Below are 114,624 nucleotides of genomic sequence, written 5' to 3'. Positions count from 1 at the left end.
GGGTGACGAGAATCGAACTCGCGCTCTCAGCTTGGGAAGCTCGAGTTCTACGGGGTCGATGGGCTTGCTGATCTGCAGCGGAACGGCGTCATGGACTGAGGGCACTTCTGGGTGGGTGACCGCTGTTCCCCGTGGTTCTCCGCAGTATCTGGAACGGGTCTGGCACGGGAGCGCGTTCGGGCGGGTTAGTCAGCCTCGCCGCGAACCCGGCACGCCAATGCAGGACCCCAGGTCGGTGGAGGCTGTCAACGAGTGGGCTGCGGCTCTCAGATCGTTCTCCCATCCCGGGAGCTCGTCGAGGCTGATCCATTCGCTGTAGTCCGCTGCCACGGAGAGGAACCGTGTCTCCTCCCGGGTGCGGGCTGCGACCGTCATCGACAGCCGGTCGGCCACGTCTTTGGGGCTCAACTCGCCTTTCGCGAGACCGAAGGCGAGGCTCACGAGGCCCTCGGTGGTCGTTGTTGGTCGCCCTCGGCCACTGTCGAGCGGCCTCGGACGGCCCAGAGACGGCCCAGCATCTCTGTCTCCGAGAGGGGCAGACCAGGCTCAGCGCGTAGGGCGCTTCTTCGGAGGAACCGGGCCGGGGATCACATCCTTGCCGAGATGTTCCTTGATCAAATACTTGAGCTCCGGTCCTTCGATGAGCTGGAGCCGGCCATGCTGACGGGCAAAGTCGTGGCTGGCCCTGCCGAACCACGACGTGGTGATCAGGATGCCTTTGGCAGCGCGCTTGTGCTCAACCACTCCGGCGAGTGCCTGGACGGATTCAACGCCGACGAGCTTGCTGTAGCGCTTGGCCTGGATGATGCACGCACCGTTGATACCAATGCCGTGGACAAGCGGTCCTTGCTGAACCCCGAGCAAGCGGCGGCGATGCTCGACTGGATACGGCGCCGGCCGCGCGGCGGCAAGCGGCTCCACGCCTTCTTCGCCACGCTGTACTGCTGCGGCCCCCGGCCCGAGGAAGCCGTAGCCATGCGCGTGGAGGACGTGACCCTGCCCGAGCCCGATGCCGACGACCAGTGGTGCGAGTTGCTGATCCACACGGCGACCCCGGAGGTCGGCAAGCAGTGGACCGACACGGGGGAGATCCACGAGCAACGCGACCCGAAAGGCCGTGCTGAGGGCGAGACACGCACCGTGCCGGGGCATCCGGCCCTGACGCGCATCCTGCGGCAGCACATCGAGCACGAACAGCTCCAGCCGGGTGATCTGCTCTTCCAGGGGGAGACCGGCGGCATCCTCGCCGGCTCCGTCATCCGTCGGGCGTGGCGCAGCGCGCGTAAGGCCGTACTGCCCCCGCACGTCTTCGACTCGCCCACTGGGCGGCGCGTGTACGACAACCGCAACACGCGCCTGACGAAGTGGCTCAACGACGGCATCCCACCCGCCCAGGTGGCCGAGTGGGCCGGGAACAGCGTCGCCGTGCTCCTGTCGACCTACGCCCGGTGCGTCGACGGGCAGCTGCCGGATCTCAAACGGCGGCTGGAAGCCGCGGGCGACCTCCCGGAGACGGAGGAGCCGGGCGTTGGCTGATCTTCCTCGGGTCGAGAACTTCGACACGTATTCGACACGGCCACCCGCGAAAACCCGGTGACAGCCGGACAGCCCCGGACCACGCCCATGATCACCGAGGGGATGGCCGGGGCTGACCTGTGTCCAGTGAAACCGTGTCTGACCAGCAAAAAGCCCTCCCGAGTGGGAGGGCTGTCAGTGGCGCCCCCGGCAGGACTCGAACCTGCGGCCAAGCGCTTAGAAGGCGCCTGCTCTATCCACTGAGCTACGGGGGCCTGGTGGCGGGACCAAGGATAAAGCTCCCTGTTCCTCGACCCTGTCGCTTCGCCTCCGTGGCTCGATGTGGAGGTTTGGTGAAGCGATCCCGATAATCGCAGGCAGGTACGAATCGTGCACCGCTTTTGGCCTCCGGCGCACCGGGTGTTGTGCACTCGTTATGCCTGGGCTGTGCCCGTGTCCCAGTCATCCCTTGCGTCCTTTCTGTCCCGTCGGCGCGCAGACATGTCTATATGCTTCAGAATCACCCTAAAATTGGGCATTCTTCGCATGTGGTGACCTTGGACGTTCGGCCTCAGCTGCTCGACACACTCTCTGCATTGCGCGACCGTGTCGCCGCCGCACGCTTTCCGCTGCCCCTGCCCGGGGCGCCACGCGCGCGTGCAAACCGCGACGAACTCCTCGCGCAACTCGACGACTACCTGGTACCCCGCCTACGAGAGCCCGAGGCGCCGCTGCTGGCCGTCGTCGGCGGGTCCACCGGCGCCGGCAAGTCGACGCTCGTCAACTCGCTCGTCGGCCGCCGGGTGAGCGAGGCGGGGGTACTGCGGCCGACCACGCGGACGCCGGTGCTTGTCTGCCATCCGGAGGACCATCACTGGTTCGGCGACACGCGCGTGCTGCCCGATCTCGCGCGTGTGTGGGCGACCCAGGAGGACTCCGACGAGCTCCTCCTGACCGGCGAGTCCCCCGCGCGCGTGCTGCGCGTCGAAACCGCCGACACCGTCCCGCGCGGGCTCGCCCTCCTCGACGCCCCCGACATCGACTCCCTGATCGCCGACAACCGCGTCCTCGCCGCCGAGCTGATCTGTGCCGCCGACATCTGGATCATGGTCACCACGGCCGCCCGGTACGCCGACGCCGTCCCCTGGCAGCTGCTGCGCACCGCCAAGGAGTACGACGCCACCCTCGTGACCGTCCTGGACCGGGTGCCCCACCAGGTCGTCTCCGAGGTCTCCCGGCAGTACGGCGCCCTGCTCACCAAGGCCGGTCTCGGCTATGTACCGCGCTTCACCGTGCCCGAGCTGCCCGAGTCCGCCTGGGGCGCCGGTCTGCTGCCCGCCACCGCCGTGGCGCCGCTGAAGAACTGGCTCGCGCAGCACGCCCAGGACCCCGCCGCCCGGGAGCAGGTCATGGCCCGTACGGTCCATGGCCTCCTGGACTCGCTCAAGTCCCGCATGCCCGAGCTGGCCGGCGCCGCCGCCGCCCAGTACGCCGCCGCACTCCGGCTCACCTCCGCCGTGGACACCGCCTACGACGGCGAGCACGCGCGCGTACGCGGCCGGCTCCAGTCCGGCGCCGTACTCGCCGGAGACGCCCTCAAACGCTGGCGGTCCTTCCCCCTGGACTGCACCCCCGGCGAACTCCTCGACGCGCTCGTGGAGAGTCTGGCTGCCCTGCTGCTGTGCTCGGTCACCGCCGCGGACGAGCGCGTCGACGAGGCCTGGCGGAACGAGCCGGCCGGAGCCGACCCGGCCCTCGCCGCCGGCGAGTCCCCCGCGGAGAGCACGGAACACCGCATCGGTCTCGCCGTACGGCGCTGGCGGCGCGAGCTGGAGGAGTACGCCGAGGACGAGGTGCGCGAGCTGGAACGCACCACCGCGCCCGACCCGGAGGCCATCGCCGCCCTGGTCGCCACCGCGCTGCTCGGCGGGCGCCGGGCGCGCAGCGCGGGCGAGGGGCTTGCGCAGCGGATCGGGGCGCACGGCGCGCTGCGGCTGCGCGACCGGGCCGGGCGGCTGCTCAACGAGCACGTGGACCGCGTCCTGCACACCGAACGCGAGCGGCGCCTGGCCCCGCTCGACGCCCTGGACGTCAATCCCGAGCCCCAGGCCGCACTCATCGCCGCGCTGTCCGTACTGCAGAAGGAGAGGTGACCGGTGACCGCCGTCACTGACCAGGAACACACGGATCACACCGACCACATGAGGCACCTGGGACGCATGAGGGACATGGAGCACGGCAGCCACGACAGCGACACCGTCACCGGGCACGGGGAACACGCCGGTCACTTGGAGCCCGGGCGCCTGGAGCGCATGGATCGGGTCGCGTACGGCGCAGGCGTGGCCGAGCGTGCAGAGCGTCCTGGTGACGGCCGGAACGGGGTGGACGAGGTCGGCTGGGCGGGTGAATCCGGCCCCGGGAACGCGGACGCCTTCGGCCCCTCCGGCGCCACGGGCAACAAGGGAATCGTGCGCACCACGAGCACCTCCAGCCTCTCGGAGGTCTATGACACCTCCCCGTTCATCGACATCGCCGACGTCTCGGAGGTCTCGGCGGCCCCCTCCGACGATCCCGGCAGCGCCTTCGTCGCCGGCCTCGCTGCCCTCTCCGACGAAGCAGAAGCCCACGGTGACCGGGCGGAGGACAAGGGCGGCGGCGAGGAGCAGGACAACCCGCGGGGGACGTACGCCGACACCGCAGGCGGCACGCAGCTCTGCCTGCCGCACCCGCTCCCGGAGCCCACAGCAGGCCTCCTGGAGCCCACAGCAGACCGCCCGGAGCCCACAGCAGACCGCCCGGAGCCCACACCAGACCTCCCAGCAGGGGCGGAAACCCCCGCAGGCAAATACACCCCCTCACCCGCAGAGACCCCAACTGTCACAGCACCCCCCATTGCCAGGCCGGCCCCGGCGGCCAAACCGACCCGCAACGCCAACCCGGCCCCAATCACGAAACCAGCGCCTCTGCCCCCTCTCCCACCCATCCCGCCCCTCCCGCCCATGCCCACGTTCGCGCCGACCCCCGTGTCCCGCGCAACGGTGGACGCGGACGCCGCCGCCCTCCTGGCCCCCAAGCCGGTGGAGCCTCCGGCGTCGTCGGGGCCCTCGCAGCCGCCGCCCCCCGGGTCCCCCGACTCCTCCAACTCCTCAGAGTCCTCAGAGTCCTCCGAGCCCTGGGACGACGGCCTCATCGCCCGGCGCGTCACGGAGGCGACGGCCGCCGCCCTCGCCGCCGAACGCGCCTCCGCCCTGGACAGCGGCAGCCGCGGCCCCGGCAGCCAGACCCCGCCGCCGCTGGCGTACGACGGCCAGCTGCGCTCCCGGCTCGACGCCCTGCGCGAGCTGGTCGGGCTCTCCCGGACCCGCGTGGAGAGCCAGACCCTCGCCGAGGCGGGCCGGGTGCTGGACGAGGCGGCGGCCCGCCGGAAGCTCTCCGGTCGGCACACGGTCGTGGCCATCGCGGGCGCCACCGGCAGCGGCAAGTCGCAGCTGTTCAACGCCCTCGCCGGAGTGGCCATTTCGGAGACCGGCGTACGACGTCCGACCACGGCCGCGCCCATCGCGTGCAGCTGGAGCGACGGCGCGGCGAGCCTCATCGACCGGCTCGGCATCCCCGGCCGGCTGCGCCGCCGTCCGCTGCAGAGTCCGGAGGCCGAGGCGCAGTTGCGCGGGCTGGTCCTGGTCGACCTGCCCGATCACGACTCCGCCGCCGTGGAGCACCGTAAGCAGGTCGACCGGATCCTGAAGCTGGTCGACGCGGTGATCTGGGTCGTCGACCCCGAGAAGTACGCCGACGCCGTGCTGCACGAGCGCTATCTGCGGCCCATGGCCGGCCATGCGGAGGTCATGTTCGTCGTCCTCAACCAGGTGGACCGGCTGCCCGAGGACGCCGCCGACCAGGTCCTGGACGATCTGCGCCGGCTGCTGGACGAGGACGGGATCGCGCTCGGCGAGTACGGCGAACCCGGCGCCACCGTGCTCGCCCTGTCCGCGCTCACCGGCGACGGCGTCGGGGAACTGCGCGAGGTGCTCGGCCAGTTCGTGGTCGAGCGCGGCGCGGCGGCCCGCCGGGTGTCGGCCGACGTGGACGCCACGGCGGTGGACCTGCGGCCCGTGTACGCCACGGGCCGGCGCGTCGGACTCAGCGAGGAGGCGCGCGAGGAGTTCGCCGCGCGGCTCGCGGACGCGGTGGGCGCCACCGCGTCGGGCGAGGCCGCCGAACGCGCCTGGCTGCGCAACGCCAACCGGGCGTGCGGCACGCCCTGGCTGCGGCTGTGGCGCTGGTACCAGTGCCGCGGCGAGTCCACCACGGGCCGCATCCCGGTGCGCACGGCTCAGCCCGACGAGGAGGCCACGGCCCGCCAGCGCGTGGAACAGGCGGTCCGTACAGTGGCCGACCGGGCCTCGGCCGGGCTGCCGGCGCCGTGGGCGCTGGCGGTGCGCGAGGCGGCCGTACGCGGGTCGCAGGGGCTGTCCGAGGCGCTGGACGAACTGGCGGCGCGGGCCGGACTGCCGCCGGGCCGGCCGCCGCGGCCCGGGTGGTGGCCGGCCGCGGTGCTGGTGCAGGCGGCGATGACCCTGCTGCAGGTCGTGGGCGGCCTGTGGCTGTTCGGCCAGATCGTCGGGGTCATGGCGCCCAACCTCTGGGTTCCGGTGCTGCTGATGGTGTGCGGGATCGTCGGCGGGCCGCTGGTGGAGTGGGGGTGCCGGATGGCGGCGAGAGGCCCGGCCCGGCGCTACGGCCAGGAGGCGGAACGCCGGCTCCGTGAGGCGGCCGCCGGCTGCGGCCGGGCCCGGGTGCTCGATCCGGTGGCGGCGGAGCTCTTGCGGTACCGGGAGGTACGGGAGCAGTACGGGCGTGTCGCGCGGCGCGGGGCCGGAGTGGGGTGAGAGCCGCAGCGGGCGGGACGTGAGCGCGAGGGGCCCCGGTGTTTCCGGGGCTCCTCGGCTGCTTTTCGGGGATGAAGAGGGCCGCCGGCGGCGGGGGGTCACTCATGTGGGTGGCGGGGTTTTCCACAGGTGGGGTGGTCGTCCACAGCTCTCAGCGGGTCCGGCCGGGCGGAGGCAGTCTGGGTTCGCGGCGATCGCACGGCGGTTCCGGCCGGAGGGACGGCGGACGGTGCGCGCGGTCGGCGCGAGGTGCGGCGCGTACGGCGGTCGTACGCGCCGCACGACATGGACGACAGACACGGCCGTACGGGACGGGCCCGTGCGCGTGTCCGCCCGGCCGGAAGGGGCCGGGCGGGGGAGGGGAGCGAGAACATGAACGAGACCATCGTGTGCGTGGTGGGCAACGTGGCGACCCAGCCGGTGTACCGGGAGTCGGCGGCGGGTCCGTCGGCCCGGTTCCGGCTGGCGGTGACCGCGCGCTACTGGGACCGGGAGAAGAGCAGCTGGACCGACGGGCACACCAACTTCTTCACGGTGTGGGCCAACCGTCAGCTCGCGGTGAACGTGGCCGCGTGCGTGGAGGTGGGCCAGCCGGTCGTCGTACAGGGCCGGCTGAAGGTGCGCACGGAGGTGCGCGACGGGCAGCAGCAGTGGGCCACCGCCGACATCGACGCCGTGGCGATCGGCCACGACCTCTCACGGGGTACGGCCGCCTTCCAGCGCTCGGTCAAACCGGAGGCACCGCCGACGGCGACCCGGCCGGAACCGAACTGGGAGACACCGCGTCCCACTGACACCCCGGACGAGGGCAGCGGCACGCCTCAACAGGCGGCGGAGCCAGTAGCGGTGACATGACATCAGCACGCGCTTCCGAAGCGGCGCGGCGGAGTCGGCCGGCGTGCGTCCGCCTGCCCAACACCCCGTACGAACCGGTTGATTTGTCGATATGCCCAGCTCATGGACGGTCCCGGCGATAACGATTACGGATCGGATCGCCCATCGGATCATCCGACCGGCAGGAGAGGCTCCGGCTGATCCATAGGATGCCGGGCATGCCCCCAGGGGCTGCCGATTCTGCTGGTGGGACCGTCCCCCACGTCCAACGGGTCCTGCTCGAAGGGGAATTCTGTGCTTGCTGCGTTCTGCGGGTTCCACCGTTCCACCGGAGCGGGCCGCCTGGCCGCCGCCACGACGGTGACCGGCCTCGTGGCGGCCGGTGTGCTGTCCGGCGCCGGTACGGCCGCGGCCGACGGAACCGACGGGACACCGCAGACCCAGGGCGGGGCGACGGCCGCGATCAACGGCCTGAAGACCTACGGCGAGGCAGTGATCCACGAGGACGGCGGCGACCAGCGCGTGGAGGCGGGCCTGTTCGAGATGTCCGTCGACGGCGGGGGCACCCTCCAGACGTACTGCGTCGACCTCCACAACCCCACCCAGCGCGACGCCCTCTACCAGGAGACGCCCTGGAGCGGCACCTCGCTGGGCGGCAACAAGGACGCCGGCCGGATCCGCTGGATCCTGCAGAACTCCTATCCCCAGGTCAACGACCTCGCCGCGCTCGCCCGCCAGGCCGGCGCCGGCACCCTGACCGAGCAGGACGCGGCGGCCGGCACCCAGGTGGCCATCTGGCGCTACTCCGACCACGCGAAGGTGGACGCCGTCGACCCGCAGGCCGAGAAGCTAGCCGACTACCTGCAGAAGAGCGCCCGCGACCTGGGTGAACCGCAGGCCTCGCTGACCCTCGACCCGCCGGCGGTCTCCGGCCGGCCGGGGGACGTGCTCGGCCCGGTGACCGTGCACACCAACGCAGGCACCGTCACGGTGAGTCCGCCGCCGGACGCGGCCATGAGCGGGGTACGGATCACCGACAAGACCGGCAAGGTGATCACGTCCGCGCAGGACGGCACCAAGCTGTACTTCGACATTCCAGAGGACGCCTCCGGGGGTCCCTCCCACGCTATGGACGGTGGGGGAGGTACGGCGCAGCTGACCGTGCAGGCGTCGACCACGGTGCCGGTGGGCCGTGCCTTCGCCTCCGACAGCCGCAGCCAGACCCAGATCCTGGCCGGCTCCAGCGAGTCCACGGTCTCCGCGACCGCGACCGCCGCCTGGGCGGGCGAGGGCGCCATACCGGCGGTTTCGGCCCGTAGGGACTGCGCCAGGGGCGCCCTGGACATCTTCGTGGCCAACAAGGGCGACAAGCCCTTCACCTTCGAGCTGATGGGCGCCGAGCACACCATCCCCGCGGGCACGTCCCGCACGGTGACCGTCCCGCTCCAGGAGGACCAGGCCTACGACTTCACGATCACCGGACCCCACGGCTTCAGCCACCGCTTCACCGGCGTCCTCGACTGCAGGACGCAGGGCGCGATCACCACGGAGTCGGCCCGGATCCACAACGCCCCCAGCCCCGCCTCGGTCGGCGGCACCACGGCCCCCGACACCAACCTGGCCGAAACCGGCGGCTCCGAGATCACCCCGCTGATCGCCGGCGTGGCCATCGGCTTCGTGGTGATCGGCGGGGCGGTACTGGTGGCGCTGCGCAAGCGGGAAGAGCGGAACACCTGATCAGGCAGCCGCCCGCGGTGACACACGGTCCGCCGGTAGACGTCGGACAGTGCGGTCGTCATGCCGTCCAGCTCGACCGAAACCGCTGCGGACGACAGCGACCAGGGGCGGGCCTGTGGAGACGGCGGACATCGTCGTGCCCGCCGCGCACTGCGAGATCGTGTACGAGATCGCGATCAACCGCCAGAAGCGCGGGGGAGGGCTGACCGGACAGCACGTGCGTCGAGTTCCGGAGCATGAGCGGCAGGGATAGCGTTGACGTCATGGCTGTCGACGTTCTCACCGAGACCGTGATCGCCCGCCCCTGTGCGGAGGTCGCCGCCTACGCCGGGGATCCGACCAACGCGCCGCACTGGTACGCCAACATCGTCTCGGTTCGTTGGCGGACCTCGCCGCCGCTCGCCGCGGGCTCGAAGCTCGACTTCGTCGCCCGGTTCCTGGGACGCACCCTGACCTACACGTACGAAATCGTCGAGTGCTCCCCCGAACGACTCGTGATGCGCACCGCGCAGGGGCCGTTTCCCATGGAGACGACCTACACCTGGCAGCCGGTGGACGCCGACCATACCCGGATGACGCTGCGCAACCGCGGCGAGCCATCCGGCTTTGCCAAAGTGAGCGCTCCGATGATGGCCGCGGCTGTGCGGCGGGCGAACGTCAAGGACCTGGCCGCATTGAAAGCGCTGCTGGAAGGCGCCGACGCCACCGACTCCGGCTGACGCTCACCGGGCGAGATCACGGCCATGCCGCATGGGATGGAGTGCCTGTCTTCCGGGTCTCCGCCGAGGGGGGCTACCGGCACCCCACAACCACCAGGTGAGCGTCCGGCTCGATGAGTGGCCGGCAGCTGACGCGTGCTCCCGGGCCGTCCCTGGGCCGTGCGAGGGTGCCCGAGGCCGCTCGGCAGCGACTGACAGTGACAGGCGAGCTACCGTCCCCAGCGGAGAAACTCCAGGTCAGAGGCCCCGGACCAAACGGGTTAACACCCAGGGCTGGCAGTCAGGCAAGATGGGGTGTATCTGCCCACTGCCAGATTTCAAGCTGCCGGACGGTTTCTCTTGGCTGAGTTCATTTACACCATGCGCAAGACGCGCAAGGCGCACGGCGACAAGGTGATCCTCGATGATGTCACCCTGAACTTCCTGCCGGGGGCGAAGATCGGCGTCGTCGGTCCGAACGGTGCCGGTAAGTCGACCGTGTTGAAGATCATGGCGGGGCTCGAGCAGCCGTCGAACGGTGACGCGTTCCTGTCCCCGGGCTACAGCGTCGGCATCCTGCTGCAGGAGCCGCCGCTGAACGAGGAGAAGACCGTCCTGGAGAACGTCCAGGAGGGTGTCGCCGAGATCAAGGGCAAGCTCGACCGGTTCAACGAGATCGCCGAGCTGATGGCGACCGACTACTCGGACGCCCTGCTCGACGAGATGGGCAAGCTGCAGGAGGAGCTGGACCACGCCAACGCGTGGGACCTCGACGCGCAGCTCGAGCAGGCCATGGACGCCCTCGGGTGCCCTCCGGGCGACTGGCCCGTCACCAACCTCTCCGGTGGTGAGAAGCGCCGCGTCGCGCTCTGCAAGCTGCTGCTGGAAGCCCCCGACCTGCTGCTGCTCGACGAGCCCACCAACCACCTCGACGCCGAGTCCGTGAACTGGCTGGAGCAGCACCTGGCCAAGTACGCGGGCACCGTCGTCGCCATCACCCACGACCGGTACTTCCTGGACAACGTGGCCGAGTGGATCCTCGAGCTCGACCGCGGCCGCGCCTACCCGTACCAGGGCAACTACTCCACCTACCTGGAGACCAAGGCCGCCCGTCTGAAGGTCGAGGGCCAGAAGGACGCCAAGCGGCAGAAGCGGCTCAAGGAAGAGCTGGAGTGGGTGCGGTCGAACGCCAAGGGGCGGCAGGCCAAGTCCAAGGCGCGTCTCGCCCGGTACGAGGAGATGGCCGCCGAGGCCGAGAAGATGCGGAAGCTGGACTTCGAGGAGATCCAGATCCCGCCGGGCCCGCGCCTGGGCAACGTCGTCGTCGAGGTCGACAAGCTCAACAAGGCCTTCGGCGAGAAGGTCCTCGTCGACGGCCTCAGCTTCACGCTGCCGCGCAACGGCATCGTCGGCGTCATCGGCCCGAACGGCGCGGGCAAGACCACGCTGTTCAAGATGATCCAGGGCCTGGAGACGCCGGACTCCGGCGACATCAAGGTCGGCGAGACCGTCAAGATCTCCTACGTCGACCAGGGCCGTTCCAACCTCGACCCGAAGAAGACGCTGTGGGAGGTCGTGTCCGACGGGCTCGACTACATCAACGTCGGTCAGGTCGAGATGCCGAGCCGGGCGTACGTGTCCGCGTTCGGGTTCAAGGGCCCGGACCAGCAGAAGCCGACCGGTGTCCTCTCCGGTGGTGAGCGCAACCGCCTCAACCTGGCGCTCACCCTCAAGCAGGGCGGCAACCTGCTGCTCCTCGACGAGCCCACCAACGACCTCGACGTCGAGACCCTCTCCAGCCTGGAGAACGCGCTGCTGGACTTCCCCGGCTGCGCCGTGGTCGTCTCCCACGACCGGTGGTTCCTCGACCGCGTCGCCACGCACATCCTCGCCTACGAGGGTGAGTCGAAGTGGTTCTGGTTCGAGGGCAACTTCGAGTCGTACGAGAAGAACAAGATCGAGCGGCTGGGGCCGGACGCCGCGCGTCCGCACCGCGCCACCTACAAGAAGCTGACCCGGGGCTGATCGGTCTTGCGCCACATCTATCGCTGCCCGCTGCGCTGGTCGGACATGGACGCGTACGGACATGTCAACAACGCGATCTTCCTCCGCTATCTGGAGGAGGCTCGCATCGACTTCCTGTCCCTGCGCGGCGAGGAGTCGGAGCAGGGCTCCGTGGTGGCGCGCCATGAGATCGACTACAAGCGCCAGCTCGTCCACCGGCCCACGCCCGTGGACATCGAGCTCTGGGTCACCCAGGTCAGGGCCGCGTCCTTCACCGTCACCTACGAGGTGAAGGACGCGGACGTGATCTACGTCCGGGCCTCCACCGTGGTCGTGCCGTTCGACTTCGAGACGCAGCGGCCACGCCGGCTCACCCCCGAGGAGCGGGAGTTCCTCCAGCGGTACACCGACGACGCGGACGACGCCGACGAGGAGGCCGTCGCCGCATGACCGTGCTGCACCTGGCCGACGAGACGGAGGCGGCCGATCTCGCCGCCTTCCTCTCCCGGCTGCTCCACTACGACCGTGGAGCCGCGGTGCGTGTGCAGGCGGCCGGCACGGCGCTCGCCGTCTTCGGCCGGCCGCCGTCCTTCGAGGTGCTGGCCGTCCGCGCGGTACGACTGGCGAAGCCCTACGAGAAGGGCCTCGAGGCCACCCTCGACGTGACCGTCTCCGCCGGTGAGTTCCTGGAGTCCGTGGACGAGCGGGCGGCCACCGCCGGCGTGCCGGCCGCGGTCACCGGGCCGCCGTGGGCCGGTGTGCTGCCGCCGCGCGGCGGCTGGCAGCCCGAGCCTGGGCTGCCCGCGCCGGACGCGCTGCGGGCGACCGTCGCCGCGGCGGTCACCGAGTTCCGGTCCCGTACGGAGGAGCTGGCGCCGGACGGTCGTACCCGCGCGGAGCTGGACCGGATCGGGCGGGACATCTGGTCCCGGGAGATCGGGCGGACCGGGCTTCCGGTGCGGGCCGTGCACGCCGCCCAGTCCCTGGGCTTCCTGCGGCCGGGCACCGATCCGGCCGACATCGCGCTGTTCTCCTCGGGGGCGTGGCTCAGGCTGCGCACCCCGTACGGGTCCGTCGCCGTACGGCGGACGGGCCTCGGCACGCTGGGTGTCAGCGTGCGCTGAGCCGATCCGGCTCCTTCCGGCTCCTTCCGGCTCACTGCGTTCCCCCGTTCCGCTCGTCCGGCCACACTCCGATGTGGTCGGACTCCAGTTCCAGGGCCACGCGGTCGCGCATGTCCAGGGCGCGGAGGTAGTCGGCGGGGAGCTGGAGGCGGCCGGCGCGGTCGAGCATCGCGTACTCGCGGGCGACGACCGTCTCGTGGCCGGTCGTGGCGTCGATCTCGCTGCGCCGCAGCACCTCGGTGGAGGTACGGCCGTCGCGGATGGCGACCGTGCGGCGGACCTCGCCCGCCACGGCCTGGTCGTGGGTGACGATGACGATCGTGGTGCCGAGGCTTTCGTTGGCCGTGCGGAACGCGTCGAAGATTTGCGCGGCGGTCCGGGAGTCGAGTTCGCCGGTGGGTTCGTCGGCGAGCAGCACCGCCGGGTCGTTCGCGAGGGCCACGGCGATCGCGACGCGCTGCTGCTGGCCGCCGGACAGCTCGTGCGGGTGGCGGTCGCGGCAGTCGGCCATCTGCAGCAACTCCAGGAGCTCCACGGCGCGTTCGGCGCGGGCGCGGCGGCGGACGCGGGAGCGGGCGCGGGTGCCGGAGAGCTGGAGGGGGAGGGCGACGTTCTGGGCGGCGGTCAGGTACGGCAGGAGGTTGCGGGAGGTCTGCTGCCAGACGAAGCCGACGGTTTCGCGGCGGTAGGTCAGGCGGTCCCGGGCGGTCATGGTGAGCAGGTCGTGGCCGGCGACCCGGGCGGCGCCGGCGGTGGGGGTGTCCAGGCCGGCGAGGATGTTCATCAGGGTGGACTTGCCGCTGCCCGAGGCGCCGACGAGGGCCATCAGTTCGCCCTCGCGCACGAGGAGGTCCAGGCCCTGGAGGGCCTGGACCTCGATGCCGGCCGTGGAGAAGATGCGGACGAGGCGGTCGCAGGTGATCAGGGCGTCGTGGCCGTAGGCGGGTTGGTCGCGGGATTCGGCGACGCGGTTCGCCAGGTCGGCGAGGGTGGGGTGGTCGGTGGTCATCGGGTCTCCTGCGGGACGGTGCCCTGTGCTGCGAAGGCGCTGTGCGGGAGGTAGGGCGGTGTGAGGTGCCTTTGCTGCGTTTGTGCGCTGCACTGGTGCGGGGCGGGGGTGGGATTCGCTTGCCCGCGCCGGCGGGGGGCCGCCTGCCCGCGGGCGAGCACGCTCATCCGGCGTCCCCTGCTCTGAGCTCGGTGACGGATCCCCGGCGTCCCGTCCACCACGCCTGCACCGCCGCAACCCCCACCGTCACCAGCACGACCGCCGTCGCCGGGATCGTCAGCGACCAGGTGTCCGGTCTCAACTCTGCTTCGTCGAGCGGGGATTGGGCCGACGAGAGGGCGATGGCCGTCAGGTCGATGCCGGGGGAGAGGAGGCGGATGGTGGACCAGCCGGTCAGGGTGGAGCCGAGGGCGGCGAGAAGGGCCTGCGGGAGGGACTCCAGGATCAGCAGGCGGCGGCCCTCCGCGCGGCTGAGGCCCATCGTGCGCAGGCGGGCCAGCAGGGCGGCGCGTTCGGGAGCCGCGCGGACGAGGGCCAGGAGCAGGGCCAGTACGGCGAAGCCGGCGCCCGCGGCCACCGCCGCCGTGTAGACGCGCTCGGCCCCGGACTGCAGGGGCGAGTCGGCGTACCGGGCGCGCTCCGCGGCCAGGAGACGGACGTCGGCGGAGCCGCCGGCCGCGTGCCGCAGCGCGGCGGCGTCCAGGCGGTCGCCGGTCAGCAGCAGGGCCGTCGGGCGGTCGGCGGGGGAGGACAGGCCGGACCGGTTCACGATCAGGAAGTTGCCGCCGGACACCGCCGGAGTGGTGCCGCGGACCAGCGCGATGCGCACGGTGACCGTGCTGCCGTCCGACAGCCGGACCGGGAAGGGGCGCCGGGTGCCGTACTCGGCGGCGACGGACGGCGAGGCCACGGCCGGCAGTGGTCGGCCGGAGCGCGACGTCAACTCACCGGGGCGGAAGGCGCCCAGGCCGGTACGGGCCACCAGCGCGCCGTAGGACGACGGGTCCGCGCCCACCAGCGGTACCGAATCCTGACCGTCCACCGGCTTGGCCTGGTAGTCGATGCTCACGGCCGCCACGTCCCGCACTCCGTCCACGGCGCGCACCCGGGCCGGCACCGCCGCCGGGAGCGGGGCGTCGGAGTCCACGCGGGCGTCGGCGCCGACGGTCAGCAGCGCCGCCCGTTCCCGGGCGTCGGCCACGCCCGCCAGCACCGAGCCCCCGAACGCCGCCGTGGTCAGCGCCGACAGCAGCGCCACGAGCGGCAGCACCGCGGAGGTCTGGGCGCGGCCCGCGCGGGCCAGCGAGAGATGGCCGGTCGCCCCGCGCAGACGGGCCGCCGGGCCGGTGAGGCGGCGCAGCAGCAGCGGGTAGAGGCGGAGCAGCAGCAGCGCGGCGATGACGCCGACCAGGACCGGGGCCAGGGCGACCAGTTGGTCGCCGGTCGCGCCGCGCCGCCGCAGCGCCGCGACGGCCGCGGCCGCCGTCACCAGGAGGGTCAGCTCGGCGACCGTACGGCGCCGGGAGGGCCGTACGGTCGCCAGGTCCGCGCGGTCGGCCGTCGCGCGCACCGCGCGGTGCGCCAGGGCGGCGCGCAGCGGAAGCGCGGCACAGGCGGTGACGGTCACGGCGGCCGCGGCGGCCAGGGCGTAGGCGGCGCGGCCGGCCGGGACCGTGCGCAGGGCCACGGCAAGGCCGAGCGCACCGGCCGGTACGGCGACCACGGCGGTCTCGGCCAGCAGCAGGCCGGCGAGCGCGGGCAGGGAGGCGCCGCGGGCGCGCAGCAGGGCGAGTTCGGCGCGGCGCCGGTCTGCGGCCAGGCCGCCCGTCATGAGCAGGACGACCCCGACGACCGTGCCGGTGCCGGCGGCGGCCACGGACACCAGCGGGGAGATGCCGGAGCGCAGCTTGTCGAAGGAGGTGAGGGTGTCGTCCAGGGCCGTGCCGATGTCGGTGTTGTCGTCGGTGACGGCGCGGACGCGCTGCAGCCCGGGACCGGACTCCAGGGCGGCCACGGCCGACTTCAGCCGGCCCAGGTCGTGGGCGTGCAGGGCGCGCAGGTCGGGGGCGAGGAACCAGTAGCGGAACGGGATCGTGGTCGTGCCCAGCAGCGCGGGCGCAGCCTGCTGGGGGAGCAGCAGCGTGCCGAGCCAGTACTTCGGCGGGTCGCCGCCGGGGCTGGGCAGCGTCACCAGGACCGGGGTGCGCAGGCGGGGCACGGTCGACCAGTAGGCGCCGGCGGGGTCGCGCGGGTCGAGGATGCCGGTGACCCGGACCGCGAGCGGGGGACGGCCGGCCCCGGGCACATGGATGACCGAACCGACCTTGATGTGCAGGGACTTGGCGGTGGCGGCGGTCACGGCGGCCTCCACCTCCAGGGTGCTCGCGTCCACCGGGCGGTCGGCGCGCGGCATGCGTCCGGTGCGCAGGCGCGCGTGGTCGGCCAGGCCGCTCGGCGCGAACAGCGAGACACGGGCGGGCAACCCGGTGGGGCGGGGCAGGAACGCGTCCGGCACCTCCGGGTTCACGCCGCCGGCGACGCCGTAGACCGACTGGGCGCGGTCGACGGTGAGCGGGCCGGGGACCGTGGGGAGGATCTGCCGGTACTGCCGTTGCAGCGCGGCCGGGCGTACGGCGGTGGCCCGCTGTCCGGCCGACAGGCCGAGGTCGGGCGCGGGCGCCTGCACGAGCACGGTGGTGCGGTCGGGGTGCGCCTGCGCGGCGGCCCGCCGAAGGCCGGCGTCCTCGTACCGGTCGACCGCGCGGGGGAAGGCGCCCGCCAGGCACGCGGCCAGCGCGACCAGCAGCGCGAGCGCGGCCGCGGTACCGGGCGCGGCCCGCAACCGGGTCCGCACCCAGGGCGCGAGGACCCGCGACACCGGACGCCTCATCTCACCCACCTCCCTCGGGCCACCGCGACCGGGCGAGACGCCGCGGTGCGCATGCACTGCATCGGACGGCCCCCGTGGCTCGCCTCGCGCACCGGTTCGGCACCCGGCGCGGCGGCACACGCCTCGGCGCGGTTCATCTCACTCACCCCCCTGCTCGCGCAGGGCCCGGGCCGGGTTCGTGCGGCGCAGGGTCGGCAGCGCGGTGACCGTGAGGGGGACCGCCGCGACCGCGCAGAGCAGCAACGCCACGCGGGCGGTCGGGAGTTGGACCAGGAGGTCCGGTACCGGGCGGCCGGCCTCGCCGGTCAGGACGATCAACGGCAGCACGGCGCGGGCCAGGACGGTGCCGAGGCCCAGGCCCACCGCGAGCGCCAGACCCACCAGGACGGCCTGCTCGGCGGCGACCGCGCGGGCCAGTCGGCGGCGCGGCACACCGAGCGCGCGCAGCACGGCGAACTCGGCGCCGCGGGCGCGCCGCGCGGCCGCCGCGCCGACCGCGAACCCGACCGCGGCGAGCGCCGCCGCCACCACGGCCGCCGCCGTGAACGCGGCCTCGGGGCCCGCCCCGAACGGGTCGTCGCGCAGTTCGGCGGCGATCTCGTCGCGCACCACCACCTGCCCCGGATCCACGTCCGGCAGGGCCCGTACGGCGACGGCCACCCCCGCCGCGGCGCCCGGCCCGGTGTTCAGCCACCACTCGTTCGGCGTCGCGCTGTCGCCGTACCGCGCCTGCAGCAGCTGGTTCACGGCGCGCAGGTCGAGCAGCACGGCGCCGCCGTCGCGGGCGCCGGTGGCCGTCGGGTCGGCGGTGGCGGGCAGGGCGCGCACCGCACGGACGATCCGCACCGGCAGGGTGTGGTCGCCGATCGTCAGGCCGACGCGCTGCCCGACCCGGGCGCCGGCCGACGCCAGATAGCGCTCGGTGGCCAGGCCCGGTACCGCGGCCGGCGCGCGCTGCGGCACCTCGAGCCGGATCGTGACGGAGGCGACCCGCCATGCGTCGGCATCCGGGAGGTAGCCGGTGCCGTAGACGAAGGTGCGGGGGCCGGTGACCCGGGGGCGGGTGGGGCTGGTGGCCGGGCTCGCCACGGCGTCGCCCGCGGCCTCCGCGGTGCTCTTCCAGCGGGCGGGCACCGCGAGCGGGTGCGCCCGGCCGTCGGCGCCGGTTGCCGTCAACTCGCCCAGAGTGAGCCGGTGTTCGGCCCTCTTGCCGGGCTGGTTCATGTCCAGGCGGAGCCCGGTGAGGGTCAGCGGTCCGGGCGCGGCGCTCACGTCCAGGCTCAGCGGGTGCGGGTGTCCGTCGGCGGGGAGCTGTCCGAACGGCAGCTGGTACGGCACCCCGTACCGGTCCGCCAGCGTCACCGTCACGTCGGTGACCACCCCCGGCCCCGCCGAGCTGAGAGGGTCGCGGTCAGCCCGAGCCGCGCGGTGCCCGCCGGCACCCGGGCCCCGGCCAGGGAGCCGTGCGGCGCCAGCCCCGCGAGCAACGGCCGTACCGGTGCGTCGGCCAGGTCCGGGCGCATCAGCACCGCGTCCGCCGCGTGCCCGGTCTCCAGCGCCAGCACGGTCGCCGTACGGTCGCCGGACAGCGGCTGGGAGACGCGGACGGCCGGCGCCGCCTCGCGCACGTGCGGCAGCCGCGCGTACAGGTCGGTACGGCCGAGCCCGCCCTCCCCGGCGGACAGCACCCGTACCGGCACCCCGGCCCGGAAGTCGGCCTGGTCGTCCTGTGAGCGGCCCCAGGACGCGGCCTGCCCGATCGCGAGCATGCCGAGCGCGACGGCGAGGACCAGCAGCAGCACCGGGCCCGCGGAGCGTGCGGTGCGGCGGCTGAACTGCCAGCCGGCCAGCGCCACCGGCAGCCCGCGTCCGCCCGCCGCCCACCGCTCGGCGAACCGCGCCACGGGCGGCAGCAGCCGCAGCGTCAGCACGGTCCCGGCGAGCAGCGCCAGCGCGGGCGCGGCCACCAGCAGCGGATCGACCCCGAGCGCCCCGGACCGGTCGGCGGCCACGCCTCCCGAGCCCTGCCGCCCCAACTGCCAGTAGGCCACTGCGGCGACCGCGAGCAGCCCGAGATCGGCCCCGGCACGCAGGGGAGCGGGGAGCATTCCGGCGGAGGCGGGACGGGAGAGACGCACGGGACGCGGAACACCGACGCGGCGCCACCACGACGCAAGCCTCCCGCCCGGGCGCCGCGCACCCGAGCCGCCCGGCATCGAGTACCGGGTGCGCCGGCCGGAGGGCGTCGAGTGCCGTGTTGCCGAGCCGGACGGCGTGGAGTGCCCAGTCAGTGCCCGGTCGGGTCCGCCGTCACCGCGGACGGCGGCCCCGGTCCCTGCCGCCGCGGCGTCCGGGCCGCCCGGCGTCGAGTGCCGGGCGCCGGAGCCGTACGGCGTCGAGCGCCGGGCGCCCCAGCCGGACGGCGTCGAGCGCCCCCCGTCCCGGCCGGACGGCGTCGAGCCGGACCCTGCCCCCGGCCGCCCACCCCGTCGGCCCGGCACCGACCGGGACCGACCCCCTCGGCCCCACATCCCCGTACCCGCCCCTCGACCCCACGCCCCCGTACCCGCCCCCTGGTCCCACGCCCCCGCACTCCCCACCGCCGGTACCGTCACCGCCAGGGCGCAGCCCAGTGCCGCCGTGGTCGCGACCAGCCAGACGAGTGGGCGGCCGGCCGGGGGCAGGTCGAGGTGGAGGCCGAGACGGGCCAGTGGGCCGTGGCCGGCGAGCAGGGCGGTGAGCGGACCGGCGAGCAGTGGCGCGCACACCGCGGCGGGCAGCGCGAGCAGCAGCGCCTCCGCGGCGGCGAGGGCGGCGAGCCGGGCCCGGGAGGCGCCGCGCGCCCGCAACAGCCGGGTCTCGTCGGCCCGTTCGGTGCTGAGCAGCCGGGCCACCAGCAGCAGCGCGTAGCCGGCGAGCAGGACCAGCTGCAGCGTGACGATCAGCAGCGTGGAGCGGGCGACGAGCAGCGACCGGTCCACCCGGTCCAGGACGTCCGGCAGCGAGGTCTGCGCCATCGTCGTACCGTGCAGCGCCGCGCGGTCGCGCAGGCCCGCGCTGCCCGCCCGGGCCGCCGTACGCAGCCGGCCGATCCGCGCGGTCGTCATCCGCGCGAAGTCCGCCGACGCGAGCCACGCCGTGGGCCCGGCGCTGACCCGGCCGCCGGTGAGGACGGAGGAGTCGGCGAGCAGCGGGCCGTACGCCATGAAGCCGGCCTTCTTCGCGCCGCGGCCCGCGAGGTCGTCCAGCTGCCAGTACGCCGCCGTGACCGAGACGGGGCGGTACAGCCCGGTGATCCGCACCCGTACCGCCGGGCCGTCCAGCCGGTCGGTCAGGGTGAGCCGGTCGCCGGGCTTCAGCCGCAGCGCCCGGGCGGCGGTCTGCGGGACGGCGGTCTCGACGGTGCCCTCGGCGGGGCGTGGGAGGCGGCCGGCGGTCAGCCGCAGCTGGGTGCGGTCCAGTGCCGCGAGGTGGGTCAGGTCCGGGTCGCCGGACCGGGCCGCGGGCGGCTGCAGTGAGCGGGGCAGGGCGTACGGGCCCGAGCGGCGCAGGGTCCGCACCGTCACCGGCAGGCCGTCGAAGGTCTTGCGGGCGCCCTCCCGTACGGTCGCGTCGGCGGCGGCCCGCCCGTCCGGCGGGACGTCCGCCTTGACGATCAGCGCGGTGTCGGGCGCGGTCCGCGGATCGGCCAGCACATGGCGCAGCGCGGCATCGCCGATCGCCGTCGAGTACGCGGTGAGAGTCGCCAGCACCGCGGTGGTGAGCACCACGGTGAGCAACGCGGCGCCCAGCAGCAGTCGGTGCGCACGTGCGCGTGAGAAGACGAGCCCCGTCACCCGGCCCCCGTGTGTCCGTCAGCTCCAAGACCTTCGGGCGATGCTGACAGAGCGGACCTGCCGCGGGTAAGCGGTTGTCGACCGGTCTATACCGGATCGTGACCGGAATACGGCCGCGCACGACCGGAATCCGGCGTTCAGCGACGGCTGTTCGTCACTCCGGGGTGTTGTTCGTCACTCCGGGGTGTTGATCATCGATGCGGCGGCGTACGTCAGGTAGTTCCACAGCGTCGTCTCGTGCTCCTCGGACAGCCCGAGTTCCTCGACGCCGACCCGCATGTGCCGCAGCCAGGCGTCGTGCGCCGCCCGGTCCACCGTGAACGGGGCGTGCCGCATGCGCAGCCGGGGGTGGCCGCGGTTCTCGCCGTAGGTGGTGGGGCCGCCCCAGTACTGCATCAGGAACAGGGTCAGCCGCTCCTCGGCCGGGCCCAGGTCCTCCTCCGGGTACATCGCCCGCAGCTCCGGGTCCTCCGCCACTCCCTCGTAGAAACGGTGGACCAGCCGGCGGAAGGTGTCCTCCCCGCCGACCTGCTCGTAGAAGGTCTGCTCCTGTAGCGTGCCGCGCCGAATCTCATTCACCCGTCCATGGTCTCAGACCGGGTGACCCAGGACTCGAGGCCTAGGACCCCCGCGGCCCGGCCCTGCCGAGGGCCCGCTCGCCCCTACTGTGGACCCATGGGTGCGTACGACGCCGAGACCGACCGCCTGGCCGCCGCCGCGCGGGACGCGCTGGTGCGGGAGATCGACGCCGAGGGGGCCTGGGCCGGGGACCCGGTGTGGCGGGAGGCGTTCACGGCGGTGCCCCGGCACCTGTTCGTGCCGTACTACTACGTCGCCGGACCGCGCGGCTACGAGCGCCGCTGGGGCGAGAGCCCCGACCCTCGGGCCCGCGAGCGGTGGGTGCGCGGCGTCTACGAGGACGTTCCGCTGGCCACCCGGCTGCGCGACGGCGAGCTGGTCTCCTCCAGCAGCCGGCCCTCCCTGATGGCACGGATGCTGGCCGCGCTGGAGGCCGAGGACGGAGACCGGGTCCTGGAGGTGGGCGCCGGCACCGGCTACAACGCGGCCCTGCTCGCCCACCGGCTCGGCGACGACGACCTCGTCACCACCGTCGATCTGGAACCGGAGATCACCGAGTCGGCCCGCCGGCACCTGGAAGCGGCCGGATTCCGTCCGGCCGTCGTCACCGGCGACGGCGCGCGCGGGGTGCCCGAACGCGCCCCGTTCGACCGGATCATCGCCACGTGCGAGCTGTCCACGGTCCCGCGCGCCTGGCTCGCCCAGTGCCGCGCCGACGCCCGCATCCTCACCCCGCTGGCCACCGGCCTGCTCGCGCTGACGGTGCGGGACGCGACCCACGGCGAGGGCCGTTTCCTGTCCACGCCCGCCCACTTCGTGCCGCTGCGCGGCGAGGCCAGGCCGGAGCCGGAGGGCGTGCCGCTCGCCGGGCTGCCGGGCCGGGCCCGCGAGCAGGAGACGTTCCGCTTCCTGCTCGCGCTGACCCGGGGCACCCTCGACCCGCAGGAGGCCTGCTCGCTGTGGGAGCGCGAGGGCATGCCGGAGCGTGAGCGGTACGGCGTCACGGTCGACGGCGAGCAGGCCTGGGCGTGGCTGGACGAGCCGGAGGGGCCGTACACCTGGCCCCTCCCGTGACCGTCCCGGTGTCGCTCAGGCCCGGCGGATGGTGATCGTCGTCCAGGCGCCCACGTGCACCCGGTCGCCGTCCTGCAGCGGAACCGGCACGAACGGCTGGATCGGTTCCTCGGACATGTTGACCGTGGTGCCGTTGGTCGAGTTCTGGTCGACGACCGCCCAGTTGCCGTCCGGCTGCTGCACCAGCACCGCGTGCTGGTGCGAGACGCCCGGGTCCTCCGGCGGCACCGACAGGTCGATGTCGGGGGTGTCGCCGGTGGAGTGCCGGCGGCGGCCGATGGTGACCTGGTTGCCGCTGAGCGTGCGCTGCTGCTCGGGCGAGTACGCGGGCAGGTTCAGGCCCGCGGCCTCGGGACCCGAGCGCTGCATCATCGCCATGAAGTAGTCACGGTCCGGGCCGACGGTCGCCGTCCAGGTGGCCCGCTGCGGCGGCACCGGCGGGTAGCCGTAACCGCCGCCGGCCTGTCCGCTCTGCGGGCCGGCGGCCGACGGCGGGGAGATCACCCAGTCGTCGTCACCGCCGAAGGAGGGGCCGGGAGGCGGGGGACCGGCCGGCTGCCCACCGCCGCTCCCGGGCGGACCGCCGACCGGGGGCCGGCCGGACTCCCGCGGGAACGCGGGCGGCGCGGGCGGGCCGGACTGCTGGTACGCCTGCGGGGCACCGCCGGTACCGGCACCGGGGGGCGGCGGCGGTACCGGACGCGAGGGGTCGCCGCCGAAGCCGGAGGGGCCGCCCTGGGGCGGGCCGGGGGGAGTGGGGCCACCGGGACCCGAGGGCTCACGGCCGAAGGGGCCGCCGGGGCCGGAGGGCTCACGGCCGAAGGGATCGCCGGGACCCGAGGGCTCACGGCCGAAAGGACCGCCGGCACCCGGGCCCTGAGGCTGACCGGGGCCGCCGCCGAAGCCGGAGGGGCCGCCGGGGCCGCCGGGACCCTGGCCCTGACCGCCGCCGAAGCCGGACGGAGCACCCGAACCCGGGCCGCCCTGGCCGGGGCCGGCACCGAAGGCACCCGGACCGCCCGGACCGGGCGAGGTCGGCGGCCCCGACGGGCCCCGCTCGCCGGCGAACGGCGTCGGGCCCGACGGCTCGCTGCCGAAGGACGGGATCGGCTCGGCGGGCCGGTTCATCTGTGAGGGCCGCGAGCCCTGGTACTCGTACCCGTCATTGCCGCCGTACGTCGCGCTCGGCGGCTGGAACCGCGGCTGCGGCGCGCGCGCCGCGGCCGGGGTGTACGAGGTGGCCGTGTTGGTCAGGAAGTTCCACCGGCACTCCTCGCAGAAGGGCGCGCCGCCCTCGCGGGGCGTACGGCACTGCGGGCACATCTCCGGCTCCGGGGCCGACGCGGCCGGCGGGCGTGCGCCGGCCTGGTTGCCCTGCGGGGGCGGGAAGCCGTAACCGCCTGCGGGCGGGGGCGGCGGCGGGGGCGGCGGTACGGCACCGGCCATGCGGTGACCGCACACCTCGCACCAGTCGTCGGAACCCGACTGGTGTCCGTTCGGGCAGGTCGCCATGTCGGTGCTTCCCCTTCTCCGGATGTCCTACTGGGTCACTTCTTTACACGAACAGTCTTTGTGGACCTGGTCTCCAGAGTCATCTCATCCGCCTCTGCGACCTTCGTCTTCAACCGCACAGTACCTGTCGCGGCATCGACCACGTCCACCACCTTCGCAAGCAGTTTCGCAGTATCGGCGTTCCCGGAGGCGTTCGCGAGCTGAACGGCACGCCCCAGTTTGGCCGTTGCGCCATCGAAATCGCCCGCTTTGCGAAGATCGAGGCCTTGCTTGATGGCTTGTGCCAGTTCGGCCTGCCCGGTGTAGTGGGCGACTTGGGGGTTGATCGAGGTGGAGGCCACCATGTCGTCGGTCCACACCGCCCGTACGAGGCCCTGTGCGCCGAGGTTCTGTACCGACCCGTCCGGTTGCGGCACGACCAGCGAGACCCGGGCGGCCAGCATCTCCTGGCCGAGACCGGCCGCCGGGACCTGGACGCACAGGTGGTAGTCGCGGGACTCGTCGCCCCAGGACCCGGTCGGGTAGTCCCCGGCGCGCGGCCCGGCCTCGGTGCGGCGGGCGGTCAGGTCCTCGACGGTGGGCGCGACTTGCTTGACGAACCGGATGGTGGTGCCGACCGGCGTCCACGCCCTGAGGGAGACGTCGGCGACCTCCTTGCCCATCGCCGTCTCCATCATCTGTGTGAAGTCGGCGGCGAGCCCGGCCGGGTCGGCGACGATGTCGGCGGTGCCGAGCAGCGCCGAGGCGATCCCTGTGACTTCTTTCACTTCCCAGTCGGTGCCCACGCCCCGCGCGTCACAGGTGAACCGTCCGGCGCACGCGTCCAGCGCCGCCCTCAGATCCTCCGGCGACTCGTGCTCGTTGCGGCCGTCGGTGAGCAGGATGCCGTGCCGGATGGTGACGTCCGCCGAGTTCAGCAGCCGGTCGGCGAGCCGCAGCCAGGTGCCGATGGCCGTGCCGCCGCCCGCGCTGAGCCGTCGCAGCGCCTGCTTGGCCTGTTGGCGGGTGGCGGCGTCGGCGACCGCGAGCCGTCCGCCGCCCGGATAGACCTCCTTGGCCACGTGCGTGCCGCCGATCACCGCGAAGTGCGTGCCGTCGCGCAGGGTGTCGATCGCGGCGGCCGTGGCGTCCCGGGCGTTGCGCATCTTGGTCGGCGGGTAGTCCATCGAACCGGAGCAGTCGACCATGAGCGCCACGGCGGCCGACGGGCCCCGGCCGCGTGGGTACAGCGGTGCCGCGGCGCTGCCGACCGTGCCGCCGCCGGTCGAGGTCACCGTGACGATCGCGTTGACCTCGCGCCCGCCCTCCGGCAGGTACTCGTTCTGATAGACGTCCATCGAGAACTGCGGCACATGCGACTTCGCGAAATTGGCCATGCGTACTCAAATCCCCCTTGACCGCCCTGCCGAAGCAGGACGATGGCTGTGAACGGGCCGGTCCCCTCCGGCCCGCGGCCCCAGACCTCGGGCCCTCAGGCCGATCCTGCCCCCTGCGGCGACGCCGGGAACGGCACGACGGCCACTGTTACGTTGTCGTGGCCCCCGCCGTCCAGGGCGTGGCCGACCAGCACCCGGGCGCTGTGCAGCGGGCGCTCGGCCGCGTCCGCCGGCACCACCTCGGACATCTCCTCGGCCGTCTCGGCGTAGTTCCACAGGCCGTCGGTGCACACCACCACGACTCCGGACCGGTCCGGCTTGAACGACGCGGTGTGCGGCTCCAGTTCGTAGGCGTCCGCGCCGAGCCAGCCGGTGATCGCGTGGGCGCGCTCGTCGGCGTACGCCTCGGCCTCGCTCATCAGTCCGGCGGCGACCATCTGCGCGGCCCAGGAGTCGTCCTCGGTCAGCCGGGCCGCCGGTGCGCTGCGGTCGTCCGGCACCCAGTACACGCGGCTGTCGCCGACCCAGCCGACGACCAGCAGCCCGGAGGTGACCACCGTGCCGACGATCGTGCACGCCGGGGCGTTCTGGTGCGGGGCGTGCTCGCGGGCCGTGGCGGGCTCCTCGGCGAGCGCGTTGACGGCCTGCGCGGCAACGACGATCGCCTCGTGCAGGGCCGTCTGCGGATGCGTGCCGCGCGGCAGGGCGGCCAGCAGCGCGTCACCGGCCGCCTGGGAGGCGGCGGTCGACGCGTCGTCGGGGCGGGTCGCGGAGGACACGCCGTCGCAGACGATCGCGAGGGCGGCCGGGGTGCCGTCGGGCAGTGCGGTGTGGCCGACGGCGAAGGCGTCCTCGTTGCGGTGGTGGCGCAGACCCCGGTCGCTGACGGCGGCCACCGGGCCCGACTCCCGCTCCACGTGGTCGCGTTCGCGGGGCTGGGCGTGCCCGCAGTTCTCGCAGTAGCCGTCGCTGTCCACCCGGCCGGCCCGGCAGGCCACGCACACCTGCGCGGGCTCCTCCGGCGCGGCTGTCTTCCCGGGGTTGTCGGCCACGCGCGGGTCCGGCGCCTGCAACGGGTACTCCTCGGGCTCCGCGGGCCGGTCGAAGCGCACCCCGGAACCGGCCGGCTGCGGTGCGGACCCGTGGCCGTGCGGGTCCGTGCCGGGCCCGTGTCCGGGCAGGGGGGCGCCGCCGGAGTCGGTGCCGGGCAGGTCGGCCGGCAGATGCGGCGCCCGCGGGGCGCCGGAGCCGTCCGGCTCGGGGGCGGGCCAGTCCACGCCGTCCTCCAAGGCGCCGTTCATGGTGAGCGTCGGATGGTCCTGCGGCGGCTCGGGTACGACGGAGAGGTCGTACCCGCACGCTCCGCAGAACAGGTCACCCGGCTCGACGGGCTCCGCGCAGCTCGGGCACTTCGGCAGTGCGGCCTGCTGAGGCATCTGCGACATCAACTACACCCACGTCCGGGGGCGGTAACGGTTGGCCCGTTCCACCAGTTCGATCCTCTCCTCGCCGCCGGGCGCCAGCCGGGCCAGCGTGCGGTAGGCGCGCTCCAGGCCGAAGCGGAGGCCCCGCTCGTCCAGACCGCTGCCCAGCAGCACCCGTCCGCCGGCGGCGGGCGGGATGCCCTGGCCACCGGAGAGTATCCAGTCCAGCGCCGAGCCGAGGACTTCCACCGACAACTGCTCGCGCCGCGCCGGGTCCAGACCGTACGCATCCAGCGCCTCGACCTGCCCGGCGGCGGCCGTCAGGTCGTCCAGGAACGGTACGTCACCGGCGGTGGCGGTGCGCTGTCTGAGTCGCGCCCGGACGGCGGCGACCCGGGCGGCCGTGTAGTGGATGGAGGACTCCGGCACCGACTCCAGGGTCCGCACGGCACCGTGCCGGTCGCCGGCCGCGAGCTGCACCCGGGCGAGCCCGAAGGCGGCGCTCACATAACTCGGGTCGGTCGCCCACACCAGGTGGTAGTACTCGGACGCGTTGTCCAACTGGCCGAGCACCTCCGCGCACAGGCCGAGCGCCAGCTTGGGCGGGGCCTCGCCGGGGAAGGCGTCGTAGACCGCGTCGAAGGAGAGCGCGGCGCCCTCGAAGTCGCCGGTGACCAGGGCGGCCACGCCCCGGTACCACACCACCCGCCAGTCGTCGGGCCGTTCCTCCTCCAGCTTGGCCAGGCTCATCAGCGCGGCCTGGTGGTCACCGCTCTCCAGCCGGGCGCGGACCTGCCTGAGCCGCGTTTCCACGGTCTGCACCGGCGCTGCGTCCAGGGCCGCGATCAGCTCGGCCGGCGCGGAGGTCATCAGACCGGCCAGGAAACCCGCGTTGGGGTCACCCGGGTCGACCAGCGGGACCGGCAGGGCGAGCGCACCGGCGGGGGCGTCGACGGGCTTGACGAGCGCGGGCGGGAGCGGGGCAGGGGCACCGGCGGGACCGGGACCGGCGGCCGTACCCAGGGCTCCGGCGGCACCGGTCGCCGTCCCCGGCGCACCAGCGGCCGTCCGCTTCCCGCTCCGGGCCTCCCGCGCCCCAAGCAGCGAGACATCACCGTCCAGCCGGGGGAACAACTCGCGGTCGATGACCCGCACTTCGGGGCCGAACAGCGTCGACAGCGCGGGCCGTGCCTGGCCGGTCTGCAGGGAGACGACCTCGCGCAGCACGCCGGTCAGCTGCTCGGCCATCTCCTGCGCGGAGGCGAACCGGCGCGCCGGGTCGGGCTCGGTGGCACGGACCAGGAGCCGGTAGAAGGACTCGTAGCGGCGGAAGACGTCGATGGTGTCGGGATCGGGCAGGGAGTCCACGTAGACGTTCGTGTAGCCCTGGAAGTCGAACGTCAGCACCGCGAGCGTACGGCCCACCGTGTACAGGTCGCTCGCCACCGAAGGGCCGGCCTCGGCGACCTCGGGCGCCTGGTAGCCGACCGTGCCGTAGATCGCCGACTCGTCGTCGTCCATGCGGCGCACGGCGCCCATGTCGATCAGCTTGAGCTGGTCCTCGGTCTGGATGGCGTTGTCGACCTTGAAGTCGCAGTAGAGGAGGTTACGGCTGTGCAGGTGGCCGAGGGCCTCCAGCGCCTCGATGCCGTACGCGCACGACTGCTCCACCGGCAGCGGGTCCCGGCGGCCCTGCGGCGTACGGCGGGCGTTGGCGATCTCCTTCAGGGACTTGCCGCCGACGTACTCCATGACGATGTAGCCGTCGAGGGAGCCGGTGCGCTGGTCCAGGTGCTCCACGAAGTTGTAGATCCGCACGATGTTGGCGTGCTCGATCTCCGCGAGGAACCGCCGCTCGGAGATCGCGGCGGCCATCGCGTCCTGGTCGCCGGTGTCCAGCAGGCCCTTGAGCACCACCCACCGGTCGGAGACGGCCCGGTCCACGGCCAGGTAGATCCAGCCGAGCCCGCCGTGCGCGAGGCAGCCCACGACCTCGTACTGGCCGTGGACGATGTCCCCGGCCTTCAGTTTGGGCACGAAGGAGTACGGGTGCCCGCACTTGGTGCAGAAACCTTCCGTGCGGCCGGGACGGTCACCCCGCGCACGCCCCACCGGCGCCCCGCAGTCCGAGCGCGAGCAGAACCGCTTCCGCTCCGGTACCTCCGGGTTGTCCAGCACCATCGCGCGCGGGTCGGGCCGCGGTACCTGCGGCACGTGCACCAGACCGGCGCCGAGCCGCCCCCGGGTGGAGGTGCCGGAGGAGGAGCCGGAGCTGCGCACCGACACCGAACGCCCGCTGGAGCGGCCCGACAGGGAGCGCGAGAGGCGCCCGGACACCGAGCGGCGCGACTTCGACGACTGCGAGGACGTGCGCGCGCTGCTGCGTGAACTGCCGCTGTCCGCCGCGCCCCTGGTCACCCCGGTCGCCGGCGAACCGACCAGCCCGCTCGCCGAGACGACCGGTGCCAGGCCGCAGGTGTCGCAGTACAGCTCGCCGCCGCCGACGTCCTCGTACGAGCCCTCGCAGCCCGGCCGCTGACAGGTCTGCCCCGGCTGACTCATGACTGGTCCCCCTTACGGTCCTCGGGCGCGCCCTCGCCGCCGAGCAGCTCGGCCGCGAGCTGCTGGTAGCGCAGCACGGCCTGTTCGGCCACCCGCAGGTCGCAGGGCGCGCTCCACAGCATCCGGCGGGCCGCGTCGTACCGCTCGACCAGGAACGGGTCCTCCGCGAGCCCGTGCCGGGCCACCTTCGCCCTGTACGCGTCGAGCCGGCCGCGCAGCTCGGCGCGGACCGCGAGCGGTGCGGTGACCGCGGTCAACGACTCGCGGGCACGCAGCAGTTCGTCCTCCGCCTTCTGCTCCAGGGACTCCAGGAGCGGGGAGAGCCGGTGCCACTGCGCCTGCCTGCGGTACTCGGCCGCCGTCGCCAACTGCTCCTGGAGCACGGTCGGCGGGCCGCTGACCACCGGCACCTCGGTCGCCGCGATCTTCGCCAGCACCTCGCCGCGCGCGGTGCGGGCCTCGGCGAGCGTGCGGTCGGCGCGCGAGAGCACGTCCCGCAGCCGGATCAGCCGCGCTTCCGCGTCCTGCCGGACCGTCAGCACGGCGTCGATCTCCCGGCGCACGTCCTCCAGGGCGCGCGCCTCACGGTCGTACACCGTGGTGTCCGGACGGCCGCCGCCCGGCGCCGAACTGCCCTCGGCCGGCACCCAGAACGCCAGCGGGTCGGAGACGACGTCCTCGCGCAGCTTGGTCAGCGTGCGCGTGATCCGCTCCAGGTCGTCACCGGAGGGGTGCTCGCCGGGGCGTACGCCGACGGAGTGCGCGAGCTTGCGGGTGCGCTGGAGTTCCGCGGCGAGTAAATCGATCCGCGCGGGCAGCGCCGACCACACCGCGTCGGCGGTGACGACGAGGTCCAGGCTCGTCGCGTACAGCTCGTTCATCCGGTCCACCAGGCCGGACAGCGAGAAGGACTCGCTGAGCGTGCCGTTCCCGGCCACGGTGACGGCCTCGCCGCGCAGCAGCTCGGTCAGCTCCAGCAGGTCCTCACGGCTGGACCAGCGGCGCCGGGCGCGGATCTCCCGGGCGGAGCGCAGCGCGGCGGCGTAGGCGTCGAAGTACCCCCACAGCAGGGTGATCCGCGCCTCCGTGGCCTGCCAGCGTTCCCTGGTGACGCCGGTCAGTTCGGCGCCTTCGAGGAGTCTGCGGCCCGCGTGGTCCTGCAGTGCCAGCAGCGAGGTCTCGATCGCCTCGTGCTCCTGGCCGAGCCGCGCCAGCGCACGGTCCACCTCGTCCCGGTCCATCACCGGCCCGGCGGGGTCCGTGACGCCCATCGATCACCTCTCGCTGCTTCGGGTTTCCGGTCGGACATGGCTCAACTCGTGCGCAGATACTGCGGCGCGGGCGGCTTGGACGCGCTCGAGTCCTTCCCCAGTGTCGCCGACAGCCAGTTGTCGTACGACGCCTGCCAGCCGCCGGTGCGGTAGCCCACCAGAATGCGATTGACCCGGCGTACCAGATCGGAGGCGTCCTTCTTCATCGCCACGCCGTAGTACTCGGTGGTGAACGCCGCGCCCTTCAGCTCGACGGTCGGGTCCTGCGCGGCCTGGCTGGCGGCGAGTGCGCCGTCGGTCACCACCGCGTCCGCCTCGCCGAGTTGCAGCCTGACCAGACAGTCGAGCTGGTTCGGGACGGTGGCGGAGATGTCCGCGGAGGCGGGCAGGGCGCCGTCCTTCCGGTCGGCGTCCAGCTTGGTGTAGGCCGTCGAACCGGCCGCCGTGCAGATCCGCTTGTGCGCCAGGGTGCTGTTGTAGCCCGTGACGGACGACGACTTGGGCGCGAGGACCTGCTGCCCGGTCTTGAAGTAGGGGGCGGAGAACGCCACCTGGGACAGCCGGTCGCAGGTGATGGTCATGGTCCGCACGACCATGTCCACCCGCCCGTCCTGTATCGCGGAGATCCGCTGGCTGGTCGGGATCGCCTTGAACTGCACCGCGTCCGGGTCGCCGAGGATGTCCTGCGCGATCCGGTGCACCAGGTCGATGTCGAAGCCCTCCAGCTCCGCGCCCTGGGTGTTGGGATTGCGGTAGCCCCAGTGGTAGCTGTTCTGGTCCACGCCGACGATCAGCTTGCGCTTGGCGCCCGTACGGGCCTTGATCGCGTCGATGGTCGGGCCGTCCGCGTCGGACGGCGACAGGGTCTGGTCCTGCGCCCCGGAGGGCGTGCAGTCCGTGGCGCGGGCCTGCACACCGCTGGCGACGGCCTGAGCGGCTCGCTCCGGACGGTGCTGCGGGGCCTGCTGGGTGCAGGGCAGCAGCAGGACGAACGCCAGCGCCAGCGCGCACAGCACCGCCATCGCGCCGACCCCGCCCCAGCCCCGCAGGGAGGCCCGTACACGCGCCGCGTACATCGTCATGCCCCCTGTCACCGGTACTCCGAAAGCCTGCGGCCGATGCCGAACAGCGCGCCGGCCGCGCCGAGCACCGCGAGCACGGCCGCGCCCACCGGCAGCCCGGCCATGGCGTCCCGGCCGTCGCCGGCGGCCCGCTGGAACTCGGCCTGTTCGTGGTCGATGGCCCGGGCGAGGTTGGCGTCGACGCTGTCGAAGCACTCGCCGGTGGCGCCCTTGGCACCGATCACCTTGTCCAGCGCCTGCTGGTAGTTGCCGTCCTCGTCCTCGGTGCGGGCGGCGGTGTGACGCTGCTTCCACACCGCCATGTTGCCCTCGGCCGCCTTCACCGGTGTGCTGCCGCCCTGGTCGTCGGCGAGTTTCGCCGCCCGGGCCAGGCCCGTGCCGAGGGTGGTCATGTCCTTGTCGAAGTCGTAGTAGTACGCGTCGTACGTCCGCCCGTCGACCGTGACGGTCTCGGCGCCGCGCGCCACCAGGCTCAGGTTCTCGTTGCCGCGTGCCTTCAGGGACGCGATCCGGGCGTCGTGCAGGACGGTGAGCGAGCGGATGCCGTGGTCGTAGGAGCCGTTCAGCTCCGAGCGGGCCACCGCGTGCCCGACGACCAGCCACAGCAGGGCGACGGTCGTGGCGGCGGAGGCGGCGACCAGGCCGCGGTTGAGGACGCGGTTGGTGCGCCGGTAGGTGCGGTTCTGGGCCCAGCCGAGCGCGGCGAGGGAGAGCACGCCGAGCGCGATGGCGACCCACGGATACGGTGTGGCGTCGCCGTAGTCGGCGGCCAGCCGCTGGTTCTCCTTGGTGTAGAGATCCTCCGCCGCCGGGAGCATCTCCTTCTGCATCTTCTCGTTGGCGTAGCGCAGATACGCGCCGCCGACCGGGTAGCCCTGCCGGTTGTAGGTCCGCGCCCGCTCGATGAGCCCCTTGTACTCGGGCAGCAGCGTGTTCAGCCTGGCGATGGTCGTCTCGGAGGCGGAGCCCGGCTCGGCGTTCGCGGCGGCCGTCACCAGGCCCGCGGCGGCCGTACGGATGTCCTTCTCGTACCGGTCCCCGGAGGCGGCCGTCTCCTGACCGCCGGCCAGGAACCCACTGGAGGCGGCCGTGTTGGCGTCGGCCAGCGACCGGTAGATGTCCGCCGCGCCGGAACTGAGCGGCTGGCTGCGGTGCAGCACGTCGTCGGCGGCGGCCGCCCGCTCACTGGCCTGCCAGGCGGTGGCCGCGCCGAACGCCACGACCAGCAGCGCCAGTACGGCCCCGATGATCCGCAGCCGCCCCGGCTCGGTGGTCGCCGCGTCCCGCAGCCGGTCGACTCCCTCGGCGAACGCGGTCCGCCGGGCCGACGGCGCGGGGGAGCCGGTGCGGGCCGGGCGGGCGGGCTGTGCGGGGATGCCGGGTGCGGCGGGCAGGCCGGGGCCCGCCACCGGTGGCGCTGCTGTGCTCTTCGGCGGGTGTGTCACTCGACCTCCCCCATGGTCATCCGTTCGCCGCCCAGTATCGCCGCCCGGACCGACATCCGCACCGGCCTTCACTGGATCTTGATCGGATCGCAGCGTGCGCTGCTCATGTATACGCCGGGAGCATCTGTTCGGTTCCCCCCGGGGGAGGGCGCCGCGGTGGTGGGGCAGCGGCTACCTCTCCCAGTGCCCCCGCGCCCGCTCCCGCGCCTCCGGGGCCGCCCCCAGTCGGTCCAGGCCCAGCAGGGACGCGCCCAGGACCGGGCTCGCCGTGACCACGCGGACGTCGGCCTTGGGGGCGCGGACGGTCAGCAGGTCGCGGATGCAGTCGTCGAGCAGGGCGTGGCCGGCGGTCAGGACGCTGCCGCCCAGCAGGACCGGCGTCTCCTCGTCGAGCAGGTCCAGGCGCGTCAGTGCCACCGTGGCCATCACCGCGACCTCCTCCGCGAGCCGGGCGACGACCGAGCGGGCCACCGCATCGCCCTCGGCGGCCGTCGCGAAGAGCACCGGGGTCAGCTCGTGCCGGCGGTCGTGGCCGACGTGCTCCAGGTGCAGCGCCTCGATCAGCGCGTACATCGTCGGAAGGCCGAAGTGGCCGGGCAGGGTGCGGGCGAGGGCCGTCGGCTCGCCCCGGCCGTCCTCCGCGCGGGCGGCGAACCACAGCGCCTCCTCCGCCAGGCCCCAGCCCCCGCCCCAGTCACCGGAGATCCGGCCGATGGCCGGGAAGCGCGCGGTACGGCCGTCGGGGCGCATGCCGACGCAGTTGATCCCCGCTCCGCACACCACGGCCACCCCGCGCGGCTCGGCGACTCCCGCACGCAGGATCGCGAAGGTGTCGTTGCGCACCTCCACCGACGCGCTCCAGCCGCGCGCCTGGAGCGCCGTCCCCAACTGCTCCTCCTCGACGGGGAGATCGGCGTTGGCGAGGCACGCCGAGACATGCGAGACGGACGTGACGCCGGCGTCCGCGAAGGCGCGCCCCACCGGTTCGGCCAGCGCGGCCACCGCCGCCCTCACCCCCACCGCGGGCGGGCGGAAACCGCCGCCGCGGGCGGTGGCCAGCACCTCCCCGGCGGCGGAGACCACGGCCACGTCGGTCTTGCTGTTTCCGGCGTCGATGGCGAGGACGGTCTGGGTCAGGCCCACGCGAGGTGCTCCCGGTTGTGTGCGATCAGCTGGTCGGTGAGGGCGTCGGCGTGCGCGTGCTGCCCGATCAGCGGGTGGGCGAGCAGGGCGCGGAAGACGCGGTCGCGGCCGCCGCGCAGCGCCGCCTCCAGGGCCAGGTCCTCGTACGCCGTCACGTTCGCGATCAGACCGGCGAACAGGGGGTCCGGCTCCGGCACCGGCAGCGGGGACGGACCGGCCGGGCCGACCGCGGCCTGGACCTCGATCACCGCGTCGTCGGGGAGGAAGGGCAGCGTGCCCTTGTTGAACGCGTTCACCACCTGGTAGGGGCTGCCTCCCCCGCCCAGCAGGGCCGCCGCCAGGTCCACGGCGGCCTCCGAGTAGTAGGCGCCGCCGCGCTTGGCGAGCAGCGCCGGCTTCTCGTCCAGGGCGGGGTCGCCGTACATCGCCAGCAACTCACGCTCCATGGCGGCGACTTCGGCGGCCCGGGAGGGCTTGGTGCGCAGTTCGCGTACGACCTCGTCGTGGGCGTAGTAGTAGCGCAGGTAGTAGGAGGGGACCACGCCCAGGCGGTCCAGGAGGGGGCGCGGGAGATGCAGGTCGTCGGCGATCGCCTCGCCGTGCTCGGCCAGCAGCTTCGGCAGGACGTTCGCGCCCTCCGGGCCGCCCAGGCGTACGCCGGTCTCCCAAGTGAGGTGGTTGAGTCCCACGTGCGCGAGATGGACCTCGGCCGGGGCCACGCCCAGCAGCCCGGCGAACTTCCGCTGGAAGCCGATCGCCACGTTGCACAGTCCGACCGCCCGGTGTCCTGCCTGGAGCAGGGCGCGGGTGACGATGCCGACCGGGTTGGTGAAGTCGATGATCCACGCGCGCGGGTTGGCACGGCGGACCCGTTCGGCGATGTCCAGGACGACCGGGACCGTGCGCAGCGCCTTGGCCAGGCCGCCCGCGCCGGTGGTCTCCTGGCCGACGCAGCCGCACTCCAGCGGCCAGGTCTCGTCCTGCTCGCGGGCCGCCTGGCCGCCGACGCGCAGCTGGAGCAGCACGGCGTCGGCGCCGTCCACGCCCGCGTCCAGGTCGGCGGTGGTGACGATCCGGCCGGGGTGACCCTGCCGGGTGAAGATCCGCCGGGCCAGCCCGCCCACCAGCTCCAGGCGATCCGCGGCCGGGTCCACGAGGACGAGTTCCTCGATGGGCAGGGTGTCCCTGAGGCGTGCGAAGCCGTCGATGAGTTCGGGGGTGTAGGTCGAGCCTCCGCCGACCACGGTGAGTTTCATGTCGTGGTTAACCCTTCACTCCGGTGAGCGTGACGCCCTCGACGAACGCCTTCTGGGCGAAGAAGAACACGAGGATCACAGGGGCCATGACCAGCACGGTCGCGGCCATCGTGAGGTTCCAGTCGGTGTGGTGGGCGCCCTTGAAGGACTCCAGGCCGTAACTCAGGGTCCAGGCGCCGGGGTTCTCGGACGCGTAGATCTGCGGGCCGAAGTAGTCGTTCCAGGCGTAGAAGAACTGGAAGAGGGCGACGGCCGCGATGCCCGGCCTGGCCATGGGCAGGACGACCTTCAGCAGGGTCCCGAGGTCGCCGCAGCCGTCCACCCTCGCGGCGTCCAGGTACTCGTTCGGGATCGTCATCAGGAACTGGCGCAGCAGGAAGATGGAGAACGCGTCGCCGAACGCCATCGGGATGATCAGCGGCCACAGGGTGCCGGACAGGTCCAGCTGCTTCGCCCAGAACAGGTACATCGGGATGATGACCACCTGTGGGGGCAGCATCATCATCGAGATGACCAGCATCAGGGACAGGTTCCGGCCCCGGAAGCGGAACTTGGCGAGCGCGTACGCCACCGGGATGGACGACACGACGGTCAGGACGGTGCCGAGGCCGGCGTAGATCAGGGTGTTCTTCCACCAGGTGAGGAAGCCGGGTGTGTCGAAGACCTTCCGGTAGTTGCCCCACTCCCAGGTGTGCGGGATCAGATCGCGGCTGAGTGCCTGGGTGTCGCTCATCAGCGAGGTCAGGAAGACGAACACGAACGGCAGGGTGAAGAACAGCGCGGCGGCGACGCCGAGGGAGTGGATCGCGATCCATTCGAACAGCGTCCTGCGCCGGGCGGTGCGCTCGGCGGCCGAGGACGGTGTCCCCAACTCCACCGGTTTGTCCATTACTTGGGTCATGGTCAGTCACCTGCCTGGATGAGACCGCCCCGGCGCCGCATCAGGAACCCGGTGAACACCATCGACAGGGCGAACAGCACCAGGGCCACCACACAGGCCGAGCCGTAGTCGAAGCGCTGGAAGCCGAGGTTGTAGACGAGCTGGGGGAGGGTGAGCGTGGACTTGTCCGGGTAGCCGGGCTCGAACTGGGTGCCCGCGCCCTGGATCACCCCGGAGGCGACCTTCCCGGCGATCAGCGGCTGGGTGTAGTACTGCATGGTCTGGATCACGCCGGTGACGACCGCGAACATCACGATCGGGGAGATGTTCGGCAGGGTGACGTACCTGAACCGCTGCCAGGCCGAGGCCCCGTCCAGTTCGGCCGCCTCGTACTGCTCGGTCGGCACGTCCAGCAGGGCCGCCATGAAGATGACCATGAGGTCGCCGATGCCCCACAGCGCCAGCAGGGTCAGGGCAGGCTTGGACCAGGTGGGGTCGTTGAACCAGCCGGGCGCCGGGACGCCCACCTTCTCCAGGATCGAGTTGACCGGGCCCGTACCGGGGTTGAGCAGGAAGGCGAAGGCCATGGTCGCGGCGACCGGCGGGGCCAGGTACGGCAGGTAGAAGAGGGTGCGGAAGACCCCCGTGCCCGTCTTTATCTTGGTGATGAGCAGGCCGATGCCGAGCCCGAAGACGACCCGCAACGACACCATCACCAGTACCAGCCACAGCGTGTTGCGCAGGGCCGGCCAGAAGAGCGGGTAGTGCTCGAAGACGTAACGCCAGTTCTTCCCGCCGCTCCACGTCGGCGGCCGGAAGCCGTCGTAGTGCATGAAGGAGAAATAGACCGTCGAGATCAGCGGATACGCGAAGAAGACCGCGAAGCCGATCAGCCAGGGCGACATGAAGGCGAGGGTCCTGAGCGCCGACCGGCGGCGCTTCGACGCCAGAGTGACCGTACCCATCGGCTACTTCGCCTGCGCGATGTCCGTGTCGATCTGCGCGGCCGTCTTCTTCAGACCGGCCTTCAGATCGGTGGCCTTGCCGCTTTCGTAGTCATAACCGAACTGCTGGATCGTCACCAGGTACACGCCGCCGTTGATCGAGGCGGGACTGGTGGTGGAGTCCGGATTCGCGGCGATGTCGAGGAACGTCTTGAAGCGCGGGTCGTACTTCAGCTTCGGGGACTTCAGCGCGGCCAGCGTGGAGGGGACGTTGTGGATGTCGTTGGCGAAGCCGACCACCGCGTCCGTGTTCGTGGTGATGTACTTGACGAATTCCCAGGCCGCGTTCTGCTTGTGGCTGGTGGCGGCGATGCCCGCGATGGTGCCGGTGATGTAGCCCTTGCCGTACTGTGCCGCCTGGTCGTCGGGCACGGGCAGCGGGGCGACCCCGATCTCGAACTTCGGTTTGGCCTGCTCGGCCATCCCGAGCCGCCATTCGCCGTCGAGCTGCATGGCGACCTGACCGGTGTGGAAGGGGTGCTTGGGGCCCCATTCGTCACCGAGGGTCGATCGGAACCTCTCCAGTTTCTGGAATCCGCCGAGTTCGTCCACGAGTCGCTTCTGGAGTGCGAAGCCCTTCTCGAACGCCGGGTCCGTGGCGACGTCCGACTTCCCGTCCTTGCCGAAGTACGTCGGCGAGAACTGCGCGAAGTAGTGCTCGGTGGTGGTCTCCCAGCCATGGTAGTCCGGCATGAATCCGAGCTGCTTGTAGCCGTCGCCCTGGGCGATGGTCAGCTTCTTGGCGTCCGCCTCGAACTCGGACCAGGTCTTCGGCGGATTCGCGATACCGGCCTTCTGGAACGCCGTCTTGTTGTAGTAGAGCCCGTACGCGTCACCGAGCAGCGGCACGGTGCAGCGGTTGCCGTCGAACTGGGTGTATTCGTTCATCGGCTTCGGGAACGTCTTCCCGGGGTCGATGCCGGACTTCCTGAAGAAGGGGTTGAGGTCGACCAGCGCACCCGAGGAACAGAACTTGCCCACATTGTTGGTGGTGAACGAGGAGATCACGTCCGGTGCCCTGTCACCGCCCGACCGCAGCGCCTGGTTGATCTTGTCGTCGGTCATGTTGCCGACGATGTTCACGTGGATGTTGGGGTGCGCCTTCTCGAAGCCGGCGACCAGGGACTTGACGGCCTGTACCTCGTTCGGCGCGCTCCACGCGTGCCAGAAGTTGATCGTCGTGTCCTTCGAGGCGTCGTCCGTGGCGCCGGAGCTCGACTGCCCGGTACAGCCGGTCGCGGTGAGCAGCAGGGCGGAGGCGGTCAGGGCGAAAGCCGCTTTTCGGGCGACTTCGGGTATGGCTGTGGGCATGGCGAGGTCTCCCAGGGACGGGTGAACGGGAAGAGGAGGTGCTGCCGGGGTCAGCGCGAGGTGTCGAAGACCTCGTCGCGGGTGGTCACGAGCGCGGACTCCAACGCGCCGCGCAGGACGGGGTGTTCGTGGACGTCGCCGACGATCAGCCGGGGGCGGGCCGCGGCCAGCTCCTCCAGCTCGGCCTGGACGAGGGCGCGCAAGCCCTCGCCGCCGGCCGTCAGCGCGGAACCGCTGAGGACGACGAGTTCGGGGTCGAGGACGGAGACGAGCGAGGCGAGACCGGTGGCGAGCCGGGTCGCGTAGGTCCGGAGCAGTTCCCGGTAGGGGCCGGAGGCGTGGTCGGCGCCCCGGGCCACGAGCTCGGCGGCGACCTCGGTGTACGACCCCGACGGCACGTCTTCGATGCCGAGTTCCCGGGCCAGCTTCGGTACGGCCTGGGAGCCGGCCAGCTCCTGGTAGCCGCCGCTGTTGGCCTTGGTCACCTGTCGGACCAGGGGTGTGCCCGGCACGGGCAGGAAGCCGACCTCGCCTGCGCCGCCGGTCCAGCCGCGGTGCAGCCGGCCGCCGAGGACCAGGGCGGCGCCGAGCCCCTCCTGGTTCCACAGCAGGACGAAGTCGCCGTGGCCCCGGGCGGCTCCGAGCCGCTGTTCGGCGAGGGCGACGAGGTTGACGTCGTTCTCGTACTCCACCGGCATCGGCAGGGCGGCGGCGAGTTCGTCGAGCAGCGAGGGGGAGTGCCAGCCGGGCAGGTGGGAGGCGTAGCGCAGCCGCCCGGTGTTGGGGTCGAAGGCGCCCGGGGTGCCGATGACCAGCCGGTGCACGTCGGACCGGGCGAGCCCGGCGGCCTTGACGGCGCCGTCGAGCGCGTCGGTGACCTGCTGGACCACGGGCTGGGCGGGCCGTCGCCCCGGGGTGGGTAGCTCGTACTCACCCACCGTCCGGCCGGTGATGTCGGCGACGGCGGCGCGGATCCGCTCCGGGGTCACATCGAGCCCGGCGGCGTGCGCGGCCGCGGGGTTGACGGCGTACAGCTGGGCGTTGGGGCCCGGCCGGCCCTCGCTGGTGCCGGTGACCCGGACCAGTCCGGCCGCCTCCAGGCGGGCCAGCAGCTGGGAGGCGGTGGGCTTGGACAGGCCGGTGAGCTTGCCGATCCGGGTGCGCGACAGCGGCCCGTGCTCCAGCAGGAGGTCCAGGGCGGCGCGGTCGTTCATGGCGCGCAGCACGCGTGGGGTGCCCGGCGTACCGGCGGTTCCTGCCATGGGGTCGACACCTGCCTTTCCAGCCGCCCAGCTTTTCAGTGACCCGGGCGTGGCGTCCAGCCTTGATCAACGGCCGCCGGAAGATCACTGTTAGGAAAGTTTCCTATCGCGGTGCGAGGAACGTAAGCCCAGGACGAAGGGGGCGTCAATAGACAACGGTCCCGAGGAAACGGAGTCGTTACCTCGGGGCCGGACGGCTCGGGGCTCAGTTGTCGAGGAAGGGGGTGGTGTCGAGGGTGGGGTACGGCGCCGGCAGGGGGAGGGGTTCGCCGAGGTCGACCTTGGCGTCGGTGTCGTAGTACGCCTCGGTGGGGTCGTCGCCGGGGAGGACGGGGTCCGTGTAGCAGTGGGCCGTCTTGGAGTGGCGGTCGATGAGGACGTAGACCGGAATGCCGGCGGCGGCGTAGGTGCGGAACTTGGCTCCGGTGTCGGTCTCGTGGTCGGTGGAGGTGACCTCGCCAACGAGGGCGAGCATGTCAGCGGGGTACCAGCCCTTGTGGGCCTTCAGGTACGACTCGTCGAGTTCGGTCGGCTCACGGCGCAGGACATGGAAGTCTGGGACAACCAGAGCCGTAGTGCTGCCGTCCCTGTTCGCGGCCCGGTAATCGCGATCAGCAGATCGACGGGGTCCTGTGTCATCACCGGCTCCATGAGAGGTTCGGCGCTCATCGCTCGTTCTCCTGGTCGCGCTGATGTCAGGCCAAGTCCACGCCGGGCGCCCCGGCAGAACGATGGGGCACCCCGTGCGCACCGCGCGCCGGGATGCCCCGTCCGTTCACTCGAACGAGCGTGCTGAACCGTTCCGCTCGCTACTGGTCCGGAGCCGCAGAGGACTGCGGAGCGATCGGGGCCGTCGCCTTCGCCTGGGCGGAGTCCGCGTTGGAGAACACCGACGGGGCCGCCACCGAGGCCGCGGTATCGGCGGCGTCCTCCGTGTCCTCGACCGATGTCGCGCCGCCCACGATGCGGATGTGCGCCGCGTCGAAGGCGCGCTTGACGCGCCAGCGGAGTTCGCGTTCGACCGTCAGGGCCTTGCCCGGCATGGTCTTCGCGGAGACGCGGATCACCATGGAGTTGATCAGCACCGAGTCCAGGCCGAGGACCTCGATCGGGCCCCACAGCAGCTCGTTCCAGGGCTCTTCCTTGCTCATGTGCTCGGCGACGTCGTCCAGGGTCGCCTTGACCCTGTCCAGGTCCTCGCTCGACCGCACCGTCACGTCGACCCCGGCCGTCGCCCAGCCCTGCGAGAGGTTGCCGATCCGCTTGACCTCGCCGTTGCGGACGTACCAGATCTCGCCGTCGGCACCGCGCAGCTTGGTCACCCGCAGCCCGACCTCGATCACCTCACCGGTGGCCACGCCCGCGTCGACCACGTCACCGACGCCGTACTGGTCCTCCAGGATCATGAACACGCCGGAGAGGAAGTCGGTGACCAGGTTCCGGGCGCCGAAGCCGATCGCCACGCCGGCCACACCGGCCGACGCCAGCAACGGCGCCAGGTTGATCTTGAAGGTGGACAGCACCATCAGCGCGGCCGTACCGAGGATCAGGAAGCTCGCCACCGACCGCAGCACCGAGCCGATCGCCGCCGATCGCTGGCGGCGCCGCTCGGCGTTGACCAGCAGCCCGCCCAGCGCGGTGCCGTCCACGGCCTGCGCGGTGCGGCCCATCCGGTCTATCAGCTTGGTGATCGCCCGCCGCACCATCGCGCGCAGCGCCACGGCTATCACCACGATCAGCAGGATCTGCAGTCCCATCGCGAGCCAGGTCGACCAGTTCTGCTCGACCCAGCTCGCCGCGTTCGTCGCGCTCTGCTGGGCGTCCTGCAGCGACGGCACCGCCGGTGCCGTCCCGGACGAAGAGGGGGACGGGGTCGGCGACGCACCGGCGGCCAAGAGGACGGCGGGCAAGGACGACACGGCAGATACCTCCAGGTGCTGCGCGGTCCGTGCCGGTGGGCGGTCAAGGTCTTCAAGGTCACGAAAAGGTCACCGGACGGACAGGGCCACCACACTAACGGGGCATTGTGTGGGCATCGCGCGGATCCGCCAAGGAGGGGCGCAGGAGAGACGGGACTCACGCCGGCTTGAACAGGCCATGATCCGGGGGAAGTATCCGGTGTGGTCGAAAACACTCCCAGCCCGTTACCGGGACATGGTGGCGCTTCCACCAGGCATGAGGGGAGACTGACTGCAGATCGTCCCGGCGCGAGCCACGCGCCGCCGACGCCCAAGGAGGCACCCGTGCCGCACGTCCTGGTCCTCAACGCGTCGTACGAGCCGCTCGGCGTCGTACCGCTCCGCCGCGCGCTCGTCCTCGTCCTGGAGAACAAGGCCGTCTCCCTCGAGGAATCCGGCGCCTATATGCACAGCGCAACCGTCACAGTCCCCGCACCCAGCGTGGTCCGGCTCAAGCGATTCGTCCGGGTTCCCTATAGGGGGCCCGTTCCACTCACCCGACGTGCGCTCTTCGCGCGCGACGGGGGCCGGTGCATGTACTGCGGTGGCGTCGCAACCAGCGTCGACCACGTCATCCCGCGCAGTCGCGGGGGCAAGCACGTCTGGGACAACGTGGTGGCCTCCTGCCGCCGCTGCAACCACGTGAAGGCCGACCGTCACCTCGTCGAGCTGGGGTGGCGACTGCGGCACAAACCCGCGCCGCCGAGCGGGCTGGCCTGGCGCATCATCGGTACCGGGCACAGGGACCCGCGCTGGCTGCCCTATTTGCAGCCGTACGGCGCGGACGACGCCATGGCCCGGATCGACGGCATCTCTGCCTGACGGCGATCCGGGCCTTCGCGTACCTGCCCGTGCGGAGGACGCGAACCGGCTCCGGGAGACCCCTGTGCCCCCGGAGCCGTCCGTCTCACGCGTACTTCGCGCTCACGCGTACCGCAGCTCCGCCGGGTTCGCCGAGCGGCGCAGCAGGGGCAGCGAGGCGGCCGCCGCCGGCAGGCAGCAGGCGTACACGCCCACCGGTACCAGCTGCGCGGCGTACGGCACGGTCTGGGCGAGCCGGCCCTGGGCCAGCGAGGCGTACCAGACGCCGATCGCCGTGCCGCCCGCCCCCGCCGTCATGACCGCGGGGGCCGGCGGCAGCGCCGTCTCCGGCAGCAGCGCCCGGCCGAGCACCGCCCGTGGCACCCCGGAGGCGACCTGTGCGGCCAGGCCCCGGCGGCGGATAGTGATCAGGGGCGAAGGGGCGAAGGGGCGAAGGGGCGCGCACCGCCGGTCTTCTCGTATTCGAGCAGCTCTCGGGAGTGCCCGCGCCGTCACGGGGTAGGCCTGCCGTAATCCGTTCAAAACCGCAGCATCCGACCGCCCCCCAGAAGGAGGACCCCGTGGCCGCACCGGCTCGGCTCTCGATCCCGGACCAGTGGAAACCCGGGGCGGACCCGTCCGCCCCGACCGACGACGCACCGCTGAGCGTGTTCAGCGCGGAGCGCGCCTGCGCCCAGGCCCCGCTGACCAGCGAACCGCCCCTGCCCGACGCCGAACCCCTGACCAGCGAGCCGCCACTCGCCGAGGCCACCCCGCTGACCAGCGAGTCGGACGCCTTCTTCGCGCAGTCGTACGAGTCCGGTGACTTCGGCGCGAGGTCGTAGATGACCGCGGCGTTCGAGGACTTCGCGGACGAGGACCTGGCCCGGCTCGCCGGGCTGCACGGGGTCGCCACCTCCTACAGTCCCGCCCCCGGCCGCGACGTCCCGGTCCCCGCCTCCGCCGTGGTCGCCGCCCTGGCCGCCCTCGGCGTCGACGCGGCCGGCCCCGCCGCCGTACGCACCGCCCTCGCCGCACGGGAACGCGAGCTGCGCGAGCTCCTGCTGCCGCCGACGCTCGTGCACTGGGCCGGCGACCCGCAGGGCCCCGCCGCCCTCGCCGCACTGCCGCCCGGCACCCGCCTGCGCGTCGAGACCGAGGAGGGCCAGGAACGGGACACCGCCGCGGAACTGCCGCTCGGCGTGCACCGGGTGACCGCCCTCGCACCCGACGGCCGCACCGGCCACGCCCACCTCGTCGTCGCCCCCGACCGGCTGCCCGCCCCGCCCGGCCGCTCCCACGGCCTCCTCGTCCAGCTCTACTCCCTGCTCTCCCGCCGCTCCTGGGGCATGGGCGACCTCGGCGACCTCGCCGAGCTGGCCGGCTGGGCCGGTCGTACCGCCGGCGCCGGATTCGTCCAGGTCAACCCCCTGCACGCGGCCGTACCCGGCACCCCCACCGACCCCTCCCCGTACCGCCCGTCCTCCCGCCGCTTCCCCGACCCGGTGCACCTGCGGATCGAGGACGTCCCCGAGTACGCGTACGTGGCGGACCGCGAGCGGCTGAGCGCCCTCCTGGAGCGGGCCGAGCGGCTGCGCGCCGCCGTCCTCGACAAGGGCGCCCTCATCGACCGGGACGCCGTGTGGGAACTCAAGCGCGAGGCACTGGACCTGGTCCTGGCCGTCCCCCTCGGCCCCGGGCGCCGCGCAGCCTACGACGACTTCCGCGCCGCCCACGGCCAGGCACTCGACGACCACGCCACCTGGTACGCCCTGGCCGAGCTCCACGGCCCCGACTGGCAGCGGTGGCCATCGGGCCTGCGGGACCCCCGTTCGGCCGCGACCGCGCGCGCCCGCACCGAACTCGCCGACCGGGTCGCGTTCCACGCCCGCCTCGCCTGGCTCACCGACTGCCAGCTCCGCGCCGCCCAGCGCGTCGCCCGCGAGGCCGGCATGCCCGTCGGGATCGTGCACGACCTCGCCGTCGGCGTGCACCCCGTCGGCGCCGACGCCTGGGCCCAGCAGGACGTGTTCGCCGCCGGCATGTCCGTCGGCGCCCCGCCCGACGCCTTCAACGCCCGCGGCCAGGACTGGGGCCTGCCGCCCTGGCGCCCCGACCGGCTCGCCGCCACCGGGTACGCCCCCTACCGCGACCTCCTGCGCGCCCTGTTCCGCTCCGCCGGCGCCCTGCGCATCGACCACGTCATGGGCCTGTTCCGGCTCTGGTGGGTCCCCCAGGGCAGCCCGCCCACCGGGGGCACCTACGTGCGCTACGACGCCGACGCCATGCTCGCGATCCTCGCCCTGGAGGCCACCCGCGCCGGGGCCGTCGTCATCGGCGAGGACCTCGGCACCGTCGAGCCCGGCGTCCGCGAGACACTGCAGCGGCGCGGGGTGCTCGGCACCTCGGTGCTGTGGTTCGAACGCGACTGGGAGGGCGACGGACGCCCGCTGCCGCCCGAGCGCTGGCGCGCCGACTGCCTGGCCACCGCCACCACCCACGACCTGCCGCCCACCGCCGCCCGGCTCACCGGCGACCACGTCGACCTGCGCGACCGGCTCGGCCTGCTCACCCGCCCCGCGACCGAGGAACGCGCCGAGGCCACCGCCGACGCCGCCGAGTGGCTCGCCCTGCTCGGCAGCCTCGGGTTGCTGGACCTGGCGGCCGCCGGACCGCCCGGCAGCGACGAGGAGGAGGAGATCCGCGCCGTCCACCGCTTCCTGCTGCGCACCCCGGCCCGGCTGATCGGCGTCTGGCTCCCTGACGGCGTCGGTGACCGCCGCCCGCAGAATCTGCCGGGGACCTGGGACCAGTACCCGAACTGGCGGCTGCCGATCGCGGGCCCCGAGGGCCGCCCGGTGCCGCTGGAGGAACTGACGGCCTCCCCCCGACTGAGTGCGCTACTCGAAGTGTTCGGGCAGGTCAGAGGCGTGTGAGTGGCCCGTACGGGACCCCGGGCGCGCGGCCTTCCGGGGGGTTCGCTAACTTGAGATCGTGGACAAGAAGAACGCCCTGCGCGCCGGCGCCCTGGCCGCCGGTACGACGCTGATGATGCTGCTCATGTCGTCCCCCGCGCTCGCGCTGACCCGCGACGACGGCGACGACCCCGGCCCCGGCCTGAGCGTCATCCAGACGCTGGGCCTCTACGTGCTGCTCCCGATCGCGCTGTTCGCGGTCATCGCCGGTCTGGTGATGGTGCTGGACAAGTCCAAGATCAGGACCATCAAGCCCTCGTCCAACGTGAAGTCCGAGGCCAAGGCCAAGGCCTGACCGGACACCGGTTCTGTCGCCGGGGGCGCCTGTCCTTTCGCCGGTACGCGCGTGATGCCGTACCCGGGTGAGGACGGCGCCCTCGGCGTTTCGCCTTTCGGCGCCTTTTCGGGGTTCGGTGCGGTGGGTTCACTGCGGCCGGGTACGGCTGGGTTCGGTACGGCTCAGGGATTCGGCGCGGTCAGGTACCGCTGTACGGTCGGCCCCAGCCACGCCAGCAGTTCCTCGCGGGTCAGTTCCCGCGCCGCCGGCAGCCGCAGCACATAGCGGGTCAGGGCCAGCCCGAGCAACTGCGCGGCACACAGCGCGGCGCGCGCCGGGACCTGCTCGGGATCGGGGCACACCTGCTCGGCCAGCGGCAGCAGCTGGTCCCGGAAGATGCCCTGCATCCGCTCGGCCCCGGCCTGGTTGGTGGCGCCGACCCGGAGGACGGCCGTCAGCTCCTCGTTCCCCTCCCACACGTCGAGGAAGTGGGCGACCAGTGCCCGCCCGACCTCCTCCCGGGGCGCCCGTGTCAGATCGGGCAGCCGCAGATCCAGCGCGACGGCCGCGGCGAACAGGTTCTCCTTGCTGCCGTAGTAGCGCATCACCATGGACGGGTCGATGCGCGCGTCCTTGGCGATCGCCCGGATGGTGGCCCGCTCGTAGCCGTCGGCGGCGAACCGCTCGCGGGCGGCGTGGAGGATGGCGCTACGGGTGGCATCGGAGCGGCGTGCAGTCATGTCAACGAGTGTAGGCCAACAGGCGTTGGCCAACAAGTGTTGACTGCTGCCTGAACTCGGTCGTACTGTTGCCAACAAGCGTTGACCAACAAGCGTTGACCAACAAACGTTGGCCAGCAAGCGTTGACCACCAGGCGTTGGCATCCAGGAGGCCACCATGACCGGCACCACTGGCAACAACGACACCAGCACCACGACCGGCAACGCCGACGTCACCGGCACGCCCGGAACCGTCATCGTCGTCGGCTCCGGCCCCACCGGCCTGCTCCTCGCCGGCGACCTCGCCACCGCCGGCGTCCCGGTCACCGTCCTCGAAAAGCGCCCCCACAAGATCAGCAACCTCTCCCGCGCCTTCGTCCTGCACGCCCGCACCCTGGAACAGCTCGACGCCCGCGCTCTCGCCGACGACCTCGAAAAGGTCGGCCGGCCCCTCGACCGCCTCAACCTCTTCGGCCGGCTCACCGTCGACCTCGCCGCCCTCCCGTCCCGGTTCAACCACCTCCTCGTCCTCCCGCAGTACGAGGTCGAGAAGGTCCTGGAGCGCCGGGCGGCCGAGGCGGGGGCCGACTTCCGGTACGAGACCGAGCTGAGCGGGCTCACGCAGGACGCCGACGGGGTGACCGTCGAGGCGCGCGGGCCCGGAGGGCGTACGGAGCGCCTGCGGGCGGCGTACGTCGTCGGTGCCGACGGCATGCGCAGCGTCGTACGGGACGCGATCGGGCTGCCCTTCCCGGGCAAGTCGGTGATCAGGTCCGTGGTCCTCGCCGACGTCCGGCTCGCCGAGGAGCCGCCGACGCTGCTCACCGTCAACGCCGTCGGCGACGCCTTCGCCTTCCTCGCACCGTTCGGCGACGGCTACCACCGGGTGATCGGCTGGCACCGCGGCCGCAACGTCCCCGACACCGAGCCGCTGGACCTGGCCGAGGTCCAGGAGATCACCCGGCTCGCCCTCGGGCGGGACTTCGGGATGCACGACGCCCGCTGGATGTCCCGCTTCCACAGCGACGAACGGCAGGCGCCCGCCTACCGGGTGGGGCGGGTCTTCCTGGCGGGCGACGCCGCGCACGTGCACACCCCGGCCGGCGGCCAGGGCATGAACACCGGCCTGCAGGACGCGGCCAACCTGAGCTGGAAGCTCGCGGCGGTCGTGGGCGGACACGCGGACCCGGCGCTGCTCGACACCTACCAGGGCGAGCGGCACCCCGTGGGCAGGTCGGTGCTGCGCAGCAGCGGCGGGATCGTCCGCCTCGCGATGGCCAAGCGCCCCTGGACCCTTGCGGCCCGCGCCGCGCTCACCACGTTCCTGAACGCCGTCGGCCCCGCCCGGCGCAAGGTCGCGGGCCAGGTCACCGGCGTCGGCTACCGCTACCCGGCACCGCGCGGCGCCCACCGCCTCACCGGCACCCGGGTCCCGGACGTCGCCCTGGCCGGCGGCGACCGCCTCTACGAGGCCCTGCGCGGCGGCCGGTTCGTGCTGATCACCCCGGAGCCGTACGAGGCGGGGCCCGGCCGTGCGGGCCGGCTGGCCGTGGCGCACTGGGCGAGTGACCGCCGGACGACCGTGCTGGTCCGTCCCGACGGATACGCGGCCTGGGCCGCCGACTCGGCCGGCGCGGCGGACATCGAGACGGCGCTCGCCGCGCACCTCGGCGGCTAGACCTCTTCTCGGTGCGGCGCCTCCAGCGCCCCGCCGGCAACTCCCTGTGCAGGTCGGCCAGTTGGCCGACCTGCTCGTCGTCGAGGAGAGACAGGGCCCCGGTCTGGACCGCGAGGCCCGCGTCGACCGCCCGGAGGCGTCCGGTCATCCCGCCGGTGGTGAGTGGTATGGCCCCACGGTGGGCAGATTGTTCAGTTCAACTGAAAGGAACAGTCGACAAGTTTCGATGGACCTGATGGATCGGGTGCTGTGACGGTAGAAGCACACCAACCATCGAAAGGAGCCCCGTGGCCGCCGTCCTGCCCAGGACCACCACTTCCGCCGCACCCGCCACCACACCCGCCCGCAAGGCCGCCGCCCCCGCGACCGGCCTGGCCCTCGCCGCCCTCGCCACCCTCGTCTGGTCCGGCAGCTTCGTCACCTCCCGCGGTCTGCACGACAGCGTCCCGCCCGTCCAGCACGCCTTCTGGCGCTGGGTCGTCGCACTCCTCGCCGTAGCCCCCTTCGGCGCCCGGCAGGCCTGGCGGCAGCGGGCGCTGATCCGCCGTCACGCCCGCTACGTCCTCCTCGCCTCCCTCCTCGGCGTGGCCACCTACAACACCCTCGTCAACCAGGCCGGACTGACCACCTCGGCCGCCACCATGGGCATGATCATGGCCGCCTCGCCGGTGCTGATGGCGGTCTTCGAACGGCTGGGCGGCGTACGGCTCGGCGCGCGCCGAGCCACCGGCCTGTCCGTCGCCTGCGCGGGCGTGGCGCTGCTCGTGGGCGGCGGCGCGCACTTCTCGCCGGGCGACCTGTGGATGATCGCGGCCGCCTGCTGCTTCGCCGGCTACAGCGCGCTGCTGCGCCGCAAGCCCGCCGAACTCCACGGCACCGGCTTCCTGTTCACCACGTTCCTGACCGGGACGGTCCTCCTCCTGCCCGCACAGGCGGTGAGCGTGACCGTGCAGGGTTCCTTCCACCCCGCCCCCGCCACCGTCCTGCCCCTCCTCTACGTCGGCGTCGCCTCCTCCGCGGTGGCCTTCTTCGCCTGGAACAAGGCCATCGCCCTGATCGGCGCGACCCGCGCGGGCATCGTCTACTACCTCCAGCCGGTCTGCGTGGCCGTCCTGTCCTGGGCCGTCCTCGGCGAGACGACAGAGCTGCCGCAACTGCTGTCGATGGCGTTGATCCTGGGCGGGGTGTTGCTGGGCGCGGGTCCACGGCGTTGACGTGTAGCTTTCCCGGCATGGCCGAGTGGGAGATCCGGAAGCTGCAGATCCTGCGCACCCTGCGCGAGCGCGGCACCGTGACGGCGACGGCCGAGGCCCTGCACATGACCCCCTCCGCCGTCTCCCAGCAGCTCACCAACCTCACCCGGCAGCTCGGCGTACCCCTGCTGGAGGCGCGGGGCCGCCGGGTCCGCCTCACCGACGCGGCCCGCTTGGTCCTGGCCCACACCGAGCCGGTCTTCGAGCAACTGGAGCGCACGGAGGCCGCGTTGGCGGCATACGTCCAAGGAGAGGCGGGGGAGGTCCGGGTCGCCGCGTTCCCGACGTCCGTACCCGCCCTGGTGGTACCGGCCGTACGGGCCCTGCGGGACACGCACCCCGCGGTGACGGTCCGGGTCCGGGAGGCGGAGGCCGCCGAGGCCTACGACCTCCTGACGGCCGGCGAGGTGGACCTCGCCCTGTCCCTCGCGGCCTCGGCCCCCAGCACGGCGGACCCCCGCTTCACCCAAGTCCCTCTGCTGGCCGACCCGTTGGACGTCGCCCTGCCCCCGGACCACCCCCTGGCCGCGGCCCCCGCCCTGACCCTCACCGACCTGGCCGCCGAACCCTGGATCTTCGGCGGCAGCGGCCCCTGGTCGGACATCACCCGCCGCGCCTGCGAGGCGGCCGGCTTCAGCCCCCACCAGGGTCACTCGGCCTCCGGCTGGACTCCGATCCTCGCCATGGTGGAGGCGGGCATGGGTGTGGCCCTGGTCCCGCGCATGGCCGCGGGCCGCCGCGACGGGGTGGTCATGCGGGACCTCGGACCGGACGGCCCGGTCCGCCATGTGGCGGCGGCGGTACGCAGGGGCGGGGAGACCGGGCCCGCGGTGACCCATGTGCTCCAGGCCCTGCGGGACGCGGTGCCCGGGCGCCCTCATCGGCTCGGCGCCCATGGCCTCGCGTCCAGGAGCGACAGCGACGGCCGACGCACGCCGGGCGCAGGGACACCCACTGACCCGTGTCGAACCGAGCGGTAGCAGCCGGCGTGGGTGTCGCGCGGTGATGGCGCACTGCCGGGGGGAGTCCGGCAGTGGCCGTCGACCATCCGGCGGGTGCCATCGCCTCCGCGCCCGAGGATCCCGAACCCTACGCGGTGGGTGGTCGAGTTGTGGCGGGACCGGCGGGCGGAGCCGACCGAGGCCGTCCGGGGGACGAACTCCTCGAGGACGATCCTGGCGCTGTCGTACGTCGGCTTCCTCGACGGCGGCATGGACGACGCGGCGATGGCGAACGGGTCGGTCACGGGTGTGCGGCCCGACATCGCGTGGGCCGACGCCCCCTGGTTCGGCGACGAGCGGTTCGGCGACGAGCGGTTCGGCGACGAGCGGTTTCCCGGTGCGGTGAGTGCCGACGCGCCGGCCGAGGCCGCGCTGCGGACGACGGACGCGCCGGACCCGCCCCGCCCGCCGACCTCGTGGCCGCGGCCCGTCGCGTCCGGCACGGCCGAGGCTCTCCTTCCTCCGCGCGCCTCAGCCCCGCCGCACCTCGTACAGGAAGCACCCGTACTCCACCGCCCGAACGTGCACCACCGCCACCTCCGGGTCGGCGAAGGCCTCGGTGAGGGCGGACGGGAAGTCGCCGTCCGTGAGGCGGCCGCCCAGGATCCGGCCGTCGGCCGAGTAGCGGCGGAGCACGCGGTGGGCATCGGTGAAGGGCAGCACGGGGTCGGGCGACGGACCCCGGCACTCGTCCCCGTGGATGAAGACCGGGCCCTGCTCGTCGTACGCCCCGGGGTCGGCGCCCGTCTCGGCCGCCCAGCGGCGCAGTGGCGCGTACGAGACCAGGGCGATCCGCTCGCCGGGCTCGCTGCGCCGCAGGCAGCAGCGCAGCGGGGCGCCGCCCTCCTCGTCGGTGAAGGGGGCCAGGGGGCGGCCCGCGTCGTCGGCGGTGCGCAGCTCCTTCAGGGACGGGGACGGAATCGGGCGTGCGGTGTAGCTCGTCATACGGCCCAGCCTCCTGCCCGGCCGCCCCGCCGACCGGCGGTATCCGGACATCGCTTTCCCTGTGGGTCCCATGGAAGGATGGCGCAACCGACACATAACGAGGAGATGACCGCGTGCCTGGCACAAACCTGACTCGCGAAGAGGCGCAGCAGCGGGCCGAGCTGCTCACTGTTGACTCGTACGAGATCGATCTCGACCTCTCCGGCGCGCAGGAGGGCGGTACCTACAGGTCCGTGACCACGGTGCGCTTCGACGTGGCCCGCGGCGGTGCCGAGTCCTTCATCGACCTGGTGGCGCCCACCGTCCACGAGGTCACCCTGAACGGTGACGCGCTCGACCCCGCCGAGGTCTTCAAGGACTCGCGGATCGCCCTGCCGGGCCTGCTGGAGGGCCGTAACGTCCTGCGGGTCGTCGCGGACTGCGCCTACACCAACACCGGCGAGGGCCTGCACCGCTTCGTCGACCCGGTCGACGAGCAGGCCTACCTCTACACCCAGTTCGAGGTCCCGGACGCCCGCCGGGTGTTCGCCTCCTTCGAGCAGCCGGACCTGAAGGCCACCTTCCAGTTCACCGTGCGGGCGCCCGAGGGCTGGACGGTGATCTCGAACTCGCCGACCCCGGAACCGCAGGACAACGTCTGGTCCTTCGAGCCGACCCCGCGCATCTCGTCGTACATCACCGCGCTGATCGTCGGCCCGTACCACTCCGTGCACAGCGTGTACGAGAAGGACGGGCAGAGCGTGCCGCTGGGCATCTACTGCCGCCCGTCCCTCGCCGAGTTCCTTGACGCGGACGCGATCTTCGAGGTGACCCGGCAGGGCTTCGACTGGTTCCAGGAGAAGTTCGACTACGCGTACCCCTTCGCGAAGTACGACCAGCTGTTCGTGCCCGAGTTCAACGCGGGCGCGATGGAGAACGCGGGTGCCGTCACCATCCGCGACCAGTACGTCTTCCGGTCCAAGGTGACCGACGCGGCGTACGAGGTCCGCGCGGAGACGATCCTGCACGAGCTGGCCCACATGTGGTTCGGCGACCTCGTCACCATGGAGTGGTGGAACGACCTGTGGCTGAACGAGTCGTTCGCCACCTACACCTCCATCGCCTGCCAGGCCGCCGCGCCGGGCTCGCGCTGGCCGCACTCGTGGACCACGTTCGCCAACTCCATGAAGACCTGGGCGTACCGGCAGGACCAGCTGCCGTCCACGCACCCGATCATGGCTGACATCCGCGACCTGGACGACGTGCTCGTCAACTTCGACGGCATCACGTACGCCAAGGGTGCGAGCGTGTTGAAGCAGCTCGTCGCGTACGTCGGCGAGGACGAGTTCTTCACGGGCGTGCAGGCCTACTTCAAGCGGCACGCGTTCGGCAACACCCGCCTGTCCGACCTGCTCGGCGCCCTGGAGGAGACCTCCGGCCGCGACCTGAAGACCTGGTCGCGGAAGTGGCTGGAGACCGCGGGCATCAACATCCTCCGCCCGGAGATCCAGACGGACGCCGACGGTGTGGTCACCTCCTTCGCCGTCCGCCAGGAGGCCCCGGCCCTGCCCGCCGGCGCCAAGGGCGAGCCGGTGCTGCGCCCGCACCGCATCGCCGTCGGCCTGTACGACCTCGACGACGCGAGCGGCAAGCTGGTGCGCACCGAGCGGATCGAGCTGGACGTCGACGGCGAGCTGACGGCCGTACCGCAGGTGACCGGCAGGCGCCGGCCGGCGGTCGTCCTGCTCAACGACGACGACCTGTCGTACGCCAAGGTCCGCCTGGACGAGGAGTCCCTGAAGACGGTCACCGAGCACCTCGGCGACTTCCAGGAGTCCCTCCCGCGGGCCCTGTGCTGGGCCTCGGCCTGGGACATGACCCGGGACGCCGAGCTGGCCACCCGGGACTACCTCTCCCTGGTCCTGTCCGGCATCGGCAAGGAGTCCGACATCGGCGTGGTGCAGTCGCTGCACCGCCAGGTCAAGCTCGCCATCGACCTGTACGCCGACCCGGCCGCCCGCGAGTCCTTGCTGGCCCGGTGGACCGACGCCACGCTGGCCCACCTGCGTGCGGCCGAGCCGGGCGGCGACCACCAGCTGGCCTGGGCCCGCGCCTTCGCGGCGACGGCCCGCACCCCCGAGCAGCTGGACCTGCTGGAGAGCCTGCTGGAGGGCACGCAGACCGTCGAGGGCCTGGCCGTGGACACCGAGCTGCGCTGGGCCTTCGTGGAGCGGCTGGCGGCGGTCGGCCGCTTCGACGAGGCGGAGATCGCGGCCGAGTACGAGCGGGACAAGACGGCCGCGGGTGAGCGGCACGCGGCCACCGCCCGCGCGGCCCGCCCGACCCCGGAGGCCAAGGCGGAGGCCTGGTCCTCGGTGGTCGACTCCGACAAGCTGCCGAACGCCGTGCAGGAGGCCGTGATCGGCGGCTTCGTCCAGACCGACCAGCGTGAGCTGCTGGCGCCGTACGCGGACCGGTACTTCGAGGTCGTCAAGGACGTCTGGGACGCCCGTTCGCACGAGATCGCCCAGCAGATCGCCATCGGCCTGTACCCGGCGGTGCAGGTCTCCGAGGCGACCCTCGCCAAGACCGACACCTGGCTGGGTGCGGCCGAGCCGAACGCGGCCCTGCGCCGCCTCGTCTCGGAGTCCCGCTCTGGCGTCGAGCGGGCCCTGAAGGCCCAGACGGCGGACGCGGCGGCCGGCAAGTAGCACGGCGGCAAGGGCGCCCGGCCTGTGCGCCGGGCGCCCTTTCGTGTGCGCACGGCTCGCCGGTCCGGGCGCCCTTTTCCGGCTCAGCGAGCGACGATCCCGCCGGTGACGTCGACGAAGGTGCCGGTGATGCCGGCCGCCCGGTCGGAGGCGAGGAAGACGGCGGTGGCGGCGACCTCGGCGAGGGTGGGGTTGCGGCGGGTCATGCGCATCGTCGCGAGGTTGTCGACGATGCCCTGGACGGCGGCCTCGTCGATCGCCGGGTTGACGGCGGACAGCTTCCCGACGGTGAACGTCTCGGGCACCCCGGCCGCCCACAGCCCCACGGCCCGCACCCCGCGCGGACCCAGCTCGATCGCCAGGTTCCGTACGAGCGTGTCGATCGCGGCATCGGCCGGTCCCGTGCCGCCCATCATCGGACTGCCGTGCGCGGAACCGCTGTTGAGGGTGAGGACGACTCCCGAGCCGCGCTCGGCCATGCGGCGCCCGGCGGCGCGGGCGGTGATGAAGTTGGCACGGGCGCCGTTGATCACCGGCCGCAGGAAGTCGTCCACGGGCATCTCGGTGAGCGGGGCGCCCTGCACATCGCCGCGGGTGACGAGGTTGAACGAGATGTCGACGTCGCCGACGCCCGCGAGGTGCTCCTCCACCGCCGCCTCGTCGAGGGCGTCCACGACGGCGACCTCGGCGTCCTTGAGGCCGGCCGCCGCCGCCTCCAGCGTCTCCCGGGTGCGGCCCACGAGGTGCACCCGGGCGCCCTCGCCGGCGAAGGCACGGGCCACCGCACCGCCGATCGAGCCGCCGGCGCCGTAGACGATCGCGGTCTTGTCGGTGAGCAGCATGGTGAACTCCTTCGGAAGTGGTGTCCGTTTCACCGGTACAGACGTACGGCACCCCCGGCGCTCATCGCTCACAGCCGCAGCGGCAGTCCGAACGCCGGGAACAGGTGCGGTTCGAAGGAGGTGATCTCCGTGATGCGGCCCGCGGCGTCGAAGCGGAGCACGTCCAGGACCTGGGCTCGGTAGACGTTCGTACCGGGGCGGCGGACGTAACCCCCGGCCGCGAGCTGCCCGTTGGCCCGGGCGGGCAGGTGGCGCCAGTGGCCGAGGAACATGGGGGACGCGGGGTCGAGGCTCGGCCGGAGGAAGGCGAGCAGCGCCTCGCGGCCGGTGAACCAGAACGGGTTGGGCGGCATCGTCAGCGTGACGTCCTCGGCGAGCAGCTCGGCCATCGCGTCGAAGTCGAGCCGCTCGGCGGCCGTCATGTACCGCTGGAGCGCGGCCCGCTGGGCGTCCGTCGGCGGGGTGGCCGTCCAGTCCGTACGGCTCGCGGGCAGCTGATCGCGCAGGGCCGGGCGGGCGCGTTGCAGTGCGCTGTTGACCGAGGCCACGGAGGTGCCGAGCATCTGCGCGGTCTCGGCGGCGGTGAGTCCGAGCAGGTCGCGCAGCACGAGCGCGGCCCGCTGGCGGCCGGACAGGTGCTGGAGCGCGGCCAGCAGGACCAGCTCGACGGTCTCGCGCGATTCCGCCGCGCTGTCCGGCAGCTCGTCGTCCGGGTACGGCTGCAGCCAGGTGATTCGGGCCGGTGGCTCGCCGTTGCCGTGGTCCATGCCGGGCAGCGGCTCGTAAGCCTGCGGGCGGCGGGCGGTACGGCGCTGGAAGTCCAGGCAGGCGTTGGTCGCGATGCGGTACAGCCAGGTACGGGCGCTCGCCCGGCCCCGATAGCCGTCCCGGCCCCGCCAGGCCCGCAGGAACGTCTCCTGAACCAGGTCCTCGGCGTCGTCGTAGGAGCCGGTCATGCGATAGCAGTGGGCGCGGATCTCCCGCCGGTACGACTCGGTGAGGGCGGCGAAGGCGCCCTCGTCGAAGGGCGTGGCGTCGGATTTCGTCGCGTCGGTTCGCGTCACGGGGGAGTCCGTGACGCAAACCGCGCCGGCAGTCCCGTTCCCGGGTTTTTCCGTCACGCCGGGCCCTGTGACGCAATGGTCAGTGGTCTGCCGGGTCTCCTGCGCGAGCCGTGCGACACGGCGCAGCCGGGCCACCGAGGCGGACAGTTCGGTCACGCCCGCGTACAGCTCGGAGGCCGGCCGCGGCACCAGCGAACCCGCCTGCCGGCCGACCGACTCGATCAGCTCCTCCAGGCCCCCGCCACCGTCCTGCCGCTCCCGGTAGGCCTTCTGCCGGCAGGCCGCCGAGCAGTACACCGAGCTACGGCCCCGGCGGCCGGCCCGCGCCGGAAGAGGGCCGCCACAGGTCGCGCACGTGTCCACGGCCACCTCCCGCTCGCAATCCGGGTCAGCGATCCTCGCACGGCGGTGGAGGACACGACAGGGGCGGCCACGTGACCGTGACCGCCCCTGTGGCGCAGCTGCGGGTTACTTCGAGGACAGCTCCGCCGCCACCAGCTCCGCGATCTGGACCGCGTTCAGCGCGGCGCCCTTGCGGAGGTTGTCGTTGGAGATGAACAGCGCCAGGCCGTTGTCCACCGTCTCGTCGCGGCGGATGCGGCCGACGTACGACGGGTCCTGGCCGGCCGCCTGCAGCGGGGTCGGGATGTCGGAGAGGGCGACGCCCGGGGCCCCGGCGAGCAGCTCGGTGGCGCGCTCCGGGGAGATGGGGCGGGCGAAGCGGGCGTTGACCTGGAGGGAGTGGCCGGAGAAGACGGGCACGCGCACGCAGGTGCCGGAGACCTTCAGCTCGGGGATCTCCAGGATCTTGCGGGACTCGTTGCGCAGCTTCTGCTCCTCGTCGGTCTCGTTGAGACCGTCGTCGACGATCGAGCCCGCCAGCGGGAGCACGTTGAAGGCGATGGTGCGCTTGTAGACCTGCGGCTCGGGGAAGTCGACCGCCCGGCCGTCGTGGGTCAGCTTGTCGGCCTCGTCGGCCACCTTCTGCACCTGGCCGTGCAGCTCGGCCACGCCCGCGAGACCCGAGCCGGACACCGCCTGGTAGGTGGCGACGATCAGCCCCTGAAGACCGGCCTCCTCGTGCAGCGGCTTCAGGACCGGCATCGCGGCCATCGTGGTGCAGTTCGGGTTGGCGATGATGCCCTTGGGACGGTCGGCGACCGCGTGCGGGTTCACCTCGGAGACGACGAGCGGGACCTCGGGGTCCTTGCGCCAGGCGGAGGAGTTGTCGATCACGACGGCGCCCTGGGAGGCGACCTTCTCGGCCAGCGCCTTGGAGGTCGTGCCGCCCGCCGAGAAGAGCACGATGTCCAGGCCGGTGTAGTCGGCGGTCGCCGCGTCCTCCACCGTCACCCCGTCCAGCACGGTGCCGGCCGAGCGCGCCGAGGCGAACAGGCGCAGCTGGGTCACCGGGAAGTTCCGCTCCGCGAGGATCCTGCGCATGACCGTGCCGACCTGACCGGTGGCTCCGACGATTCCGACCCTCACAGTGACTCCCTCTTTGTGTCTCGTGCATGACCGGGGCTTTTCCATCATGCGGCCGACCCCGGTCCACCTGTCCAATTCTTTGCGAGGCGTGCCCGAGGAGTGGGACACGATCACCCGGCGAACAGTTCCGTACATCCGTCCAACATGCCCCTGAGCTGGAGAAATTCCCTCCGCCGGGCGCCGGGGCCGCAAGCTGTGCTGTCCTGTGCCTGCCCGTACGCCTCCCCGGCCACACGGCGATGTGACGTACGCCTCTGCGCACCGCCGGAAGCCGGTCCGAACTGTGGGGGACGCGCGGACCGTACCGGGGACGATCCGCTGGACGCGGCCCAGGAACGCCGGGTGCGGGCGGTGCTCGCGCTCGGCGGCGTGCCGCAGTCGGACCTGCCGGACGGGGTGCAGCAGGTACGGCTGCGGCTGCTGGAGGGGACCGCGAGCGGACGGGAGGCGCCGCGGGACGTCTCGGAGTGGGCGGCGGTGGTCGCCTCCAACCTCGCCATGGACTGGCACCGGGCCGAACGTCGCCAGGTGGGGGTGCCCCCACGCCCTTGAGGCAGTGGGGGAGGCTGGGGGAGCGGCCGGCCGCACTGCGCGAGCCCGCGCACCCCTCCGGCGAGGAGACCAGCCTGCTCTCCCTCGCCGTCGCCCAGGGCCTGGACGACCTGCCCGCCGCCCAGGGCCTGGACGACCTGCCCGCCGCCCAGCGGCAGGTGCTCGTCCTGCGCTTCTTCGCCGACCTGCCCGTCCGGGCCATCGCCGAGGAACTGGGCATCCCCCGAGGGCACGGTCAAGAGCAGGCTGCACACGGCGGTCCGCGCCCTGCGCGAGCGCCTGCACGAGGACGAGGTGGTGTGACGTGACCGCCGGACATGGCAACGCCGGGGAGTACGGCGGTATGGACGCGCTGATGGCGGCCATCACGGGGGAACCGCTGCCCGAGGAGGCCCACCGCGATCCCGCCTTCCTCGCCGAACACCGGGCGGCCGAGGTCGACCTGGCGGTGCTGAGGGAGCAGCTGACCGGGCTCGCGGACGCGCTGACCGGGGAGCGGGCGGACGGGGCGGTGCCCGCCGAGGAGGCCGTGAGTCCTCGGCCGGCGCCCGGCCCGCGCGGTGTCACGCGACCGGTGAGGGCAGGGCGCCGCCCTCCGCGGCCCCGGCGGGTGCTGCGGATCGCGTTCGGGTCGCTCGCCGGGGCCGCGGCCGTCGCCCTGGTCGTCGGGTTCGGCTGGATGGTGACGCACTCCGGTGCCCCGGACGACAACAGCGCGGGCGCCGCGGACAAGAGCGTGGGCGACGCCCCGGCCGGGGTCTCCGGGGACGGCGGGCGGCCGTCCGAGCCGGAACTCGACCTGGCCTGCTCCAGGCTGGTCGTGGAGGGCACCGGGCCGAGGTGCAGCCGCGGAAGTCGTCCCCCTGGTCCCGGATCACGCTGACCGTGATCCGCTCCCACAAGCCCGCGCACGGCCCGGCCCGGGTCAGCTTCCTGTTCGACGGCGGCGCGAAACCGGCCCCGCGCCCGGGCCGGCACGTCCTCGTCCAGGTCGGCGTGGGCCGGCAGAACGCGAGCCTGTGGGCGGTCGGGGACACTCGCGTGGCCGTCGACCGTGCCTGGATCACGAGGCGCTGCCCCGGTCCCGGCAGCTGACCTGCCCGGCCGGGGAGGCGCCGGCCGACAGGCCGTGAGGGGCGGGTGCCCGACGTTGCGGCGCGACCTTCTCGATCTTCATGCTGCCGACCCCCGCGACCGCGCCGCGCGCGGTCAGTGGTCCTTCGAGCGCGCGTAATGCCGGGAGGCCTTCGCGCGGTTGCCGCACGCGGCCATCGAGCACCAGCGGCGGGTGCCGTTCCGGGACGTGTCGAAGAAGTGCAGGATGCAGCTGCCGCCGGAGCAGGTCCGGATGCGCTCCGGGGCGCGGGTGATCAGCTCCAGGTAGTTCCGGGCGGCGCGCCAGGCCGGCGCCCACGACGGATCGGTGAACTCCGGCTCCTCGGCGGGGCCCTCGGGGGTCAGCCGGGCCCGGATCCGTCCGTGTGCCAGTACGGCGTCCACGAGCGGCGCGGCCTGGGCCGGTGACCCGTGCACCGCGGCCTTGATCGCCTCGCGCGCCTCGCGCAGATGCTCCAGCGTCTCCGCGTCGGCCGTGTGCTCCCCGGCCAGCCCGTTGCCGGCGAGCCACACGGCCAGCCCGTCGGTGCCGTCGAGCAGGTCCTGGGTGACGCCTTCCCGGTTCCACCGGGTGTTGAGCAGGTCGAGCGCGAGGGGTTCGCCGGTGAGGGGGCGGGGGTCGGGCAGGGCGGTCATCGGGCACTCCTTCCGTCCTAACCGCTCAATTGTATGTGAGTGGTTGACCTTCTGGCTCCTAACCCTCTAATGTAAAGAAAGAAGGTTAGGTAGCAGCTCGAAGGAGAACACCATGACTCCGCGCATCGCGCACGCCGGTCTGAACGTCACCGACCTCGACCGCTCGCTCGCCCTGTACCGCGACCTCCTCGGCTTCACGGTGCTCGCCGAGGGCAAGGAGGACGACCGGCGCTGGGCGATGCTGGGGGAGGGCGGCGGCGCCCCGCTCGTCACCCTCTGGCAGCAGGCGCAGGGGTCGTACGACAGCGGTCGCCCCGGACTGCACCACCTCGCCTTCACGGTCGACTCGATCGACCGCGTCCGGGAGTACGAGACCGCGCTGCGGGACGCCGGAGTCGACTTCGCCTATGACGGTGTGGTCGCCCACCGGGAGGGCGGGACCTCGGGCGGGATCTTCTTCCACGACCCGGACGGCATCCGCCTGGAGATCGCCGCCCCCCTCGGCCCCGACGGCGCCCCGGCGCCCCACTCGGAAGCCCCGACCTGCGGTTTCTTCTAGCCATGGGCACCTATCACGCGGGCTCGCTCGCCGTGCAGGAACTGTTGGGCGTCCGCGACCGCGCCGACCATGTGGGCCGCTCCCTCGGCCAGGACATCAAGCCGATCGCGGCTGCCTTCCTGGAACTGCAGCCACTGCTGGTGGTGGGAGCGGCGGACCCGGGGACGGGGAGGGTGTGGGCGTCGGCGCTCACGGGGGCGCCGGGTTTCGTCCGGGCCACCGGGCCCCGCCGGATGTCGGTCATGACGGATTGGCGGCAGGGCGGCCGACCTGAAGGGGCGCAGGACTGCGTTCGGTCCGCGGCTACCGCCGACCCGCACCCGTACGACGCCCTTGGCGACCCACTCACCGTGGCGCTGAAAACGCAGGGCACCCGCATCGGCACCATCGCCCTGGACCCCCGAACCCGCCGCCGCATGCGCCTCAACGGCCGGCTCGGACCGACCCCCCGCGGCTTCGCCGTAGAGGCGGACCAGGTCTTCTCCAACTGCCCCAAATACATCCAGCGCAGGGAGACGTACGAGACACTCGGCGACCGCACGCCAGGCACCCCCCACCGCCTGACCGAACTCGACCCGGAGCACACGGAGTTCATCCACGCGGCCGACACCTTCTTCCTGGCCACGGTCCACCCCGCCGGAGCCGACGTCAGTCACCGGGGCGGCAACCCGGGCTTCGTCCAGGTCGCGTCCCCGCACGAACTGACCTGGCCCGACTACCCCGGCAACGCCATGTTCCTCACCCTCGGCAATCTGCGAAGCACCCCCCGTGCCGGACTGCTCTTCCTCGACTGGACGACCGGCACCACCCTCCAGCTCACCGGCGAGGCGCGCGCCGAGTTCACGGCGGCCGGCGAGCGCAACGTACGCTTCACCCTCACCGAGGCCCTGTGGACCCCGGCCGCCTTGCCGCTGCGCTGGTCCGCGCCCGAATATTCACCGGCGAATCCGGACGTTCGGGACTAACCTCCCTGGGATGCGACGGAACTTGAGGGTGGCGGCCTACGCCGTGTGCGTCCGTGACGGACAGATCCTGCTCGCGCGTTCACCCGGTCCCGACGGCACCCCGGAGTGGGTGCTGCCGGGTGGCGGCATGGAGCACGGCGAGGACCCGTACGACACCGTCCGCCGCGAGGTCGGCGAGGAGACCGGTTACCGCATCGAGGTGACCGGTCTCCTCGGCGTGGACTCGTTCCGGCTGACCCTGGGCCGGCGCCGCCGGCACCGGCGTCGTACCGACCACCATGCGCTGCGGCTCGTCTACGAGGGAGAGGTCGTCGGCGGTGAACTCCGGTACGAGGTCGGGGGATCCACCGATTTCGCGGCATGGCGGGACCTTTCGGTCGTACCGGACCTGAACCGGGTGCCCCTGGTCGACACCGCCCTGCGCCTCTGGCGGGAACGCCCCGCGAACGGGCATCTCGCCGCCGGAACCCGTGCCCTACCCCAACAGATGAACGAGGAGTAACTGCCCCTGGGCCGCGCGCAATCCACTCCATGACCGCGACCCCCACCCCGTGATCCACGTACGGTGATGGGCGCTGCGCGTTGCCGCCGCGTTCACACGCAGGTCATCCCCGGTGCCAACGATCCAGAGTGAGCGGGGCGTTCGCGACAGCGACGGCCCGCGAACACTGCCGACGCGTTCGCACTCGGGGAGATCGCGCCAATGCCGCGCATACGCTCTGTCGCCGCCTCCGCCCTGGAGGTCAACCGCCGTACCGTCCTCGCCGCCGCCGGAGCGGTCTCGCTCTCCGCGGGCGTCGGCTACGCCCTCCGCCCCACCGACAGCGAGGCCGCCACCGCCCCGGCGCCGGTCGCCCACTCCGGGCAGGCCACTCCGGCGGTCCCGCTCGCCCCCTACACCAAGGGCACCACGCTCGCCTCCGTCGCCGCGCCCCGGAACGGCTCCGGCTACCGCCGGCTCGGTGACGGGCCCGGCTGGGCGCGCGTGGTGCGCGGTGAGCTGGCCACGCCCAAGTCCGGCCGCGCGAGCCGCCGCCGCGCCCTCGCCGCGTTCGTGCAGTTCACCGACCTGCACCTGATGGACGTCCAGCACCCCCTGCGCTGGGAGTTCCTGCGCGCGGCCGACCCGCACTCCTGGCGGCCGCAGGAGGCGCTCACCGTGCCCGGAGCGATCTCGCTGGTCGAGCGGGTCAACGCGCTGCGGGGCGCCCCCGTCACCGGCGCCCCGCTGCACTTCGTGATGACCACCGGCGACAACACCGACAACAACGCCCACTCCGAGCTGGAGTGGTTCATGAAGGTGATGAGCGGTGGCCGCATCAGCCCCAACTCCGGTGATCCCAAGCACTACGAGGGCGTGCAGAACAGCGGTCTGCAGCTGTTCTGGCAGCCCGACGCCGCTCTGCGCGACTACGACAAGACGCTCGGCTTCCCGCAGCTGAAGGGCTTCCTGGCCGCCGCGATCCGCGAGGTGCAGAGCCCCGGCCTCAACCTGCCCTGGTACTCCACCGTCGGCAACCACGACGCCCTCCCGCTCGGCGCCTACGGCTCCCACGGCGACCCCTACCTCGCCGAGGCGGCCATCGGCGGCAAGAAGCTGATGAACGTCCCGGCCGCCGATGCGAAAAAACTCCTGGCCTCCATCAACAACGGAACCGACGCCAAGGGCACCGGCTACCGGGACTTCCTCAAGGCCCACGCCCGCTCGATGCGTTCGGTCACGCCGGACGAGAAACGCGCCCCCTACACCCCCGCCGACTACCTCAAGGCCCACCTCGACCCCGCCCACCAGGGCCACGGGCCGGTCGGACACGGCTACTCCTCGGCGAACCTCGACGCGGGCACCCAGTACTACGCCTTCCGCATCTCCGACGACGTCATCGGCATCAGCCTCGACACCACGGACGCCGGCGGCTACTACGAGGGCTCCGTCGGCACCGCCCAGCTGAAGTGGCTGGACAGGACGCTGAAGGACAACAAGGACTCCTACGCCGTCGTCTTCAGCCACCACACCAGCAAGTCGATGGACAACACCCGCCCCGACCCGGCCCGCCCCGGCGAGAAGCGGCACAGCGGCGCCGAGGTGGTCTCGCTGCTGTCCGCCCACGCCAACGTGCTGGCCTGGGTGAACGGGCACGTCCACCGGAACGTCATCACCCCGCACCAGGCCTCCGGCGGCCGCTCCTTCTGGGAGATCTCCACCGCCTCGCACATCGACTTTCCCCACCTGGCCCGCATCATCGAGCTGGTGGACAACAAGGACGGCACCATCTCCCTGTTCACCACCCTGATCGAGGCCGCCGCCCCGCACCGCACCGACTTCGCCGACCTCTCCCAGACCGGCCTCGCCGCCCTCTACCGAGAGCTGGCCTACAACGCCCCCAACGCCAGCAAGACCCTCGCGGGCGGCGCGGCCGACCGGAACACGGAGCTGGTGCTGAAAAAGGGCTGAATGTCACCCAACCGGCCTATTGCAGAGCAACCTTCGCGCATTCCTGGAAAGTTTCCTCCCCTGACCGCACCGAACAGCACAGGTTGGGGGAAGACATGCGCGTACGCACGACCCTGGTGGGCGCCACCGCCCTGCTCCTCACGGCGGCCCTCGCGGCTCCGGCCGTGGCCGCCACCGGCGCCCACCCCGCCGTCGGGCACTCCCACGCCGGCACCCGCAAGGCCATCGAGGCCGCGGTCGCGGCCGGGGTGCCCGGGGTGACCGCCACCGCGAGGGACGGCCGCGGCACCTGGTCCGCCACCGCCGGCGTGGGCGACCGCCGCACCGGCGAGCCGCGTTCCACCGCCGACCGGTACCGCGTCGGCAGCATCACCAAGACCTTCGTCGCCACCGTCCTGCTCCGGCTGGAGGCGGAGGGCCGGCTGTCGCTGGACGACACGGTGGAGAAGTGGCTGCCCGGCGTCGTCCAAGGGCACGGTCACGACGGCCGCCGCATCACCGTCCGGCAGCTGCTGAACCACACGAGCGGCATCTTCGACTACACCGGCGACGCGGACTTCGGCCGGGCGTTCTTCACCGCGGACGGCTTCTCCCGGCACCGCTACGACACGCTTGCACCGGGCGAGCTGGTGACGATCGCCATGAAGCACGAGCCGTACTTCGCGCCGGGAACGTCCTGGAAGTACTCCAACACCAACTACGTCCTGGCCGGAATGGTGATCGAGAAGGTGACGGGCCACTCGTACGCCACCGAGATCGAGCGCCGCGTCATCGCGCCGCTGCGGCTGCGGGGCACCTCGCTCCCCGGCACCCGGATCACCGTGCCCCGCCCGAGCAGCCGCGCCTACTCGAAATTCCTCGATCCGACGGGTCCGGTGTACGACGTCACGACCCTGAATCCGTCCCTGGCCTCGTCGGCCGGTGAAATGATCTCCGACTCCGCCGATCTCGACCGCTTCTACAGCGCCCTGCTCGGCGGAAAACTCCTGCCGCCGAAGCAGCTGAAGGAAATGAAGACCACCGTGGAGGCCACGGGCATCCCGAACACGCGCTACGGCCTCGGGCTCATGGACACGCGGCTGACCTGCGGTGTTCATGTCTGGGGGCACAGCGGCGGCATTCACGGGTCCGCGTCCTCGGCGGTCACCACGTCGGACGGCCGCCATGCGATCGCCTTCAATTTCAACGGCGACTGGGCCGGGGACATGCAGTCGGTGATCGACGGAGAATTCTGTTAGCCACCGTTTCATCCACGTCATTCCGTGTTAACCCGGACGCAATGTCCGTACCGCCTCATATCGGCTATCCCGCTTTGGACGGGGATGGCTCGATCTTCTCGATCATTTATGCAAGGCGGGTGGTCGCGTGCGCGCGAGGCACGGACTGCGTGTGCTGTCGGTCTACGAGGGCTTCTTCTCCGGAGGAGCCCGGATCGTGCACAGTGACGTCGTACTGGGACTGGCCGAGGGCGGCCAGTCCCACCAGGTGCTCAGCATCCATGGCGAGGTCCATCGCGAGGCCACCCGGCAGCGCATGGAGGACGACCACTGCTACCGGGCGCTGACCGCCGGCGGGGTCGGCGTCACCTCGCTCGGCCGCAGCGCGGGCCTGGTGGACGGCTCGCTCGCAGCGAACGCTTTCAGCGGACCCGAGCTGGCCGAAACGGCTCGGTCGATGGCCGGGGCGGATGTGATCCTCTCCCTGAAGGAGCAGCCGCTGGCCCTGCTCAACCAGGCCGGCCTGCCCCGTCGCCCGGTCGTGGTCGGTCTGCACCGCTCCGACCCGGAGAACCAGGGCCCCGCCCTGGAGGAGCTGAAGGCCGCCATCGCCGACGGCACGGTGGCCGCGTGCGTGTGCTGCGCCGAGTCCACCCGGGCCGCCTACGAGGCCGCCGGCATCCCGGGCCGGCTGCTGCACGTCATCCCCAACGGCGTCGACCTGCTCCGCTTCCGCCCGGACCCGGCCGCGCGCGTCGCCCTGCGCGCCTCCCTCGGGATCGCGGACCGGGCGCCGGTGGTCGTCTTCGCGGCCCGGTACGCCGCGATGAAGAATGTGCCCCTGCTGCTCCGGGCGGCCCGCGCCTGGCTGGCCCGGGAGGGCGGCGGGCACATGCTGATGTGCGGTGCCGGGATGACCCCCGGCAACTCCGGACTGCGCGTGGACCTCGCCGACGCCTTCGCCGATGCGCCGTCCCTCACCGACCGGGTGCACCTGCTCGGCGTGCGGCACGACATGCCGGCCGTGTACGCCGCCGCCGACGTCGTCGCCCTGACCTCCGTCTCCGGGGAGGCGGCGCCGCTGTGCCTGATCGAGGGCATGATGTGCGGCGCGGTCCCGGTGACGACCGACGTCGGCGACAGCGCCTCGATCGTGGAGGGCCTCGGCTTCGTCACCCCGCCGGACCCGGCCGCGATCGCCCTGGCGTGGTCCGCGGCGGCCGGCGGACGCACCGAGCTCGCGCCGGCCCTGGACGCCGCCCGCGAGCGCTTCAGCCGCACCCGCATGATCGCGGCCTACGCCGCCCTGCTCGACGAGGTGTACGCCTCACACGTCGGCGGGCAGCGGGTCGTGGCGCAGCACGCTGTAGGCGACGCCGTCGCGCCAGCGGCCGTCCCGGAAGACGATGCCCCGCAGTACGCCCTCGCGGGTGAACCCGGCCTTCTCCAGGGCCCGCTGCTCGGCGATGTTCTCGGCCTCGGTGTCGGCCTCGATCCGCATCACGGGGGTGTGGGCGAAGAGGTACCGGACGAGCTGTAGCTGGGCCCGGGTGCCGATGCCCCGGCCACGGGCCTCCGGCAGCAGTTGGGCGCCCATGTTCCAGCAGTGGGTGGAGGCCGTGACGACGACCTTCCGCCAGGCGACGAACCCCAGCGGCTCGGTCCCGGCCGTGACGATCAGCTGGCCGCCGTCCTCGCCGAGCAGCCGGTTCTCCGTCCAGCGCTGCCGGAACCGCCGCGGGTCGGTGTAGCCGTACCACTGGAACGGCCCCGCCGTCTGCGGCTCGGTGAGGAAGCGCTCCAGCAGGGGGAGGTCGTCCTCGGTGACGGGGCGCAGGGTCACGTCTTCGGCAGGCATGAACCAGAGCGTACGGCTCGGCCTGTCAGGACCTCGTCAGGACCCGTCAGGAAACCCGGTCGAGCACCGGGAGGTAGCCGAGCAACTGGCCCGGTGCCGTGGGGTGGTACGACTCGGTGGGGGCCAGCACGTCGACGCTGTGCAGCCAGGGGGTCGCGGAACAGATCTCGTGGCCGGCGAAGGCTGCCCTGACGTCGGCGTAGGCGAACCCGTGGGCGGCGGCGCGGCGGGCGATCACCGCGTCGAGGTGGTCCACACCGTCGTTGATGGCGGCGCGCGCGGTGTCCTGGAGGCCGGCTTCGCAGGTGCCTCTGAGGTGGTACAGGTGCGGATAGCCGAGCACCACGACGTGGGCGGCGGGAGCCCGGTCCCTGATGGCCGAGTAGAGCCGGTCGAGGCTGTCCCCCAGGGACCCGTCCACCGTGGCGCGGGCCGCGGCGACGGCTGACAGGCAGCGGCTGGTGCCGCCCAGCGCGCAGGTCGTCATGACGCCGACGAAGCCCGCGTCGCTGCCGCCCACGGTGAGGGTGACCAGCCTGGTGCCTGGGCCGAGCGTGCCGAGCTGACCGGACAGGACGTCGCTCGTCCGGGCGTGGTTGCACGCGGAGAAGGCGAAGGTCGCCACCCTGTGCGCCGAGGCCCACAGGACCGGGTACGCCCGGCCGCTGCGCTTGCAGTTCGTGCCGGTGGGGAGGTAGTCGCCGGCACCGAGCCCGGCGGAGTAGGAGTCGCCGAGGGCCGCATAGCCCACGGCTGCCGTCGGGGGCGCCGCCTGTGCCGTGCCGGGGCCGGCGACGAGGCAGGCCGTGGCGAGCACGAGGGCCGCCGAACACGCGGCTGTCCGGGTATGTCGCATACCTCTCATCTTTCGTGGCCCGGCCCGCGCCGCCCGCGAGGCTCGTCCGTTCGGGTGAACCGATGACCAGGCGTGACGCACGAGGAGGGGCCGACGGAATCGCCCGGTGGCCCCTCCTCTCCCCTCCTGAGGGCTCGGATCGGCCCTCCCGATGCCTTCCGGTCCGTCACTACCGGGGAAGCACCACGACGTAGGCGGCCGGGTCACGGTCCGCCGAGGCCATCAGGGCCGTGCGGACCACCGCCGCCTGCTGTTCCATCGCGTTCCGGAGCTTCTTCGGCGTGATGTACACGACGGTGATCCCGAGGCGTTCGAGGTGCTCGCGCTTGCGGGCGTACTCCGACCACAGCGCGTCGTCTTCCTGCCGATGGCCTTGCCGGGGCGCCCGGGTGTCGAGCTCCACCGCCACCGCCTGGTCCGGCCAGTACGCGTCCAGGCCGCCGAGGTGCGGGCCGCCGGGCAGCCGCAGGTCGACGTTCCAGACCGGGTCGGGCAGGCCGTACTCGCCGACCATCCGGTACAGGCGGTTCTCGGCGATCGAGCGGCCCTCCGCCACGAGCGCGTCCACCGCGTTCGCCACGTGCGGGCGGTTGAGCAGCTTCGCGCTGGTCAACTCCCGTACGACAGCGGCTGGTTCGCAGTGACGGCCACGCACCGCCTCGGTCAGCAGCCGCCGTACCGCCTCCGCGTCCGTCAGGTCCGCCACCGCGTCCGCCAGCGCCCGCGGCACCGGCGCCACCGGCAGACCCGTCACCGCGTTGGGCGTGGGCAGGGCGGGGGTGCGCAGGACGCGGACGTAGCCCGTGGTGCGGATCCGGCGCAGCCGGGGGACCAGGACGTCGACGTGGTTCAGGGAGAGCAGCGGCGGGGTGGCGGAGAAGCCGTAGAGGGTGAGGGCCGCGAGGCCCGTGATCATCGCCTCCGCGTAGACCGGCCGGTGCGGTTCCTCCGCCGTCGGCTGGGCCGGGACGCCCGGCGCGGACTCGCGTGCCGCGTACAGCAGCGCCCCGTGCAGACGCTCCTCGTTCGTCGCGGGGCCGGGGTGGAGGAGGACCACGTTCGGCAGCAGCTGCTGCCAGGGGCCGCCGGGGCGGCAGTGCTCGGCCAGTTCTGCCGTCGTCACTCCGTGGGAGCGGAGCTGGGCCGCCGTCAGGACGCGGCGGTGGGCCTCGGAGAGGTGGCGGAGGGGGCGGGGGGAGAGCGGGGTGTTGTGCGTCATGGCGTCGGGATTCCCGCGCTCAATCCCACCTTTAACCGCTGTTACACGGCCGTCGAAGAATGCGGACAAGGGGGGACTAAAGGTCAGGTGTTCGGATGCCGAGTAGGGACGGGAAACCCCTGGTCCGATCGGGTGCGGACCAGGGGTTACGGTTCCGATTGACCGAATTCCGTAACGGTCACCGGCGGCCCAAGCTCAGGCCAAAGGTCAGTCGTTGGCGGCCGTCACGTCGCACTCCTGTGCGCGCAGCGCCCGCGCCAGGTCGTCCCGCGCCTCCAGCACCAGCCGGCGCAGCGCCGGCGCCGCGTCCCGGTGCGCCTGAAGCCACGCGTCCGTCGCCTCGAGCGTCTCCGGCCGGTCCTGCAGCGCCGGGAACAGGCCCCGTACGACGTCCATGCCGATCTGGATCGACCGCTCCCGCCACACCCGCTCGATCACGGTGAAGTACTTCTCCGCGTACGGCGCCGTCAGCTCCCGCTGCGAGGGCTGGCCGAAGCCCGCGATGGTCGCCTCCACCAGCGCGTTCGACAGCGCGTCGGACTCCACCACCTGCGCCCACGCCTGCGCCTTGACCGCCGCCGACGGGCGGGCGGCAAGGCAGCGGACCTGGTGGCGCTTGCCGGACGCCGTGTCGTCGCGGGCCAGTTCGGCCGCGAGGACCGACTCGTCGGCCACGCCGTGCGCCGCCAGCGGTTCCAGGAACGCCCAGCGCAGCTCCTGGTCCACCTCCAGGCCGTCGATGGTCTCCGCGCCGTCCAGCAGGCGCTTGAGCAGGGCGAGGTCCGTCTCGCCGGACGCCACCGTCGCGAAGAACCGGGCCCACGCCAGCTGGTGCTCGCTGCCGGGCTCGGCCGCCTCCAGCTCCCGCAGCGCGCCCTGCGCCAGCAGCTCACCGCCGGTCCGCCGCCACTCGGGCGCCGCATAGTGCACCAGTGCCGAGTTCGCCCACGCGTGCAGCATCTGCAGCACGCCGATGTCGGACTCGCGGCCCGCGAAGCGCAGCACCAGACCGACGAAGTCCCGCGCCGGCAGCAGCGCGTCCCGGGTCATGTTCCACAGCGCCGACCAGCACAGCGCCCGGGCCAGCGGGTCGGTCAGCGCGCCCAGGTGCTCCTTGAGGTTCGTCAGCGAGGTGTCGTCGAAGCGGATCTTGCAGTACGTCAGGTCGTCGTCGTTGACCAGGACCAGGTCCGGGGCCTCGGCGCCCGCCAGGTCCGCGACGACCGTGCGCGGCTCGTGCGCGTCCGTCTCCACGCGCGCGTACCGCTCCAGCGCGCCCTCGGGCGTACGCCGGTACAGGCCCACCGCGATGCGGTGCGGGCGTTCCTCGGGATGCGACTCCGGCGCCTCCTGCACCACCGCCAGCTCGGCCACCCTGCCCTGCGCGTCCAGCAGCACCTGCGGCGTCAGCGAGTTGACCCCGGCCGTCTGCAGCCACGAACGCGCCCACGCCGACATGTCCCGGCCGCTGGTCTCGCCCAGCGCCGACAGCAGGTCGCCGAGACGGGTGTTGCCGTACGCGTGACGCTTGAAGTAGCGGCGGGCCCCCTCCAGGAACGCGTCCTGGCCGACGTACGCCACCAGCTGCTTGAGCACCGAGGCACCCTTGGCGTAGGTGATGCCGTCGAAGTTCAGCTTGGCGTCCTCCAGGTCACGGATGTCCGCCGTGATCGGATGCGTGGACGGCAGCTGGTCCGCCCGGTACGCCCAGGCCTTGCGGCGGTTGGCGAAGGTGATCCAGGCGTCCTTGAAGCGGGTCGCGCCGACGTTCGCGAACGTGCCCATGAAGTCCGCGAAGGACTCCTTCAGCCACAGGTCGTCCCACCACTCCATGGTCACCAGGTCGCCGAACCACATGTGCGCCATCTCGTGCAGGATCACGTTGGCCCGCGCCTCGTACGACGCCTGTGTCACCTTGCCGCGGAAGATGTACTCCTCGCGGAAGGTCACCAGGCCCGGGTTCTCCATCGCGCCCAGGTTGTACTCGGGCACGAACGCCTGGTCGTACTTCCCGAACGGGTACGGGTAGTCGAAGTGGTCGTGGAAGAAGTCCAGGCCCTGCTTGGTGACCAGGAAGACGTCGTCGGCGTCGAAGTGCGGGGCGAGACCCTTGCGGCACATCGCGCCGAGCGGGATCTCCAGCTTGGTACCGTCCTCGAACACCCGCTCGTAGGAATCCGTCACATAGTGGTACGGCCCCGCCACCACGCACGTGATGTACGTCGAGATCGGCTTGGTCTCCGCGAACCGCCAGACGCCATCGGCCCGTTCGCCCGCGCCGTTGCTCCACACCGTCCAGCCCTCCGGCGCCCGCACCTCGAAGCGGTACGGCGCCTTGAGGTCCGGCTGCTCGAAGTTGGCGAAGACGCGGCGGGAGTCGGCGGGCTCGTACTGGGTGTAGAGGTAGACCTCGCCGTCCTCGGGGTCGACGAAGCGGTGCATGCCCTCGCCGGTGCGGGAGTAGGCGCACTGCGCGTCCACCACCAGCTCGTTCTCCGCCGCCAGGTCCTCCAGCGCGATCCGCGAGCCGTCGAAGACCTGACCCGGGTCCAGGTCCCGGCCGTTGAGCGACACCGAGGTCACGCTCGGCGCGACCAGGTCGGCGAAGCTGGACGCGCCCGGCTCGTTGCAGCGGAAGCGGATCGTGGTCACCGAGCGGAACGTGCGCGGCTCGCCCTCTTCGTCGCCTACGGCGGACCTGAGGTCCAGGGACACCTCGTACCCGTCGACGGACAGCAGGGCGGCCCGCTCCCGGGCCTCGTCACGGGACAGATTCTCACCGGGCACGGACGGCACTCCCTTGTGATCGCGTGGATGAGGCTGAACAGGACCGATCCTGCCATGTGCCCCTGACAGGGGTCAGCAGGGAATGCGGGTCGCGAGCACGTCGTTGGGGGTTGAAAAGTGTCTTTGCGCTGAGGAGAGCCATGTCCGAGTCCGGCAAGACCCCCGTCGACTTCTGGTTCGACCCGCTGTGCCCGTGGGCCTGGATGACGTCCCGCTGGGTGCTGGAAGTGGAGAAGGTCCGCGACATCGAGGTCCGCTGGCACATCATGAGCCTCGCCGTCCTCAACGAGAACAGGCTGGACGAGCTGCCCGAGGAGTACCGGGAGATGCTCGCCACCAAGGCCTGGCAGCCGGTCCGGGTGGTCACCGCGGCCTGGCAGAAGCACGGCGACGACATCCTCGGCCCCCTGTACACCGCGCTCGGCACCCGCATCCACAACAACGGCGAGGGCCCGACCCTGGAGGCGGTCGCCGGCGCCCTCGCGGACGTCGGCCTGCCCGCCGACCTCATCGACCACGCCGAGCAGCAGGACTTCGAGTACGACGCCGAGCTGCGCGCCTCCCACAAGGAGGGCATCGAGAAGGTCGGCCAGGACGTCGGCACCCCGGTCATCGCGGTGCCCGGCCCCGACGGCGAGCAGATCGCCTTCTTCGGCCCGGTCGTCACCCCCGCCCCGAAGGGCGAGGAGGCGGCCCGCCTGTGGGACGGCACGCTCGCCGTGGCCTCGGTACCGGGCTTCTACGAGATCAAGCGGACCCGGACTCAGGGGCCCGACTTCAGCAACCTGTAGGCCCGCTCGCCGCATACCGCCGTCTCTTCCTGCGGTTGCGCAACAAGCTCGACGTGCCCTGCGGGCAGGAACAGGGGGAGGACCCCCGCGAGTCAGGTCCACGCGGGGGTCCTCCTTCATTCGCCTGCCGTCGTGAAGGGTGAGAAGACGATCACGAGGCAGGACGGGCGACGGGCTCTCAGGGAGCCATCAGGAGCACGTCGGCACGGGACTTGGCGGCCTGGTGGCGGCGGGCCACGTCCTGCCAGTCGACGACCTGCCACATGGCCTCGACGAAGTCCGCCTTCTGGTTCCGGTACTGGAGGTAGAAGGCGTGCTCCCAGGCGTCGAAGACCAGGATCGGGGTGGAGCCCTGGCCGACGTTGCCCTGATGGTCGTAGACCTGCTCCACGATCAGCCGCCCGCTCAGCGGCTCGTACGCCAGCACGCCCCAGCCGGAGCCCTGGGTGGTGGCCGCGGCCTTGGAGAGCTGGGCCTTGAAGGCGGCGAAGGAGTCGAAGGATTCTTTGACGGCCTCCGCCAGCTCGCCCACGCCGTCGGCCGCGAGCGGCTCGCCGCCGCCGTCCTTCGGGCCGGTCATGTTCTGCCAGTAGATGCTGTGCAGGATGTGGCCGGAGAGGTGGAAGGCCAGGTTCTTCTCCAGCCCGTTGACGGATCCCCACGCCTCCTCGTCCCGCGCCTCGGCGAGCTGCTCCAGCGTGTCGTTGGCGCCCTTCACATAGGCCGCGTGGTGCTTGTCGTGGTGCAGTTCGATGATCTCCGGGCTGATCACGGGGGCGAGCGCGGAGTAGTCGTAGGGCAGGTCGGGCAGCGAGTAGACGGGCATGGGAGATCCCCTCCGTACCTTATTGCAACTTACTTGCAACTACACGCTAGCAACAAGAGTGACGGGCGACAGAAAGGCCCCCACGTGTCGCACGTGGGGGCCTTCGCCGGTGCCCGACTCAGCGCCTGGCGCGGGCCCGCTGCCAGAGGTAGCCCACGACCGCCAGGAACAGGGTCATGCCGCCGGTCGAGAAGAGCTGGACGCGGGTGTCCGGCTCGCGGGCCATCAGCGCGAAGATCGCGACCATGCCGGCCAGCGCCACCCAGGTCAGCCACGGGAACGCCCACATGCGCACGACCAGCCGCCCGGGGGCCTCGCGCTCGATACGGCGGCGCAGCAGCAGCTGCGAGACGGCGATGAAGATCCAGACGACCAGGATGACCGCGCCGATCATGTTCAGCAGCCACGGAAAGACGTCGTTCGGGCGCCAGTAGCTCAGCAGCACGCAGACGAAACCGAAGAAGCAGGAGGTGAGGACCGCGATCCGCGGGACCCCGCCGGACAGCTTGACCAGCGCCTTCGGGCCCTGGCCGCGCTCGACCAGCGAGTAGGCGATGCGCGAGGAGCCGTAGATGTTCGCGTTCATCGCGGACAGCAGGGCGACCAGGACGACCACCTCCATCAGCCGGCCCGCGCCGGGGATGCCGAGGTGGTCGAGCGCGGCGACGTACGGACCCTTCTCCACGACCTCCTTGGAGTTCCACGGGACCAGGGTGACGACGACCGCCATCGAGCCGATGTAGAACAGCGCGATCCGCCACATGGCCGTGCGGACGGCGGACGCCACGCCCCTGACCGGGTTCTCGGACTCGGCGGCCGCGATGGTGACCGTCTCCAGACCGCCGTAGGCGAAGACGGAGGCGAGCAGGCCGACGAGGAGGCCCTGGTTGCCGTGCGGCATGAAGTCGCTGAGGTTCGAGGCGCCGGGGGAGTGTGTGCCGGGGAGCACACCGGCGATGGCCAGCACGCCGAGGACCAGGAACAGGCTGATCGCGCCGACCTTCAGCGCGGCGAACCAGAACTCGAACTCGCCGAAGTTCTTCACGGCGGCCAGGTTGGCGCCGCAGAACACCACCATGAACAGGGCCACCCACATCCACTGCGGGGTGCCGGGCAGCCAGCCCTGGACGATGTTCGCGGCGCCGATGCCCTCCAGGCCGACGGCCGTGCACAGCAGCACCCAGAAGGACCAGCCGGCGGCGAAGCCCGCCCAGGGGCCGATCGCCCGCTCGGCGTGCGCGGAGAAGGAGCCGGAGGAGGGGTGGGCGGCGGACATCTCGCCCAGCATCCGCATCACCAGCATCACCAGCAGGCCGGAGAGCGTGTAGGCGATGACGATGGACGGACCGGCGGCGGCGATGCCCGCGCCGGAGCCGACGAACAGACCCGCGCCGATCACACCGCCCAGGGCGATCATCGACAGGTGGCGCTGCTTGAGGCCGTGGGAGAGGGAGGCACCGTCCTGTTGCTGTGGCGGTGTCTCGGTGGTCGTGCTGCTGGGCATGTGCGCGGCTCTCCCGGGCAAGGCAATGGGCGGGCAAAAACCCCGTCAGTCTGGGCGGCCCGTCCGCTCACACGGAGGGGCCGCCCAGTATCCGGACACCCTCTGCACGGAGGGTGAGAGTCCGGTTACGCCGCCGCGAGCACCGGCGTGTAGTGCGAGGCGTCGCCCTCGATCGAGTGGCTCTCCTTGCCCTCGATGCCGACCGGGACGTCACCGGCGACGGTCACCCGGTGCAGGCGGCGCGGCCGTCCGTCGTAGTTGTCGACGGCGTAGTGCTGGGTGATCCGGTTGTCGAAGAGCACCAGCTCGTTCTCCGCCCAGCGGTGGCGCAGGATGTTCTCCGGGCGGGTGACGTACGCCTGGAACAGGTCCAGGATCTTGCGGGACTCGCCGGCGGACAGGCCGACGATCCGCTGCGCGAAGCCGCCGATGAACAGCCCGCGCTCCCCGGTCAGCGGATGCACCCGGACCACCGGGTGCGCGGTGCGGTACTTGATCGAGGTGAACTGGGCGCGCTGGGCGGCCTTCTCCTCGTCGATCTCCTCGTCCGGTACGGCGTAGTCGTAGTCGTTGGTGTGCTCGGCCCACAGGGTGTCGGCGAGGTGGCGCAGCGGCTCGGGCAGGTCCCGGTAGGCGGCGGCCGCGTTGGCGATCAGGGTCTCGCCGCCGTACGGCGGGACGGTGATCGAGCGCAGGGTGCTGGCCTGCGGCGGGTTGAGCACGAAGGTCACGTCCGTGTGCCAGTGGTTGGCCCGGCCCCGCTCGCTGTCCACGGGCAGCACGTTCGGGGCGCCGTCGACCGCGCCGACCGTCGGGTGCGCGGTGGTCAGATCGCCGAAGTGGCGGGCGAAGGCCTGCTGGCCCGCGTCGTCCAGGGTGCCCGCGTCGAAGACGAGCGCCTTGTGGACGTTGAGGGCCTCGCGGATCGCGCCGACCTCCTCCGGCGCGAGCGGGCTGGTGATGTCGACGCCGAGGACGCGGGCGCCGGTGCGTGCGGTGACCTTGGCGATCTCGATGGACATGTGCGGGTCCTTTCAGGTGGGGTCAGACGAGGGCTGCGGTGTGCTGGTTGGCGGGGCGGGGAAGGCCGTAGCGCTCCCGCAGGGTCCGGTGGGGGCCGTACTCGTGGCGGAACAGGCCGCGGGCGCGCAGGAGCGGTACGACGTGCTCGACGAAGGCGTCCAGGCCGGAGGGCAGCACGGCGGGCATGATGTTGAAGCCGTCGGCGGCGCCCTGGGTGAACCAGGTCTCGATCTGGTCGGCGACCTGCTCGGGCGTCCCGGCGAAGGTGAGGTGGCCGCGCCCGCCGCCGAGCCGGCCGATCAGCTGCCGGACGGTGAGCTTCTCGCGCCGGGCCAGCTCGACCACGAGCGTGTAGCGGCTCTTGGCCCCTTCGACGGCGGACTCGGGCGGCAGGCCGGCGGGCAGCGGGGCGTCCAACTCGAGGGTGCCCTGCGGGAGTTGCAGCAGGCTCTCCAGCCGGTCCACCCCGTGGTCGTACACGATGTGGTCCTCCAGGAGCTGCTCCGCCGCCCGCGCCTCCGCCTCCGTCGAGCCGAGGACGGGCACGATCCCGGGCAGCACCCTGATGTGCTCGGGGTCCCTTCCCGCCCGTGAGGTGCGGGACTTGAGGTCGGCGTAGAAGGCCTGGGCGTCGGTGAGGGTCTGCTGGGCGGTGAAGACGGCCTCCGCGTACCGGGCGGCGAAGGCCTTGCCGTCCTCGCTGGACCCCGCCTGCACCAGGAGCGGGTAGCCCTGGGGGGTGCGGGGCACGTTGAGGGCACCGGCCACGCTGAAGTACGTGCCCTGGTGCCGGGGCGGATGGATCTTGCTGTCGTCGCCCCAGACGCCGGCCGCCTTGTCGGCGACGATCGCGTCGTCCTCCCAGCTGTCCCACAGCTTCAGCGCCACATCGAGGAACTCGGCGGCGCGGGCGTACCGCTCGGCGTGCGCGGGCTCGGCATCGAGCCCGAAGTTCCGGGCGGCCTCGGCGCCGGCCGTGGTGACGATGTTCCAGCCGGCCCGCCCGCCGCTGATGATGTCCAGCGAGGCGAACTTGCGGGCCAGGTTGTACGGGGAGTTGTAGGACGTGGACGCGGTGGCGATCAGCCCGATGTGCTCGGTGGCCGTCGCCAGCGCCGTCAGCAGGGTGAGCGGTTCCAGGGCGCCGGCCGGGCGCTGGGCGAGGTTGCCCCACAGCTGGGGGCCGTCGGCGAGGAAGAGGGAGTCGAATGTGCCGCGCTCGGCGATCCGGGCGAGCCGGACATAGTGCTGAAGGTCGACGTGCGCGTACGGATCGCTCTCCGGAAGCCGCCAGGAGGCCTCGTGGTGGCCGGTGTTCATGAGGAATGCGTTGAGGTGGAGTTGCCGGGTCATGGGTGTCCTTCGCTACGGACAGGTGCGGGGGTCCTTCTGGGCGCTGGTCGGCTGAATCCAGCCCGTCCGGCGTTCGAGGCGGGGGCTGCTCAGGCCGAAGTGGGGTCCGGGGCGGCAGCCCCTGGCAGACGGTCACGACGGCCGACGGTCACCTGGTGTGTTCCGTGACGCCCAGCGCGGTCAGCAGTCGTGACCGGTACTCGCCCAGCACCGGCTCGCGGTAGGTGCGCGGGTGGGGGTGGTCGATGGCCAGATCGAGGGCGATGCGGCCCTGGTCCAGGACGAGGACGCGGTCGGCGAGCACGATCGCCTCGTCCACGTCATGGGTGACCAGCAGCACGGACGGGCGGTGGCGCTGCCACAGGTCGCGCAGCAGGTTGTGCATCTTGATCCGGGTGAGCGCGTCCAGTGCGCCGAACGGCTCGTCGGCCAGCAGGAGTTCGGGCTCGCGGACCAGGGAGCGGGCGAGCGCGGCCCGCTGCGCCTCGCCGCCGGACAGCTCGCCCGGCCAGGCCCGCTCGCGGCCCTTCAGCCCCACCTCGGCGAGGGCGGCCCGGCCGCGCTCCTCGGCGTCCTTGCCGTCGGTGCCGAGCAGGACGTTGTCCAGCACCCGGCGCCAGGGCAGCAGCCGGGAGTCCTGGAAGACGACCGAGACCCGCTCGGGGGCGCTGAGCCGCCCGCTGCCGGCGACCCCGTGGTCGAGTCCGGCCACCGCCCGCAGCAGCGTGGACTTGCCCGAGCCGCTGTGCCCGAGCAGGGCCGTGAACTGGCCGGCGGGCAGGTCGAGGTCGATGCCGTCGAGGACCGTACGGTCGTCGAACGACCGGGTCAGGCCCTGGATCCGGACGGCGGGGCGGGTCAGTTGCCCAGTGTGCGGCGCCATGACAGCACCCTCCGTTCGACGAGACGGACCGCGCTGTCGGAGACCAGGCCGAAGACGCCGTAGATCAGCAGACCGACCAGGATCACGTCGGTCTGGCCGTAGTTCTGCGCCTGGAACATCATGTAGCCGAGGCCGCTGGTGGCGTTGATCTGCTCCAGCACCACCAGGCCCAGCCAGGAGCCCGTCACACCGAGCCGGAGCCCCACGAAGAATCCGGGCAGTGCGCCGGGGACCACCACCTGGCGGATGAAGGTGAGCCGGGACAGGCCCTGCACCTCGGCGAGTTCGACGTACCGGCTGTCGATGCCGGCCAGTGCGGCATGCGTGTTCAGGTAGATCGGGATGTAGACGACGATCGCGATGACGGCGACCTTGAAGGTCTCGCCGATGCCCAGCCAGAGGATGAACAGCGGGATCAGGCCGAGCGTCGGGATCGCCCGGTTGAGCTGCACGGTCCCGTCGATCAGCGCCTCCCCGGTCCGGCTCAGCCCGGCGGCGAGCGCGAGCAGCACACCCGCGGCGAGCCCGATCGCGAAGCCGTACCCGGCCCGCTTCAGGGAGGTCAGGATGTCGGTGGTCAGGGTGCCGTCGGTCCACAGATGACCGGCGGTCCGCAGCACCGTCCAGGGTGCGGGGACCGCGCCGGGGTCGAGGGCTCCGGCGGCCGAGGCCGCCGCCCACAGGGCGAGCACCACCAACGGGCCGGTCAGGCGGGCGGCGGGCAGCCGGCGGCCGGGGGAGAGCCGCCTCCGCCTGCGGACCTGGGGGAGTTCCCCGGCCTCCGCCGCCGCCGCGACGGCGTTCGTCGTCGTGGTCACGGTGGTCATTTCCGGTACTCCTCGGGTACGGCCTTGGCGGCGATCGACTCGAAGCGGTGGTCGAAGAGCGAGGTGACGTCGAACTTCTTCACGAACCCGCCCTCGGCGAGCAGATCGGCCGTCTCCTGCTCCCACTTGATCGCCTCGGACCAACTGGGCGGAAAAAGTGGCTTGTTGGCGATCCTGCTGATGCCCCGCGCCTGCTCCAGGGTCAGGTTCTGCGTCTTGACGTAGAACTCCTCGTTCCACACGTCCGGGTGCTCGTACTGCCACACCTGGCCCTGCGCCCACTGCGGGATGTAGGCGGCGATCGCGGCGGCCTTCGCCGGGTCGTTGAGCACGGACTGCGGGGCCCACAGCAGGTTGAGCAGGTCGACGACGTCGGTGGGGATGGTGCGCGCGCCCTTGGACTCGTACTGCTTCAGATAGGCGGGCGCCTGGCTGTTGGCGAGCGGGGCCACGTCGACCTGTCCGGACTGCAGGGCCGTCAGGAACTGGTTGCTGGTCAGCGGGACCAGCTTCACGTCGTCGTATTTCAGGCCCGCCTGCTTCAGCGCCCGCAGCAGGACGACACCCTGCGCCTGGCCCTGCGAGAACGCGAGCCGCTTGCCCTTGACGTCGTCGACGGTGTGGATGTCGCTGCCGGGCTTGGTGGCGAAGACGTAGTTGGGCTTGCGGGTGAGGTCGATCGCCACGATCTTGGCGTCGAAGCCCTGGTAGTGCGCCTGGATCGGCGGGACACCGGCGTTGTTGGACAGGTCCAGGGACCCCGCGCGGAAGGCGTTGATGACATCCGGACCGGCGCCGATGTTCACCCAACTCGACACCGTGAACGGCAGCTTGGGGAGTTTCGCCAGCCGGAACTGCAGCTGCTGGACGTTCTGGTACGAGGCGATCCGCAGGCTGGTGCCGGCCGGGACCTTGTCGGCGAGCGGCTTGGTGGCCGCGCCACTGGTGTCGGCGGACGCGTCGCCCTTGGCGCAGCCGCTGAGGCCCGCCACGGCGGCGGACGCGCCCAGCAGGGAGGTGAGAAAGACACGACGGTGCATGGGAGTACTCCCCGGAGGAAAGGAGGGGGAAGGCAGACGGAATTCCGGAGCGAGAAGCCGGAGAAAAAAGAGCGCAAGGAGCCGGAAACGCGCGCTTCACGCGCGGCAATGTGTCAGCAACAAAGGGTGCGACAGCTGGTAAGCAGGCTCATGACCAGGATGTTCCTGTCTTCCACTGATCCTGTCAACATTCGGAGTTTCTGAATTAAATACCCTCAGGTGACAGGCCCAGTGGATCCCGGAACAGCACATCGAGAGCCACCGAAGCACCCGCCACCGCCAGCACGGAATCCGGGAAACTCGTCGGCAGCACGGCCGCCGCACGGCTTTCTCCGACCGCTTCCCGCAGTGCGCCGAGGCAGTCCTCGAAGTGGATGATCCCCACCTCGGTCACCACGACCGTCTCCGGATTGAGCACGTCCAGCAGCAGCCCGGCCGCCCGTCCGGTCGTCCGGGCCCGCTCGACGAGCAGCCGCCGCGCCATCGCGTTCCCGGCCGCCGCCGCGGTCACCACATGCATCGGATTGCCCGAGTCGATCACTCCGGCTGCGCGGGCCCGCCGGCACAACGTCCGCTCGCTCAGCTCGACCTGCAGGCAGCCGGTACGGCCGCACGGGCAGGGCTCGGTGCCGCCCGGTACCGGCAGGTGTGCGATCGCCCCGGCCGCCGAACGCGGGCCGTGGTGCACCTCGTCGTTGGTGGCGAAGGCCGCGTCGACCACATTGCCCACGAACAGATGCAGCACGCTCCGGCTGCCCCGGGCCCGCCCGAACAGCCGCTCCCCGTGCACCAACGCCCGTGCGTGCCCGTCGACTTGGACCGGCAGGCCGGTGCGGGCGCCGAGCAGCTCCCGCACCGGCACCTCGCGCCAGCCCAGCAGTTCGTGCTCGACCACGGTGCCCGTCTCCCGGTCCACCCAGCCGCCGACGGCCACCCCGACTCCAAGCGGCCGGCGGCCCGGCACCCCGGCGAGCAGCCCCGCGAGGCCCTCGGCGGCCCGCGCCAGCACCCGGCCCGGATCGGTCCGTTCGTGCTTCAGCTCGCGCCGGGCCACCAGTCGGCCGCGCAGATCCAGCAGCGCGACCGTCGTGTACGGCACGGCCACATGCACCCCGCCGACCAGGAAGCCCGTGTCGTCCAGGTCGACGGGGACATGCGGCCGGCCGACCCCGTTCGAGCGGCGGGGCGCGGCGGACTCGCGGATCAGGCCGAGCTCGGTGAGCCGGGCGCAGTGCTCGGTGACCGACGCGGGCGACAGCCCGGTCAGCCGGGCGACGGTGCTGCGCGCCACCGGCCCGTGCTCCAGCACGGACCGCAGCACGACACTGGCGCTGGTGCGCCGCCGGTCACTGTCGGCGGCACGCGGAACGGGCGAGCCGAGGGTGGATACCGCGGTACGGGGCATGGGGAACCGTCCTGAAGGAAACGGGGCCGACACGTCTCGGAGTTCGAAGGGTTCGAAACAGAGGCGTGCCCGGCGGTCCGCCCCTACCCCGGGCGGCGACAGGTGGCCGTGCCCTGACGTCGCAGGTCGACATAGCGACGCGAGGTGAAGTACCGGGCCTGGGCAACCATGCGGTCGAAGCTAGCAAAACGCCCCCGCGCTGCCCAGACGGCGACCGACGGGCGAGACGGTCCCCCGCGGGGCTTTGGCGGGACCCTACAGAGGAGCCGTCAGATGGTGAAGTACCGCAGGCCACTCCACCTCAGTGACCGGTATCACGTCGAATCCGGTGTAGCGCACACCATTTGTGTGAAGCCCACCAACGTGCTGCTCCAGCCTTTGTCGACCGGAGACGGTGATCGGCGCGAGCGGCGCGGTATAGCGTCACGGTGTTCCCACCTGCCCACTCACCCGCGGAGTCCCCATGAGCACCGCCACCGCCACCGCTCGTCCCGGCGCAGTCCTCGCCGACCTGCTGCCTGCGTCCCGCGTCCGTGACGCGGCCCTCGTCGTAGGCGGCGCCGTGCTCACCGGCCTCGCGGCCCAGGTGGCGATCCCGGTGCCCGGCACCCCGGTGCCGGTGACCGGCCAGACCTTCGCCGCGCTGCTCGTCGGCACCGCGCTCGGCGCCCGCCGCGGCTTCCTCTCCCTCGCCCTGTACGCGCTCGCCGGTGTCGCGGGCGTGCCGTGGTTCGCGGACGGCTCCTCCGGCGCGGCCTCGGTCTCCTTCGGCTACATCCTCGGCATGCTCCTCGCCTCGGCGGCCGTCGGCGCCCTGGCCCGGCGCGGCGCCGACCGCTCGCCGCTGCGCATGGCCGGCACGATGCTCCTCGGCGAGGCGGTCATCTACGCCGTCGGCGTGCCCTACCTGGCCGTCGCCGGCCACCTGTCCCTCTCCCAGGCCGTCGCGCTCGGACTCACCCCCTTCCTGATCGGCGACGCCCTCAAGGCCGCCCTGGCGATGGGCGCGCTGCCCACCGCCTGGAAGTTCGCGAACAAGCGCTAGCGCCTGTGCACTGACGCCGTGGTCGCTGCGGAAGAGGTTCGCCCGGTCGTAGACCTCCTTGACCCGGGCGAGCCTCTTTCGCGTCTGCGGAGGCGAAGTTGAGGGACCGTCCGAGGATGTCCGCGGCCGGCAGCGTGAACGCCGCGTCGAGCACGGCCCGCGCCCGCGCCCGCCTCCCCGACCGTCAGCAGCCGCACCAGGAACGGCCCTTCGCGCTACGGCACCGTGTCCGGCGCCGGCAGGGCGGGCGCGCCGCCCGGACGTGACGAGCAGCCCGCGCACTTTTCACGGTTTCTGGCAGGTGGGGCACCAGAAGAGGTTGCGGTTGGCGAGGCCGGCGGTGCGGACCTCGTCGCCGCAGACGTGGCAGGGCAGGGTGGCGCGGCGGTAGACGTAGACCTCGCCGCCGTGGTCGTCCACGCGGGGCGGCCGGCCCATGGCCTCCGGGGTGTGCTCGGACCGCACCGTGTCGATCCTGTTGTTCCGCACCCCTTCGTGCATCAGCTCCACGAGGTCCGCCCAGAGGGCGTCCCACTCGGCCGGGGTGATGTCCTTGCCCGCCCGGTACGGGTCGACGCCGTGCCGGAACAGGACCTCGGCACGGTAGACGTTGCCGACGCCGGCGACGATCTTCTGGTCCATCAGGAGCGCCGCGATCGTCGTACGGCTGCGGGAGATCCTGCGGTACGCCGCGTCCGGGTCGGCGTCCTCGCGGAGCGGGTCGGGACCGAGGCGGTCGTGCACGGCCCGCTTCTCTCCGTCGGTGATCAGCGCGCAGGTGGTGGGGCCACGGAGGTCGACGTACGCCGTGTCGTTCGCGAGCCGGAGCCGGACGGTGTCGGTCGGCGGGGGTGCGGGGGCCCCGCCGAAGGTGACCTTGCCGAACAAGCCGAGGTGGATGTGGACCCAGTCGCTGTCCCGGAAGCGGAGGAAGAGGTGCTTGCCGTGGGCTTCGGTGGCCGTCAGTTCGGCCCGGTCCAGCAGGGCCGCGGCGTCGGAGAACTTGCCCTGGGGGCTGGTGACACGCGGGGCGCTCTCGAGGAACCGCTCGGCACAGTCCTGGGCCAGCCGATGAATGGTGTGCCCTTCCGGCAAGGCGGGGTGTCCTTTCCTTCCTTCCGCCCACCCGGCTCGGCGGGCCGACGGCCGACTGGCCCAGGCGGGCACATGGGGGTCCGGGGGCGGAGCCCCCAGGGGGCCCTAGCTCTGCGGGTGGTGGGCCGGGATCGGCGGGAGGTCGCCCGTCGTCTCGTACGCCGACAGCATGTCGATCCGCCGGATGTGACGCTCGTCATCGGAGAACGGCGTGTTGAGGAAGACCTCGACGAACTTCGTCGCCTCCTCCGTGCTGTGCATGCGTGCACCCACCGCCACCACGTTGGCGTTGTTGTGCTGCCGGCCGAGCGCCGCCGTCTCCTCGCTCCAGGCCAGCGCCGCCCGCACGCCCTTCACCTTGTTCGCGGCGATCTGCTCCCCGTTGCCGGAGCCGCCGATCACGATGCCGAGGGCGTCGGCGTCCGCCGCCGTACGCTCGGCCGCCCGGAGGCAGAAGGGCGGGTAGTCGTCCTGGGCGTCGTAGATGTGCGGCCCGCAGTCGACGGGCTCGTGACCCGCCGCCTTGAGCCACTCGACGAGGTGGTTCTTGAGTTCGTAGCCAGCATGGTCGGAGCCGAGATACACGCGCATGCCATGAGTGTGACACGCCCCATGGTGGGCAGCAGCCTCGGGTGGCGGCCCCCCGCCGGGTGTCGAGGAACACCCCGCCAGGCTTTCCAAAATGTGAGCCGGACCATAGAACCTCAAGAGAACCTCAAGTAACGATACGGATTCAGAGGTTCCCGAATCCGTTCGCCTCGGATTCACTGGACCGACTCGTACACCGCTCGTACGACATGCTCCGCCTGGCGTAAAGGAAATCCGTCCATGACCCCTGGTTCGGGCCTTCAAGCAGGACTCAAGAACCGCCACCTGACGATGATCGCGATCGGTGGTGTCATCGGAGCCGGCCTCTTCGTCGGTTCCAGCTCCGGTATCGCTACCGCGGGACCGGGCATCCTCCTTTCGTACGCGCTCGTCGGCACCCTCGTCGTCCTCGTGATGCGGATGCTCGGCGAGATGTCCGCCGCCAACCCCACCTCCGGCTCCTTCTCCGCGCACGCCGACCGTGCCCTCGGCCGCTGGGCCGGGTTCTCCATCGGCTGGCTCTACTGGTTCTTCTGGGTCGTCGTGCTGGCCGTCGAGGCCACCGCCGGCGCCAAGATCCTCTCGGGCTGGGTCCCGGGCGTGCCGCAGTGGGGCTGGGCCCTCATCGTGATGACCGTGCTGACCGCGACCAACCTGGTCTCCGTCGGCTCCTACGGCGAGTTCGAGTTCTGGTTCGCCGGCATCAAGGTCGTGGCGATCGGCGCGTTCATCGCCGTCGGCCTGCTGGCCATCTTCGGCGTGCTGCCGGGGGTGCACGCCGACAAGGCGTCCTTCGGCAACCTGACGAACCACGGCGGCTTCCTGCCGCACGGTCCCGGCACCATCCTCACCGGTGTGCTGCTGGTCGTCTTCTCCTTCATGGGCAGCGAGATCGCGACGCTCGCGGCCGGCGAGTCGGAGGACCCGCAGCGCGCGGTCACCAAGTCCACCAACAGCATCATCTGGCGTATCGGCGTGTTCTACCTGGGCTCGATCCTGGTCGTGGTCTCGCTGCTGCCGTGGAACGACCCGTCCATCGCCGAACAGGGCTCCTACGTAGCCGCGCTGAACTCGCTCGGCATCCCCAACGCCGGTCAGATCATGAACGTCATCATCCTGACCTCGGTGCTGTCCTGCCTCAACTCCGGCCTGTACACGGCCTCCCGCATGGCTTTCTCGCTCGGCCAGCGCGGTGACGCCCCGAAGGCGTTCGCCCGCACCACCTCGCGCGGTGTGCCGATGGCGGCGATCCTGGCCTCGGTCGTCTTCGGTTTCGTGGCGGTCTTCTTCAACTACGCCTACCCGGACACCGTCTTCCTCTTCCTGGTCAACTCCAGTGGCGCGGTCGCCCTGTTCGTGTGGCTGGTCATCTGCTTCTCGCAGCTGCGGATGCGCAGGATCATCCAGCGGGAGGCGCCGGAGAAGCTCGTCGTGAGGATGTGGCTGTACCCGTACCTGACCTGGGCGACGGCCTTCTTCATCATCGGCGTCCTCGGCTACATGCTGACCGACACCAAGGGCGCGAGCAGCGGCCGTACGACCGTGCTGCTGTCGGTGGCGGTCGCGGCAATCGTGGTGATCATCGCCCTGGTGAAGCAGAAGGTCACGGCGGGCCGCCCGGCCCCCGCCGTCGAGGCCCCGGCCGACAAGGTGTCCGTGGGCTGACCGGCCTCCTCCTCGACCACAACGACGTACGGCCCGGTGAAGGCGTCCTTCACCGTGCCGTACGTCGTTGCAGGGGCGGCGTCTCTAGAAGCCGTGCGGCAGCCACGGGGCCACCGGTGAGCCGAACGCCACCGACGCCTCCGTCAGCGCCCCCGGCCGCAGCTCCCGCACCCGCCCGGCGGCCGCGAGCGACAGCAGCGTCACGCCGCCGAGATAGGACGCGCCCAGCTCCCGCACGGACAGGGAGAGGTCGGCGGTGTCGGACGTACGCTCGCAGGACGCGCCCTTGGCGTCGCCCGTCAGCCGCCAACGCCCCGCGTTCCACGGGCAGAAGGCGTCCTCCACCTCCAGCACGACATCGACCGGCGCCACATACGTGCGCGCCGACAGCGCCGTACCGACGTCGACGAGACGGACGTACGCGTCGTCCTTCAGACGCGGCCGGCAGCGGCGGGTGTCCGAGACCAGGTACCGCCAGGCGTCGTCGACCGGGCGGGAGCCCACCGACAGCGTCGTCATCAGGTCGATGCCGAACAGGAACCGCCACAGCGCCGCCTCGGTGACGGGATCGAGCGCGGCCAGGTCCTTCAGGCGCACCGTGCCGTCGTGCCCGCTCTCGCCCCAGCCGATCTTGGTGCTGAAGCGGACGTACCCCGTCACCTCGCCGTCCCGTTCGGCCACCACGCACTGCAGCGCCGACGCCCCGCCCCGCCGGCTCTCGGGGTCGAGGAGACCGGCCCGCGCCCAGCCGGGCCGCCGGGCCAGCATCCCGGGCCGCAGCGGCACCAGCGCCGCGTAGACCGCCTCGCAGGCGTCCAGGACGTCGGCGGGCGCCGAGTAGCGCAGCCGTACGTGCTCCACGCCGGGCGGCAGGGACAGCGTCACCCGGCTCGTGTCGATCTCGGCTGCCGTACGGAAGGTGGCGGCGCCGTACCCGAAGCGGCCGTAGATCGCGGGCTCGGACGCGGTGAGTACCGCGAGCGGCTCGCCCAGCGCCCGTACGTCCTCCAGCTGCCGGCGCATCATCGAGGTCAGCACCCCGCGCCGCCGGTGGGTGGCCGCCACGCTCACCGTGGCCACCCCGGCCGCCGGGACCGCGGCCCCGCCCGGCACGGTCATCCGGAAGCTGAACGCCCCCGTCGTACCGACGATCCGGTCCCCGTCCCATGCGGCCAGGGAACGGTCGAACTCGGTGAGGGACTTGTCCAGTTCGCGTTCCTCGGACGGTACCGCCTGGGCACCGAAGGCGCGGTACAGGACGTCGTACCACCGGTCCCAGTCGGACTCGCGCAGCACCCTCAACTCGGTTTCCCGGTCAGTCCCCATGCGCCATGCGTACCAGGGCCTTGCGGGACGAGCCAGCGAATTTCTCCCGGACGGCGGCGCGACGGCCTCGCGTGCCGTTCACTGTGAGGACGAACCGACGACGAAGCGCGAAGTCGAGCCCCGCACGGGGGACAAGTGGGACCTCCCGTGCCAAGCAGCCGGTCCGATGGATAGGGTCCCGAACTAATGGCAGCAGGACGAGAGCGGCGCGCGAAGGCCGAGACGTTCACGGCCCGGTTGAAGATGCAGTGGCACCGGGCCCGCACCGGCCTGCGCAGAAGCGCCGTGGACTACTTCCGCGGCGACGGCTCCGACTGGATCGCGTTCGCCGGACTGCTGCTCACCATCCCCGTCCTCATGGGCATGACCCTGGGCGACTCGGTGTGGTGTTCCCCGGCCACCCTGGTGCTGCCGATCATCGCCGGCGGCCTGCTGCTGCGCCCGGCGAGCCTGCTCGGCCTGTACGCGGCGGCGGCCACCGCGCTGATCGTGGAGTCGGTGCGGCTCGGGCCGTACACCGAGGGGCCCTCGCGGGTCACTCCCGGTGTGGTGCTGGTGGTGGCCGCGTGCGGATTCTTCGGCCTGCTCACGGCCCAGTTCCGCAGCAGGGTCGGCGTGCCGTGGCGGCGCGGCGGCACCATGCTGTTCGACCTGCGCGAGCGGATCCGGGTGCAGAGCAAGCTGCCGAAGCTGCCGCAGGGCTGGCACCACGAGATGGCGCTGCGGCCGGCCGGCGGTCAGTCCTTCTCCGGGGACTTCGTCGTCGCGGCCCGCACGAACGGCGGCCGCACGCTGGAGGCCGTGCTCACGGACGTGTCCGGCAAGGGCATGGACGCCGGATCGCGCGCCCTGCTGCTGTCGGGGGCCTTCGGGGGCCTCCTGGGCTCCCTTCCCCCGCACGCCTTCATGCCCGCCGCGAACGGCTACCTCCTCCGCCAGGACTGGGACGAGGGCTTCGCCACCTCCATCCACCTCGTCCTGGACCTCGACTCCGGCGACTACGAGCTGTACTCCGCCGGGCACCCGCCGGGGCTGCAGCTGAGCGCGGGCAGCGGACGCTGGGAGGAGAAGACGGCCGAGGGCCCGCTCCTCGGTGTGTACGACGGCGCCCAGTTCGACCCCGTGAAGGGCTCGCTGCGCCCCGGTGACGTGTTGATGCTGTTCACGGACGGTTTGGTGGAAACCTCCGACCGCGACATCGTCGAGGGCATCGACCGGCTCACCGGCGAGGCCGACCGCTATGTCGCCGGCGGCTTCCACGGCGCCGCCTGGCACCTCATCGAGGCGGTCGCGAAGGACGTCAACGACGACCGGGCGCTGCTCCTGATCTGCCGCCGGCCGGCGCCGCTGATCGGCTGACCCGCTCAGCCGTCGACTCGCTGTGGACCAGCCGGCTCGCCAGGCCGGCGGCTCGTTGCCCCGCTCACCCGGCACTCCCGGCGTTCTCGGCGGCACGGCACACTGGGCCGATGACACAGCTCACGCTCGCCGAGGTCGAGGCCGTCGCCCGCACCGCCCACGAGGGCCGGACCGACAAGGCGGGACGGCCGTACGCCGAACATCTCGCCGCCGTCGCCGCCGGTGTGCGTGCCCGGGGCGGGGACGCGGAACAGATAGCGGCGGCCTGGCTGCACGACGCCGTCGAGGACGACGCGCTCACCCGTCAGTGGCTCGAACAGGCGGCCCTGAGCGCCCGCACCAAGGCCATCGTGGACGCCCTCACCAAGCGGCCCGGGGAGGAGCCGGAGGCGTACGCGCGGCGGATCCTCGCCACGGACGGCGCGCGGCTGGTGAAGGAGGCCGACCTGGCGCACAACGCCGACCCGGCGCGGCTGGCGGTCCTGGCCGAGCCGACCCGGGGACGGCTGACCGCCAAGTACGCCCGGATGCGCGCCCTCCTCGGTCTGCCGGAGCCGGGCCCTACGCGCTGACCTTCTCGCGCTCGTGTTCCTTCCGCTGCCGTTCCCGGGCGAGTTCGACCGGGTCCTGCTTGAACGCCCACTCCATCTTCGGCTCCATCGCGAACCGGAAGACGCGCTGCACGGGCTTGGTGCACAGCACGGTGACCACGGTGGCCGCGAGGACGGTCACGAAGATCTCGCCGAGCGGGGTGTGCAGCCAGGCGTGGTCGAACCAGCCGTTGTACTCGCCGGCCTTCCTCAGGAAGCCGTGCAGCAGGTAGCCGTAGAGCGTGCCCGAGCCGATCGCCGTGAACCAGGTGTTCCGGCCCGGTACCCAGGACAGGAAGCAGGCGGTCAGCAGCACCGCGCAGCCGAACATCGCCAGCGTCATGACCGGACCGGTCCACCAGGGCGCGCCCAGCCCCGGCGCCGAGTCACGGCGGTAGAACCACGCGGCGTTCATCCGTGGCGCCGCCCACCAGCCGACGAGCAGCGCGGTCGCGAACACCGGCACCGACAGGATCCGCACCGAGCGGCGGCGCACCAGCCGGAAGTGCTCGGGTTTCAGGGACACGCCGAGCACGAAGTACGGCAGGAACTGCAGGAGGCGCTGCATGTTCAGGACGTCACCGATGTGCGAGGCGACGGTCGCCAGCATGGCGACGACGAGGGCGAGCGGCACCGGCCACCGCACCAGCTTCCAGATCGGCGTGGTCAGCCGCCAGACGAACAGCGCGCACAGGAACCAGGTCAGGTAGAAGGGGTAGACGAGGCTGATGTCCTGACCGGGGTTGTGGTTGAAGTAGCGCTCGAAGAGCGAGTAGGCCGTCTCGAAGACGACGTACGGCACGGCGACGCCGGTGATCAGCCGCTTGAGCCGGACCGGGCTCAGGTCGAAGTTGCGGGAGAAGTAGCCCGAGATGAGGACGAAGGCCGGCATGTGGAAGGTGTACACGACGTCGTACACGCCCTGGAGGACGCGGCTGTCGCTCTTCAACGGCTCCCATGAGTGCCCCACCGCCACGAGCACGATCGCCAGGTACTTGGCGTTGTCGAAGAACGCGTCGCGCTGCCGGCCGTCGCGCTGTTCGCCGGATCTGTCCGCCTTCGCCGGCCCCTTCCGGGCGCTCGACGGGGTACGCGGACCGGGCACTGCGCCCGCCGGCGACTGTGCCGGGGGGAGCGGCCTGCGGTTCTGGCCGGGGGACGAGGCGGCGTCAAACATCTCAGGCACCCTAGCGTCGTCTGCGGGATTTCGTAAAACCCCGGCAATCATTCCTGGTTAACACCTTTGGATAGCCGCTGATATCCCACCACGGGTCGTCAGTTCACCCCGGATGTCCAGATTCTTCCCGACTAAATGGGGCATATTGCACCTCTGCGCCATCAATTCACCATCAATTCGAATCAGGTGCGCACGAGATGTGTGCAGAGAGAAACGAAGTCGCTTAATTCTCGGGGGAGTCACGTGCGGGAGGCTGCCGAATTCCCGAGCGGCGGGTCGCCCGCGCCCGGTTCGGTGTCCGACGTTGTGTCACGGGTCGCATGAGGCGGCAGTGTTGGTGGCACGATGGTTCTGGCGGGGGTGCGCGGGCCGTACCTCCGGGCCGGGAGAGCGGACCGACCGAGGGTGTGATCAGTTGTGGCTATTTCACTGTCTGTGGTGCTGCTGTTGGCGATCATCCTTGTAGTGCTCCTGAGAGGGGGGAACATCAAGGCGGGCCCCGCGATCGTCGCGGTCCTCTTCGGTTTCTTCCTCGCCTCGACCGGCATGGCCCCGTCCATCGACCGCTTCCTGAACTCGATAGCGGACTCGATCAACTCGATCAGGTTCTGACCGGGGCGGGCCCGAGCCGGGACGCGCTGAACAACTTCAGAGTCGAGCAACTCCACACAACGGGGGAGTACGGCGATGGCACCGCGCGCCCCGGACCGGGCGGCGATCGGCGGCTACCGCATCGAGGACGCGTCTGACCCGGATGCGGGCCTGGTCGTCGTCGGCGCACCGGCCGTGGACGCCCTCGACCGCGAGCCGGCGACCGGAGCCGGAACGGGCGAAGGCCACCGCCGCACGCCGGGCCTGCGGCGCTTTGGCGGCCCCCGTGGCGGAGCCGGGCCGGCGGCACCTTCACAGCCCCGTGGTGGCGCGGACGCCGACGCCCCGCGCCCCTGGATGGCCGCCCTCGACAGCCCCGGCGAGGATGCCGGCACCCCCCCTCGGCTCTCGGCTCTCGGCTCTCGGCTTCGCCCGAGCCGGGGGACCCGGGCCCCCGTCGCCACCACGTCCCGCTGCCCCCGGACCGGCTGCGTGAAGCCGCCACCGGCCTCGCCGACGCCCTGGGCGACCTGCAGCGCGCAGAAGTGCCCACGGGGCCTGAAACCGGCCGACGTCATGGCCGCCGAGGCCGTACCCAGACCATCCGGGACGGCGGTACCGCCCGCTCGAGCGAAGCCGCGAGCGGGGGAGCACCCCGCCCTTCATGTCCCCCGAGCGGTTCACCTGCGTGCGGCCGCCCGGTGCGGCCCCCTCGACGGCGTGAGCGCCTGGGAGACGGTGACTCGGGGCGTCGACCCGAGGCCCCCTCGACGAGCTCCTGTACGTCCTGCGCGGGGTCCGGCTCGCGAACCGGGACCCGCGGCGGAGACCGATCCCGCCCCCCCCGCGGAGGCGGTACGACGGCACCGGCACCGGTGGCGGCCCGCCGCCGTCGCGACGGCCGCGGCGCCTGCCGCACCTGGCGGCCCCGCCCGTCACCGCGATCGCCGGGCGTGGCGACGGTCCCGGCGCCGACTTCCCCACCAGCGCTGCAGCCGGCCCGGCCGGGCCTCTGAACACGCCAGGGGCCCGGCCCCGCCGAAGCGGAACCGAGCCCCTGGGCTGGTCATGGCGACCGATCGGAGCGGGCGACGGGAATCGAACCCGCGTAGCTAGTTTGGAAGACTAGGGCTCTACCATTGAGCTACGCCCGCAACAGTGCGCCGCAGGTCGGTGACCTCGGCACTGGAGGCATCGTAGCGGGTCGCCCGCCGCCGAGGCCAACGAGTTGATCCCGGAAGCCCCGCGCGCGCCGCACGCGATCCCTCGCGCCCCCACGCCGGAGCCCTCCGTGCGTACCGCCTCGGAGAATGCGGCCGACGTGACCGGCCAGGGCATGTACCCTACGTGTCGCACCAGACGGGGTGTGGCGCAGCTTGGTAGCGCGTCCGCTTTGGGAGCGGAAGGCCGTGGGTTCAAATCCCGCCACCCCGACCACCCTGCTCACGACGTCGTGATGATCGTCTTTTGGGGCGCTGACCGGCTGCGGTTACTATGCAAGCTGCGCGCCCGTGTGTCCCGGCCCACTCGGCCTACGAACTCCTCCGGGCGGCGAATCCGCCGGACCAGTCTGGCTCCGGCAGAATCCAAGAAGTCAGCCACAAGGAGACCGAACCGTGAAGAGCGCCGTGGAGACCCTGAACCCGACCCGGGTTCGGCTCACTGTCGAGGTGCCCTTCGAGGAGCTCAAGGACAGCCTCGACGCGGCGTACAAGAAGATCAACCAGCAGGTCACGGTGAAGGGCTTCCGCAAGGGCAAGATCCCCGCCCGGGTCATCGACCAGCGGTTCGGTCGTGGCGCCGTGCTGGAGGAGGCCGTCAACGACGCGCTTCCGAAGTTCTACACCGAGGCGGTCAACGAGGCCGAGCTCAGCCCGCTGGGCCAGCCCGAGGTCGACATCACCGAGCTGAAGGACGGCGAGACGCTGAACTTCACCGCCGAGGTCGACATCCGCCCGGCCCTGGAGATCCCGGACTACTCCGGCATCGAGGTCGAGGTCGACGCCGTCGAGGTCACCGACGAGGACGTCGAGAAGTCGGTCGAGCAGCTGCGCGAGCGCTTCGCCTCCACCTCCCCGGTCGAGCGCGCCGCCGAGGACGGCGACGTCGTCACCATCGACCTGGAGGCCAAGGTCGACGGCGAGGTCCTCGAGGACGGCATCGCCAACGGCGTCTCCTACACCATCGGCTCCGGCGAGCTGCTCGACGGCATCGACGACGCCGTCAAGGGCCTGTCCGCCGGCGAGGAGGCCACCTTCACCTCCGAGCTGAAGGGCGGCTCGGCCGCGGGCAAGGAGGCCGAGGTCGCCGTCAAGGTCACCCAGGTCGCCGCCCGTGAACTGCCCGAGCTGGACGACGAGTTCGCGCAGCTCGCCTCCGAGTTCGACACCCTGGACGAGCTCAAGGCCGACAGCCGCAAGCGCCTCGCGAACATGAAGCAGTTCGACCAGGCCACCCAGGCCCAGGAGCGCGTCCTGGAGAAGCTCCTCGAGCTGGTCGAGGTCCCGGTCCCCGAGAAGCTGCTCGAGGACGAGATCAACACCCGCAAGCACAACCTGGAGCACCACCAGCTCGGCCAGATGGGTCTGACCCTCGACAAGTACCTGGAGATCCAGGGCAAGACCGCCGAGGAGTTCGACACCGAGACCCGCGACGCCGCGGTCAAGGGCATCAAGACCCAGTTCGTCCTGGACGAGCTGGTCAAGAAGGAGCAGCTCAACGTCAACCAGGAGGAGCTCACCGAGCACCTCATGCGGCGCGCCGCCTCCTCCGGCATGTCCCCCGACCAGTTCGCCCAGGCCGTCGTCGAGGGCGGCCAGGTGCCGCTCCTGGTCGGCGAGGTCGCCCGCGGCAAGGCCCTGGCCGTCGTGGTCGAGGCCGCCACGGTGAAGGACACCAACGGCGAGATCGTCGACCTGGACGACGAGGAGGAGACCGAGGCCGCCGTCGAGACGGTCGAGGCCGCCGAGGCGTCGGAGACCTCCGAGGAGAACGCCGAGGGCTGACCGGCCCTACGGCGCCTGTAAGGCACGTACAGCGGGCCCTGGGGACTTTCCCCGGGGCCCGTTTGCCGTACCGGGGGCGCGTGCCCGCTCAAGGGGCGCGGGGAACTGCGCGACAAGCCCCCACGCACTCGCGGCCCGGCGACAACCGCACTACCCTCCACGATCCGCACCCGGCTCCCGGCGCAGCCGCTACGCCCCCGGCGAACACCACCATCTCCGGGATTCCCCGAAGGGACCCTCGCGTTAGGGTCCATGAAAGGCAGAACAATGAGACGGCCCGGCGCCGTCGCAAGACGAGCAGGTGGATACGTGACGAATCTGATGCCCTCCGCCGCCGGCGAGCCTTCCATCGGTGGTGGCCTCGGCGACCAGGTCTACAACCGGCTGCTCGGCGAGCGGATCATCTTCCTCGGCCAGCAGGTTGACGACGACATCGCCAACAAGATCACCGCACAGCTGCTGCTCCTCGCCGCCGATCCGGACAAGGACATCTACCTCTACATCAACAGCCCCGGCGGCTCGGTGACGGCCGGCATGGCGATCTACGACACCATGCAGTACATCCCGAACGACGTGGTCACGATCGGCATGGGCATGGCGGCCTCGATGGGCCAGTTCCTGCTCACCGGCGGCACCGCGGGCAAGCGCTTCGCCCTGCCGCACACCGACATCATGATGCACCAGGGCTCCGCGGGCCTGGGCGGTACGGTCTCGGACATCAAGATCCAGGCCCAGTACCTGCTGCGCACGAAGAAGACCATGTCCGAGCTGACCGCGCTGCACTCCGGCCAGTCCGTCGAGACGATCATCCGCGACGGCGACCGCGACCGCTGGTTCACCCCGGAAGAGGCCAAGGAGTACGGTCTCATTGACGAGATCATCACGCACGCCTCGGGTGTTCCGGGAGGCGGCGGCACCGGTGCCTGACCGGCCCGGCCGCGCCAAGCACCGCCACGACCCCAGCCCCCAGAACGCCACCAGGACGGTGAACACCCCATGAGCAACTTCCCCGGCGCCGCCAGCGGCATGTACGAAGGGCCCCGCCCCGACAGCCGCTACGTCATCCCGCGCTTCGTCGAGCGCACCTCCCAGGGCATCCGCGAGTACGACCCGTACGCGAAGCTCTTCGAGGAGCGCGTGATCTTCCTGGGCGTCCAGATCGACGACGCCTCCGCCAACGACGTCATGGCGCAGCTGCTGTGCCTGGAGTCGATGGACCCGGACCGGGACATCTCGATCTACATCAACAGCCCCGGTGGCGACATGACCGCCCTGACGGCGATCTACGACACGATGCAGTTCGTGAAGCCCGACATCCAGACGGTCTGCATGGGCCAGGCGGCCTCCGCGGCGGCCATCCTGCTCGCCGCCGGTACGCCCGGCAAGCGCATGGCCCTGCCGAACTCGCGCGTGCTGATCCACCAGCCGGCGGGCTCCACCGGCCGCGGTCAGCTCTCCGACCTGGAGATCATCGCCAACGAGTTCACCCGGATGCGTGAGCAGCTGGAGGACATGCTGGCCAAGCACTCGAACCAGCCGATCGAGAAGATCCGCGAGGACATCGAGCGCGACAAGATCCTCACGGCCGAGGAGGCGCTGCAGTACGGCCTCGTCGACCAGATCATCTCGACCCGCAAGCTGAACAACGCCTCCGTCCGCTGAGACGGAACGGCATACTCTGGGCCCTTCTTGGCAGGGTCCGCGTCAAAGTGAACCCTGCCAAGGGGGGCCCGAACACGGGGCCCGGCAAGGTACCGTCGACATAAGGCAGCACCAGGAGCCGCTGGACTCGAAAGCGTCCGGGCGTCTCCCAGGCGAAGGGGAAGCACACCGTGGCACGCATCGGTGACGGCGGCGATCTGCTCAAGTGCTCGTTCTGCGGCAAGAGCCAGAAGCAGGTCAAGAAGCTCATCGCAGGGCCCGGTGTGTACATCTGCGACGAGTGCATCGATCTCTGCAACGAGATCATCGAGGAAGAGCTCGCGGAGACCAGCGAGGTGCGCTGGGAGGAGCTGCCCAAGCCCCGCGAGATCTACGAGTTCCTCGAGGGCTATGTGGTCGGCCAGGAGGCGGCGAAGAAGGCCCTCTCCGTCGCGGTGTACAACCACTACAAGCGGGTCCAGGCGGGAGAGAACGGCGGCCCGGGCGGCCGTGACGACGCCATCGAGCTGGCGAAGTCCAACATCCTCCTGCTGGGCCCCACGGGCTCCGGCAAGACCCTCCTCGCGCAGACCCTGGCGCGCATGCTGAACGTGCCGTTCGCGATCGCCGACGCCACGGCGCTCACGGAGGCCGGCTATGTCGGCGAGGACGTGGAGAACATCCTCCTGAAACTGATCCAGGCGGCGGACTACGACGTCAAGAAGGCCGAAACCGGGATCATCTACATCGACGAGATCGACAAGGTGGCGAGGAAGAGCGAGAACCCCTCGATCACCCGTGACGTCTCGGGCGAGGGCGTCCAGCAGGCGTTGCTGAAGATCCTCGAAGGCACCACGGCCTCCGTCCCGCCGCAGGGCGGCCGCAAGCACCCCCACCAGGAGTTCATCCAGATCGACACGACGAACGTCCTGTTCATCGTGGGCGGCGCCTTCGCCGGCCTGGAGAAGATCATCGAGGCCCGCGCGGGCGCGAAGGGCATCGGCTTCGGCGCGACGATCCTCTCCAAGCGCGAGCTGGAGGCCAAGGACGTCTTCGAGGACGTCATGCCGGAGGACCTGGTCAAGTTCGGCATGATCCCGGAGTTCATCGGCCGCCTCCCGGTCATCACCTCGGTCCACAACCTGGACCGCGAAGCGCTCCTCAAGATCCTGGTGGAACCCCGCAACGCCCTGGTCAAGCAGTACCAGCGGCTCTTCGAACTCGACGGCGTGGAGCTGGACTTCGAGCGTGAGGCCCTGGAGGCCATCGCCGACCAGGCCATCCTCCGCCAGACCGGCGCCCGTGGCCTGCGCGCCATCATGGAGGAAGTCCTCCAGGGCGTCATGTACGAGGTCCCGTCCCGCAAGGACGTCGCCCGCGTGGTCATCACGGCTGACGTGGTCCTGTCCAACGTCAACCCGACGCTGATCCCGCGGGATGCGCGGGGGCGGGGGTCCGGGGAGCAGAAGTCGGCGTAGGCAGCACGTGCGAAGGCGCCCGGCAAGGCTGCTGGGCGCCTTCGCCGCTGCCGGGCCCCGTCAGTTCTCGCCGATCTGCGAAGGAGATCACGCCAGGCTCATCAGCCACCGTGGTGTCATGCGCGAGCTTTGCTCGTGGCAGCAGCCGCAGGGGTCCTGCCGTTGGCTGCGGCCACACCTGCGAGCGCCAAGACCCCTGCGGAGTGCGCGCGTTGTCCGGCGGGCGAGGGCTACAACGCGGGGCCGAGGGTGCGAGCGGCGTGCCAGTACGCCGGACAACCGGCAACCCGGGCCGTCTGCTGTCGCGGCCTTCTCGCCATACGCGTGAAGGAAGCGCATGCCGCTGAAGCCCGTCGCGAACTCTGACGACTCTTCATCGTCTGCGAGATGTGCGGAAGGGGCCCTGGTCAACCGACCAGGGCCCCTTCCGCTGTCGGGCGTACGGCCTCAGGCCTTGACGCGGATCTCCGCGCGCAGCTTCTTGGTCAGGTCGACCGCCAGGTCCTTGGTGGTGCCCGTCGTGTGGTTACCGGGCGACACCATGGCGAGGGTGCTGTAGTCGGCCCAGGCGCAGAACCAGTTGGTCTGCTGCTGCTGGGTGAGCAGGTCGGTGCCCTTGGCTGCCTGGCACTTCATGACCGCGCCGTCGATGTCGACCGACTCGGGTGCGCCGATGAACTGGGTCTTGCTCGAAGAACCGCTGGACGAGTCGTTCTTCTGGGAGCTCTTGTTGACCTCCGCGAAGAACGCGTCAAGGGCTTTCTTCGGATCGGCGACCTTGCCGTAGGCGCCGACGACGGTCAGGCCCTTGGCCGTCAGGAGCTCGGTCTTGCTCGGCGCGGTGGAGGGGTCCTCCGGGTTGTAATGGCTGAGATCGGCCGTCGAGTACGCGGCGAAGACGGCCGTGCCGTTCTGCACGCCGCTCTTCTGCAGGTCCTTCACGGTGTCCGAATTGCTGTCGGTGGTCTCGCCGTCCTTGGTCGCCCGGTTGTACTGGCCGAGCACCTTCGCCGGCGTCGTCAGCTTGTGGGGACCGTCGTCGGTGAGCCCGGACGCCCCGCTTCCGCCGATGACGAAGTACACCCCGACACCGATGGCCGCCACCACGGCCACCGCCCCGATGATCAGCCCGGTCTTCTTCTTGCTTCCGCCCGGAGCCGGCGGCTGGGGCACGCCGTAGGGGGCCTGGCCGTACGGGGGCTGCTGGCCGTACGGGTTCTGCGGCGGCACGCCCTGCTGCGGGTAGCCGTAACCCGGCTGCGGCGGGACGGGAGGCGCCTGCTGGGGGTAGCCGTAGCCGGGCTGCGGGGCCTGCGGCGGCTGCTGGCCATAGGGGCCCGGCTGGCCGTAGGGGCCCGGCTGGCCGTACGGTCCAGGCTGCCCCTGCTGGCCGTACGGACCCGGCTGCTGGGGCGGCCCGCCGTACGGGCCCGGCTGGTTGTTGCTCATCTCTGGGTTCCCCTCCAGATGCTTATGTGTTTTGACATCCTGGACCAGTGACGGGAAACGCACGGCACCGGGGGGCGCACCGTTACAGAACAAACGCGTTTCAGGACCACCCCGTAACACCTCTAAACTGACCCCCGTGACCGAGAACGCTCAGCAGCAGCCACCCGCGCCCGACTCCGAACTGCCGACCCAGTACGCGCCGGCCGATGTAGAGGGCCCGCTGTACGAGCGCTGGGTAGAGCGCGGTTACTTCGAGGCGGACGCCAAGAGCGACAAGCCGCCGTACACCATCGTCATCCCGCCGCCGAACGTCACGGGCAGCCTGCACCTCGGGCATGCCTTCGAGCACACCCTCATCGACGCCCTCACCCGCCGTAAGCGCATGCAGGGCTACGAGACGCTGTGGCAGCCCGGCATGGACCACGCCGGTATCGCCACGCAGAACGTCGTCGAGCGCGAGCTGGGGAAGGAAGGAAAGTCCCGGCACGACCTCGGGCGTGAGGCGTTCGTCGAGCGCGTCTGGCAGTGGAAGGCCGAGTCCGGCGGCCAGATCAGCGGCCAGATGCGGCGCCTCGGCGACGGCGTCGCCTGGTCGCGTGAGCGGTTCACCATGGACGAGGGCCTGTCCCAGGCCGTCCAGACCATCTTCAAGCGCCTCTACGACGACGAGCTGATCTACCGCGCCGAGCGCATCATCAACTGGTGTCCCCGGTGTCTGACCGCGATCTCCGACATCGAGGTCGAGTACCAGGACGACGACGGCGAGCTCGTCTCCATGAAGTACGGCGACGGGGACGACACCATCGTCGTCGCCACCACCCGTGCCGAGACGATGCTCGGTGACACCGCCGTCGCCGTCCACCCCGACGACGAGCGGTACAGGCACCTCGTCGGCAAGCTCATCAAGCTTCCGCTGACCGACCGTTCCATCCCGGTCGTCGCGGACACCCACGTCGACCCCGAGTTCGGCACCGGCGCCGTCAAGGTCACCCCGGCCCACGACCCGAACGACTTCGAGATCGGCCAGCGGCACGACCTGCCGTCCATCACGGTCATGGACGAGCACGCCGTCATCACCGCCCACGGCCCCTTCCAGGGGCTGGACCGGCTCGAGGCCCGCTCGGCGATCGTCGCCGCGCTGCGCGCCGAGGGCCGGATCGTCGCCGAGAAGCGGCCGTACGTCCACTCCGTCGGCCACTGCTCGCGCTGCAAGACCACCATCGAGCCGCGCCTGTCGATGCAGTGGTGGGTCAAGGTCGGCCCGCTGGCGAAGGCCGCCGGCGACGCCGTCCGGGACGGCCGCGTCAAGATCCATCCGCAGGAAATGGAGAAGCGGTACTTCGACTGGGTCGACAACCTCCACGACTGGTGCATCTCACGGCAGTTGTGGTGGGGTCACCGGATCCCCGTCTGGTACGGCCCGGACGGCGAGGTCGTCTGCGTCGGCCCGGACGAGGAACCCCCGACCGGCGAGGGCTGGCACCAGGACACCGACGTCCTCGACACCTGGTTCTCCTCCGGCCTGTGGCCGTTCTCCACCCTCGGCTGGCCCGAACAGACCGAGTCGCTCGCGAAGTTCTACCCGAACTCCGTCCTGGTCACCGGCTACGACATCCTCTTCTTCTGGGTCGCCCGGATGATGATGTTCGGCCTGTACGCGATGGACGGCACCCCGCCGTTCCACACCATCGCCCTGCACGGCATGGTCCGCGACCAGTTCGGCAAGAAGATGTCGAAGTCCTTCGGCAACGCGGTCAACCCGCTGGACTGGATGGACAAGTACGGCAGCGACGCGCTCAGGTTCACCCTGGCCCGTGGCGCGAACCCCGGTGTCGACGTCCCGATCGGCGAGGACTGGGTCCAGGGCTCGCGCAACTTCGCCAACAAGATCTGGAACGCCACCCGTTTCGCCCTGATGAACGGCGCGACGGTGGAGGGCGAGCTGCCGGACCCGGCGAAGATGTCGGCGACCGACCGCTGGATCCTCTCCCGCCTGAACTCGGTCGTGGCCGAAGTCGACGCCCACTACGACGACTTCCAGTTCGCCAAGCTGTCCGACACCCTCTTCCACTTCGCGTGGGACGAGGTCTTCGACTGGTACGTCGAGCTGTCCAAGACGGTCTTCCAGGCGGGCGGCGAGCCGGCCGAGGTCAGCAAGCGCGTCCTGGGCGAGGTCCTCGACGTCACCCTGAAGCTGCTGCACCCGGTGGTCCCGTTCGTGACCGAGACCCTCTGGACCACTCTCACCGGCGGCGAGTCCGTCGTCATCGCCGAGTGGCCCAAGGACAGCGGCTTCCGCGACGCCGGCGCCGAGCGGGAGATCGAGACCCTCCAGTCGGTCATCACCGAGGTCCGCCGCTTCCGCGCCGACCAGGGCCTGCAGCCGGGCCAGCGCGTCCCGGCCCGCCTGACGCTCGACGGTACGGACCTCGCCCCGCACGAGGCCGCCATCCGCCAGCTCCTGCGCCTCCAGCCGGAGGGCGACTCCTTCACGGCGACCGCCACCCTCCCGGTCTCCGGCGCCGAGGTCGCGCTCGACCTCTCCGGCACGATCGACGTGGCCGCCGAGCGCAAGCGCCTCGCCAAGGACCTGGCCGCCGCCGAGAAGGAGAAGTCGCAGGCCACGGCCAAGCTCGGCAACGAGGCCTTCCTCGCGAAGGCCCCGGACCAGGTGGTGGACAAGATCCGCACGCGCCTGTCCAAGGCCGAGGAGGACATCGCCCGCATCACGGCCCAGCTGGAGAAGCTGCCGCAGGCGTAAGCAGTCCTACGCGACTGAAGGCCCCCGGTGCGTTCGAGGCACCGGGGGCCTTCAGCGCCCTCAAGGGGCGCGGGGAACTGCGCGAGAAGCGACCTGCGGCCCGCACCCGCCCGACATCCCAGCCACCCCCTCAACAGGCGCGCCAATCAATGGGCGCACCAAGCCACCGCATCCTTTGTCGGTGCCGCTCCGTAGACTGGGCCCCGTGAGCGACCCGAACGGCACCGACCAGCCCGACCCCCTCGACAGCTTCGACGAGATCATCGAGGCCGAGACCACCCGCGACCCCGATCTCGCCGTGATCGAGGCGGGCAGCCGCACCCTGCGCACCCAGGGCGGGCAGGCGTACGCAGACGTACCCGCGCGGCCCGAGGACCCGGAGGTCGACAAGGCCCTGCGCGAGGTCGAGGCAGAGCTGGCCACCCGCTGGGGCGAGACCAAGCTGGAGCCCTCGGTCAGCCGCATCTCCGCGCTGATGGACGTGCTAGGCGAGCCCCAGCGCTCGTACCCCTCGATCCACATCACGGGCACCAACGGCAAGACCTCCACCGCCCGCATGATCGAGGCCCTGCTCGGCGCCTTCGAGCTGCGCACCGGCCGCTACACGAGCCCCCACGTGCAGTCGATCACCGAGCGGATCAGCCTGGACGGCGCCCCGATCTCCGCCGAGCGGTTCATCGAGACGTACCAGGACATCAAGCCGTACATCGAGATGGTCGACTCCTCGCAGGAGTACCGGCTGTCCTTCTTCGAGGTCCTCACCGGCATGGCGTACGCCGCCTTCGCGGACGCCCCCGTGGACGTCGCCGTCGTCGAGGTCGGCATGGGCGGCTCCTGGGACGCCACCAACGTCATCGACGGTGACGTCGCCGTGATCACCCCGATCGACCTGGACCACACCGACCGCCTCGGCGAGACGCCCGCGGAGATCGCAGGTGAGAAGGGCGGGATCATCAAGCAGGACGCGACCGTGATCCTGGCCCAGCAGCCCGTCGACGCGGCGCAGGTGCTGCTGAAGAAGGCCGTCGAGGTGGACGCCACCGTGGCCCGCGAGGGCCTGGAGTTCGGGGTCGTCGCCCGGCAGGTCGCCGTCGGCGGGCAGCTGCTCACCCTGCGCGGCCTCGGCGGCGAGTACCCCGAGGTGTACCTTCCGCTGCACGGCGCCCACCAGGCGCACAACGCGGCCGTGGCCCTCGCAGCCGTCGAGGCGTTCTTCGGCGTCGGCGCGCAGCGCGCCGAGCCGCTGGACATCGACGCCGTCCGCAAGGCCTTCGCGGCCGTGTCCTCGCCGGGCCGCATGGAGGTCGTACGGCGCTCCCCGACCATCGTGCTGGACGCCGCGCACAACCCGGCGGGCGCGCGGGTGACCGCCGAGGCGGTGCAGGAGGCGTTCGACTTCAGCCGGCTGATCGGCGTGGTCGGCGCGAGCGGCGACAAGAACGTGCGGGGGCTGCTGGAGGCCTTCGAGCCGATCTTCGCCGAGGTCGTCGTCACACAGAACTCCAGCCACCGGGCCATGGACGCGGACGAGCTGGCCGCGCTCGCCGTCGAGGTGTTCGGCGAGGAGCGGGTGCAGGTCGAACCGCGGCTGCCGGACGCCCTGGAGGCCGCGATCACGCTGGCCGAGGAGGAGGGCGAGTTCGCGGGCGGCGGTGTGCTCGTCACCGGTTCCGTCATCACCGTCGGCGAGGCCCGGCTGCTGCTGGGGAAGGGCTGAGAGTCGAAGATGCGTACGCTCTGTGCATCGACACTGATCGGCGAGTTCTTCGTCATCGGCTTCGCCGGGCTCGTCGCCATGAAGGACCCGAACCTGTCGGTCTCCACGGTGTGGCTGGTCAGCGGCATCGCCATGCTGCTGTGCGTGCTGCTGTGCGGCATGGTGACCCGGCCCGGCGGGGTGGCCCTCGGCTGGGCCCTGCAGCTCGCGCTGATCGTCTCCGGCGTCTTCGTCCCGACCATGTACTTCATGGGCGCGGTGTTCGCGGCGCTGTGGTGGGCGTCGGTGCATTTCGGCAGAAAGGTGGACGAGGCGAAGGCCAGATTCGCCGCCGAGGCGGAGTCCGGCCCGTCCACACCTGACGCTGCGTAACGGGCGTCCCGGCACGCCCTGTAACCTCGTCCCACCACCGCAGACGACCGTCAGAAGGAGTCCTCCCGTGAGCCAGCGCACCCTCGTCCTGCTCAAGCCCGACGCCGTCCGTCGCGGCCTGACCGGCGAGATCATCAGCCGTATCGAGCGCAAGGCCGGCTGGCAGATCACCGCGCTGGAGCTGCGCACCCTGGACCGTGCCACGCTGGAGCAGCACTACGCCGAGCACGTCGGCAAGCCGTTCTACGAGCCGCTGGTCGAGTTCATGTCCTCCGGCCCGGTCGTCGTGCTGATCGTCGAGGGCGAGCGGGTCATCGAGGGTGTGCGCGCGCTCGCCGGTCCGACCGACCCGATCGCGGCCGCGCCGGGCTCCATCCGCGGCGACTTCGGTGTGATCGTCCGCGAGAACCTGATCCACGCCTCCGACTCCGAGGAGTCCGCCGAGCGCGAGGTGAAGATCTTCTTCCCGGGCCGCGCCTGAGCCGCGCGGTCGGCCGCGAGCAGAGTTTTCATCAAATTTCCTGAGGGGGCGTCAGCTCGGTCCGGTGGCGCATGACCAGGGGCGGCCGTACATTTCCGGCCGTCCCTTGGCATATGCATTGCCGTTCGGGGGAACGCGTGCCTCCGTTGGACCGTCTCCACAAGCGGGGCGGGCCGCCATCTGGTGACAATGGCGGAGACCCTCGCGCAGTGTTCGTGCAGGCGCGTTTACGATGGAGGCCTTCACGTCACAGCACCCGCCTCGCCGACCTGATATGCCCTCAAAAGTTCGGGAAGGCCAGATGAATCCGGATGGGGAACTCAATGTCGTTCATCGGCCGTGACATGGCTGTCGACCTCGGGACCGCCAACACGCTGGTGTACGTCAGGGGTCGCGGGATCGTACTCAACGAGCCGTCCGTCGTCGCGATCAACACCAACACGGGTGGGATTCTCGCGGTCGGTGCCGAAGCGAAGAAGATGATCGGCCGGACGCCGGGCAACATCGTGGCCGTCCGCCCGCTGAAGGACGGCGTGATCGCCGACTTCGAGATCACCGAGCGGATGCTCCGCTACTTCATCCTGAAGATCCACAAGCGGCGGTATCTCGCCCGGCCGCGGGTCGTCGTCTGTGTGCCCTCGGGCATCACGGGCGTCGAGCGCCGCGCGGTGATCGAGGCGTCCTCCCAGGCGGGTGCGCGCCAGGTGCACATCATCGAGGAGCCCATGGCGGCCGCCATCGGCTCCGGCCTGCCGGTCCACGAGGCCACGGGCAACATGGTGGTGGACATCGGCGGCGGCACCACGGAGGTCGCGGTCATCTCGCTCGGCGGCATCGTCACCGCCCAGTCCATCCGGGTCGCGGGCGACGAGCTGGACAACGCGATCATCCAGTACATCAAGAAGGAGTACAGCCTTCTGCTGGGTGAGCGCACGGCCGAACAGATCAAGATCACGATCGGTTCGGCGTACGACCTCGACGCCGACGAGCACACCGAAGTCCGTGGCCGGGACCTGGTGTCCGGGCTGCCGAAGACCGTCGTCATCTCGGCCGCCGAGGTCCGCAAGGCGATCGAGGAGCCGGTCAACGCGATCGTCGACGCGGTCAAGACGACCCTCGACAAGTGCCCGCCGGAACTGTCCGGTGACATCATGGACCGAGGAATCGTTCTGACCGGCGGCGGAGCCCTGTTGCGCGGGCTCGACGAGCGGCTGCGCCGGGAGACCGGCATGCCGATCCACATCGCCGAGGACCCGCTGGACAGCGTGGCGCTCGGTTCCGGCAAGTGCGTCGAGGAGTTCGAGGCGCTGCAGCAGGTCCTGGACGCCCAGCCGCGCAGATGACGAAACTCTTCGATTCCGCCGTACGAGACGTTCTCCTCTCGTGCGGCGGATCGTTGATATAGAGGCATAAGCTCCCCCAAATGGGCCCCTCGGGTTTGCGTTTCGCGCATCGCACCGCAAAGGGGCTCCCGAATTCCTATTGAGGAAGGGCACGGCCGCCGCACGTGAGGGACACGAAAGAGAGCCGGCTGCTCCTGGTCCTGCTGATCGCCATCGCGTTCGCGCTGATCACGGTCGACATCCGCGGGGGCCGGAACTCCCCGGTCGACGGTGCCCGGCAGGCCGCGGCCGCGGTGTTCGGCCCCGTCGAGAACGGCCTTTCCTCGGCGGTGAATCCGGTCAGCAACGCCGTCTCCGCGATCCGGGACTCCGGCAACCGGCACGACCGGCTCGCCCTGCTGGAGAAGGAGAACGCGGCCCTCAAGGCGAAACTCGGCAGCGACGACCGCAACCGCAGCAGGCTGAACCAGCTCGACAAGATGCTGAAGATCGCCGGCGAGGGCCAGTACGGCATCAAGGGCGCCCAGGTCATCGCCATAGGAGCGGCTCAGGGCTTCTCCTGGACCATCACCATCGACGCCGGCGCCAACGACGGCATCAAGCGCGACATGACCGTACTCAACGGCGACGGCCTGGTCGGCCGCGTCACCACCGTCGGCCCGGACACCTCCACCGTGCTGCTCGCCAACGACCCCGACTTCACCGTCGGCACCCGCCTGGAGGGCAGCGACGAACTCGGCTTCGCCTCCGGGCAGGGCGACCGCCCGCTGCGCGTGGAACTGCTCAACGGCAAGGCGGAGGTGAAGAAGGGCGACCGGCTCGTCACCTTCGGCTCGGAGGCCGACCGGCCGTTCGTGCCCGGCGTGCCGGTCGGCGTGGTCTCCCGCGTCGACCCCTCCAACGGCGGCCTCACCCGCACGATCTACGTCACCCCGTACGTCGGCTTCACCAAGCTCGACATCGTCGGCGTGGTCGTCCAGGCCCCGAAGAAGGACCCGCGCGACGAGGTCCTGCCGACCAAACCCAAGCCCGTACCGACGCCGACGGTGACCGTCACGGTGACCCCCTCGGCCAACGCGAACAACACGACCGGCCAGCAGCAGTAGGAGCTGACTTTCCATGCGCCCCAACCGGATCCTGCTCTCCAGCGCGCTGGTCGTCGTGGCCCTGGTGATCCAGGTGAGCGTCCTCGCCCGCCTGCATCTGCCGGGCGCCGTCCCGGACCTGCTGCTGCTCACCGTCCTCGGCCTCGCCATGGTGTACGGCCATGTGGGCGGCGCGCTCGTCGGCTTCGGCGCCGGCCTGCTCGCCGACCTGGCCCCGCCCGCCGACCACGCGGCCGGCCGCTACGCCCTCGTGCTGTGCGTCACCGGATACTTCGCCGGGCTCATCAGGCCGGAGAACGGCCGCCTGAAGTCGGCGACCGGCCCGATGGCCGTCGTGGTCGCCGCCGCCATCGGCTCCACGCTGCTGTACGCGGGCGTCGGCGCGCTCGTCGGCGACACCGCGGCCCGCCATGTCGGCCTGCCCGGGCTGCTGTTCTCGGCGGCCCTGTACGACCTGCTGCTCGCCCCGTTCGTGGTCCCGGGCATCATGTGGCTGGCCCGCCGCGCGGACAACGATCCGCTGACCGAGTCCGGCCCCGCCGCCAAGGCCGGTGACATCTCCACCGGCTGGCTCTCCTCCGGCACCGGCCTGCGCATCGGCAGCCAGCGCGGCGGCTTCGGCGCGCTGAAGGCCAAGGCCCGCACCCGCTCCACGCGGGTCGGCCGGATCAAGGGGGTCAAGCGGCTGTGAGCGCGAGTCAGGCGGTCGAGGAACCCGCGGAGTTCACTCCAACGGGTCAGCTTTCGTGGAACGCGGGTTCACAGACTGGCCGTTCATCATTCGTACGCGATCTCGCACATGCGCACTGAGAGGGGGAGGCAACCGCAGTGACCAACATCCCCGAGACCGGTCGGACCCCACGGGTCCAGATCCGGCTCGTCGTGATCCAGATCCTCGTCCTCTCCCTGCTCGGCACGCTCGGCGGCCGGCTCTGGTACCTGCAGATCCGCGAGGGCGCCCAGTACCAGAAGGAGGCGTCCGGCAACCACGTCCAGCAGGTCGTCGACCCCGCAGTGCGGGGCGACATCCTGGACGCCCGCGGGGTGCCCCTCGCGGACAACGAGACCCGCCTGGTCGTCTCCGCCTCCCGCACCGACCTGCTCAAGCAGAAGGACGACGGCAAGGCGGTCCTCACCAAACTGGCCGGCGTCCTCGGTGAGAAGCCCGCGGACGTCATCCAGAAGGTCCGGCTGTGCGACGCCAAGACCCCCAAACCGTGCTGGAACGGCTCGCCGTACCAGCCGATCCCGATCACCGACAAGGCGACGCCCAAGCAGGCCCTGCAGATCCGCGAGCGCGCCGAGGACTTCCCCGGCATCACCGCCGAGCCCGAGGCCGTACGCCGCTACCCGGGCCCGGGCAACTCCAACACCGCGCAGGTCCTCGGCTATCTCTCGCCCGTCACCGACGCCGAGATCCAGCAGGCCAAGGACACCGACTCGCCCTATCTGCGCTCCGACATGGTCGGCCGCTCCGGCCTGGAGCGGGAGTACGACAAGGAACTGCGCGGCAAGGCCGGCGTCACCCGCTACGAGGTGGACAACCTCGGCCGGGTCATCGGCAAGGCCAGGTCGGACTCCGCCGAGCCCGGCTCGAACCTGGTCACCAGCATCGACTCCCGGGTCCAGCGCGTCGCGGAGTACGAACTGGACAAGGCGATGAAGGCCGCCCGCCAGCAGTACGACAAGATCACCCAGGAGAACTACAAGGCCGACTCCGGCGCCGTCGTCGTCATGGAGGCCAAGACCGGCCGGATCGTCGCGATGGCCTCGGCCCCGACCTACGACCCGAACGTCTGGGTGGGCGGCATCTCCGCCAAGGACTACAAGGCCCTCACCGGCAAGGACTCCGACTACCCGCTGCTCAACAGGGCCATACAGGGTCAGGCGGCCCCCGGTTCGACGTTCAAGGTGGTCTCCACGGCCGCCGCGGTCCAGGCCGGCTACGCCTGGGACGGCGGCTACCCCTGCACCAGCTCCTACTCCGTCGGCGGCCAGGTCTTCAAGAACTTCGAGGGCGAGAACTTCGGCGACATCTCCCTGGGGCGCGCCCTGGAGGTCTCCTGCGACACCGTCTTCTACGGCCTCGGCGACAACGAGTGGAAGAAGGACGGCGGCATCAACCCCAAGAAGGGCCAGCCGAAGGACTGGTTCTTCAAGACCGCCCACCAGTTCGGCCTCGGCAAGGAGACCGGCATCGACCTGCCCAACGAGGTCGCCGGCCGCGTCCCCGACCGCCAGTGGAAGCTCGACTACTGGAAGGCCAACAAGGACGCCTGGTGCAAGTCCGGCAAGAAGGACGGCTCCTACGTCGAGAGGATCGCCTACGAGAACTGCCTCGAAGGCAACAAGATGCGCGAGGGTGACGAGATCAACTACTCCATCGGCCAGGGCGACACCCTCGTCACGCCGATCCAGGAGGCCATGATCTACGGCGCCGTCGCCAACGGCGGCACCGAGTACGCCCCGACCATCGGCAAGGCGATCATCGGCGCCGACGGCAAGACCGTCCAGGAGATCATGCCCAAGGCGGAGCGCAAGCTCCCGGTCAGCCAGGCCACTCTCAAGGGCATGGACGACGCGTTCGCGGGCGTCATCACCCGCGGTACGGCCGCGTGGAAGTTCAACGGCTGGCCGCAGGACAAGATCACGCTGCACGGCAAGACCGGTACCGCCGAGGTCTACGGCAAGCAGACCACCGGCTGGCTGGCCACGTACTCCAAGGACTACTCGGTGATCATGACGATCTCCCAGGCCGGTACGGGTTCCGGTTCCGCCGGTGAGGCCGTGCGCAACATCTACAGCGCGCTCTACGGCGTCCATGGCGACGGCTCCATCGACACCAAGAAGGCGCTGCTGCCCGAGCCGCAGAAGGGCCTGCCGAAGGTCCGCAACGACGGCACGATCGAGGCCCCGAAGGTCGCCGGCGACCCGGCGAAGGACGCCGAGGCCTCCCAGCAGAACAACCCCAGCAACGGCAGCGACCAGCAGCCCGCCACCTCGCCCTCGCCCACCACGGGCAACCGCAACACCCGCAGGCGACCACGCAGGATCCCCGGGCGGGGAAGCCGGAGGATGCCCTCATGACCGGCGCGAACAGCTTCTCCGTCTCCGGGTACGGCCCCGAGCGGGCCGGCTGGACCAGGATCTTCGCCCGCGACTCGCTGGCCCGCAGGCTCGACTGGCCGATACTGCTGGCCGCCATGGCGCTGTCCCTGATCGGGTCCGCGCTGGTGTTCTCGGCGACCCGCAACCGCACCGAGATCAACCAGGGCGACCCGTACTTCTTCCTGGAACGCCACCTGATGAACCTCGGCATCGGGTTCGCCCTGACGCTCGCCACGCTCTGGCTGGGCCACCGCGCCCTGCGCAACGCCGTGCCGATCCTCTACGGCCTGTCGGTCCTGCTGGCCCTGGTGGTCCTCACCCCGCTCGGCGCCACCATCAACGGCCAGCGCAACTGGCTCGTCATCGGCGGCTTCTCGCTCCAGCCCGCCGAGTTCCTCAAGGTGACGATCATCCTGGGCATGGCGATGATGCTCGCGACCCGGGTGGACGCGGGCGACAAGCCCTACCCGGACCACCGGACGGTGGCGCAGTCCCTGGGCCTCGCGGCCGTACCGTGCCTGATCCTGCTGCTCATGCCGGACCTCGGCTCGGTGCTCGCCATGGTGGCCATCATCCTGGGCGTGCTGCTCGCCTCCGGCGCCTCCAACCGCTGGGTCTTCGGCCTGCTCATCACCGGTGTGATCGGGTGCATCGCCATCTGGCAGCTGCACATCCTGGACCAGTACCAGATCAACCGCTTCGCCGCGTTCGCCAACCCGGGCCTGGACCCGGCGGGCGTCGGCTACAACACCAACCAGGCCCGTATCGCCATCGGCTCCGGCGGCCTGACCGGAGCCGGACTCTTCCACGGCTCGCAGACCACCGGCCAGTTCGTGCCCGAGCAGCAGACGGACTTCGTCTTCACGGTCGCGGGGGAGGAACTGGGCTTCGTCGGCGCCGGCTTCATCATCTTCCTGCTCGGCGTGGTGCTGTGGCGGGCCTGCCGCATCGCCCGCGACTCCACCGAGCTGTACGGGACGATCGTGGCCGCCGGGATCGTCGCCTGGTTCGCCTTCCAGGCCTTCGAGAACATCGGCATGACCCTCGGCATCATGCCGGTCACCGGTCTGCCGCTGCCGTTCGTGTCGTACGGCGGCTCGTCGATGTTCGCGGTCTGGGTGGCCGTGGGGCTGCTGCAGTCGATCAAGGTCCAAAGACCCATGTCGGCGTAGGCCTCCGGTGGTCGGCGGGGGCCGCCCGGCGCGCCGTTCACCGGGTGGATGACGGGAGTTTTCCGGCCATTCACCCGGCACTGCCCCTGCCGTACCACCTCGCGGACAACTAGATTCGATCCATGGCGGATGCGAAACGCGAGATCGAGCGCAAGTACGAGTCCGACGACAGCGGGCTGCCCGACCTGACCGGCGTCGGCGGAGTGGCGGCCGTCCTCGACAAGGGCCTGGTGGAGCTCGACGCCACCTACTACGACACCGCCGACGAGCGCCTGGCCGCCGCCGCCCTCACCCTGCGTCGCCGCACCGGAGGCTCGGACGCCGGCTGGCATCTGAAGTTCCCGGTCGAACCGGGCGTACGGGACGAGATCCGGGCCCCGCTCTCCGACACCGTCCCGGACGAGATCGCCGCCCTGGTCCGTTCCCGGATCCGGGACGCCGAGCTGGTCCCGCTGGTCCGGCTGCGCTCCGCCCGGGACGTGCGCCACCTGGTCGACGCCGACGGCACCCTGCTGGCCGAGGCGAGCGTCGACGCCGTGACCGCCGAACGGATCGGGGAGACGGGCGGGACCGCCCAGTGGACCGAGATCGAGGTGGAACTGGCCGACGACGGCGACCCGGCCTTCCTGGACCTGGTCGACAAACGACTGCGCCGGGCGGGCATGCGCCCCTCGAAGTCACCGTCGAAGCTCGCCCGGGCCCTGAAACAGACAGGGGGACGGCGCCGTGGAAAGGGCAAGCCCGCACCGCCGGTGACGGCCGGCGACCACGTGCTGGCCTATCTGCGCGCCCAGCGGGACGTACTCGTCGAGCTCGACCCCGCCGTCCGCCGGGACGTGCCCGACTCCGTGCACCGTATGCGGGTCGCCACCCGCCGCGCCCGCAGCACCCTGCGCAGCTTCCGTTCCGTCCTCGACCGCACCGTCACCGACGCCGTCGCGGTCGAGCTGAAGTGGCTCGCGGGCGAGCTGGGCGTGGACCGCGACCAGGAGGTGATGGCCGAACGCCTGACGGTCGCCCTGGACGCCCTCCCGCCCGACCTCGTCGTCGGCCCGGCCCCCGAACGCCTCGCCTCCTGGGCCGAGGCCCGCGGCGGCGGTGCACAGGCCCATCTGACCGGCGTGCTGGACTCCCGCCGCTATCTGACCCTGCTGGACACCCTGGACGCGCTCCTCGCCGACCCGCCGCTGCGCAAGGCCGCCGGGAAGAAGCCGGAAAAGGTGCTCACCAAGGCCATGGACAAGGACCTGGCGGCCCTGTCCGCCCTGGTCGAGCGGGCCATCGGCGTCCCGCGGGGCGAGGAACGCGACGTCGCCGTGCACGAGGCCCGCAAGAAGGCCAAGCGCACCCGCTACGCGGCCGAGGCGGCCACACCGGCCCTCGGAAAACCGGCCGGCTCCCTCACCAAGGCCATGAAGTCCCTGACCACCCTCCTCGGCGACCACCAGGACAGCGTCATGACCCGCCTGACCCTGCGCGAGCTGTCCGCGGTGGCCCACGCGGCGGGGGAGAGCACCTTCACATACGGGGTGCTGTACGGGCGCGAGGAGGCCCGGGCGGCACGGGCGGAGGCGGAGCTGCCGGAGGTGTGGAAGGAGATCAGGTCCGGGGCGACCGGCTGAGCGTACGGGGGAGGGCCCCGGCCGGGTTACGCTTGATGGTCACCCCTGTCAGCTCACGAAGGTTCGCGAGATGCCTGCCGAAGCCGCCGAGTCGGTGTTCCCGCAGCTCGAAGCACTGCTCCCGCATGTGCAGAAGCCCATCCAGTACGTCGGTGGAGAGCTCAACTCCACCGTCAAGGACTGGGACGAGTGCGACGTCCGCTGGGCGCTCATGTACCCGGACGCGTACGAGGTCGGCCTGCCCAACCAGGGCGTCCAGATCCTCTACGAGGTCCTCAACGAGCGGGAGGGCGTCCTCGCCGAGCGCACCTACAGCGTGTGGCCGGACCTGGAGGCGCTGATGCGTGAGCACGGCGTCCCGCAGTTCACGGTGGACACCCACCGCCCGGTGAAGGCCTTCGACGTGTTCGGCCTCAGCTTCTCCACGGAGCTGGGCTACACCAACATGCTCACCGCCCTGGACCTCGCCGGAATCCCCCTGGAGTCCAAGGACCGCACGGACGGCGACCCGATCGTCCTGGCCGGCGGCCACGCCGCCTTCAACCCCGAGCCGATCGCCGGCTTCATCGACGCGGCGGTCATCGGCGACGGCGAGCAGGCCGTGCTCGACATGACCCGGATCATCCGCGAGTGGAAGGCCGAGGGCCGCCCCGGCGGCCGCGAGGAGGTCCTGTTCCGCCTGGCGAAGACGGGCGGGGTGTACATCCCGGCGTTCTACGACGTCGAGTACCTGCCGGACGGCCGTATCGGCCGCGTGGTCCCGAACAAGAGCGGTGTCCCGTGGCGCGTGTCCAAGCACACGGTCATGGACCTCGACGAATGGCCGTACCCCAAGCAGCCCCTCGTGCCCCTGGCCGAGACGGTCCACGAGCGCATGTCGGTGGAGATCTTCCGCGGCTGCACCCGCGGCTGCCGCTTCTGCCAGGCCGGCATGATCACCCGCCCGGTCCGCGAGCGCTCGATCACGGGCATCGGCGAAATGGTCGACAAGGGCCTGAAGGCAACGGGCTTCGAGGAGGTGGGCCTCCTCTCCCTGTCCTCCGCGGACCACTCGGAGATCGGCGACATCGCCAAGGGCCTGGCCGACCGCTACGAGGAAGACAAGATCGGCCTCTCGCTCCCCTCCACCCGTGTCGACGCCTTCAACATCGACCTGGCGAACGAGCTGACCCGCAACGGCCGCAGGTCGGGCCTCACCTTCGCCCCGGAGGGCGGCTCGGAGCGCATCCGCAGGGTCATCAACAAGATGGTCTCGGAGGACGACCTGATCCGTACGGTGGCCACGGCCTACGGCAACGGCTGGCGCCAGGTGAAGCTGTACTTCATGTGCGGCCTGCCGACGGAGACCGACGACGACGTCCTGCAGATCGCCGACATGGCGACGCACGTCATCCGGAAGGGCCGCGAGGTCTCGGGCTCGAACGACATCCGCTGCACGGTCTCGATCGGCGGTTTCGTCCCCAAGCCGCACACCCCCTTCCAGTGGGCCCCGCAGCTGTCCGCCGAGGAGACGGACGCGCGCCTGGAGAAGCTCCGCGACAAGATCCGCGGCGACAAGAAGTACGGCCGCTCCATCGGCTTCCGCTACCACGACGGCAAGCCGGGCATCGTCGAGGGCCTCCTGTCCCGCGGCGACCGCCGCATCGGCGCGGTCATCCGCGCGGTGTACGACGACGGTGGCCGCTTCGACGGCTGGCGCGAGCACTTCTCCTACGACCGCTGGATGGCCTGCGCCGACAAGGCGCTCGCGCCCTACGGCGTCGACGTCGACTGGTACACCACCCGTGAGCGCACCTATGAGGAGGTCCTCCCCTGGGACCACCTCGACTCCGGCCTGGACAAGGACTGGCTCTGGGAGGACTGGCAGGACGCCCTCGACGAGACGGAGGTCGAGGACTGCCGCTGGACCCCGTGCTTCGACTGCGGCGTCTGCCCACAGATGGACACGGCCATCCAGATCGGCCCGACCGGCAAGAAGTTGCTTCCGTTGACGGTCAAGAACGCTGGTCAGGCGCCTGCTTCGAGCGGTCACGAGCACTGACGTGAGCGAGGCGCTCGACCGGGTGGTTGAGGCGTTGGCGGGGGTGAGCGAGGACGCGGTGGCCGCTGCGCTGGCTGCGGCCGGTGCGCCACGTCCTCGCCCGCCGGCGCCGCCGGTCGTGTTCAGAACGCCGCTGCCGGGCCCTGGAGATGTCCCGCAGATCGTCTCCGAGGTGGAGTGGGTCTGAGTCTGATCCTCCGGTCAGGGAGAGGGGTGCGCCGCGGTGCCGGTGGGGCGTGGCGCGGCGCATGGATCTCTTCGTCGGCGAACGGGTCAGCCGGGGATGTCGCCGGTGTAGCGGTAGATGTTGCCGGCTGAGTTGACGCCCCAGACGGTGCCGTCGGCGCCGGCGCCGATGTCGGTGAGTGCTCCGGGGATCTGTACCCAGGGGCTGGCGTCGTTGTTCGTGTAGCGGTAGATGTTCCCGCCCGCGTTCGTGCCCCATACCGTGGTGCGGGAGCCGGCTGCGATCGCCTTGAGTGCGCCGCTGATCTGCTTCCAGTGGCCGGTGTCCTGGTCGCCGGTGTAGCGGTAGATGTTGCCGGCTGAGTTGACGCCCCAGACGGTGCCGTCGGCGCCGGCGCCGATGTCGGTGAGTGCTCCGGGGATCTGTAC

The 114,624-nt window shown here is 71.6% G+C and carries 96 protein-coding genes, 3 tRNA genes and 4 pseudogenes; 54 read left to right on the top strand and 49 right to left on the bottom strand.

The window, feature by feature from the left end; genetic code table 11:
* Positions 1–189 precede the first annotated feature (189 nt).
* Complete coding sequence (locus ACWGJ5_RS30825) at positions 190–441, bottom strand: hypothetical protein (protein WP_453312912.1); 252 nt, start codon at positions 439–441, stop codon at positions 190–192.
* Positions 442–546: 105 nt separating this feature from the next.
* On the bottom strand, positions 547–921 hold the full coding sequence (locus ACWGJ5_RS30820; protein WP_453312911.1) for a restriction endonuclease: 375 nt from the start codon (positions 919–921) through the stop codon (positions 547–549).
* Positions 922–975: 54 nt separating this feature from the next.
* Between ACWGJ5_RS30820 and ACWGJ5_RS30815 the strand changes: the two genes are divergently transcribed.
* Entirely contained in the window at positions 976–1,536 is a 561-nt protein-coding gene (locus ACWGJ5_RS30815; RefSeq protein ID WP_453312910.1) for a hypothetical protein, read from the top strand.
* A gap of 178 nt (positions 1,537–1,714) precedes the next feature.
* Here ACWGJ5_RS30815 and ACWGJ5_RS30810 read toward each other — a convergent pair.
* A tRNA-Arg gene (locus tag ACWGJ5_RS30810) sits at positions 1,715–1,790 on the bottom strand.
* A gap of 273 nt (positions 1,791–2,063) precedes the next feature.
* Here ACWGJ5_RS30810 and ACWGJ5_RS30805 point away from each other — a divergent pair.
* The 9 genes and pseudogenes from ACWGJ5_RS30805 to ACWGJ5_RS30765 all read left to right on the top strand — a co-directional run bounded on the left by ACWGJ5_RS30805 (position 2,064) and on the right by ACWGJ5_RS30765 (position 12,801).
* On the top strand, positions 2,064–3,668 hold the full coding sequence (locus ACWGJ5_RS30805) for a dynamin family protein (RefSeq protein ID WP_453312909.1): 1,605 nt from the start codon (positions 2,064–2,066) through the stop codon (positions 3,666–3,668).
* Between the two features lie 846 nt (positions 3,669–4,514).
* On the top strand, positions 4,515–6,404 hold the full coding sequence (locus ACWGJ5_RS30800; protein ID WP_453312927.1) for a GTPase: 1,890 nt from the start codon (positions 4,515–4,517) through the stop codon (positions 6,402–6,404).
* 372 nt (positions 6,405–6,776) lie between these two features.
* Positions 6,777–7,259, top strand: a complete 483-nt coding sequence (locus tag ACWGJ5_RS30795) for a single-stranded DNA-binding protein (RefSeq protein ID WP_453312908.1) — start codon at positions 6,777–6,779, stop codon at positions 7,257–7,259.
* Positions 7,260–7,532: 273 nt separating this feature from the next.
* Entirely contained in the window at positions 7,533–8,975 is a 1,443-nt protein-coding gene (locus ACWGJ5_RS30790; RefSeq protein ID WP_453312907.1) for a Cys-Gln thioester bond-forming surface protein, read from the top strand.
* Positions 8,976–9,081: 106 nt separating this feature from the next.
* Positions 9,082–9,159: pseudogene (locus tag ACWGJ5_RS30785) on the top strand (GntR family transcriptional regulator); the annotation flags it as partial.
* A gap of 79 nt (positions 9,160–9,238) precedes the next feature.
* Positions 9,239–9,694: an SRPBCC family protein gene (locus tag ACWGJ5_RS30780; protein WP_453312906.1), complete on the top strand. Its 456-nt coding sequence runs from the start codon at positions 9,239–9,241 to the stop codon at positions 9,692–9,694.
* A gap of 339 nt (positions 9,695–10,033) precedes the next feature.
* Entirely contained in the window at positions 10,034–11,698 is a 1,665-nt protein-coding gene (gene ettA, locus ACWGJ5_RS30775; RefSeq protein WP_228625204.1) for an energy-dependent translational throttle protein EttA, read from the top strand.
* A 6-nt stretch (positions 11,699–11,704) separates the two neighbouring features.
* Positions 11,705–12,127 carry an acyl-CoA thioesterase gene (locus ACWGJ5_RS30770; protein ID WP_453312905.1) on the top strand — a complete coding sequence of 141 codons (423 nt, stop codon included), beginning with the start codon at positions 11,705–11,707 and terminating at the stop codon, positions 12,125–12,127.
* Entirely contained in the window at positions 12,124–12,801 is a 678-nt protein-coding gene (locus tag ACWGJ5_RS30765; protein WP_453312904.1) for a hypothetical protein, read from the top strand. The genes ACWGJ5_RS30770 and ACWGJ5_RS30765 overlap by 4 nt, the downstream gene beginning before the upstream one ends.
* Positions 12,802–12,832: 31 nt before the next feature.
* Here ACWGJ5_RS30765 and ACWGJ5_RS30760 read toward each other — a convergent pair whose 3' ends face one another.
* The 5 genes from ACWGJ5_RS30760 to ACWGJ5_RS30740 all read right to left on the bottom strand — a co-directional run bounded on the left by ACWGJ5_RS30760 (position 12,833) and on the right by ACWGJ5_RS30740 (position 21,115).
* Positions 12,833–13,810 carry an ABC transporter ATP-binding protein gene (locus ACWGJ5_RS30760; protein ID WP_453312903.1) on the bottom strand — a complete coding sequence of 326 codons (978 nt, stop codon included), beginning with the start codon at positions 13,808–13,810 and terminating at the stop codon, positions 12,833–12,835.
* 163 nt (positions 13,811–13,973) lie between these two features.
* Entirely contained in the window at positions 13,974–16,700 is a 2,727-nt protein-coding gene (locus ACWGJ5_RS30755; RefSeq protein WP_453312902.1) for an FtsX-like permease family protein, read from the bottom strand.
* Between the two features lie 138 nt (positions 16,701–16,838).
* Complete coding sequence (locus ACWGJ5_RS30750; protein ID WP_453312901.1) at positions 16,839–18,068, bottom strand: FtsX-like permease family protein; 1,230 nt, start codon at positions 18,066–18,068, stop codon at positions 16,839–16,841.
* Complete coding sequence (locus tag ACWGJ5_RS30745) at positions 18,065–20,536, bottom strand: FtsX-like permease family protein (protein WP_453312900.1); 2,472 nt, start codon at positions 20,534–20,536, stop codon at positions 18,065–18,067. The genes ACWGJ5_RS30750 and ACWGJ5_RS30745 overlap by 4 nt, the downstream gene beginning before the upstream one ends.
* A 174-nt stretch (positions 20,537–20,710) precedes the next feature.
* On the bottom strand, positions 20,711–21,115 hold the full coding sequence (locus ACWGJ5_RS30740) for a globin (RefSeq protein ID WP_453312899.1): 405 nt from the start codon (positions 21,113–21,115) through the stop codon (positions 20,711–20,713).
* 96 nt (positions 21,116–21,211) lie between these two features.
* On the opposite strand from ACWGJ5_RS30740, the gene ACWGJ5_RS30735 reads away from it, so the two are divergent.
* Positions 21,212–22,189: a methyltransferase domain-containing protein gene (locus ACWGJ5_RS30735; RefSeq protein WP_453312898.1), complete on the top strand. Its 978-nt coding sequence runs from the start codon at positions 21,212–21,214 to the stop codon at positions 22,187–22,189.
* A 15-nt stretch (positions 22,190–22,204) separates the two neighbouring features.
* Here the strand turns inward: ACWGJ5_RS30735 and ACWGJ5_RS30730 are convergent, their stop codons facing one another.
* The 4 genes from ACWGJ5_RS30730 to ACWGJ5_RS30715 form a co-directional block, all read right to left on the bottom strand.
* Positions 22,205–23,701 carry an FHA domain-containing protein gene (locus ACWGJ5_RS30730; RefSeq protein ID WP_453312897.1) on the bottom strand — a complete coding sequence of 499 codons (1,497 nt, stop codon included), beginning with the start codon at positions 23,699–23,701 and terminating at the stop codon, positions 22,205–22,207.
* A gap of 35 nt (positions 23,702–23,736) precedes the next feature.
* Positions 23,737–25,077 carry a vWA domain-containing protein gene (locus tag ACWGJ5_RS30725; protein WP_453312896.1) on the bottom strand — a complete coding sequence of 447 codons (1,341 nt, stop codon included), beginning with the start codon at positions 25,075–25,077 and terminating at the stop codon, positions 23,737–23,739.
* Positions 25,078–25,172: 95 nt separating this feature from the next.
* Positions 25,173–26,522, bottom strand: coding sequence for a protein phosphatase 2C domain-containing protein (locus tag ACWGJ5_RS30720; RefSeq protein WP_453312895.1), 1,350 nt, complete (start codon positions 26,520–26,522; stop codon positions 25,173–25,175).
* 3 nt (positions 26,523–26,525) lie between these two features.
* Positions 26,526–28,781 (bottom strand): tetratricopeptide repeat protein, encoded by a 2,256-nt coding sequence (locus ACWGJ5_RS30715; RefSeq protein ID WP_453312894.1) that lies wholly within the window; start codon positions 28,779–28,781, stop codon positions 26,526–26,528.
* On the opposite strand from ACWGJ5_RS30715, the gene ACWGJ5_RS30710 reads away from it, so the two are divergent.
* Complete coding sequence (locus ACWGJ5_RS30710) at positions 28,753–29,040, top strand: hypothetical protein (protein WP_453312893.1); 288 nt, start codon at positions 28,753–28,755, stop codon at positions 29,038–29,040. The genes ACWGJ5_RS30715 and ACWGJ5_RS30710 overlap by 29 nt on opposite strands.
* A 19-nt stretch (positions 29,041–29,059) precedes the next feature.
* Here the strand turns inward: ACWGJ5_RS30710 and ACWGJ5_RS30705 are convergent, their stop codons facing one another.
* The 11 genes from ACWGJ5_RS30705 to ACWGJ5_RS30655 form a co-directional block, all read right to left on the bottom strand.
* Positions 29,060–30,334, bottom strand: coding sequence for a hypothetical protein (locus ACWGJ5_RS30705; RefSeq protein WP_453312892.1), 1,275 nt, complete (start codon positions 30,332–30,334; stop codon positions 29,060–29,062).
* A gap of 41 nt (positions 30,335–30,375) precedes the next feature.
* Positions 30,376–31,410 (bottom strand): glutamate ABC transporter substrate-binding protein, encoded by a 1,035-nt coding sequence (locus ACWGJ5_RS30700; protein WP_453312926.1) that lies wholly within the window; start codon positions 31,408–31,410, stop codon positions 30,376–30,378.
* Between the two features lie 14 nt (positions 31,411–31,424).
* Positions 31,425–32,861 (bottom strand): hypothetical protein, encoded by a 1,437-nt coding sequence (locus ACWGJ5_RS30695; protein WP_453312891.1) that lies wholly within the window; start codon positions 32,859–32,861, stop codon positions 31,425–31,427.
* Between the two features lie 171 nt (positions 32,862–33,032).
* Complete coding sequence (locus ACWGJ5_RS30690; protein ID WP_453312890.1) at positions 33,033–34,004, bottom strand: N-acetylglucosamine kinase; 972 nt, start codon at positions 34,002–34,004, stop codon at positions 33,033–33,035.
* A complete protein-coding gene (locus ACWGJ5_RS30685) occupies positions 33,995–35,260 on the bottom strand; it encodes a 6-phospho-beta-glucosidase (protein ID WP_453312889.1) in 1,266 nt (421 codons plus the stop codon). Before ACWGJ5_RS30685 ends, ACWGJ5_RS30690 begins: the two co-directional genes overlap by 10 nt.
* 7 nt (positions 35,261–35,267) lie before the next feature.
* Positions 35,268–36,161, bottom strand: a complete 894-nt coding sequence (locus ACWGJ5_RS30680) for a carbohydrate ABC transporter permease (protein ID WP_453312888.1) — start codon at positions 36,159–36,161, stop codon at positions 35,268–35,270.
* Positions 36,162–36,163: 2 nt separating this feature from the next.
* On the bottom strand, positions 36,164–37,105 hold the full coding sequence (locus tag ACWGJ5_RS30675) for a carbohydrate ABC transporter permease (RefSeq protein ID WP_453312887.1): 942 nt from the start codon (positions 37,103–37,105) through the stop codon (positions 36,164–36,166).
* Positions 37,106–37,108: 3 nt separating this feature from the next.
* Positions 37,109–38,455 (bottom strand): ABC transporter substrate-binding protein, encoded by a 1,347-nt coding sequence (locus tag ACWGJ5_RS30670; RefSeq protein WP_453312886.1) that lies wholly within the window; start codon positions 38,453–38,455, stop codon positions 37,109–37,111.
* 50 nt (positions 38,456–38,505) lie between these two features.
* Entirely contained in the window at positions 38,506–39,717 is a 1,212-nt protein-coding gene (locus ACWGJ5_RS30665) for an ROK family transcriptional regulator (protein WP_453312885.1), read from the bottom strand.
* 205 nt (positions 39,718–39,922) lie between these two features.
* A complete protein-coding gene (locus ACWGJ5_RS30660) occupies positions 39,923–40,468 on the bottom strand; it encodes a Uma2 family endonuclease (protein ID WP_453312884.1) in 546 nt (181 codons plus the stop codon).
* A 58-nt stretch (positions 40,469–40,526) separates the two neighbouring features.
* Positions 40,527–41,636, bottom strand: a complete 1,110-nt coding sequence (locus ACWGJ5_RS30655; RefSeq protein ID WP_453312883.1) for a mechanosensitive ion channel family protein — start codon at positions 41,634–41,636, stop codon at positions 40,527–40,529.
* Positions 41,637–41,960: 324 nt separating this feature from the next.
* Between ACWGJ5_RS30655 and ACWGJ5_RS30650 the strand changes: the two genes are divergently transcribed.
* Positions 41,961–42,497, top strand: coding sequence for an HNH endonuclease (locus tag ACWGJ5_RS30650; RefSeq protein ID WP_228625160.1), 537 nt, complete (start codon positions 41,961–41,963; stop codon positions 42,495–42,497).
* A gap of 102 nt (positions 42,498–42,599) precedes the next feature.
* Here the strand turns inward: ACWGJ5_RS30650 and ACWGJ5_RS30645 are convergent.
* Positions 42,600–42,905 (bottom strand): annotated as a pseudogene (locus tag ACWGJ5_RS30645) (ABC transporter permease); the annotation flags it as partial.
* Positions 42,906–43,057: 152 nt separating this feature from the next.
* On the opposite strand from ACWGJ5_RS30645, the gene ACWGJ5_RS30640 reads away from it, so the two are divergent.
* The 3 genes from ACWGJ5_RS30640 to ACWGJ5_RS30630 are packed head-to-tail and all read left to right on the top strand — an operon-like array spanning position 43,058 to position 45,746.
* On the top strand, positions 43,058–43,321 hold the full coding sequence (locus tag ACWGJ5_RS30640; protein WP_453312882.1) for a hypothetical protein: 264 nt from the start codon (positions 43,058–43,060) through the stop codon (positions 43,319–43,321).
* Entirely contained in the window at positions 43,322–45,412 is a 2,091-nt protein-coding gene (malQ, locus tag ACWGJ5_RS30635) for a 4-alpha-glucanotransferase (protein ID WP_453312881.1), read from the top strand.
* 58 nt (positions 45,413–45,470) lie between these two features.
* Positions 45,471–45,746: a hypothetical protein gene (locus ACWGJ5_RS30630; RefSeq protein ID WP_453312880.1), complete on the top strand. Its 276-nt coding sequence runs from the start codon at positions 45,471–45,473 to the stop codon at positions 45,744–45,746.
* Between the two features lie 164 nt (positions 45,747–45,910).
* On the opposite strand, the gene ACWGJ5_RS30625 is transcribed toward ACWGJ5_RS30630, so the two are convergent.
* Positions 45,911–46,468 (bottom strand): TetR/AcrR family transcriptional regulator, encoded by a 558-nt coding sequence (locus ACWGJ5_RS30625; RefSeq protein ID WP_453312879.1) that lies wholly within the window; start codon positions 46,466–46,468, stop codon positions 45,911–45,913.
* Positions 46,469–46,625: 157 nt separating this feature from the next.
* Here ACWGJ5_RS30625 and ACWGJ5_RS30620 point away from each other — a divergent pair, with 157 nt between their 5' ends.
* From ACWGJ5_RS30620 to ACWGJ5_RS30605, 4 genes are all read left to right on the top strand, one after another.
* Positions 46,626–48,125: an FAD-dependent monooxygenase gene (locus tag ACWGJ5_RS30620; protein WP_453312878.1), complete on the top strand. Its 1,500-nt coding sequence runs from the start codon at positions 46,626–46,628 to the stop codon at positions 48,123–48,125.
* A gap of 61 nt (positions 48,126–48,186) precedes the next feature.
* Entirely contained in the window at positions 48,187–48,378 is a 192-nt protein-coding gene (locus ACWGJ5_RS30615) for a hypothetical protein (RefSeq protein ID WP_453312877.1), read from the top strand.
* A 34-nt stretch (positions 48,379–48,412) separates the two neighbouring features.
* The gene (locus ACWGJ5_RS30610; RefSeq protein ID WP_453312876.1) at positions 48,413–49,339 is read left to right on the top strand and encodes a DMT family transporter; all 927 of its coding nucleotides are present in this window, start codon (positions 48,413–48,415) and stop codon (positions 49,337–49,339) included.
* Positions 49,340–49,356: 17 nt separating this feature from the next.
* Positions 49,357–50,358, top strand: a complete 1,002-nt coding sequence (locus ACWGJ5_RS30605) for a LysR family transcriptional regulator (RefSeq protein ID WP_453312875.1) — start codon at positions 49,357–49,359, stop codon at positions 50,356–50,358.
* A gap of 492 nt (positions 50,359–50,850) precedes the next feature.
* On the opposite strand, the gene ACWGJ5_RS30600 is transcribed toward ACWGJ5_RS30605, so the two are convergent.
* Positions 50,851–51,324: a DUF1203 domain-containing protein gene (locus tag ACWGJ5_RS30600; RefSeq protein ID WP_453312874.1), complete on the bottom strand. Its 474-nt coding sequence runs from the start codon at positions 51,322–51,324 to the stop codon at positions 50,851–50,853.
* A 113-nt stretch (positions 51,325–51,437) separates the two neighbouring features.
* Between ACWGJ5_RS30600 and pepN (ACWGJ5_RS30595) the strand changes: the two genes are divergently transcribed.
* Entirely contained in the window at positions 51,438–54,014 is a 2,577-nt protein-coding gene (gene pepN / locus ACWGJ5_RS30595; RefSeq protein WP_453312873.1) for an aminopeptidase N, read from the top strand.
* Between the two features lie 83 nt (positions 54,015–54,097).
* Here pepN (ACWGJ5_RS30595) and ACWGJ5_RS30590 read toward each other — a convergent pair whose 3' ends face one another.
* The 3 genes from ACWGJ5_RS30590 to ACWGJ5_RS30580 form a co-directional block, all read right to left on the bottom strand.
* Positions 54,098–54,856 (bottom strand): SDR family NAD(P)-dependent oxidoreductase, encoded by a 759-nt coding sequence (locus ACWGJ5_RS30590; RefSeq protein ID WP_453312872.1) that lies wholly within the window; start codon positions 54,854–54,856, stop codon positions 54,098–54,100.
* 68 nt (positions 54,857–54,924) lie between these two features.
* Entirely contained in the window at positions 54,925–56,289 is a 1,365-nt protein-coding gene (locus tag ACWGJ5_RS30585; RefSeq protein ID WP_453312871.1) for a sigma-70 family RNA polymerase sigma factor, read from the bottom strand.
* A gap of 99 nt (positions 56,290–56,388) precedes the next feature.
* A complete protein-coding gene (locus ACWGJ5_RS30580; protein ID WP_453312870.1) occupies positions 56,389–57,408 on the bottom strand; it encodes an aspartate-semialdehyde dehydrogenase in 1,020 nt (339 codons plus the stop codon).
* A 318-nt stretch (positions 57,409–57,726) separates the two neighbouring features.
* Here ACWGJ5_RS30580 and ACWGJ5_RS30575 point away from each other — a divergent pair.
* The 3 genes and pseudogenes from ACWGJ5_RS30575 (at position 57,727) to ACWGJ5_RS30565 (ending at position 59,055) form a co-directional block, all read left to right on the top strand.
* Positions 57,727–58,263: pseudogene (locus ACWGJ5_RS30575) on the top strand (sigma-70 family RNA polymerase sigma factor).
* A gap of 1 nt (position 58,264) precedes the next feature.
* Positions 58,265–58,843 (top strand): hypothetical protein, encoded by a 579-nt coding sequence (locus ACWGJ5_RS30570; RefSeq protein WP_453312869.1) that lies wholly within the window; start codon positions 58,265–58,267, stop codon positions 58,841–58,843.
* Positions 58,844–58,845: 2 nt separating this feature from the next.
* Entirely contained in the window at positions 58,846–59,055 is a 210-nt protein-coding gene (locus tag ACWGJ5_RS30565; RefSeq protein ID WP_453312868.1) for a hypothetical protein, read from the top strand.
* Between the two features lie 114 nt (positions 59,056–59,169).
* Here the strand turns inward: ACWGJ5_RS30565 and ACWGJ5_RS30560 are convergent, their stop codons facing one another.
* Positions 59,170–59,712, bottom strand: a complete 543-nt coding sequence (locus tag ACWGJ5_RS30560; protein WP_453312867.1) for a CGNR zinc finger domain-containing protein — start codon at positions 59,710–59,712, stop codon at positions 59,170–59,172.
* A 112-nt stretch (positions 59,713–59,824) separates the two neighbouring features.
* On the opposite strand from ACWGJ5_RS30560, the gene ACWGJ5_RS30555 reads away from it, so the two are divergent.
* The 6 genes from ACWGJ5_RS30555 to ACWGJ5_RS30530 all read left to right on the top strand — a co-directional run bounded on the left by ACWGJ5_RS30555 (position 59,825) and on the right by ACWGJ5_RS30530 (position 66,445).
* Positions 59,825–60,271: a VOC family protein gene (locus tag ACWGJ5_RS30555; RefSeq protein WP_453312866.1), complete on the top strand. Its 447-nt coding sequence runs from the start codon at positions 59,825–59,827 to the stop codon at positions 60,269–60,271.
* 2 nt (positions 60,272–60,273) lie between these two features.
* Complete coding sequence (locus ACWGJ5_RS30550) at positions 60,274–61,236, top strand: pyridoxamine 5'-phosphate oxidase family protein (protein WP_453312865.1); 963 nt, start codon at positions 60,274–60,276, stop codon at positions 61,234–61,236.
* Positions 61,237–61,264: 28 nt separating this feature from the next.
* The gene (locus tag ACWGJ5_RS30545) at positions 61,265–61,738 is read left to right on the top strand and encodes an NUDIX hydrolase (RefSeq protein WP_453312925.1); all 474 of its coding nucleotides are present in this window, start codon (positions 61,265–61,267) and stop codon (positions 61,736–61,738) included.
* Between the two features lie 201 nt (positions 61,739–61,939).
* Positions 61,940–63,688, top strand: coding sequence for a TIGR03767 family metallophosphoesterase (locus ACWGJ5_RS30540; protein WP_453312864.1), 1,749 nt, complete (start codon positions 61,940–61,942; stop codon positions 63,686–63,688).
* A 95-nt stretch (positions 63,689–63,783) separates the two neighbouring features.
* The gene (locus ACWGJ5_RS30535; RefSeq protein ID WP_453312863.1) at positions 63,784–64,926 is read left to right on the top strand and encodes a serine hydrolase domain-containing protein; all 1,143 of its coding nucleotides are present in this window, start codon (positions 63,784–63,786) and stop codon (positions 64,924–64,926) included.
* Between the two features lie 151 nt (positions 64,927–65,077).
* Positions 65,078–66,445 (top strand): glycosyltransferase, encoded by a 1,368-nt coding sequence (locus ACWGJ5_RS30530; protein ID WP_453312924.1) that lies wholly within the window; start codon positions 65,078–65,080, stop codon positions 66,443–66,445.
* Here ACWGJ5_RS30530 and ACWGJ5_RS30525 read toward each other — a convergent pair.
* From ACWGJ5_RS30525 to pepN (ACWGJ5_RS30510), 4 genes and pseudogenes are all read right to left on the bottom strand, one after another.
* A pseudogene (locus tag ACWGJ5_RS30525) lies at positions 66,386–66,763 on the bottom strand (GNAT family N-acetyltransferase); the annotation flags it as partial. The gene ACWGJ5_RS30530 and the pseudogene ACWGJ5_RS30525 overlap by 60 nt on opposite strands.
* 46 nt (positions 66,764–66,809) lie before the next feature.
* Positions 66,810–67,619, bottom strand: coding sequence for an SGNH/GDSL hydrolase family protein (locus tag ACWGJ5_RS30520; RefSeq protein WP_453312862.1), 810 nt, complete (start codon positions 67,617–67,619; stop codon positions 66,810–66,812).
* A 169-nt stretch (positions 67,620–67,788) separates the two neighbouring features.
* A complete protein-coding gene (locus ACWGJ5_RS30515) occupies positions 67,789–68,838 on the bottom strand; it encodes a hypothetical protein (RefSeq protein ID WP_453312861.1) in 1,050 nt (349 codons plus the stop codon).
* A 207-nt stretch (positions 68,839–69,045) separates the two neighbouring features.
* A complete protein-coding gene (pepN, locus tag ACWGJ5_RS30510) occupies positions 69,046–71,625 on the bottom strand; it encodes an aminopeptidase N (protein WP_453312860.1) in 2,580 nt (859 codons plus the stop codon).
* 140 nt (positions 71,626–71,765) lie between these two features.
* On the opposite strand from pepN (ACWGJ5_RS30510), the gene ACWGJ5_RS30505 reads away from it, so the two are divergent.
* The gene (locus tag ACWGJ5_RS30505) at positions 71,766–72,416 is read left to right on the top strand and encodes a mycothiol-dependent nitroreductase Rv2466c family protein (RefSeq protein ID WP_453312859.1); all 651 of its coding nucleotides are present in this window, start codon (positions 71,766–71,768) and stop codon (positions 72,414–72,416) included.
* Between the two features lie 178 nt (positions 72,417–72,594).
* On the opposite strand, the gene ACWGJ5_RS30500 is transcribed toward ACWGJ5_RS30505, so the two are convergent.
* The 8 genes from ACWGJ5_RS30500 to ACWGJ5_RS30465 all read right to left on the bottom strand — a co-directional run bounded on the left by ACWGJ5_RS30500 (position 72,595) and on the right by ACWGJ5_RS30465 (position 81,277).
* Entirely contained in the window at positions 72,595–73,242 is a 648-nt protein-coding gene (locus tag ACWGJ5_RS30500; RefSeq protein ID WP_453312858.1) for a superoxide dismutase, read from the bottom strand.
* 118 nt (positions 73,243–73,360) lie between these two features.
* Positions 73,361–74,746: an amino acid permease gene (locus ACWGJ5_RS30495; protein WP_453312857.1), complete on the bottom strand. Its 1,386-nt coding sequence runs from the start codon at positions 74,744–74,746 to the stop codon at positions 73,361–73,363.
* A gap of 125 nt (positions 74,747–74,871) precedes the next feature.
* Positions 74,872–75,768: a TauD/TfdA dioxygenase family protein gene (locus ACWGJ5_RS30490; protein ID WP_453312856.1), complete on the bottom strand. Its 897-nt coding sequence runs from the start codon at positions 75,766–75,768 to the stop codon at positions 74,872–74,874.
* A gap of 22 nt (positions 75,769–75,790) precedes the next feature.
* The gene (locus ACWGJ5_RS30485) at positions 75,791–77,122 is read right to left on the bottom strand and encodes an LLM class flavin-dependent oxidoreductase (protein ID WP_453312855.1); all 1,332 of its coding nucleotides are present in this window, start codon (positions 77,120–77,122) and stop codon (positions 75,791–75,793) included.
* A gap of 148 nt (positions 77,123–77,270) precedes the next feature.
* Positions 77,271–78,005 (bottom strand): ABC transporter ATP-binding protein, encoded by a 735-nt coding sequence (locus ACWGJ5_RS30480; protein ID WP_453312854.1) that lies wholly within the window; start codon positions 78,003–78,005, stop codon positions 77,271–77,273.
* Positions 77,981–78,832, bottom strand: coding sequence for an ABC transporter permease (locus tag ACWGJ5_RS30475; RefSeq protein ID WP_453312853.1), 852 nt, complete (start codon positions 78,830–78,832; stop codon positions 77,981–77,983). Before ACWGJ5_RS30475 ends, ACWGJ5_RS30480 begins: the two co-directional genes overlap by 25 nt.
* Positions 78,829–79,872, bottom strand: a complete 1,044-nt coding sequence (locus tag ACWGJ5_RS30470) for an ABC transporter substrate-binding protein (protein WP_453312852.1) — start codon at positions 79,870–79,872, stop codon at positions 78,829–78,831. The genes ACWGJ5_RS30475 and ACWGJ5_RS30470 overlap by 4 nt, the downstream gene beginning before the upstream one ends.
* 205 nt (positions 79,873–80,077) lie before the next feature.
* Positions 80,078–81,277, bottom strand: a complete 1,200-nt coding sequence (locus ACWGJ5_RS30465) for an ROK family protein (RefSeq protein ID WP_453312851.1) — start codon at positions 81,275–81,277, stop codon at positions 80,078–80,080.
* 463 nt (positions 81,278–81,740) lie between these two features.
* On the opposite strand from ACWGJ5_RS30465, the gene ACWGJ5_RS30460 reads away from it, so the two are divergent.
* Both ACWGJ5_RS30460 and ACWGJ5_RS30455 read left to right on the top strand, forming a co-directional pair.
* Positions 81,741–82,322, top strand: a complete 582-nt coding sequence (locus ACWGJ5_RS30460) for a biotin transporter BioY (RefSeq protein ID WP_453312850.1) — start codon at positions 81,741–81,743, stop codon at positions 82,320–82,322.
* 116 nt (positions 82,323–82,438) lie between these two features.
* Positions 82,439–82,588, top strand: coding sequence for a hypothetical protein (locus ACWGJ5_RS30455; protein ID WP_453312849.1), 150 nt, complete (start codon positions 82,439–82,441; stop codon positions 82,586–82,588).
* 19 nt (positions 82,589–82,607) lie between these two features.
* Here the strand turns inward: ACWGJ5_RS30455 and ACWGJ5_RS30450 are convergent, their stop codons facing one another.
* Positions 82,608–83,417, bottom strand: coding sequence for an Fpg/Nei family DNA glycosylase (locus ACWGJ5_RS30450; protein ID WP_453312848.1), 810 nt, complete (start codon positions 83,415–83,417; stop codon positions 82,608–82,610).
* A 105-nt stretch (positions 83,418–83,522) separates the two neighbouring features.
* Positions 83,523–84,008, bottom strand: a complete 486-nt coding sequence (locus ACWGJ5_RS30445; protein WP_453312847.1) for a ribose-5-phosphate isomerase — start codon at positions 84,006–84,008, stop codon at positions 83,523–83,525.
* Between the two features lie 237 nt (positions 84,009–84,245).
* Between ACWGJ5_RS30445 and ACWGJ5_RS30440 the strand changes: the two genes are divergently transcribed.
* Positions 84,246–85,670, top strand: a complete 1,425-nt coding sequence (locus tag ACWGJ5_RS30440; RefSeq protein ID WP_453312846.1) for an amino acid permease — start codon at positions 84,246–84,248, stop codon at positions 85,668–85,670.
* Between the two features lie 84 nt (positions 85,671–85,754).
* Here ACWGJ5_RS30440 and ACWGJ5_RS30435 read toward each other — a convergent pair whose 3' ends face one another.
* Entirely contained in the window at positions 85,755–86,996 is a 1,242-nt protein-coding gene (locus ACWGJ5_RS30435) for a GNAT family N-acetyltransferase (RefSeq protein WP_453312845.1), read from the bottom strand.
* Between the two features lie 186 nt (positions 86,997–87,182).
* Between ACWGJ5_RS30435 and ACWGJ5_RS30430 the strand changes: the two genes are divergently transcribed.
* Positions 87,183–88,355, top strand: a complete 1,173-nt coding sequence (locus tag ACWGJ5_RS30430; RefSeq protein ID WP_453312844.1) for a PP2C family protein-serine/threonine phosphatase — start codon at positions 87,183–87,185, stop codon at positions 88,353–88,355.
* 110 nt (positions 88,356–88,465) lie between these two features.
* Complete coding sequence (locus tag ACWGJ5_RS30425) at positions 88,466–88,927, top strand: HD domain-containing protein (protein WP_453312843.1); 462 nt, start codon at positions 88,466–88,468, stop codon at positions 88,925–88,927.
* On the opposite strand, the gene ACWGJ5_RS30420 is transcribed toward ACWGJ5_RS30425, so the two are convergent.
* Positions 88,917–90,122 (bottom strand): acyltransferase family protein, encoded by a 1,206-nt coding sequence (locus tag ACWGJ5_RS30420; RefSeq protein ID WP_453312842.1) that lies wholly within the window; start codon positions 90,120–90,122, stop codon positions 88,917–88,919. The two genes, ACWGJ5_RS30425 and ACWGJ5_RS30420, sit on opposite strands and share 11 nt — an antisense overlap.
* A gap of 417 nt (positions 90,123–90,539) precedes the next feature.
* Here ACWGJ5_RS30420 and ACWGJ5_RS30415 point away from each other — a divergent pair, with 417 nt between their 5' ends.
* Positions 90,540–90,734: a hypothetical protein gene (locus ACWGJ5_RS30415; RefSeq protein WP_453312841.1), complete on the top strand. Its 195-nt coding sequence runs from the start codon at positions 90,540–90,542 to the stop codon at positions 90,732–90,734.
* Between the two features lie 1,062 nt (positions 90,735–91,796).
* Here ACWGJ5_RS30415 and ACWGJ5_RS30410 read toward each other — a convergent pair.
* Positions 91,797–91,867: transfer RNA gene (locus tag ACWGJ5_RS30410), tRNA-Gly, on the bottom strand.
* A 206-nt stretch (positions 91,868–92,073) separates the two neighbouring features.
* Here ACWGJ5_RS30410 and ACWGJ5_RS30405 point away from each other — a divergent pair.
* The 5 genes from ACWGJ5_RS30405 to clpX all read left to right on the top strand — a co-directional run bounded on the left by ACWGJ5_RS30405 (position 92,074) and on the right by clpX (position 96,837).
* Positions 92,074–92,150 (top strand) — tRNA-Pro (locus ACWGJ5_RS30405).
* A 179-nt stretch (positions 92,151–92,329) separates the two neighbouring features.
* Positions 92,330–93,718, top strand: coding sequence for a trigger factor (tig, locus tag ACWGJ5_RS30400; protein ID WP_453312840.1), 1,389 nt, complete (start codon positions 92,330–92,332; stop codon positions 93,716–93,718).
* A 321-nt stretch (positions 93,719–94,039) separates the two neighbouring features.
* Positions 94,040–94,645: an ATP-dependent Clp protease proteolytic subunit gene (locus ACWGJ5_RS30395; protein ID WP_351615198.1), complete on the top strand. Its 606-nt coding sequence runs from the start codon at positions 94,040–94,042 to the stop codon at positions 94,643–94,645.
* A gap of 69 nt (positions 94,646–94,714) precedes the next feature.
* On the top strand, positions 94,715–95,380 hold the full coding sequence (locus ACWGJ5_RS30390; protein WP_453312839.1) for an ATP-dependent Clp protease proteolytic subunit: 666 nt from the start codon (positions 94,715–94,717) through the stop codon (positions 95,378–95,380).
* Positions 95,381–95,550: 170 nt separating this feature from the next.
* A complete protein-coding gene (gene clpX, locus ACWGJ5_RS30385; protein WP_208900879.1) occupies positions 95,551–96,837 on the top strand; it encodes an ATP-dependent Clp protease ATP-binding subunit ClpX in 1,287 nt (428 codons plus the stop codon).
* 447 nt (positions 96,838–97,284) lie between these two features.
* On the opposite strand, the gene ACWGJ5_RS30380 is transcribed toward clpX, so the two are convergent.
* Positions 97,285–98,286, bottom strand: a complete 1,002-nt coding sequence (locus ACWGJ5_RS30380; protein WP_453312838.1) for a hypothetical protein — start codon at positions 98,284–98,286, stop codon at positions 97,285–97,287.
* A gap of 136 nt (positions 98,287–98,422) precedes the next feature.
* On the opposite strand from ACWGJ5_RS30380, the gene ACWGJ5_RS30375 reads away from it, so the two are divergent.
* The 12 genes from ACWGJ5_RS30375 to ACWGJ5_RS30320 all read left to right on the top strand — a co-directional run bounded on the left by ACWGJ5_RS30375 (position 98,423) and on the right by ACWGJ5_RS30320 (position 114,196).
* Positions 98,423–101,047 (top strand): valine--tRNA ligase, encoded by a 2,625-nt coding sequence (locus tag ACWGJ5_RS30375; protein WP_453312837.1) that lies wholly within the window; start codon positions 98,423–98,425, stop codon positions 101,045–101,047.
* Between the two features lie 205 nt (positions 101,048–101,252).
* Positions 101,253–102,764 (top strand): bifunctional tetrahydrofolate synthase/dihydrofolate synthase, encoded by a 1,512-nt coding sequence (gene folC / locus ACWGJ5_RS30370; RefSeq protein ID WP_453312836.1) that lies wholly within the window; start codon positions 101,253–101,255, stop codon positions 102,762–102,764.
* A 9-nt stretch (positions 102,765–102,773) separates the two neighbouring features.
* Positions 102,774–103,136, top strand: a complete 363-nt coding sequence (locus tag ACWGJ5_RS30365; protein ID WP_228625080.1) for a DUF4233 domain-containing protein — start codon at positions 102,774–102,776, stop codon at positions 103,134–103,136.
* A gap of 67 nt (positions 103,137–103,203) precedes the next feature.
* Positions 103,204–103,617 (top strand): nucleoside-diphosphate kinase, encoded by a 414-nt coding sequence (gene ndk, locus ACWGJ5_RS30360; protein WP_228625078.1) that lies wholly within the window; start codon positions 103,204–103,206, stop codon positions 103,615–103,617.
* 323 nt (positions 103,618–103,940) lie between these two features.
* Entirely contained in the window at positions 103,941–104,960 is a 1,020-nt protein-coding gene (locus ACWGJ5_RS30355; RefSeq protein ID WP_031158632.1) for a rod shape-determining protein, read from the top strand.
* A gap of 164 nt (positions 104,961–105,124) precedes the next feature.
* Entirely contained in the window at positions 105,125–106,066 is a 942-nt protein-coding gene (gene mreC / locus ACWGJ5_RS30350; RefSeq protein WP_453312835.1) for a rod shape-determining protein MreC, read from the top strand.
* A gap of 13 nt (positions 106,067–106,079) precedes the next feature.
* Positions 106,080–106,757: a rod shape-determining protein MreD gene (mreD, locus tag ACWGJ5_RS30345; RefSeq protein WP_453312834.1), complete on the top strand. Its 678-nt coding sequence runs from the start codon at positions 106,080–106,082 to the stop codon at positions 106,755–106,757.
* A 137-nt stretch (positions 106,758–106,894) separates the two neighbouring features.
* On the top strand, positions 106,895–109,153 hold the full coding sequence (mrdA, locus tag ACWGJ5_RS30340) for a penicillin-binding protein 2 (RefSeq protein ID WP_453312833.1): 2,259 nt from the start codon (positions 106,895–106,897) through the stop codon (positions 109,151–109,153).
* The gene (gene rodA / locus ACWGJ5_RS30335; protein WP_453312832.1) at positions 109,150–110,346 is read left to right on the top strand and encodes a rod shape-determining protein RodA; all 1,197 of its coding nucleotides are present in this window, start codon (positions 109,150–109,152) and stop codon (positions 110,344–110,346) included. The genes mrdA and rodA overlap by 4 nt, the downstream gene beginning before the upstream one ends.
* Before the next feature lie 122 nt (positions 110,347–110,468).
* Positions 110,469–111,968: a CYTH and CHAD domain-containing protein gene (locus tag ACWGJ5_RS30330; protein WP_453312831.1), complete on the top strand. Its 1,500-nt coding sequence runs from the start codon at positions 110,469–110,471 to the stop codon at positions 111,966–111,968.
* A gap of 70 nt (positions 111,969–112,038) precedes the next feature.
* On the top strand, positions 112,039–114,009 hold the full coding sequence (locus tag ACWGJ5_RS30325) for a TIGR03960 family B12-binding radical SAM protein (RefSeq protein ID WP_453312830.1): 1,971 nt from the start codon (positions 112,039–112,041) through the stop codon (positions 114,007–114,009).
* Between the two features lies 1 nt (position 114,010).
* Positions 114,011–114,196: a hypothetical protein gene (locus ACWGJ5_RS30320; protein ID WP_453312829.1), complete on the top strand. Its 186-nt coding sequence runs from the start codon at positions 114,011–114,013 to the stop codon at positions 114,194–114,196.
* An 86-nt stretch (positions 114,197–114,282) separates the two neighbouring features.
* On the opposite strand, the gene ACWGJ5_RS30315 is transcribed toward ACWGJ5_RS30320, so the two are convergent.
* Positions 114,283–114,624, bottom strand: a 342-nt coding sequence (locus tag ACWGJ5_RS30315) for a tectonin domain-containing protein (protein WP_453312828.1), incomplete at its 5' end; no start/stop codon positions are given.

The sequence above is a fragment of the Streptomyces sp. NPDC054783 genome, assembly GCF_053611725.1.
The sequence above is the reverse complement of the archived record's forward strand: the minus strand, read 5'-3'. Positions and strand labels throughout refer to the sequence as shown.

What these genes read in the sequence shown, in the direction of transcription:
- ACWGJ5_RS30470 (WP_453312852.1), bottom strand. Translation starts at nt 79,872, where the DNA reads ATGCACCGTCGTGTCTTTCTCACCTCCCTGCTGGGCGCGTCCGCCGCC.
- ACWGJ5_RS30555 (WP_453312866.1), top strand. Translation starts at nt 59,825, where the DNA reads ATGACTCCGCGCATCGCGCACGCCGGTCTGAACGTCACCGACCTCGAC.
- ACWGJ5_RS30700 (WP_453312926.1), bottom strand. Translation starts at nt 31,410, where the DNA reads ATGTACGCGGCGCGTGTACGGGCCTCCCTGCGGGGCTGGGGCGGGGTC.
- malQ (WP_453312881.1), top strand. Translation starts at nt 43,322, where the DNA reads ATGACCGCGGCGTTCGAGGACTTCGCGGACGAGGACCTGGCCCGGCTC.
- ACWGJ5_RS30540 (WP_453312864.1), top strand. Translation starts at nt 61,940, where the DNA reads ATGCCGCGCATACGCTCTGTCGCCGCCTCCGCCCTGGAGGTCAACCGC.
- ACWGJ5_RS30505 (WP_453312859.1), top strand. Translation starts at nt 71,766, where the DNA reads ATGTCCGAGTCCGGCAAGACCCCCGTCGACTTCTGGTTCGACCCGCTG.
- ACWGJ5_RS30725 (WP_453312896.1), bottom strand. Translation starts at nt 25,077, where the DNA reads ATGGCCAATTTCGCGAAGTCGCATGTGCCGCAGTTCTCGATGGACGTC.
- ACWGJ5_RS30625 (WP_453312879.1), bottom strand. Translation starts at nt 46,468, where the DNA reads ATGACTGCACGCCGCTCCGATGCCACCCGTAGCGCCATCCTCCACGCC.
- ACWGJ5_RS30755 (WP_453312902.1), bottom strand. Translation starts at nt 16,700, where the DNA reads ATGAGGCGTCCGGTGTCGCGGGTCCTCGCGCCCTGGGTGCGGACCCGG.
- ACWGJ5_RS30515 (WP_453312861.1), bottom strand. Translation starts at nt 68,838, where the DNA reads ATGACGCACAACACCCCGCTCTCCCCCCGCCCCCTCCGCCACCTCTCC.
- ACWGJ5_RS30480 (WP_453312854.1), bottom strand. Translation starts at nt 78,005, where the DNA reads ATGGCGCCGCACACTGGGCAACTGACCCGCCCCGCCGTCCGGATCCAG.
- rodA (WP_453312832.1), top strand. Translation starts at nt 109,150, where the DNA reads ATGACCGGCGCGAACAGCTTCTCCGTCTCCGGGTACGGCCCCGAGCGG.
- ACWGJ5_RS30560 (WP_453312867.1), bottom strand. Translation starts at nt 59,712, where the DNA reads ATGACCGCCCTGCCCGACCCCCGCCCCCTCACCGGCGAACCCCTCGCG.
- ACWGJ5_RS30675 (WP_453312887.1), bottom strand. Translation starts at nt 37,105, where the DNA reads ATGGGTACGGTCACTCTGGCGTCGAAGCGCCGCCGGTCGGCGCTCAGG.
- ACWGJ5_RS30445 (WP_453312847.1), bottom strand. Translation starts at nt 84,008, where the DNA reads ATGCGCGTGTATCTCGGCTCCGACCATGCTGGCTACGAACTCAAGAAC.
- ACWGJ5_RS30435 (WP_453312845.1), bottom strand. Translation starts at nt 86,996, where the DNA reads ATGGGGACTGACCGGGAAACCGAGTTGAGGGTGCTGCGCGAGTCCGAC.
- ACWGJ5_RS30665 (WP_453312885.1), bottom strand. Translation starts at nt 39,717, where the DNA reads ATGGCAGGAACCGCCGGTACGCCGGGCACCCCACGCGTGCTGCGCGCC.
- ACWGJ5_RS30685 (WP_453312889.1), bottom strand. Translation starts at nt 35,260, where the DNA reads ATGAAACTCACCGTGGTCGGCGGAGGCTCGACCTACACCCCCGAACTC.
- ACWGJ5_RS30815 (WP_453312910.1), top strand. Translation starts at nt 976, where the DNA reads ATGCGCGTGGAGGACGTGACCCTGCCCGAGCCCGATGCCGACGACCAG.
- ACWGJ5_RS30600 (WP_453312874.1), bottom strand. Translation starts at nt 51,324, where the DNA reads ATGACGAGCTACACCGCACGCCCGATTCCGTCCCCGTCCCTGAAGGAG.
- ACWGJ5_RS30670 (WP_453312886.1), bottom strand. Translation starts at nt 38,455, where the DNA reads ATGCCCACAGCCATACCCGAAGTCGCCCGAAAAGCGGCTTTCGCCCTG.
- ACWGJ5_RS30440 (WP_453312846.1), top strand. Translation starts at nt 84,246, where the DNA reads ATGACCCCTGGTTCGGGCCTTCAAGCAGGACTCAAGAACCGCCACCTG.
- ACWGJ5_RS30795 (WP_453312908.1), top strand. Translation starts at nt 6,777, where the DNA reads ATGAACGAGACCATCGTGTGCGTGGTGGGCAACGTGGCGACCCAGCCG.
- ACWGJ5_RS30730 (WP_453312897.1), bottom strand. Translation starts at nt 23,701, where the DNA reads ATGGCGACCTGCCCGAACGGACACCAGTCGGGTTCCGACGACTGGTGC.
- ACWGJ5_RS30380 (WP_453312838.1), bottom strand. Translation starts at nt 98,286, where the DNA reads ATGAGCAACAACCAGCCGGGCCCGTACGGCGGGCCGCCCCAGCAGCCG.
- mreD (WP_453312834.1), top strand. Translation starts at nt 106,080, where the DNA reads ATGCGCCCCAACCGGATCCTGCTCTCCAGCGCGCTGGTCGTCGTGGCC.
- ACWGJ5_RS30455 (WP_453312849.1), top strand. Translation starts at nt 82,439, where the DNA reads ATGTCCGCGGCCGGCAGCGTGAACGCCGCGTCGAGCACGGCCCGCGCC.
- ACWGJ5_RS30420 (WP_453312842.1), bottom strand. Translation starts at nt 90,122, where the DNA reads ATGTTTGACGCCGCCTCGTCCCCCGGCCAGAACCGCAGGCCGCTCCCC.
- ACWGJ5_RS30325 (WP_453312830.1), top strand. Translation starts at nt 112,039, where the DNA reads ATGCCTGCCGAAGCCGCCGAGTCGGTGTTCCCGCAGCTCGAAGCACTG.
- ACWGJ5_RS30495 (WP_453312857.1), bottom strand. Translation starts at nt 74,746, where the DNA reads ATGCCCAGCAGCACGACCACCGAGACACCGCCACAGCAACAGGACGGT.
- ACWGJ5_RS30490 (WP_453312856.1), bottom strand. Translation starts at nt 75,768, where the DNA reads ATGTCCATCGAGATCGCCAAGGTCACCGCACGCACCGGCGCCCGCGTC.
- ACWGJ5_RS30680 (WP_453312888.1), bottom strand. Translation starts at nt 36,161, where the DNA reads ATGACCCAAGTAATGGACAAACCGGTGGAGTTGGGGACACCGTCCTCG.
- ACWGJ5_RS30720 (WP_453312895.1), bottom strand. Translation starts at nt 26,522, where the DNA reads ATGTCGCAGATGCCTCAGCAGGCCGCACTGCCGAAGTGCCCGAGCTGC.
- ACWGJ5_RS30535 (WP_453312863.1), top strand. Translation starts at nt 63,784, where the DNA reads ATGCGCGTACGCACGACCCTGGTGGGCGCCACCGCCCTGCTCCTCACG.
- ACWGJ5_RS30760 (WP_453312903.1), bottom strand. Translation starts at nt 13,810, where the DNA reads ATGACCACCGACCACCCCACCCTCGCCGACCTGGCGAACCGCGTCGCC.
- ACWGJ5_RS30365 (WP_228625080.1), top strand. Translation starts at nt 102,774, where the DNA reads ATGCGTACGCTCTGTGCATCGACACTGATCGGCGAGTTCTTCGTCATC.
- ACWGJ5_RS30330 (WP_453312831.1), top strand. Translation starts at nt 110,469, where the DNA reads ATGGCGGATGCGAAACGCGAGATCGAGCGCAAGTACGAGTCCGACGAC.
- ACWGJ5_RS30465 (WP_453312851.1), bottom strand. Translation starts at nt 81,277, where the DNA reads ATGCCCCGTACCGCGGTATCCACCCTCGGCTCGCCCGTTCCGCGTGCC.
- ACWGJ5_RS30735 (WP_453312898.1), top strand. Translation starts at nt 21,212, where the DNA reads ATGGGTGCGTACGACGCCGAGACCGACCGCCTGGCCGCCGCCGCGCGG.
- ACWGJ5_RS30500 (WP_453312858.1), bottom strand. Translation starts at nt 73,242, where the DNA reads ATGCCCGTCTACTCGCTGCCCGACCTGCCCTACGACTACTCCGCGCTC.
- ACWGJ5_RS30620 (WP_453312878.1), top strand. Translation starts at nt 46,626, where the DNA reads ATGACCGGCACCACTGGCAACAACGACACCAGCACCACGACCGGCAAC.
- ACWGJ5_RS30460 (WP_453312850.1), top strand. Translation starts at nt 81,741, where the DNA reads ATGAGCACCGCCACCGCCACCGCTCGTCCCGGCGCAGTCCTCGCCGAC.
- ACWGJ5_RS30550 (WP_453312865.1), top strand. Translation starts at nt 60,274, where the DNA reads ATGGGCACCTATCACGCGGGCTCGCTCGCCGTGCAGGAACTGTTGGGC.
- ACWGJ5_RS30430 (WP_453312844.1), top strand. Translation starts at nt 87,183, where the DNA reads ATGGCAGCAGGACGAGAGCGGCGCGCGAAGGCCGAGACGTTCACGGCC.
- ACWGJ5_RS30780 (WP_453312906.1), top strand. Translation starts at nt 9,239, where the DNA reads ATGGCTGTCGACGTTCTCACCGAGACCGTGATCGCCCGCCCCTGTGCG.
- ACWGJ5_RS30605 (WP_453312875.1), top strand. Translation starts at nt 49,357, where the DNA reads ATGGCCGAGTGGGAGATCCGGAAGCTGCAGATCCTGCGCACCCTGCGC.
- ACWGJ5_RS30485 (WP_453312855.1), bottom strand. Translation starts at nt 77,122, where the DNA reads ATGACCCGGCAACTCCACCTCAACGCATTCCTCATGAACACCGGCCAC.
- ACWGJ5_RS30520 (WP_453312862.1), bottom strand. Translation starts at nt 67,619, where the DNA reads ATGCGACATACCCGGACAGCCGCGTGTTCGGCGGCCCTCGTGCTCGCC.
- ACWGJ5_RS30355 (WP_031158632.1), top strand. Translation starts at nt 103,941, where the DNA reads ATGTCGTTCATCGGCCGTGACATGGCTGTCGACCTCGGGACCGCCAAC.
- ACWGJ5_RS30390 (WP_453312839.1), top strand. Translation starts at nt 94,715, where the DNA reads ATGAGCAACTTCCCCGGCGCCGCCAGCGGCATGTACGAAGGGCCCCGC.
- ACWGJ5_RS30475 (WP_453312853.1), bottom strand. Translation starts at nt 78,832, where the DNA reads ATGACCACCGTGACCACGACGACGAACGCCGTCGCGGCGGCGGCGGAG.
- ACWGJ5_RS30800 (WP_453312927.1), top strand. Translation starts at nt 4,515, where the DNA reads ATGCCCACGTTCGCGCCGACCCCCGTGTCCCGCGCAACGGTGGACGCG.
- ACWGJ5_RS30395 (WP_351615198.1), top strand. Translation starts at nt 94,040, where the DNA reads ATGCCCTCCGCCGCCGGCGAGCCTTCCATCGGTGGTGGCCTCGGCGAC.
- ACWGJ5_RS30590 (WP_453312872.1), bottom strand. Translation starts at nt 54,856, where the DNA reads ATGCTGCTCACCGACAAGACCGCGATCGTCTACGGCGCCGGCGGCTCG.
- ACWGJ5_RS30765 (WP_453312904.1), top strand. Translation starts at nt 12,124, where the DNA reads ATGACCGTGCTGCACCTGGCCGACGAGACGGAGGCGGCCGATCTCGCC.
- ACWGJ5_RS30425 (WP_453312843.1), top strand. Translation starts at nt 88,466, where the DNA reads ATGACACAGCTCACGCTCGCCGAGGTCGAGGCCGTCGCCCGCACCGCC.
- ACWGJ5_RS30705 (WP_453312892.1), bottom strand. Translation starts at nt 30,334, where the DNA reads ATGGGCGTCACGGACCCCGCCGGGCCGGTGATGGACCGGGACGAGGTG.